The organism is Micromonospora sp. NPDC051196, from assembly GCF_040682415.1.
GTDB lineage: Bacteria > Actinomycetota > Actinomycetes > Mycobacteriales > Micromonosporaceae > Micromonospora.
Genome location: NZ_JBFBAY010000003.1, coordinates 113954 through 229296, shown reverse-complemented (window position 1 = coordinate 229296; position 115343 = coordinate 113954). Strand labels below are relative to the sequence as shown.

The 115343-nt window shown below is 70.9% G+C and carries 93 protein-coding genes, 2 pseudogenes and 1 riboswitch (2 of these 96 running past the window's edge); of the genes and pseudogenes, 56 read left to right on the top strand and 39 right to left on the bottom strand.

Features of this window, described 5'->3' with window-relative positions:
- Both AB0M35_RS09315 and AB0M35_RS09310 read left to right on the top strand, forming a co-directional pair.
- Positions 1-317: the 3' end of an ATP-binding cassette domain-containing protein gene (locus tag AB0M35_RS09315; RefSeq protein ID WP_363743442.1), read on the top strand. The gene continues 1363 nt to the left of window position 1, outside the view; only the last 317 of its 1680 coding nucleotides appear in the window; its start codon lies off the left edge, out of view; its stop codon occupies positions 315-317.
- 71 nt (positions 318-388) lie between these two features.
- Positions 389-1342: an aldo/keto reductase gene (locus AB0M35_RS09310; protein WP_363743821.1), complete on the top strand. Its 954-nt coding sequence runs from the start codon at positions 389-391 to the stop codon at positions 1340-1342.
- A gap of 159 nt (positions 1343-1501) precedes the next feature.
- Here AB0M35_RS09310 and AB0M35_RS09305 read toward each other — a convergent pair whose 3' ends face one another.
- Both AB0M35_RS09305 and AB0M35_RS09300 read right to left on the bottom strand, forming a co-directional pair.
- Positions 1502-7348 (bottom strand): ThuA domain-containing protein, encoded by a 5847-nt coding sequence (locus tag AB0M35_RS09305; RefSeq protein ID WP_363743439.1) that lies wholly within the window; start codon positions 7346-7348, stop codon positions 1502-1504.
- A gap of 285 nt (positions 7349-7633) precedes the next feature.
- Positions 7634-12310: a ThuA domain-containing protein gene (locus AB0M35_RS09300; RefSeq protein ID WP_363743436.1), complete on the bottom strand. Its 4677-nt coding sequence runs from the start codon at positions 12308-12310 to the stop codon at positions 7634-7636.
- A 330-nt stretch (positions 12311-12640) separates the two neighbouring features.
- A riboswitch (TPP riboswitch) is annotated at positions 12641-12750 on the top strand.
- Between AB0M35_RS09300 and thiE the strand changes: the two genes are divergently transcribed.
- From thiE to thiC, 7 genes are all read left to right on the top strand, one after another.
- On the top strand, positions 12745-13371 hold the full coding sequence (gene thiE, locus AB0M35_RS09295) for a thiamine phosphate synthase (RefSeq protein WP_363743434.1): 627 nt from the start codon (positions 12745-12747) through the stop codon (positions 13369-13371). (Overlaps the previous riboswitch by 6 nt.)
- A 56-nt stretch (positions 13372-13427) precedes the next feature.
- A complete protein-coding gene (thiO, locus tag AB0M35_RS09290) occupies positions 13428-14513 on the top strand; it encodes a glycine oxidase ThiO (RefSeq protein WP_363743432.1) in 1086 nt (361 codons plus the stop codon).
- Positions 14504-14704 carry a sulfur carrier protein ThiS gene (thiS, locus tag AB0M35_RS09285; protein WP_363743429.1) on the top strand — a complete coding sequence of 67 codons (201 nt, stop codon included), beginning with the start codon at positions 14504-14506 and terminating at the stop codon, positions 14702-14704. Before thiO ends, thiS begins: the two co-directional genes overlap by 10 nt.
- A 5-nt stretch (positions 14705-14709) precedes the next feature.
- Positions 14710-15489 (top strand): thiazole synthase, encoded by a 780-nt coding sequence (locus tag AB0M35_RS09280; protein ID WP_363743819.1) that lies wholly within the window; start codon positions 14710-14712, stop codon positions 15487-15489.
- A 74-nt stretch (positions 15490-15563) separates the two neighbouring features.
- Entirely contained in the window at positions 15564-16235 is a 672-nt protein-coding gene (locus AB0M35_RS09275) for a thiamine phosphate synthase (RefSeq protein WP_363743427.1), read from the top strand.
- The gene (gene thiD, locus AB0M35_RS09270) at positions 16232-17020 is read left to right on the top strand and encodes a bifunctional hydroxymethylpyrimidine kinase/phosphomethylpyrimidine kinase (protein ID WP_363743424.1); all 789 of its coding nucleotides are present in this window, start codon (positions 16232-16234) and stop codon (positions 17018-17020) included. Before AB0M35_RS09275 ends, thiD begins: the two co-directional genes overlap by 4 nt.
- A gap of 14 nt (positions 17021-17034) precedes the next feature.
- Entirely contained in the window at positions 17035-18627 is a 1593-nt protein-coding gene (gene thiC, locus AB0M35_RS09265) for a phosphomethylpyrimidine synthase ThiC (protein WP_363743421.1), read from the top strand.
- Positions 18628-18699: 72 nt separating this feature from the next.
- Here the strand turns inward: thiC and AB0M35_RS09260 are convergent, their stop codons facing one another.
- From AB0M35_RS09260 to AB0M35_RS09245, 4 genes are all read right to left on the bottom strand, one after another.
- Positions 18700-21315, bottom strand: coding sequence for a hypothetical protein (locus AB0M35_RS09260; protein ID WP_363743418.1), 2616 nt, complete (start codon positions 21313-21315; stop codon positions 18700-18702).
- Between the two features lie 77 nt (positions 21316-21392).
- Positions 21393-21722 (bottom strand): cupin, encoded by a 330-nt coding sequence (locus AB0M35_RS09255; RefSeq protein WP_363743415.1) that lies wholly within the window; start codon positions 21720-21722, stop codon positions 21393-21395.
- Positions 21719-22669 carry an LLM class F420-dependent oxidoreductase gene (locus AB0M35_RS09250; RefSeq protein WP_363743412.1) on the bottom strand — a complete coding sequence of 317 codons (951 nt, stop codon included), beginning with the start codon at positions 22667-22669 and terminating at the stop codon, positions 21719-21721. Before AB0M35_RS09250 ends, AB0M35_RS09255 begins: the two co-directional genes overlap by 4 nt.
- A gap of 2 nt (positions 22670-22671) precedes the next feature.
- Positions 22672-23457, bottom strand: a complete 786-nt coding sequence (locus AB0M35_RS09245) for an ABC transporter ATP-binding protein (RefSeq protein WP_363743409.1) — start codon at positions 23455-23457, stop codon at positions 22672-22674.
- Positions 23458-23724: 267 nt separating this feature from the next.
- On the opposite strand from AB0M35_RS09245, the gene AB0M35_RS09240 reads away from it, so the two are divergent.
- Complete coding sequence (locus AB0M35_RS09240; RefSeq protein ID WP_363743406.1) at positions 23725-24756, top strand: ABC transporter substrate-binding protein; 1032 nt, start codon at positions 23725-23727, stop codon at positions 24754-24756.
- Between the two features lie 91 nt (positions 24757-24847).
- Positions 24848-25705, top strand: a complete 858-nt coding sequence (locus tag AB0M35_RS09235) for an ABC transporter permease (RefSeq protein ID WP_363743403.1) — start codon at positions 24848-24850, stop codon at positions 25703-25705.
- 228 nt (positions 25706-25933) lie between these two features.
- Here the strand turns inward: AB0M35_RS09235 and AB0M35_RS09230 are convergent, their stop codons facing one another.
- Positions 25934-27115 (bottom strand): ABC transporter substrate-binding protein, encoded by a 1182-nt coding sequence (locus tag AB0M35_RS09230; RefSeq protein ID WP_363743401.1) that lies wholly within the window; start codon positions 27113-27115, stop codon positions 25934-25936.
- A 447-nt stretch (positions 27116-27562) separates the two neighbouring features.
- On the opposite strand from AB0M35_RS09230, the gene AB0M35_RS09225 reads away from it, so the two are divergent.
- From AB0M35_RS09225 to AB0M35_RS09210, 4 genes are read left to right on the top strand one after another with little or no spacing between them, the layout of a single operon-like run.
- Positions 27563-30643, top strand: a complete 3081-nt coding sequence (locus AB0M35_RS09225; RefSeq protein WP_363743399.1) for a nitrate- and nitrite sensing domain-containing protein — start codon at positions 27563-27565, stop codon at positions 30641-30643.
- A complete protein-coding gene (locus AB0M35_RS09220) occupies positions 30640-31047 on the top strand; it encodes a roadblock/LC7 domain-containing protein (protein WP_067313320.1) in 408 nt (135 codons plus the stop codon). Before AB0M35_RS09225 ends, AB0M35_RS09220 begins: the two co-directional genes overlap by 4 nt.
- A gap of 42 nt (positions 31048-31089) precedes the next feature.
- Positions 31090-31452, top strand: a complete 363-nt coding sequence (locus AB0M35_RS09215) for a DUF742 domain-containing protein (protein WP_363743397.1) — start codon at positions 31090-31092, stop codon at positions 31450-31452.
- The gene (locus AB0M35_RS09210) at positions 31433-32056 is read left to right on the top strand and encodes an ATP/GTP-binding protein (RefSeq protein WP_013735905.1); all 624 of its coding nucleotides are present in this window, start codon (positions 31433-31435) and stop codon (positions 32054-32056) included. Before AB0M35_RS09215 ends, AB0M35_RS09210 begins: the two co-directional genes overlap by 20 nt.
- Before the next feature lie 122 nt (positions 32057-32178).
- Here the strand turns inward: AB0M35_RS09210 and AB0M35_RS09205 are convergent, their stop codons facing one another.
- The 5 genes from AB0M35_RS09205 to AB0M35_RS09185 are packed head-to-tail and all read right to left on the bottom strand — an operon-like array spanning position 32179 to position 39804.
- On the bottom strand, positions 32179-33267 hold the full coding sequence (locus tag AB0M35_RS09205) for a uroporphyrinogen-III synthase (protein ID WP_363743395.1): 1089 nt from the start codon (positions 33265-33267) through the stop codon (positions 32179-32181).
- A complete protein-coding gene (nirD, locus tag AB0M35_RS09200) occupies positions 33268-33615 on the bottom strand; it encodes a nitrite reductase small subunit NirD (protein WP_363743394.1) in 348 nt (115 codons plus the stop codon). It abuts the gene before it with no gap.
- Positions 33612-36134, bottom strand: coding sequence for a nitrite reductase large subunit NirB (gene nirB, locus AB0M35_RS09195; protein WP_363743392.1), 2523 nt, complete (start codon positions 36132-36134; stop codon positions 33612-33614). The genes nirD and nirB overlap by 4 nt, the downstream gene beginning before the upstream one ends.
- Positions 36131-37570 carry an FAD-dependent oxidoreductase gene (locus AB0M35_RS09190; RefSeq protein WP_363743817.1) on the bottom strand — a complete coding sequence of 480 codons (1440 nt, stop codon included), beginning with the start codon at positions 37568-37570 and terminating at the stop codon, positions 36131-36133. The genes nirB and AB0M35_RS09190 overlap by 4 nt, the downstream gene beginning before the upstream one ends.
- A 35-nt stretch (positions 37571-37605) precedes the next feature.
- Positions 37606-39804: a molybdopterin oxidoreductase family protein gene (locus AB0M35_RS09185; protein ID WP_363743390.1), complete on the bottom strand. Its 2199-nt coding sequence runs from the start codon at positions 39802-39804 to the stop codon at positions 37606-37608.
- 158 nt (positions 39805-39962) lie between these two features.
- Here AB0M35_RS09185 and AB0M35_RS09180 point away from each other — a divergent pair, with 158 nt between their 5' ends.
- The 7 genes from AB0M35_RS09180 to glmM all read left to right on the top strand — a co-directional run bounded on the left by AB0M35_RS09180 (position 39963) and on the right by glmM (position 45387).
- Positions 39963-40730 (top strand): class I SAM-dependent methyltransferase, encoded by a 768-nt coding sequence (locus tag AB0M35_RS09180; protein ID WP_363743388.1) that lies wholly within the window; start codon positions 39963-39965, stop codon positions 40728-40730.
- Between the two features lie 10 nt (positions 40731-40740).
- Positions 40741-40998: a hypothetical protein gene (locus AB0M35_RS09175; protein ID WP_363743386.1), complete on the top strand. Its 258-nt coding sequence runs from the start codon at positions 40741-40743 to the stop codon at positions 40996-40998.
- On the top strand, positions 40976-41281 hold the full coding sequence (locus AB0M35_RS09170; RefSeq protein ID WP_363743384.1) for a type II toxin-antitoxin system PemK/MazF family toxin: 306 nt from the start codon (positions 40976-40978) through the stop codon (positions 41279-41281). The genes AB0M35_RS09175 and AB0M35_RS09170 overlap by 23 nt, the downstream gene beginning before the upstream one ends.
- Positions 41282-41388: 107 nt before the next feature.
- Positions 41389-42756, top strand: a complete 1368-nt coding sequence (locus AB0M35_RS09165) for a nitrate/nitrite transporter (RefSeq protein ID WP_363743382.1) — start codon at positions 41389-41391, stop codon at positions 42754-42756.
- 208 nt (positions 42757-42964) lie between these two features.
- Positions 42965-43408: a 50S ribosomal protein L13 gene (rplM, locus tag AB0M35_RS09160; protein WP_013735896.1), complete on the top strand. Its 444-nt coding sequence runs from the start codon at positions 42965-42967 to the stop codon at positions 43406-43408.
- Positions 43409-43428: 20 nt separating this feature from the next.
- A complete protein-coding gene (gene rpsI, locus AB0M35_RS09155) occupies positions 43429-43893 on the top strand; it encodes a 30S ribosomal protein S9 (RefSeq protein ID WP_030501567.1) in 465 nt (154 codons plus the stop codon).
- Between the two features lie 138 nt (positions 43894-44031).
- Positions 44032-45387, top strand: a complete 1356-nt coding sequence (gene glmM / locus AB0M35_RS09150) for a phosphoglucosamine mutase (protein WP_363743380.1) — start codon at positions 44032-44034, stop codon at positions 45385-45387.
- Positions 45388-45414: 27 nt separating this feature from the next.
- On the opposite strand, the gene AB0M35_RS09145 is transcribed toward glmM, so the two are convergent.
- Positions 45415-46608 (bottom strand): pyridoxal phosphate-dependent aminotransferase, encoded by a 1194-nt coding sequence (locus AB0M35_RS09145; protein ID WP_363743378.1) that lies wholly within the window; start codon positions 46606-46608, stop codon positions 45415-45417.
- A 156-nt stretch (positions 46609-46764) separates the two neighbouring features.
- Here AB0M35_RS09145 and glmS point away from each other — a divergent pair, with 156 nt between their 5' ends.
- Positions 46765-48678, top strand: a complete 1914-nt coding sequence (glmS, locus tag AB0M35_RS09140; protein WP_363743376.1) for a glutamine--fructose-6-phosphate transaminase (isomerizing) — start codon at positions 46765-46767, stop codon at positions 48676-48678.
- A 63-nt stretch (positions 48679-48741) separates the two neighbouring features.
- On the opposite strand, the gene AB0M35_RS09135 is transcribed toward glmS, so the two are convergent.
- Positions 48742-50349, bottom strand: a complete 1608-nt coding sequence (locus AB0M35_RS09135) for an alpha/beta hydrolase (protein WP_363743375.1) — start codon at positions 50347-50349, stop codon at positions 48742-48744.
- On the bottom strand, positions 50346-50711 hold the full coding sequence (locus tag AB0M35_RS09130) for a hypothetical protein (protein WP_363743373.1): 366 nt from the start codon (positions 50709-50711) through the stop codon (positions 50346-50348). Before AB0M35_RS09130 ends, AB0M35_RS09135 begins: the two co-directional genes overlap by 4 nt.
- 172 nt (positions 50712-50883) lie before the next feature.
- Here AB0M35_RS09130 and AB0M35_RS09125 point away from each other — a divergent pair, with 172 nt between their 5' ends.
- The 6 genes from AB0M35_RS09125 to AB0M35_RS09100 all read left to right on the top strand — a co-directional run bounded on the left by AB0M35_RS09125 (position 50884) and on the right by AB0M35_RS09100 (position 56454).
- Complete coding sequence (locus AB0M35_RS09125) at positions 50884-52353, top strand: NAD(P)H-hydrate dehydratase (RefSeq protein WP_363743371.1); 1470 nt, start codon at positions 50884-50886, stop codon at positions 52351-52353.
- A gap of 95 nt (positions 52354-52448) precedes the next feature.
- Entirely contained in the window at positions 52449-53567 is a 1119-nt protein-coding gene (alr, locus tag AB0M35_RS09120) for an alanine racemase (RefSeq protein WP_363743369.1), read from the top strand.
- A complete protein-coding gene (locus AB0M35_RS09115) occupies positions 53564-54670 on the top strand; it encodes an alpha/beta hydrolase (protein WP_363743367.1) in 1107 nt (368 codons plus the stop codon). The genes alr and AB0M35_RS09115 overlap by 4 nt, the downstream gene beginning before the upstream one ends.
- Positions 54667-55146 (top strand): tRNA (adenosine(37)-N6)-threonylcarbamoyltransferase complex ATPase subunit type 1 TsaE, encoded by a 480-nt coding sequence (tsaE, locus tag AB0M35_RS09110; protein WP_363743365.1) that lies wholly within the window; start codon positions 54667-54669, stop codon positions 55144-55146. Before AB0M35_RS09115 ends, tsaE begins: the two co-directional genes overlap by 4 nt.
- Positions 55147-55241: 95 nt before the next feature.
- Positions 55242-55943, top strand: a complete 702-nt coding sequence (gene ung / locus AB0M35_RS09105) for a uracil-DNA glycosylase (RefSeq protein WP_363743362.1) — start codon at positions 55242-55244, stop codon at positions 55941-55943.
- Positions 55944-56103: 160 nt separating this feature from the next.
- Positions 56104-56454 (top strand): hypothetical protein, encoded by a 351-nt coding sequence (locus AB0M35_RS09100; protein ID WP_363743360.1) that lies wholly within the window; start codon positions 56104-56106, stop codon positions 56452-56454.
- An 81-nt stretch (positions 56455-56535) separates the two neighbouring features.
- Here the strand turns inward: AB0M35_RS09100 and AB0M35_RS09095 are convergent, their stop codons facing one another.
- From AB0M35_RS09095 to AB0M35_RS09085, 3 genes are all read right to left on the bottom strand, one after another.
- Positions 56536-59793, bottom strand: coding sequence for a S8 family serine peptidase (locus AB0M35_RS09095; protein WP_363743358.1), 3258 nt, complete (start codon positions 59791-59793; stop codon positions 56536-56538).
- 106 nt (positions 59794-59899) lie between these two features.
- Positions 59900-61057, bottom strand: coding sequence for a hypothetical protein (locus AB0M35_RS09090; RefSeq protein WP_363743356.1), 1158 nt, complete (start codon positions 61055-61057; stop codon positions 59900-59902).
- Positions 61044-61592, bottom strand: a complete 549-nt coding sequence (locus tag AB0M35_RS09085) for a SigE family RNA polymerase sigma factor (protein WP_363743816.1) — start codon at positions 61590-61592, stop codon at positions 61044-61046. The genes AB0M35_RS09090 and AB0M35_RS09085 overlap by 14 nt, the downstream gene beginning before the upstream one ends.
- A 159-nt stretch (positions 61593-61751) precedes the next feature.
- Here AB0M35_RS09085 and tsaB point away from each other — a divergent pair, with 159 nt between their 5' ends.
- Genes tsaB through AB0M35_RS09065 form a run of 4 tightly spaced genes read left to right on the top strand, consistent with a single transcriptional unit; the run spans position 61752 to position 64201 of the window.
- Positions 61752-62429 (top strand): tRNA (adenosine(37)-N6)-threonylcarbamoyltransferase complex dimerization subunit type 1 TsaB, encoded by a 678-nt coding sequence (tsaB, locus tag AB0M35_RS09080; protein ID WP_363743354.1) that lies wholly within the window; start codon positions 61752-61754, stop codon positions 62427-62429.
- Positions 62426-62878 (top strand): ribosomal protein S18-alanine N-acetyltransferase, encoded by a 453-nt coding sequence (rimI, locus tag AB0M35_RS09075; protein WP_363743352.1) that lies wholly within the window; start codon positions 62426-62428, stop codon positions 62876-62878. Before tsaB ends, rimI begins: the two co-directional genes overlap by 4 nt.
- A gap of 7 nt (positions 62879-62885) precedes the next feature.
- Positions 62886-63932: a tRNA (adenosine(37)-N6)-threonylcarbamoyltransferase complex transferase subunit TsaD gene (tsaD, locus tag AB0M35_RS09070; protein ID WP_363743350.1), complete on the top strand. Its 1047-nt coding sequence runs from the start codon at positions 62886-62888 to the stop codon at positions 63930-63932.
- 14 nt (positions 63933-63946) lie between these two features.
- Positions 63947-64201 carry a hypothetical protein gene (locus AB0M35_RS09065; protein WP_363743348.1) on the top strand — a complete coding sequence of 85 codons (255 nt, stop codon included), beginning with the start codon at positions 63947-63949 and terminating at the stop codon, positions 64199-64201.
- Between the two features lie 28 nt (positions 64202-64229).
- Here the strand turns inward: AB0M35_RS09065 and AB0M35_RS09060 are convergent, their stop codons facing one another.
- From AB0M35_RS09060 to AB0M35_RS09015, 10 genes are all read right to left on the bottom strand, one after another.
- Positions 64230-65885 carry a copper resistance protein CopC gene (locus AB0M35_RS09060; protein ID WP_363743346.1) on the bottom strand — a complete coding sequence of 552 codons (1656 nt, stop codon included), beginning with the start codon at positions 65883-65885 and terminating at the stop codon, positions 64230-64232.
- Between the two features lie 9 nt (positions 65886-65894).
- A complete protein-coding gene (locus tag AB0M35_RS09055) occupies positions 65895-66632 on the bottom strand; it encodes a DUF4142 domain-containing protein (protein WP_363743344.1) in 738 nt (245 codons plus the stop codon).
- Positions 66633-66781: 149 nt separating this feature from the next.
- Complete coding sequence (locus AB0M35_RS09050; protein WP_363743342.1) at positions 66782-67963, bottom strand: ROK family transcriptional regulator; 1182 nt, start codon at positions 67961-67963, stop codon at positions 66782-66784.
- Between the two features lie 28 nt (positions 67964-67991).
- Positions 67992-69251, bottom strand: a complete 1260-nt coding sequence (locus AB0M35_RS09045; protein WP_203222343.1) for an ABC transporter permease — start codon at positions 69249-69251, stop codon at positions 67992-67994.
- On the bottom strand, positions 69248-70066 hold the full coding sequence (locus AB0M35_RS09040; RefSeq protein ID WP_363743340.1) for an ATP-binding cassette domain-containing protein: 819 nt from the start codon (positions 70064-70066) through the stop codon (positions 69248-69250). The genes AB0M35_RS09045 and AB0M35_RS09040 overlap by 4 nt, the downstream gene beginning before the upstream one ends.
- Before the next feature lie 101 nt (positions 70067-70167).
- Complete coding sequence (locus AB0M35_RS09035) at positions 70168-71265, bottom strand: substrate-binding domain-containing protein (protein WP_363743338.1); 1098 nt, start codon at positions 71263-71265, stop codon at positions 70168-70170.
- 296 nt (positions 71266-71561) lie between these two features.
- Positions 71562-72041 (bottom strand): Cys-tRNA(Pro) deacylase, encoded by a 480-nt coding sequence (ybaK, locus tag AB0M35_RS09030; protein ID WP_363743336.1) that lies wholly within the window; start codon positions 72039-72041, stop codon positions 71562-71564.
- Positions 72042-72119: 78 nt separating this feature from the next.
- Positions 72120-73364, bottom strand: a complete 1245-nt coding sequence (locus AB0M35_RS09025) for a methyltransferase domain-containing protein (RefSeq protein WP_363743334.1) — start codon at positions 73362-73364, stop codon at positions 72120-72122.
- A 191-nt stretch (positions 73365-73555) separates the two neighbouring features.
- Entirely contained in the window at positions 73556-73759 is a 204-nt protein-coding gene (locus AB0M35_RS09020; RefSeq protein ID WP_363743332.1) for a DUF397 domain-containing protein, read from the bottom strand.
- Positions 73750-74550: a helix-turn-helix transcriptional regulator gene (locus AB0M35_RS09015; RefSeq protein WP_363743330.1), complete on the bottom strand. Its 801-nt coding sequence runs from the start codon at positions 74548-74550 to the stop codon at positions 73750-73752. The genes AB0M35_RS09020 and AB0M35_RS09015 overlap by 10 nt, the downstream gene beginning before the upstream one ends.
- Before the next feature lie 357 nt (positions 74551-74907).
- Here AB0M35_RS09015 and groES point away from each other — a divergent pair, with 357 nt between their 5' ends.
- On the top strand, positions 74908-75222 hold the full coding sequence (groES, locus tag AB0M35_RS09010) for a co-chaperone GroES (RefSeq protein WP_193386273.1): 315 nt from the start codon (positions 74908-74910) through the stop codon (positions 75220-75222).
- A 70-nt stretch (positions 75223-75292) separates the two neighbouring features.
- The gene (gene groL, locus AB0M35_RS09005) at positions 75293-76936 is read left to right on the top strand and encodes a chaperonin GroEL (protein ID WP_363743328.1); all 1644 of its coding nucleotides are present in this window, start codon (positions 75293-75295) and stop codon (positions 76934-76936) included.
- 355 nt (positions 76937-77291) lie between these two features.
- On the opposite strand, the gene AB0M35_RS09000 is transcribed toward groL, so the two are convergent.
- Positions 77292-77675: a WhiB family transcriptional regulator gene (locus tag AB0M35_RS09000; protein WP_363743326.1), complete on the bottom strand. Its 384-nt coding sequence runs from the start codon at positions 77673-77675 to the stop codon at positions 77292-77294.
- A gap of 254 nt (positions 77676-77929) precedes the next feature.
- On the opposite strand from AB0M35_RS09000, the gene AB0M35_RS08995 reads away from it, so the two are divergent.
- Positions 77930-78730 (top strand): response regulator transcription factor, encoded by an 801-nt coding sequence (locus tag AB0M35_RS08995; RefSeq protein ID WP_363743324.1) that lies wholly within the window; start codon positions 77930-77932, stop codon positions 78728-78730.
- Positions 78731-78854: 124 nt separating this feature from the next.
- On the opposite strand, the gene AB0M35_RS08990 is transcribed toward AB0M35_RS08995, so the two are convergent.
- Positions 78855-79265, bottom strand: coding sequence for a DUF5319 domain-containing protein (locus AB0M35_RS08990; protein WP_363743322.1), 411 nt, complete (start codon positions 79263-79265; stop codon positions 78855-78857).
- Positions 79266-79472: 207 nt separating this feature from the next.
- On the opposite strand from AB0M35_RS08990, the gene guaB reads away from it, so the two are divergent.
- The 3 genes from guaB to AB0M35_RS08975 all read left to right on the top strand — a co-directional run bounded on the left by guaB (position 79473) and on the right by AB0M35_RS08975 (position 83754).
- A complete protein-coding gene (gene guaB, locus AB0M35_RS08985) occupies positions 79473-81035 on the top strand; it encodes an IMP dehydrogenase (RefSeq protein ID WP_363743320.1) in 1563 nt (520 codons plus the stop codon).
- Positions 81036-81072: 37 nt separating this feature from the next.
- Positions 81073-82191: a GuaB3 family IMP dehydrogenase-related protein gene (locus AB0M35_RS08980; protein ID WP_363743318.1), complete on the top strand. Its 1119-nt coding sequence runs from the start codon at positions 81073-81075 to the stop codon at positions 82189-82191.
- Between the two features lie 189 nt (positions 82192-82380).
- Positions 82381-83754, top strand: coding sequence for a M1 family metallopeptidase (locus AB0M35_RS08975; RefSeq protein WP_363743814.1), 1374 nt, complete (start codon positions 82381-82383; stop codon positions 83752-83754).
- 8 nt (positions 83755-83762) lie between these two features.
- Here the strand turns inward: AB0M35_RS08975 and AB0M35_RS08970 are convergent, their stop codons facing one another.
- Both AB0M35_RS08970 and AB0M35_RS08965 read right to left on the bottom strand, forming a co-directional pair.
- Positions 83763-84914 (bottom strand): LCP family protein, encoded by a 1152-nt coding sequence (locus tag AB0M35_RS08970; RefSeq protein ID WP_363743316.1) that lies wholly within the window; start codon positions 84912-84914, stop codon positions 83763-83765.
- A 90-nt stretch (positions 84915-85004) separates the two neighbouring features.
- Positions 85005-86336: a hypothetical protein gene (locus tag AB0M35_RS08965; protein WP_363743315.1), complete on the bottom strand. Its 1332-nt coding sequence runs from the start codon at positions 86334-86336 to the stop codon at positions 85005-85007.
- A 191-nt stretch (positions 86337-86527) separates the two neighbouring features.
- On the opposite strand from AB0M35_RS08965, the gene AB0M35_RS08960 reads away from it, so the two are divergent.
- On the top strand, positions 86528-88204 hold the full coding sequence (locus tag AB0M35_RS08960) for a GMC family oxidoreductase (protein ID WP_363743313.1): 1677 nt from the start codon (positions 86528-86530) through the stop codon (positions 88202-88204).
- A 141-nt stretch (positions 88205-88345) separates the two neighbouring features.
- Positions 88346-89902 (top strand): glutamine-hydrolyzing GMP synthase, encoded by a 1557-nt coding sequence (guaA, locus tag AB0M35_RS08955; protein WP_363743311.1) that lies wholly within the window; start codon positions 88346-88348, stop codon positions 89900-89902.
- Between the two features lie 319 nt (positions 89903-90221).
- Here the strand turns inward: guaA and AB0M35_RS08950 are convergent.
- A pseudogene (locus tag AB0M35_RS08950) lies at positions 90222-90461 on the bottom strand (PspC domain-containing protein); the annotation flags it as partial.
- Positions 90462-90605: 144 nt separating this feature from the next.
- On the opposite strand from AB0M35_RS08950, the gene AB0M35_RS08945 reads away from it, so the two are divergent.
- The 3 genes from AB0M35_RS08945 to AB0M35_RS08935 all read left to right on the top strand — a co-directional run bounded on the left by AB0M35_RS08945 (position 90606) and on the right by AB0M35_RS08935 (position 93859).
- Positions 90606-91553 carry an NUDIX hydrolase gene (locus AB0M35_RS08945; RefSeq protein WP_363743309.1) on the top strand — a complete coding sequence of 316 codons (948 nt, stop codon included), beginning with the start codon at positions 90606-90608 and terminating at the stop codon, positions 91551-91553.
- Positions 91554-91661: 108 nt separating this feature from the next.
- A complete protein-coding gene (locus AB0M35_RS08940; protein WP_363743307.1) occupies positions 91662-92567 on the top strand; it encodes an NUDIX domain-containing protein in 906 nt (301 codons plus the stop codon).
- 359 nt (positions 92568-92926) lie between these two features.
- On the top strand, positions 92927-93859 hold the full coding sequence (locus AB0M35_RS08935; protein WP_363743813.1) for a CDP-alcohol phosphatidyltransferase family protein: 933 nt from the start codon (positions 92927-92929) through the stop codon (positions 93857-93859).
- 59 nt (positions 93860-93918) lie between these two features.
- On the opposite strand, the gene AB0M35_RS08930 is transcribed toward AB0M35_RS08935, so the two are convergent.
- The 3 genes and pseudogenes from AB0M35_RS08930 to AB0M35_RS08920 all read right to left on the bottom strand — a co-directional run bounded on the left by AB0M35_RS08930 (position 93919) and on the right by AB0M35_RS08920 (position 97347).
- Entirely contained in the window at positions 93919-95166 is a 1248-nt protein-coding gene (locus AB0M35_RS08930) for a phosphatidylserine decarboxylase (protein ID WP_363743305.1), read from the bottom strand.
- A 409-nt stretch (positions 95167-95575) separates the two neighbouring features.
- Positions 95576-95758, bottom strand: a pseudogene (locus tag AB0M35_RS08925) (hypothetical protein); the annotation flags it as partial.
- Positions 95755-97347, bottom strand: a complete 1593-nt coding sequence (locus tag AB0M35_RS08920; protein ID WP_363743302.1) for a PspC domain-containing protein — start codon at positions 97345-97347, stop codon at positions 95755-95757. The gene AB0M35_RS08920 and the pseudogene AB0M35_RS08925, both read right to left, overlap by 4 nt.
- A gap of 165 nt (positions 97348-97512) precedes the next feature.
- Between AB0M35_RS08920 and AB0M35_RS08915 the strand changes: the two genes are divergently transcribed.
- The 7 genes from AB0M35_RS08915 (at position 97513) to AB0M35_RS08885 (ending at position 105705) form a co-directional block, all read left to right on the top strand.
- Positions 97513-98778, top strand: a complete 1266-nt coding sequence (locus tag AB0M35_RS08915) for a PspC domain-containing protein (RefSeq protein WP_363743811.1) — start codon at positions 97513-97515, stop codon at positions 98776-98778.
- On the top strand, positions 98778-99464 hold the full coding sequence (locus AB0M35_RS08910; RefSeq protein ID WP_363743300.1) for a response regulator transcription factor: 687 nt from the start codon (positions 98778-98780) through the stop codon (positions 99462-99464). The genes AB0M35_RS08915 and AB0M35_RS08910 overlap by 1 nt, the downstream gene beginning before the upstream one ends.
- A 362-nt stretch (positions 99465-99826) precedes the next feature.
- On the top strand, positions 99827-101458 hold the full coding sequence (locus tag AB0M35_RS08905; protein WP_363743298.1) for an ABC transporter substrate-binding protein: 1632 nt from the start codon (positions 99827-99829) through the stop codon (positions 101456-101458).
- 100 nt (positions 101459-101558) lie between these two features.
- Positions 101559-102569, top strand: a complete 1011-nt coding sequence (locus AB0M35_RS08900; protein WP_363743296.1) for an ABC transporter permease — start codon at positions 101559-101561, stop codon at positions 102567-102569.
- Positions 102570-102719: 150 nt separating this feature from the next.
- Positions 102720-103661 carry an ABC transporter permease gene (locus tag AB0M35_RS08895; protein ID WP_363743294.1) on the top strand — a complete coding sequence of 314 codons (942 nt, stop codon included), beginning with the start codon at positions 102720-102722 and terminating at the stop codon, positions 103659-103661.
- A gap of 3 nt (positions 103662-103664) precedes the next feature.
- On the top strand, positions 103665-104702 hold the full coding sequence (locus tag AB0M35_RS08890) for an ABC transporter ATP-binding protein (protein ID WP_363743291.1): 1038 nt from the start codon (positions 103665-103667) through the stop codon (positions 104700-104702).
- A complete protein-coding gene (locus tag AB0M35_RS08885) occupies positions 104695-105705 on the top strand; it encodes a dipeptide ABC transporter ATP-binding protein (RefSeq protein ID WP_363743288.1) in 1011 nt (336 codons plus the stop codon). Before AB0M35_RS08890 ends, AB0M35_RS08885 begins: the two co-directional genes overlap by 8 nt.
- A gap of 152 nt (positions 105706-105857) precedes the next feature.
- Here the strand turns inward: AB0M35_RS08885 and AB0M35_RS08880 are convergent, their stop codons facing one another.
- Complete coding sequence (locus AB0M35_RS08880) at positions 105858-106211, bottom strand: chorismate mutase (protein WP_363743285.1); 354 nt, start codon at positions 106209-106211, stop codon at positions 105858-105860.
- Between the two features lie 330 nt (positions 106212-106541).
- Between AB0M35_RS08880 and pcrA the strand changes: the two genes are divergently transcribed.
- Entirely contained in the window at positions 106542-108932 is a 2391-nt protein-coding gene (gene pcrA / locus AB0M35_RS08875) for a DNA helicase PcrA (protein WP_363743282.1), read from the top strand.
- 220 nt (positions 108933-109152) lie between these two features.
- Complete coding sequence (locus AB0M35_RS08870; RefSeq protein WP_363743280.1) at positions 109153-110826, top strand: ATP-binding cassette domain-containing protein; 1674 nt, start codon at positions 109153-109155, stop codon at positions 110824-110826.
- 38 nt (positions 110827-110864) lie between these two features.
- Here AB0M35_RS08870 and AB0M35_RS08865 read toward each other — a convergent pair whose 3' ends face one another.
- Both AB0M35_RS08865 and AB0M35_RS08860 read right to left on the bottom strand, forming a co-directional pair.
- On the bottom strand, positions 110865-111686 hold the full coding sequence (locus tag AB0M35_RS08865; RefSeq protein WP_363743277.1) for a M23 family metallopeptidase: 822 nt from the start codon (positions 111684-111686) through the stop codon (positions 110865-110867).
- Positions 111687-111962: 276 nt separating this feature from the next.
- Positions 111963-112676, bottom strand: a complete 714-nt coding sequence (locus AB0M35_RS08860; protein ID WP_363743274.1) for a M23 family metallopeptidase — start codon at positions 112674-112676, stop codon at positions 111963-111965.
- A gap of 459 nt (positions 112677-113135) precedes the next feature.
- On the opposite strand from AB0M35_RS08860, the gene AB0M35_RS08855 reads away from it, so the two are divergent.
- The 3 genes from AB0M35_RS08855 to sucD form a co-directional block, all read left to right on the top strand.
- A complete protein-coding gene (locus AB0M35_RS08855) occupies positions 113136-113540 on the top strand; it encodes a cobalamin B12-binding domain-containing protein (protein ID WP_363743271.1) in 405 nt (134 codons plus the stop codon).
- 483 nt (positions 113541-114023) lie between these two features.
- On the top strand, positions 114024-115202 hold the full coding sequence (gene sucC / locus AB0M35_RS08850) for an ADP-forming succinate--CoA ligase subunit beta (RefSeq protein WP_363743268.1): 1179 nt from the start codon (positions 114024-114026) through the stop codon (positions 115200-115202).
- Positions 115203-115204: 2 nt separating this feature from the next.
- Positions 115205-115343: the beginning of a succinate--CoA ligase subunit alpha gene (sucD, locus tag AB0M35_RS08845; RefSeq protein WP_363743265.1), read on the top strand. Its footprint extends 749 nt past the window's final position; only the first 139 of its 888 coding nucleotides appear in the window; the start codon lies at positions 115205-115207; its stop codon lies beyond the right edge, outside the window.

Genomic DNA, 115343 nt, shown 5'->3' with positions numbered 1-115343 from the left:
TGGCGGCGCTCAGCCGGTACGAGCTGGCCGGTCAGGGCGACCAGCGCTTCGGCACCCTCTCCGGTGGACAGCAGGCGCGCTTCCTGGTGCTGCTGCTGGAACTGTCTGGGGCGACCCTGCTGCTGCTCGACGAGCCGACGGACAACCTCGACCTGGCCTCGGCCGAGGCGCTGGAAGCCGGGCTGGCCGCCTTCGCCGGCACGGTGGTCGCGGTGACCCACGATCGCTGGTTCACCCGGACCTTCGACCGCTTCCTGCTGTTCCGTGGCGACGGCGAGGTGGTGGAGACCGACGAGCCGGTGTGGGACGTGGCCTGACCAGCGGTGGCCTTGGGTCACTGACCGCCCCGCCGTCCCCGGTGCGGCATATGGTTGATCTCGTGACTGAGATGACCTATCGCCGGCTGGGCGACTCCGGGCTCGTGGTGTCCGTTGTGGGCATCGGCTGCAACAACTTCGGCCGCAAACTCGACCTCGACGACACCCACGCGGTGGTCGAGGCGGCCCTCGACGTCGGGATCAACTTCTTCGACACCGCCGACATCTACGGTGAGCCGCACGGCGCGTCGGAGGCACAACTCGGTGCGGCCCTCAAGGGACGCCGGGACGACGTGGTGCTGGCGACCAAGTTCGGCATGTCGATGAGCGGCGCCAACGGGCGGGACTTCGGCGTACGCGGCTCGCGGCGGTACGTGATCCGGGCGGTGGAGGCATCGCTGCGCCGACTGGACACCGACTACATCGACCTGTACCAGTTCCACGAGCCCGATCCGGGCACCCCGATCGACGAGACGCTGGCCGCCCTGGACGACCTGGTCCGCGCCGGCAAGGTGCGCTACCTGGGCAACTCCAACTTCGCTGGCTGGCAGATCGCCGACGCCGACTGGACGGCCAAGACCCGCGGGTTCAGCCGGTTCGTCAGCGCACAGAACCATTACAGCCTGCTCAACCGGGACGTGGAGATCGAGGTGCTGCCCGCCTGCGAACGCTTCGGGCTCGGCATGCTGCCGTTCTTCCCGCTGGCGAACGGGCTGCTCACCGGCAAGTACAAGCGTGGCGAGGCGCCGCCGGCCGGTAGCCGGCTGGCAGGTGGCGGCCGGTACGCCCAACGGCTCGCCGCCGCCGACTGGGACACCATCGAGGCCATTGAGGCGTACGCCGCCGAGCGTGGCGTACCCATGTTGCACGTGGCCATCGGCGGGCTGGCCGCCCAACCGTCGGTGACCTCGGTCATTGCCGGGGCGACCACGCCCGAGCAGGTACGCGCCAATGCGGCGGCCGGATCGTGGCAGCCCACCGATGCCGATCTCAAGGCGCTGCGCGAGGTACTCGACCGCCGGTAGTCGGACTCGGTCCGGGTCGTCCGGCGTCGACGGCCCGGTAGCCGGAGCGACCCGGCACGCGCGCTGCGTGCCGGGCCGCTTCGGGCTGATGTTGCCTACGGTCGGCCGTGACGCCGAGAGCGGGGCCCCGCCCGGTCGATGCCGGACGGGACCCCTGGATCACAGGCGACGGCCGGGTGCGAGCCGGGTGGGGTCACCACCGAGGCGTCCAGCGCCCTTGACGGACTTGCCGTCGTTGGCCTTGACGCCTGCCGTGCTGGCCGTGCCGCCGAGCCGGACGATCATCGCGTCGGCGTCCCGGATCAGCACCTCCCGGATCTCGGCCTCGGCGATGAGCTTGGCGTCACGGGCCAGGTCACGGAACTTGACCAGCTCCTTGATCGCCTTCTCGTCGTTGCCCTTCGCCTCCTCCTTGCGGACCTTCTCGAGCTGCTTGGACAACTGATCGTGCGCCTTGTTCGACAGGCGTCCCGTCGCCTTGAACCGGTCCAGCAGGAATTGCATGTCCCGGAACGAGGTGGTGACGAAGAACCGGACCGATGCGGTGGTGGCGTTGCCCGCCTTGTCGGTCGCGGTCACGGTCAGCTCGTGCAGGCCCAACGGCAGCTCGTACATCGCCTGCAACGTGCCGCTGGCGTACGGCCGGCCGTTGAGCGTGCCGACCACGGTGGCGATGCCGGAGGTCGGGTCGACCGCCTGCCAGGACACACGTACGTCCTGGCTGTCACCGTAGAGCTGGCCGTCGGCGATGCCGGAGACCAGCAGGGTCGGCTTGGTGCCGTCGATGCGTACCACCGCGGACTTCAACGTCTCGGCGTTGCCGACCTTGTCGGTGGCCCGGTACAGCAGCTCGTGGGTGCCGTCACCGCTGATCTCCACCGGCTCGGTGTACGGCGTCCAGGCACCGCCGTCGAGCGACCACTCCAGCAGCTGCACCCCGGAACCTGCGTCGGTCGAGGTGAGCACCACCGGGATGGTGCCGTTGTGCCAGCCCTCGTCGTTCGCCGGGGCGAACGACGCGGTGCTGACCGGCGCGGTGGTGTCGATCCGGACGGTGACCGTCTTCGTCTCCTCCACGTTGCCGGCCTCGTCGACGGAGCGGAACCGCAGCTCGTGCTCGCCGTCCCCGGTCACCTGCACCGGGTCGGTGTAGATGGTCCAGGTGCTGCCGTCGCCGAGCTGGTACTCGGTGCGGGCCACCCCGCTGCCGCCGTCGGAATCGGTGGCGGACAGCGTGACGGTCACCGGACCGGTGTGCCAGCCCTCGACCGGCGTACCGGACACCTCGGCGGTGGTCACCGGAGCCACGGTGTCGCTCGGCACCTCCTCCGCGGAGAACCGGAAGTAGTCGAACGACGCCACCTTCGAGGCGGTCTGGTTGCCGCTGAGGGTGAACACGCCCACCTTCGGGGTCGCCCCCACGGCCGCGTTGACCAGTTCGGTCAACGCCGTCCAGGTGGTGCCGTCCGCCGAGTACGACGCGGTGAAGGTGTCACCGGCGCGGGACACCCGCAGGTACCACTCGGACGAGGTCAGGTTCTCCGCACCCGGCTGCGGGTTCTGGATCACCCCGTCGATCTCGCTGCGGAACTCGATCCGCCGCGTCACCGGCTGACCGGCCTGGTTGTCCACCACGAAGTCGAACTTGAGGTAGTTGTCGTCGTCGCCGTACACGATCAGACCCGCCTGCTGGTACTGCTCGTCCAGCAGACTGCCGTCGATCTTGGTCTCCATCGTCCAGTCGCCGGTCGGGGCGTTCTGCAGGATGAAGTTCGTCGGATCGGTGTTGTTGGTGCCGTAGATGTCACCGTTGGGCACGTCGACGTACAGCTTCCCGCCGCTGACCCGGTAGGCGCTCGGGTCCTCCCGCAGGATCGCGTTCCACCGGCACTTGTCCAGCGAGATGCCGTCGAACTCGTCGGACGGGTCGACCGGCCCGGCCGGGGAGTCCGGCGTCACCTGGAACCAGTCGAACAGGGCATCCACCACGGGAGCGTCCGTGCCGCCGTTGAGGGCGAACAGGCCGATCCGCGGGTTCTCGATGCCGGCCAGCGCGGCGGACCGCCCGACCGGGCTGAAGGTCTGCCCATCGGCCGACATCTCCGCGGTCAGGTTGGTGCCGTCGCTGCTGATCCGCAGGTAGACGGTGTCACCCTCCGGTGCGGCGACGTTGTCGGCACTGTCGTTGCGCGGCGTGCCGGCAGTCTCCCGGAGGAACTCCACCCGCCGGCTGCCGTTGTAGAGCAGGTCGACCTTGGCGTAGTTGTCGTCGTCGCCGTAGACGATCAGACCGGCCTGCTGGTAGGTGGCCGTCACCGGGACAGTGACCTTCGTGGTCGCCTGCCAGGCACCCGACGGTGCCGGCTGGAGCACCAGGTTGGTGGCGTCGTTGCGGTCGCCGTAGAGGTCACCGACCCCGGTGGGCAGGCGCAGCGCGCCGTCGGAGACGGACAGGAGTTGGTTTTCCCGGACCACGCTGGTCCACCGGTCACGGTTGAGCGTGTCGCCGGTGAAGTCGTCCGAACGCGCCCCGAGGCAGGAGGTGTTCGGCGACTCGATCCGGACCGGCACGGTGGCGTACGACCGGGCACCCCGGCTGTCGGTCACCGTCAGGGTGGCGGTGAAGTTGCCGGGCGCGGCGTAGGTGTGCTCGGCGTTGAGCGTGTCGGCCGTACCACCGTCACCGAAGTCCCACTCGTACGTCAGCGGGGTGTCGCCCTCGGGGTCGGTGGCCGTACCGCTGAACGCGACGGTGAGCGGCGCGGTGCCGGTGGTCGGCGTGGCGGTGGCGGTGACGACCGGCGGCGCGTTGTCGGTGACGCCCTTGCCGAGGAAGTCGATCCAGTTGACGTTGAACAGGCTCGCCGTGCCGCCGGCCGGGTCGCGGGCGACGAAGAACAGCGTGCCGTTCGAGTCGGCGTCGGCGGGAACCTCAGCCGTGACGTCGGTGTACGCCTGCCAGTCCCCGGTGCCCGGTACGACGACCGAGGTGACCAGCGGACCGTCGGCGGCGCCGGCACGGACCTCAAGCCGACCGCCCGAGTTGGCCGAGGCCACCCGGAACCGGATCGACTCGATGCCGGTCAGGCTCGCCGGCTCGACCGACCACCAGTCGCCGTCCTCGATCCAACCGATGTTGTCACCACCGCCCGCGGTGTCCCCGGTGGCCTCCTGGCCCACTCCCGGGTCGCCGCCGCCGGTGCTGTCGGCCAGCCGGCCGGTGTTGGCGTAGTACTCGGCCTGCTTGCGCTTGGGCTGGAGGATCTGCAGGGCCCGGCCGGTGAGCGGGCTGGCGCCACCGGAGCCGCCCTTGTCGGTGTAGGTCGCCTCCAGCACGGTGAACACGTTCGCCTCGGCGCCGTGCCCGGCGGCGAGCTGGGTCTGCACCACACCCTCGCAGCCGGTGTGCTGCTCCAGCGGGTGGGCGTGCTCGTCGTGACCGAGCAGCACCTGGAGTTCCACGTCGGCGCAGTCGATCTCGCCGTCCTCCGGGTCGGTCACCTTGATGGTGTACTTGACCTGGTCACCCCAGTCGAAGAAGCCGCCGTCCGGCGGGAACTCGATGGTGACCGTCGGTACGGTGTTGCCGACCGTGACCGGCACGTTCGCCACCGCCGTACGCCCCTTGGGGTTCGTCACGGTGAGCTGGGCGTTGTAGTTGCCCGCCGAGGCGTACGTGTGGGTGGGGTTGGCCTCGTCGGAGCTGTTGCCGTCACCGAACGTCCAGGCGTAGGTCAGCGCGCCACCGTCCGGGTCACGCGATCCGGCGCTGGAGAAGCTGACGGTCAGCGGTGCCGGCCCGGAGGTCGGGTCGGCGCTGGCCATGGCGATCGGGGCCCGGTCACCGGCGATGTAGTCGATCCGGTAGACCCCGGAGTTGTCGTTGTTGCCGCCGAAGCCGCTGCCCCACTCGATCATGTACAGCGCGCCGTCGGGGCCGAACTCGAAGTCCATCGGCCGGATGAAGCTCATCCCGTCCAGCAGGCGGTTGATGTCCACCAGGGACTTGCCGTCCGAGGTGACCTGCATGGTGTACATCCGCGACTGGTTCCACTCACCGAGCAGCGCCTTGCCGTCGAAGTACGCCGGCCACTTGCGGTCGGAGTTGAGGTCGGCGTCGTACCGGTAGACCGGACCGCCCATCGGCGCGCCGCCGCCACCGATCTCCGGGAACAGCGGGTTGGCGGCGTAGCCGTAGTCGACGGTGGCCGAGATGGCCGGCGGCAGGTTGGTCAGGCCGGTGTTGTTGGGCGAGTCGTTGACCAGGTTCGCGCAGTCGAACTTGGCACCGCTCGGCCCGGACGGGAACTGGTAGTCGTTGTACGCCTTGTTCGCGCCGTGGCAGTACGGCCAGCCGAAGTTGCCGGGCCGGTCGACGATGTTCCACTCGACCAGGCCCTCCGGGCCCCGGTTCGGGTTGGCGGAGTTCGCGTCCGGTCCGTAGTCGGCCACGTAGAGCACGTTCGTGGCGAGGTCGATACCGATCCGGAACGGGTTACGGAAGCCCATCGCGTAGATCTCGGGACGGGTCTTCTCGGTGCCCGGCGGGAAGAGGTTGCCCTCCGGGACGGTGTACGTCCCGTCGTCCTCCGGGTGGATCCGGATCACCTTGCCGCGCAGGTCGTTGGTGTTGCCGGAGGTACGCTGCGCGTCGTAGTCGGCGCGGCCGGGCCGCTCGTCGATCGGGGTGTACGCGTCGGAGGAGAACGGGTTGGTGTTGTCGCCGGTGGCCAGGTACAGGTTGCCGTCCGAGTCGAAGACCATCGTCCCGCCCGCGTGGCAGCAGGTGTTGCGCTGCGTGTCGACCCGCAGCACCTGCTTCTCGCTGGCTGGGTCGATCGAGTCGCCGGTGACCGTGAACCGGGACAGCAGGTTACGCGCGACACCGTCGTTCGGGGCGTAGTAGAGATACACCCAGTTGTTGGTGGCGAAGTTCGGGTCGAGCCGGATGCCGATCAGGCCGTCCTCGTTGCCGGTGAAGACGTCGAGGTCGATGGCGGTCACGGTGTTACCGGTGTCCGGCTTGATGATCTGGACCCGGCCGTCGCGCTCGATGTAGAAGACCCGTCCGTCTCCGGCGATGTCCAGCTCCATCGGGTTGCTGGTGTTGCTGTCCAGCGTCACCTTCTCGAAGCTCGACGTCAGCGAGGCGCGGCAGTCGGCGCCGCTGACCCCAGCCGCGGTCCGGATGCCACCCAGCAGATGCTGGAGGAACTCCGGCTCGGCGAACGACTCGCGGGTGTGTCCGCCGCCGGTGTACCAGGTCCGACCGCCGTCGTAGTCCCGGCACCAGGCGATCGGGTGATCGTGACCCATTGCGCCCGTGCCGGGGGAGTAGCTGCGCTCGTCGAGGGTGGCCAGCACGTGCACCTTGCCGCGCGGGTTGGTGCGGTAGTTGTACCACTCGTCGTACCGGGACCAGCGCTCCGGCAGATGGGCGGTGGACTCGTGAGCCGGGTCCTCCACCTTGACGGTGGCCGTCTGGTTGGCCGGGTGGTTGGCGAAGTACGCCCCCACCAACTCGCCGTACCAGGGCCAGCTGTACTCGGTGTCGGAGGCGGCGTGGATGCCGGCGTAGCCACCGCCGGCCTGGATGTAGCGCTCGAAGGCCTCCTGCTGCTCGGCGTTGAGCACGTCACCGGTGGTGGAGAGCCAGATCACCGCCCGGTAGCGGGCCAGGTTCGCATCGGTGAAGGCGGCGCCGTCCTCGGTGGTGTCGACGGTGAAACCGTTGGTGGCACCGAGCTGCTGGATCGCGGTGATGCCGGTCGGGATCGAGTCGTGCCGGAAGCCGGCCGTCTTGGAGAAGACCAGGACCGAGAAGTCGTCGGCTGCGGCCTGCGGTGCTGCGGCCGGCGCGGTCTGCTTGACGGGTGAGCTCTGCGCGACGGCCTTGGTGCTCGGTGCGGCCTGTGCGGCAGGAACGCCGACGAGGCCGGTCGCGGCGAGGCCGAGGGTGAGAAGTGTGGCGGTGATGGGTACGCGGGCACGGGGTGGTCGGGACACTCCGGTCTCCTCTGTCCTTACTGGACGGGGTCGCGGGGGCCGGTTCGCCGAAGACCGTCCCAGGTGGAGCCGGACCGGACACCTCGCCGTGGTGCCCGTTCCAGCATTATGTCGATTCGCTGAACAAATTAGCCCCACTGAAACGGTTTATGGCAACACTTCGATGGATAACGTTTCGGTAACTGCGCGTGACATTCCTACCCAGCTCGTCCTAAACGCTGCATCTCCAACACGGGTGCCGGCCCGCACCTCCGCATGGAGGTACGGGCCGGCTGTAGCTGTCGGCTACCCGGGCGTGAGCCGGAAGTAGTCGAACGCCGCCGTCTTCGAGGCGGTCTGGTTGGCGCCGAGGGTGAACAGGCCCACCTTCGGAGTCGTACCGACCGCGGTGCTCGTCAACGAGCCCAGGCTCGTCCAACTCGTGCCGTCGGCCGAGTACGCGGCGGTGAAGGTGCTACCGCTGCGCGCCAGCCGCAGGTGCCAGATCCCCTGCGTCAGGCCGGTCGCCTGCGGTTGGGTGCTCTGCACCACCCCGCCGACCTCGCTGCGGAACTCGATCCGCCGCGAAACCGCCTGACCTGCCGTGTTGTCCGTGACGTAGTCGAACTTCAGGTAGTTGTCGTCGTCGGCGTACACCAGCAGACCGGCCTGCTGGTACTGCTCGTTGAACAGGCTGCCGTCGACCCGGGTCTGGATCGTCCAGTTCCCGGCCGGGCTGTTCTGCAGGATGAAGTTGGTCGGCCCGGTGTTGCCGGTGCCGTAGATGTCACCGTTCGGCACGTCGATGCGCAGCGCGCCGTCGGTGACCCGGTACCGGGTCGCGTCCTCCCGCACGATGGCGTTCCACCGGCACTTCTCCAGGCTGCTGCCGGTGAACTCGTCCGAGGGTGCGGTGCTCGTGCCGGTGGTGGCCTCCGGGGTGATCCGGAACCAGTCGAACTCGGCGTTCACCACCGGCGCGGTGGTGCCGCCGTTGAGGGCGAACAGCCCGATCCGCGGGTTGGTGATCCCGGCCAGGGCGGCGGACCGGCCGACCGGGGTGAAGGTCTGCCCGTCGGTCGAGTAGGCCGCGGTCAGGTTCGTCCCGTCGCTGGTCAGTCGCAGATGGATGGTGTCACCGGTGGGAGCGGCCGTGGAGTCCGCGCTTTCGTTGCGCGGCGTCCCGGAGGTTTCCCGGATGAACTCCACCTTGCGGTTGCCGCCGTAGACCAGGTCCAGCTTGGCGTAGTTGTCGTCGTTGCCGTAGAGGAGCAGGCCGGCCTGCTGGTAGTCGGCCCGGGCCGCGACGGTGACCCGGGTGGTCGCCTGCCAGGCCCCGCTGGGCGCGGGCTGGAGCACCAGGTTGGTCGCGTCGTTGCGGGTGCCGTACAGGTCACCCGCCGCGGTGGGCAGGCGTAGCGCACCCCCGGAGACCGAGAGCGACTGGTTGTCCCGCACCACGCCGCTCCACCGCTGACGATCCAGCGAGGTGCCGGTGAACTCGTCGGACCGTTGTGGCCCCTGCTCCACCTGGCAGGGATCGTTGCCCCCGGTCCCGTCGACCCGGATCGGCACCGTGGCCTGCGCCCGTGCGCCCCGGCTGTCGGTGACCGTCAGGGTGGCGGTGTAGTTGCCCGGCGTGGTGTACGTGTGGGTGGCGTTGAGCGCGGTCGCCGTCCCACCGTCGCCGAAGTCCCAGGCGTACGTCAGCGGGGTGTCCCCGTCCGGGTCGGTCGCCGTACCGGTGAAGGTCACGGCCAGTGGTGCGGTCCCGCTGGTCGGGGTGCCCGTGGCGGTGACCGTCGGTGGGGCGTTGCCGCTCACCCCGGGGCCGACGAAGTTCATCCAGTTGACGTTGAACAGGGTTCCGGTGCCGCGGTTGGGGTCCCGGGCGACGAAGTGCAGCCCGCCCTCCGAGGAGGCGCCGTTGGGAATCTGCGCGGTGACGTCGGCGTACGTCTGCCACCCCCCGGTGCCGGCCACGGTGGCGGTGGTGATCAGTGGCCCGTCCGCGGCGCCGGCGCGTACCTCGATCCGGCCGCCGGAGGTGGCCGAGGCGACCCGGAACTGGATCGACGTGACGCCGGTCAGGCTGGCCGGGCTGACCGACCACCAGTCGCCGTCCTCGATCCAGCCGATGTTCTGCCCGCCGCCGGCGGTGTCACCGGTGGTCTCCTTCTCGACCCCGGCGGTGCCGCCGCCGGTGGCACCCGCCACCCGGCCGGTGGCCGAGAAGTACTCGGCCTCCTTGCGCTTGGGCTGGAGGATCTTCAGTGCCCGGCCGGTCTGCGGCTCGGCCCCGTCGGATCCGCCCTTGTCGGTGTAGGTCGCCTCCAGCACGGTGAAGACGTTGGCGTCCGCTCCGTGGCCGTCGGCGAGTTGGGTCTGCACCGTGCCGGTGCAGCCGGTGTGCCGCTCCAGCGGGTGGGCGTGCTCGTCGTGACCGAGCAGAACCTGGAGTTCGACGTCGTCGCAGTCGATCGTGCCGTCCTCCGGGTCGGTGACGCTGATGGTGTAGGCGACCTGGTCACCCCAGGCGAAGAAACCGCCGTCCGGCGGGAACTCGATGGTGACGGTCGGTGCCGTGTTGCCGACGGTGATCGGCACGTTCGCCACCGCGGTCCGCCCCGCCTGGTTGGTGACCCGAAGCTGCGCGGTGTAGCTGCCGGACCGGGTGTACGTGTGGGTCGGGTTGGCCTGGGTGGAGGTGCCACCGTCACCGAACGTCCAGGCGTAGGTCAGCGTCCCGCCGTCCGGGTCACGGGAACCGGCGCTGGAGAAGCTCACCGCCAGCGGTGGCGCTCCCGAGGTCGGGTTCGCCGAGGCGACCGCGATCGGGGCGCGGGCACCGGCGGTGTAGTCGATCCGGTAGACCCCGGAGTTGTCGTTGTTGCCGCCGAAGCCGCTGCCCCACTCGATCAGGTACAACGCGCCGTCGGGGCCGAACTCCATGTCCATCGGCCGGACGAAGGTCATCTGGTCGAGGATCCGGTTGATGTCGACGAGCGTCTTGCCGTCCTTGCTGACCTGCATGGTGTACATCCGCGACTGGTTCCACTCGCCGAAGATCGACTTGCCGTCGAAGTACGCCGGCCACTGGCGGCGGGACGAGATGGTCGGGTCGAACCGGTAGACGGGGCCGGCCATGGGCGCTCCGCCGCCGCCGATCTCCGGGAAGCGGCTGTTGCCGCCGTAGCCGTAGTCGACCGTGGCCGGGATGGCCGCCGGCAGGTTGGTCAGGCCGGTGTTGTTGGGGGAGTTGTTCACCAGCGCGGAGCAGTTGAACTTCGCCCCGCTCGGGCCGGACGGGAACTGGTAGTCGTTGTAGGCCTGGTTGTTGCCGTGGCAGTACGGCCAGCCGAAGTTGCCGGGCCGGTCGACGATGTTCCACTCCACCAGGCCCTCCGGGCCCCGGTTCGCGTTGGTGGTGGTGGCGTCCGGGCCGTAGTCGGCGACGTAGAGCACGTTGGTCACCGGGTCGATGCCGATCCGGAACGGGTTGCGCAGACCCATCGCGTAGATCTCCGGCCTGGTCCGCGCGGTGCCCGGGGCGAAGAGGTTCCCGCTCGGGATGGTGTACGTCCCGTCGGCCTGCGGCCGGATCCGGAGCACCTTGCCACGCAGGTCGTTGGTGTTGCCGGCGGTGCGCTGCGCGTCGTAGTCCGCCCGCCCGGAACGCTCGTCCAGCGGGCTGTAGCCACTGGATTCGAAGGGGTTGGTGTTGTCCCCGGTGGCCAGGTAGAGGTTGCCGGCCGAGTCGAAGGTCATCGTCCCGCCCATGTGGCAGCAGGTGTTGCGCTGCGTGGGCACCTCCAGGACGACCCGTTCGCTCGACGGGCTGATCGTGTCACCGGTGACGGTGAACCGGGACAGGTAGTTGCGGGAGCCGCCCGCGCTCGGGGCGTAGTAGAGCCAGACCCATCCGTTGCTGGCGAAGTTGGGGTCGAGTCGAATGCCGAGCAGGCCGTCCTCGTTGCCGGCGAAGACGCTCAGCCGCAGTGCGGTGACGGTCTGGCCGGTGTCCGGCTTGATGATCTGGACGCGGCCGTCGCGCTCGATGTAGAAGACCCGCCCGTCTTCGGCGATGTCCAACTCCATCGGGTTGCTGGTGTTGCTGTCCAGCGTCACCTTTTCGAAGCTGGCGGCCCGGCCCGCACCGCAGTCGGAGTGCACCACCCCGGCCGCGGTCTGGATGCCACCGAGCAGGTGTTGCAGGAAGGCCGCGTCGGAGAAGGACTCCTGGGTGTGCCCACCGCCGGTGTACCAGGACCGGCCACCGTCGTAGCTCTGGCACCAGGCGATCGGGTGGTCCTGCCCCATCGCCCCGCTACCGGGGCTGTAGCTGCGCTCGTCGAGCGACGCCAGCACCTGTACCTGGCGGGAGCGGGGGTTGGTGCGGAAGTTGTACCACTCGTCGTAACGGGACCACCGTTCCGGCAGGTGCCGGGTCGACTCGTGCGAGTAGTCCTCGACCTTCACGGTCGCCGTCTGGTTCGCCGGGTGGCTGTTGAAGTAGGCGCCGACCAGTTGGCCGTACCAGGCCCAGTCGTACTCGGTGTCGGAGGCGGCGTGCACCCCGACGTATCCGCCACCGGCGCGGATGTAGCGCTCGAAGGCCGACTGCTGAGTGGCGTTGAGCACGTCACCGGTGGTCGACAACCAGATGACCGCCTTGAACCGGGCCAGGTTGGCGTCGGTGAAGGCACCGCCGTCCTCTGTGGTGACGACGGTGAAGTTGTTCGCGGTGCCGAGTTGTTGGATCGCCCGGATGCCGGCCGGGATCGAGTCGTGGCGGAACCCGGCGGTCTTGGAGAACACCAGGACGGAGTACGGGTCGGCGGCGGCAGCAGCGGTACGGCCCGCGGCCTGGGCGGCTGCGGGGCCGGTGATCGGAGCCGGCGCACCGGCCAGCACGAGTACGAGGGCGAGTAGCGCCACGGTCAGTGGGCCGAGCGTTGCTCGTCGACGGCGGGTTCGGGGCACGAAAGTCTCCTCTTTCCGTGTGGGACGGGTCGGAGCGGGCGGCGGTGGCTACTCCGGTTCGGTCCGAGCGCTCGTACCTGACGGTGAGGGTCTGGCTGCCGAGGAACTGAGCCGATCACTCAATTTGTGTTCGTCGATCGGTGTCGGGCAAGACTCATTGAAGTAACGGATTGGTAACGAGGGCTTATGGAATTGGCATGAGTCGCTGCATATCGGGCTGTTTTTCGGTCGCAGAATCTCAGCGAGTCGGATTGACGCGGCTGCCGCCGGCCCGGCTCGTGGGGCAGGACGGGGGTTGGCGGAGCAGACGAAACCACGTACGGTGACACCCAACGAACCCACGGGAGCCCGGTGTACCGGGCTGAGAGGGGGGCTGCGAGCCCCCGACCGTCGAACCTGATCCGGGTAATGCCGGCGCAGGGAGGAGTGTTGCCGTGCCGTCCCTGGGACGACTGCATCTGGTCACCGACACCCGACCCGGACGGGATCCGCTCGCCGTGCTCGCGGCCGTCCTGCCGGTGGCGTACCCCGAGCTGGTCGTCCAGGTCCGGGTCGAGGACGACGCGACCGACCGCGAGGCGTACGAGCTGACCCGGCGGGTGATGGCTCTCTGCCGGCCGTACGGCGTCACCTGCCTGGTCAACGACCGGTTGCATGTGGCGCTGGCGACGGGTGCGGCCGGCGGGCACGTCGGCGCCGACGACCTGCCGGTGGCGGCGGCGCGGCAGGTGCTCGGCCGGACGGCGGTACTGGGCGCCACCGCGCGCGAACCGGTGTCGGCCGCCGAAGCTGTCGCTGCCGGAGCGAGCTATCTGGGCGTGGGCCCCTGCCACGCCACCACCACGAAGGACGGGCTGCCGCCGGCGATCGGCGTGGCGGGCGTCCAGGCGGTGGTCGAAGCGGTCACCGTGCCGGTGATCGCCATCGGGGGAGTGACGGCGGAGGACGTGCCTGGGTTGCGGTCCGCCGGCGTGTACGGGGTGGCGGTGGTCGGCGCGCTCTCCGGAGCCGCCGACCCCGCCCACGCCGCAGCCGAGCTGATCGGGGCGCTGACGTGTTAAGGGGGGGCCCTTCCTATACCGGAGGCGTTAACAAGGGGCCCTTCCTTGCACCGCAGGTGACGGTGGTGGGGGCGGGACCGATCGGGTTGGCGATCGCTTGGCGGTGCGCGGCTCGCGGGCTGCCCGTCGTGGTGCACGACCCGGCCCCGGGTTCGGGTGCCTCGCACGTCGCCGCCGGGATGCTGGCGCCGGTGGCCGAGGCGTACTTCGGCGAACACGAGCTGACCGGGCTGCTCACCGAGTCCGCTCGGCGCTGGCCGACCTTCGCCGCCGAGCTGACCGAGGCCAGCGGCCTCGACATCGGGTACCGGACCGAGGGCACGCTCATGGTCGGGCTCACCGCCGACGATCTGGCCGAGGCGCGGCGGCTGTGGGCGTACCAGCAGGGGTTGGGGCTGCCGGTCACGCCGCTGCGCCCCTCCCAGCTGCGCGAGTGTGAACCGGCGCTGGCCCCGCGGGTCCGCGGCGGCGCGCTCGCCGCCACCGACCACCAGGTAGACCCGCGTCGGCTGGTGCCGGCCCTTCGGCTCGCCGCCGAGCGGGCCGGCGCGGTGCTGGTCGCCGAACCGGTCGGGCAGGTGTCCGAGCTGACCGGCGGGGTGACCGTGGTCGCCGCCGGTTGCGGTGCCGCCGCCCTGACCGGGCTGCCGGTCCGCCCGGTGAAGGGCCAGGTGCTGCGGCTGCGCACCCCCGATGGCGGTCCGCCGGGCTTCCGGCACGTCATCCGGGGGTACGCCGACGGCGAGCACGTCTACCTGGTGCCGCGCGAGTGCGGTGAGGTGGTGGTCGGTGCCACCGTCGAGGAACGCTCCGATGTGGCGGTATCCGCCGGTGCGGTGCTGCGGCTGCTGCGTGCCGCCGTCGACCTGATGCCCGAGCTGGCCGAGTACGACCTGGTGGAGACGGTCGCCGGACTGCGCCCGGGTACGCCGGACAACGCGCCGATCCTCGGGCCGCTGCCCGGCCGACCGGACGTGCTGGCGGCCACCGGTCACCACCGGCACGGGATCGTACTCACCCCGGTCACCGCGGATCTGATCACCGGCCTGATCACCGGGGAGGGGGCGGACGACCCGCTGCTCACCCCGTTCCGGGCCGACCGGTTCGCTCCGGACATCGAGGAGGACGACAGGTGGAGTTGACGGTGAACGGTGTCGGGCGGGACGTGCCGGACGGTGCCACGGTCGCCGAACTGGTCCGGCAGGTCACGCCGCAGCAGCGTGGTGTGGCGGTGGCGGTGAACGGCGAGGTGGTGCCGCGTACCGGCTGGCCGGCGACGGTGCTGCGCGGTGGCGACCGGGTCGAGGTGCTCAGCGCCGCGCAGGGCGGGTGAACATGATGGACTCCGACGGCTTCGAGATCGGCGGTACCCGGTTCGGGTCGCGGCTGATCCTCGGTACCGGTGGCGCGGCGAACCTGCACGTGCTCGAACAGGCGATCCGGGCGTCCGGCACCGAGATGGTCACCCTGGCCCTGCGTCGGGTGGACACCGTGCCCGGCGGCTCGGGCGGCCTGCTGGACCTGCTCGATCGGTGCGGGGTCCGGCTGCTGCCGAACACGGCCGGCTGCTACACGGCCGGGGAGGCGGTCAAGGTGGCGCACCTGGCCCGCGACGCGTTCGACACCGACTGGGTCAAGTTGGAGGTGATCGGCGACGAGCGGACGCTGCTGCCCGACGGGGTGGAACTGCTGCGTGCCGCCGAGGAACTCGTCGCCGACGGCTTCACCGTGCTGCCGTACACCTCGGATGATCCGATCCTGGCCCGCCGGCTCGCGGATGTTGGCTGCGCGGCGGTGATGCCGGCGGGATCACCGATCGGGTCGGGGCTCGGGGTGTCCAACCCGCACCACATCCGGCTGATCCGGCAGAGCGTCGAGGTGCCGGTCATCCTGGACGCCGGGATCGGTACCGCTTCCGACGCGGCACTGGCCATGGAGTTGGGCTGCGACGCGGTGTTGCTGGCCAGCGCGGTGACCCGGGCTGCGGACCCGGTGGCGATGGCCGCCGCCATGCGCCACGCGGTGACCGCCGGCCGCCTCGCGGCCTCCGCCGGTCGCATCGCCCGCCGTTTCCACGCCCTGGCCTCCACCCCCGACGAAGGCCGCCCGGAGCTATGACCCGCCAAACAGTCGATCTTGGGACGGAAGTGCCCCTCCAGGGGCCGTCACGCACCAAGATTCCCGGCGGGGTCGTGCTGTTGACCGATCGGCGGGCGGCGCGGGGCGATCTGGCCGGCGTGGTGGCGGGGGCGGTGGCCGGGGGAGTGCGGTGGGTGGTGCTGCGCGAGAAGGACCTGCTGCGCGAGGAACGTCGGGCGCTCGCCGACGAGTTGCGGCCGATCCTGGCCGAAGCCGGCGGCAACCTGATCGTCGCTGGTCCCGACCCGCTGCTCGCCGTACCGGCTGCGGGCCGACCGCTGCTGGCCCTCCACCTGTCGGCCGCCGACCCGTACCCGCCGCCGGAGGTCGACCTGGTCGGCCGATCGTGCCACGACGAGGGGGAACTGAGCCGACTGACCACAGAGGACTACGTCACGCTCTCCCCGGTCTTTCCCACCAGATCCAAGCCCGGCTACGGCCCACCCCTGCGACCCGTGGGACTGGCCAGGCTGATCCGGCTGAGCCCGCTACCGGCACTGGCACTCGGCGGCATCGAAACCCCGGCCCAGGTCCGTGCCTGCGTGCAGGCAGGCGCTGTCGGTGTCGCCGTCCTCGGCGCCGTCATGCGTTCCCCCGACCCGGAACAGATCGCCACCACCCTGACCACCGCCTTCCACGAGGCGGTCAGCCAGAAGCCGCGAAGCCGGCATCTCCCGGCCGGGATGACGCCGCCCTCAACCGCAACGACCGAGGAAGACACATGACCCCCACGACCGTGCTCACCGTGGCCGGTTCGGACTCCGGCGGCGGCGCCGGCATCCAGGCCGACCTGAAGGTCTTCGCCGCGCTCGGTGCCTACGGCACGAGCGTGCTCACCGCGGTGACCGCGCAGAACACCCGAGGCGTGGACGCCGTCCTGCCGCTGCCCCCGCAGACCGTCACCGAGCAACTCGACAGTGTGCTGTCCGACTTCGCGGTGCGGGCGGTCAAGACCGGGATGCTCGGTACGCCGGCGGTGGCCGCCGCGATCGCCGACGCGGCGGCCGCCGGGCGACTGCCGCAGCTCGTCGTCGATCCGGTGCTGGTCGCCACCAGCGGGCACCGGCTCGGTGTGGTCGCGGCGGTGGAGCGGCTGCTGCCGTACGCCCGGGTGGCGACCCCGAACAGCGCGGAGGCCGCGGCGCTCACCGGCGCTGCGGTGACGGATCTGGCGGAGATGACGACAGCCGCCCGGGCCCTGGTGTCCGGCGGGCCGGAGTGGGTGATCGTGACCGGTGGTGACGTGGACACCGGAGGCGAGGCGGTGGACGTGCTGCACGGCCCGGACGGCACGACGGTGCTGCGTGCTCCCCGGGTGCCGACCCGACACAGCCACGGGACCGGGTGCTCGTTCTCGGCGGCCACCGCGGTGCGGTTGGCGATGGGCGATTCGGTGCCGGTGGCGGTTGCCGTGGCCAAGGAGTACGTGACCCGCGCGCTGACCGGCGCGCGGAACTGGGAGTTGGGCGCGGGACGTGGTCCGTTGGACCACTTCGGCTGGTCCGCCTGAGCTGGGAGGCTGTCATGCAGGTACGACGCAAGGTGTACGTCGAGGGATCGCGGCCGGAGATCCGGGTGCCGTTCGCAGAGGTGGAGCTGACCGGCGACAACGCGCCCGTGCGGCTGTACGACACCTCCGGTCCGGGCTCCGATCCGCAGGTCGGGCTACCCGCGCTGCGCGGGCCGTGGATCGCCGAGCGGGGTGACGTGGCCCCGGTACGCGGACCCGGCACGCCGTTGGCGGGAGCGGACGGAAAGCGGCCGACGCAGCTCGCGTACGCGCGGGCCGGGATCGTCACCCCCGAGATGGAGTTCGTGGCGATCCGGGAGGGCATGTCGCCGGAGTTCGTCCGGGACGAGATCGCGGCCGGGCGGGCGGTATTGCCGCTCAACGTCAATCACCCGGAGTGCGAGCCGGCCATCATCGGCAAGGCGTTCCTGGTCAAGGTCAACGCCAACATCGGCACCTCGGCGGTGAGTTCGTCGGTGGCCGAGGAGGTGGAGAAGCTGACCTGGGCGACCCGATGGGGCGCGGACACGGTGATGGACCTGTCCACCGGCAAACGGATCCACGAGACCCGCGAGGCGATCGTGCGTAACTCGCCGGTGCCGATCGGCACGGTGCCGATCTACCAGGCGTTGGAGAAGGTCGGTGGTGATCCGGTCAAGCTGAGCTGGGAGGTCTTCCGGGAGACCGTGATCGAGCAGGCCGAGCAGGGCGTGGACTACATGACGGTGCATGCCGGGGTGCTGCTGCCGTACGTGCCGCTGGCGGTGGACCGGGTCACCGGCATCGTGTCGCGTGGTGGGTCGATCATGGCGGCCTGGTGTCTGGCGCACCACGAGGAGAACTTCCTCTACACCAACTTCCGGGAACTGTGCGAGATCCTGGCCCGCTACGACGTGACCTTCTCGCTCGGCGACGGGCTGCGGCCGGGGTCGATCGCGGACGCCAACGACGAGGCACAGTTCGCCGAGCTGCGCACGCTGGGCGAGCTGACCAAGGTCGCCTGGGAGTACGACGTGCAGGTCATGATCGAGGGCCCGGGTCACGTGCCGATGCACAAGATCAAGGAGAACGTGGACCTGCAACAGGAGTGGTGCCACGAGGCGCCCTTCTACACGCTCGGCCCGCTGACCACCGACATCGCGCCCGCGTACGACCACATCACCTCGGCCATCGGTGCCGCCATGATCGGTATGTTCGGCACCGCGATGCTCTGCTACGTCACCCCGAAGGAGCACCTGGGGCTGCCGGATCGGGACGACGTGAAGGCGGGCGTGATCGCGTACAAGATCGCGGCGCACGCGGCGGACCTGGCCAAGGGGCATCCCGGCGCGCAGGCCTGGGACGACGCGCTCTCCAAGGCGCGGTTCGAGTTCCGGTGGGAAGACCAGTTCAACCTCTCGCTCGACCCGGAGACCGCGCGGTCGTACCACGACGCCACGCTGCCCGCCGAACCGGCGAAGACAGCGCACTTCTGCTCGATGTGCGGGCCGAAGTTCTGCTCCATGAAGATCACCCAGGACCTCAAGGAGTACGCCGCCCGTGGCATGAAGGACAAGTCCGACGAGTTCGTGGCCGCTGGCGGGCGCGTCTACCTGCCGATGGCCTGACCGGGCGAGGATCGGACGGGCGGGCTCGGGACCGGAACTGCGGGGCCGGTCGGGTGCCCGCCCACCTGGGCGTCAGTCCCGGTGATGCCGGCCGGTCGAGCGCAGCGAACGACGGGCCCCCTTCGGTGCGGGATCGTCGTCGGCCACGGGTCGGCCGAGCCCGGTCACCCAGTCCACGTACTCCTCGTCCTGAGCCGGCAGCGGCTCCTCACCGTCGACGGCGTTGTCCGGGCGTGACTTGCCGCGTCGGAACAGGCCGCGTAGGCCCTTGTCGCGTTCGCCGCCCGGCTGGACGTCCTCGGGGGCGACGGCGGGCGGCTTGGTGAAGGCGGCGGACAGGTCACGGGCGGTGGCCGCCGGGTCGGTGGAGACGGTCGGGGGGGCAGCGAAGGCGGCCGAAACCTCCCGCGCGGTGCTCACCGGATCCCGCTCGGCGGGCGATGCTGGTTCCCGCTCGGCCGACGATGCTGGTTCCCGCACGGCGGGCGACGTCGGGTCCGGTCCGGAGCGCGAGGTCGATTCGGTTCCACCAGGGCTGGTCGGCGTCGTCGGGGTGCCGGTCGGGTCGGCGGCGGCCGGACCCTCACCGGCGCGCGGCGACCCGGCGGTGCCGGAGGTAGCCGTCGTCTTGTCGGCGGCTGGCTGCGCATGGGCCTGGCGGGCGGGCACGAAGGCGTTCCAGGGCGCTGTCGAGTTCAGTTCGGGCAGCGTCAGGCGGTGCCGGGGGCGGGGTGCCGGATCGGGTCGCACGGTGGCGGTACTCCCGCCGGCTCCGTCAACCGGTTGCCAGGCCGAGTCAGCGTCGCCACCGGGGTCGGGCGACTGCGGCGAGCTGACGTTGTCGGCGCCCGAGGCGGAGTGAGCGGTGGCGTCAGCGGGCGCGAGGGCTTCGCCCTGCGTGGTGGTCTCAGCGTGCACGATGATTTCGCCGTGGGCAGGGGCTTCGCCCTGCTCGGTGGTTTCAGCGTGCGAGATGGCTTCGCTGGGCGCGGGGGTTTCGACGTGCCCGGCGGTTTCTACGTGCGGCGTGCTTCCGGTGTGCGGGGTGCTTTGGGTGTGCGGGGTGGTTTCTGCGCGCGGGGCCGGGCTGGCGTCAGGCATGGCGAAGCTGGGGTCATGCGCGGCCGAGCTGGTGTCGTGCGGGGCCAGCGCGGCGGGTTGCTTCTGCTCGGGCTGTTGCTCCGGGCTCGCGGCCGTCGCGCTGGTCCGAGGCTTGCGCGTCCGTCGGGGCGCCGGCGCCTTGCCCCCCGGAGCCGGATCCGGAGCCGGATCCGGAGCTGAGGCCGGGGCCGGGGCCGGAGCTGAGGCCGGGGCTGAGGCTGGAGCCGGAGCTGAGGCTGGAATCAGCGGTGGCCCGGCGGCCCGCCCGGCCGACGGGATGTCGCTGCCATCGCCCACCGGCGCCGGGTCGACCGCCGGCTCGAAGCCGTCTGTCGCCGCAGGGCCGTCCACTGATGCGGGGCCGTCCACCCGCGAAGGTCCGACGGTCGCCGCAGGGCTGTCCGCTGGCGGCGGGCCTTCGGTCAGCGAAGGTCCGACTGTCGGCGCGAGGTCCTGCACCGCAGGGTCGTCCGCCGGTACGGGGCTGTCCACCCCCGTGGGTACAGCCGCTGGTGTGCGACCGGCGGCCGGCGCCGGGGCGGGGTTTCGGTCGTGCGCCGCGGGCGTGGGGAGCAGGCCCGTCTGCTGATCCGGCCATTGCCAGTGCGGTGGCGAGTCGGCCGGCACGGGGTGCTGCCCGGCCGGGCGGCTCGACGAGGTGGGCAGGGCCGGTGTCGCGGGCAGCGGCTGGAGGATCGCGGTCGGTTCGATGGCCTGGGTGTCGGGCTCGGGGCGACCGGTCAGCGGCCAGGGCAGCAGAGCGGCAGCGGCCGAGCCGAGCGCGCCGACGGCGATCGCGATCAGGGCTCCGTAGTACGGGGCGATCTGGTAGCGGTCGGCCGAATCGCCGGGCCCGGCGGCCAGGTAGGCGAAGGCCACCAGCACCGGCCCGGCCACCCCACTTGGCCCGCTGGTCAGCGGTGGGTGACCGCGCCACCGCGCGACGGCTGCGCTGGCCAGGCCGGCCAGCAGGGCAATGATCGGCAGGACCAGCAGGGCCAACTGCTGCGCCGTGCCGGCGGTGAGCCATGCCGGTTCCAGTACGCCGAGGCGGACCGGGGTCAGCGGCCCGCCGGCGCCCAGCGACGGTACGACCGACAGCAGCGCGAGCAGCCACATCGCCCCGGCGACGGCGGCCATGTTCCAGGCGAACGGCGGTCGGACCAGTACGGCCAGCGCGGCACCGGCGCCGACGATCGCACCGAGGACGGCGCAGATGGCCACGGCCCAGACCGGATCGACGGAGATGAGCTCGGCGTTGCGGGCCGGTTGCATGCACAACGGCGCCACGACCGTGGCGCCCAGCGCAGCGCTGCCGGCGACCGCCAGTTGCCGGCCGGTGCCGGTGAGCTGGCGGTCGTGCCGGGCCATCCGCTCGGTGAGCACGGCACCGACCACGGCGGCGTTCGCGGCGAACCAGCCGACCCAGACGAGCTGGGCGGGCCACTGGTTGACGGTGGCGCCGTTGAAGGCGCCGGTGAGCCGGACGATGCCGAAGCCGAAGGCGAGGCCAAGCTGACCGGCCCCGGCCAGCAGGCTGACGCCGAACGCCGTGAGCAGTAGGCGGCTCAAGGTCCGATTGGCCATGTCCGGCACGTTACGGTCCGTTGCCACCGATCGCCACCGGCGCGCCGTGAACGCCGTCCGACCTGCTTGCGGTAGGTCTACTTGAGTTCGACCAGCCGGGCCAGGTATGTCGTGTCGCCGACATTGGTCAGCATGTGCACCGCGCCGGGGTCGCGGTAGACCACCCCGCCGGTCGGCTCGTCCGCGTCGATCCGGACGCCGTCGACGGTCTGGATCACGTTCTTCGCGCCCTGGACGGCCACCACCAGGTAGGGGTGGTCGTGGCGGTGCAGCGGCTGCTGCTCGCCCGGCTCAAGCCGGATGTGCCAGACCCGAACCCGGTCGTTCTCCAGGACGATCTCCTGGCCCACCGGGCCGAGAACGAGATCCTGGTCGGTTGCCGGGGAAACGGGGGAGTTGCCGGTCATCGGGTCGCCTCCAGTCGGGGGAGCACCTCGCTGGCGATGAGCTCCAGGTGGTCGAGATCGGTGAGGTCGATCAGGCGCAGGTGTACCCGCTCGGTGCCGATCGCCGCGAACTCGCCGATCCGGTCGACCAGCTGTTGCGGCGAGCCGACCACCGAATCTTCAGGGGGTAGGGCGCTCTTGACGTACAGGGGTGCGGCCCGTCGCTGGGCCTGCGCGTCGGTACGCCCGACGGCCACCACGATGCCGGCCGAGAACACCAGCGGCCCGCGTCCGCTGTCGGCCCGACCGACCCCGTCACACGCCTGCCGTGCCCGCTCGTACGCCTCGCCGGTCTGCTCAATGTTGGTGAACGGGACGTTGAACTCGTCGGCGTACCGGGCGGCCAGCTCGGGAGTGCGCTTCGGGCCACGCCCGCCGACGATGATCGGTGGCCCGGGCGTCTGCACCGGCTTGGGCAGTGCGGGGGCATCGGTCAGCCGGTAGTGGTCTCCGGTGTAGCTGAAGGTTTCGCCCGACGGGGTGGCCCACAGCCCACTGATCACTTCCAGCTGCTCGGCCAGCCGGTCGAAGCGTTCCCGGGTGTCGGGGAACGGAATGCCGTACGAGATGTGCTCGCGGGCGTACCAGCCGGCGCCGATGCCCAGCTCGATCCGGCCGCCGCTCATCTGGTCCACCTGGGCCACCATCACGGCCAGTGGTCCGGGCAGCCGGAAGGTGGCCGAGGTGACCAGCGTGCCGAGCCGGATCCGGCTGGTCTCCCGGGCGAGTGCGGCCAGCGTCAACCAGGCGTCGGTCGGGCCGGGCAGCGCCGGCTCGTCACCCATCGCCTGGTAGTGGTCGGCGCGGAAGAAGCCCTCGAACCCACCCTCCTCGGCGAGCCGGGCGAAGCGGATCTGGTCGTCGTAGCTGGCGCCCCGGTGCGGCTCGGTGAAGACGGTGACCCGCATCCTCATCGTCCTTCGGGGCCGGCGGCCACCGGCTGGTCGCGTTCCATCAGCAGCTCGTGCAGGTCGGCGCTGACCTGGGCGACCTCCGCCAGGTGGGCGTTGCGGCCGAGCGTGCGCGGGCGGGGGATGGTCACCTCGACGATCTTGCGGACCCGGCCTGGACGTGGGCTGAGCACGACCACCCGGTCGGCGAGCAGGACGGCCTCGTCGATGGAGTGGGTGACGAAGACGATGGTCGCCCGGCTGCTCATGTGCACCCGCTGGAGTTCCCCGGACAGTTCTTCCCGGGTGAGCGCGTCGAGGGCGGAGAAGGGCTCGTCCATCAGCATCACCCGGGGGTTGCCGATCAACGATCGGCACAGCGACACCCGCTGCTGCATGCCACCGGAGAGCTCGTGCGGCAGGCGCTTCTCGAATCCGGCCAGGCCGGCGACGTCGAGCAGTTGGCGGGCCCGGTCCCGGTGGTCGGCACGCTTCCAGCCGAAGATCTCCACCGGCAGCAGGACGTTGTCCAGTACGGTCCGCCACGGCAGCAGGGCCGGGCGCTGGAACAGCATGGCGATGTCCTGGCGCGGCCCGGTGATCGGCGTACCGCCCACAGTGATCTCACCGGAGCTGACCGGGATCAAACCGGCGATCAGTCGCAGCAAAGTGGACTTGCCGCACCCGGAACGGCCGAGGACGGCGACGAACTCGCCCTCGCCCACGTCGAGGTTGATGCCGCGCAGCGCTTCGACCCGGCCGGTGCGGCCGTCGAAGGTGCGGGACACCTCGGACAGACGGATCATCTCCGGGGGCCTCCGCTGAGTTGTTGATCAGGTAATCCGCCAAAGGCTAACCGGCCTCGTCCCGAAAAGCACCGTCCGGGGTGGACATGACTTTGTTTCCGTTCCGCAACCCGATACGCCTGGCGGCACAAAGGTGGACCTCTCGTACGCTGTGCCCGCGCAGAATCCCCTCGATGCGCGGTGTCGGCTCCCTTCCGGCTGCCGGCGCCGCCCGACACACTCCCTCCCGGCGGCCGACGCCCCGGTTGGAAAGGACAAGGTGCTTTGATGAGAAGGCTGACCCGTACGGTCGCCGCGGCCACCATGGCCACCGCGCTCGCCCTCGTCGCCGCGTGCAGCAGCGGCTCGGACGACACCGACAACACCAACGGCGGCGGAGGCGCGGCTCTGGAACAGGTGACCTACCTCACCTCGTTCGGCAACTTCGGGCGCGACTCCTACGCCTGGGTGGCGAAGGAGAAGGGCTACTTCAAGGAGGCCGGCTTCGAGGTAGACATCAAGCCCGGCCAGGGCACCAACGCCGTGATCCAGACGATCGTCGGTGGCCAGGCACAGTTCGGCCCGATCGACCTGACCGGTGGCCTGCTCCAGCTCGGCAACGGCGACGCCAAGGACTTCGTCGCGGTGGCGGCGATCCAGCAGCGCACCATGGCCGCCATCGCCACCGTCGAGGGCACGGGGATCAACACCCCCAAGGACCTGGAGGGCAAGAAGCTCGCCGACACCCCGGGCTCCGTCGTGCGTAACCTCTTCCCGACGTACGCGCGGATGGCCGGCGTCGACTACGAGAAGGTGACCTGGGTCAACGGTGAGGCGCAGACCCTGATGGCCACCCTCGGCTCCGGCGCGGTGGACGGCATCGGCCAGTTCGTCGTCGGTCAGCCGACCATCGAGGCGGTGACCAAGAAGAAGGCGGTCCTGCTGCCGTACAGCAACGTGATGCAGGACCTCTACGGCAACGTGCTGATCACCTCCAAGCAGTACGCCAGTGAGAAGCCGGAGTCGGTCAAGCGGTTCTCCGCAGCGCTGCTCAAGGGCCTGGAGCACGCCCTGGCGAACCCCCAGGAGGCGGCCGACATCCTGGCCAAGAACGCCGAGGCGGTGAACCCGGTTGCGGCCGCCGCCGAGCTTCAGCTGATGGCGGGGTACGTCCGCTCCAGCAACTCGGGTACCGCTCTGGGCACGCTGGACAGTGGCCGGGTCGCCAAGAGCATCGCGATCCTGCGCGGCGCGGGTGCACTGAAGTCCGACCTGACCCCCGAGCAGGTCATCGACTTCAACCTCGCTCCCAAGGGCTGAGGCCGACCACCTCGATGGCGGGTACGCCGCACCCGGCAACCGGTGCGGCGTACCCGCCTCGGCACCGAACCACAAAACGTAGGAGGAACCAATGACCGACGTCCGCCCTCGCCAGACGGCGGGGAGCGTGCCCGAGCCGCTCCATGCCGTACCGCGCGGCCGACGAGTGCGTGGCGGCGGCCTGCGACTCGCCACCGTCGCGGCGTTGCTGCCGGCCGTTGGTCTGCTGATCGCGTTCGGTCTCTGGTGGCTGGTCGCCCGGCTGGAGCTGATCCATCCGGCCGCCCTACCGCCGCCGGGCAGCGTCCTGTCGGCGTTCGCCGAGCGGTCGGACCGGCTGCTGGAGCACACCGTCCTCACCACCCGCGAGATCCTGTTCGGCTTCGCGCTCTCCGCTGCGGCGGGAGTGCTGATCGGCCTGGCGTTGGCCGCCTCGCGGATGGTCGAGCGGATGTTCACCCCGCTGCTGGTGGCCGTCAACGCGGTGCCGAAGATCACATTGGGCCCGCTGTTGGTGGTGGCGCTCGGTTGGGGTCAGAAGCCGATCCTGACCATGGTCTTCCTGCTCTGCTTCTTCCCGATCGTGCTGTCCACCGCGACCGGCCTGACCACCACGCCGGCCGACCTGGCCGAGCTGGTCCGGTCCTACAACGCCTCCCGCTGGCAGTCGTTCCGCAAGATCCGCTTCCCGGCCGCTTTGCCGCAGATCTTCGTCGGGCTCAAGGTGGCCATGCCGCTGGCCGCGATCGGCGCGGTGATCGGCGAGTTCCAGGCCGGCGAAGGCGGCCTGGGTTACGTGATCCAGCAGTACGCCGGCGTCGGCGACACCGCCACGGCGTGGGCCGCGATCATCCTGATCGCCCTGGTCAGCATCCTGCTCTACGCCGCGTTGGTGCTCGTCGAGCGGTTCAGCCTCCCCTGGCTACGCGAAACCACCTCCAGCCGCTGACCCCCACCCCCGAGCGGACCGGCAACAGCCCAGCCAGGCACCAGGAACCAGGCACCCCCCCAACGGAACGCAACCAAGGACAGAGACCCCCACCCAGGCTGACCGCGTCCGTCACCCCCGGACGAACGCAGGTGTGGCCCCAGCACAACCGGCGCAGGGATCAAGCCTGACCGCCCGGAGCCGGTTGTGCTGGGGCCACACCCCATCAAGACCACAAAAGGCGGACCCTCAGCTGGCCAACCGCCAGCGGCCGTTCCGGGCGACCAGGGTGGTCAACGCCTGCGGCATCAGCCCGGAGTGGTTGTCCGGCGTCATCCGGATCGGCCCGGACAGCCCGTCCAGTTGCGAGGTTTCCAGCACGTCGCGCAGGCTGTCCCGGTCGACCTTGCCGATCGGACCACCGGCGCGCAGTTCGGCGTCGACGATGAGTTGGACGGCGTCCGCCGCGAACGACGACGAACCGTGGTATCCGCCGAAGCGGGCGGTGTAGTCCTGGAACCACTGGCGACGTGCGGCCTTCGCGGGGGTGGTGGCGATCACGTCGTCGATCACCATCGTCTGGGTGAAGACCAGCGTCGCCCGCTCTGCGGCCCGGGCCGACGCACCCAGGAAGAGATCACCCGCAGCGGAGGCGTCGAAGTACAGCGGGCCGGTGAAACCGGCCTGCTTGACCGCGCCGGCGGCGAGCATCGCCTGCTCCGGTGGGGTCCAGACGACCAGCGCCTCGGGCTCGGCCGCGGCGAGCGTTCCGGCCTGCCGGTCCACTTCGGTGTCGGTGGTGCGGACCGACGCCTCGGCCAGCAGTTGGATGCCGGCCTTGCGGAACTCGCTCCGAAGGGCGTCGGCGCCTTCCCGGCCGTAGGTGTCGTCGCTACGCAACAGCCCCACAGAGGTGATTTTCCGGCGACTGAGTTCGACGGTGAGGGCGCCGGCATTATCGGTGGCATTCGGTGCCAGCTTGAACACGTAGCGTCGATCTGCGACCGGATTGGCCACCGCGCCGGCCGGAGCCAGCGCGACGGTGGGGATCTGGTTCTCATTGATGGTGCGTACCGCGCCGACCGCACATTCGTTGCAGCCGCCCATGATGATGGCGCTGACTCGCGAATCGTTGCCAAAGTCGACGATGTTGCGTAGCGACTCGCTGGCGTCGGATCGGTTGTCCTTCAACAACAGTTCGATAGTCCGGCCGTTGAGGGCGCCGGAGTCATTCAACTGTTCGACTTTCAACTCCAGTGCCTGCCGGTACGCCTTGCCGATGCTGGCGGCCGCCCCGGACAGTTCCAGGTCGGCGGCGATGACGATCGGCGAGGTGTCCTGCTCCTGCCCGCCGAACTGGCAGCCGGTGAGGGTGGTGGCCAGCAGGGCTGATGCGGCCGCCAGAGCGGTCGCGGAGCGGAAGGGGGTCAACTCTGTCCTCCTGATGCGGCGCGGGCGGGGCCCGGTCACCGGCGGCACTGCCGTCCACAGTGGATATTCTGGGCGGGTCTGCCGTACCGTGTGCGCGAAGCCTGCAAAACCTTGCCAATGCCGGGCGCCGCGGTCAAGCGGAGTCACCGGGAGCGTTTCGGGACACCAATCCCACATGTTGGGGTAACGGGATGTTTTCGTATGCTCACGCTGGCGACATGAATGACCACTCTGGAGCTACATGCCCTGATCAAGGGCACTGTGGAAATGTAGGTATTAGTTGACCGGACCACAGGATGCGTGCCCGCCAACGGTTTTCTGCCTCACTGCGGCTTCCCAAACCCGATCCCGTCTGATGAAATCGCGGCCGTGCCGCGCGTGGCGCCGGCCGTCGCTCCATGAACGGATCGACGGGTCAGGCGCGGAGAAAACGACGGAGGCGATGTCGTGAGCACCGGACCGACGACCCTGCCCGCCAGCGGCGACGCCGAGCAGAACGGACGGCGCAGGCTGCCCAGGCTGCGCGACGCCCGGATCCGGTCCAAGCTGGCGCTGATCCTGGTCGTTCCGGTGGCTGCGGTCATCGCGTTGGCCACGGTTCGTCTGATCTCGGTCGGTGAAGGCGCCTACGACGCGTCCCAGGCCCGATCACTCACCGTGCTCTCGACCAAGATCTCCGCCCTGACGAACGACCTGCACGCCGAGCGGATGGCAGCTGCCGCCTACCTCGCCTCGACGCAGCAGCAGGTCGACGCGTACAACCTGCGGGTCCGTCGTACCCAGGAGCGGGTCGACGCGTACCGGGCCGAGCGGGCCCGCATCGGCGAGGTCCCGGCTGCGGTCCGGGACCGGCTGGCGACCATCGACCGGCACCTGGACGCGCTCGACGGCACCCGGCAGGAAGTGCTCGACCGCCAGCAGATGCAGGTCGCCGAGGCCGCGTTGCGCTACGGCGTCGTCCTGGCCGACCTGGTCGCCTACGGCGACGGGCTGGCCCAGCTGCCCGGCGAGGAAAGCCTCGCGGACAGCCGGCGGGCAGTGGCCGCGTTCGCCCGCGCCAAGGCGGCCGTCGCCGAGGAAGAGTCCATCGCCTTCACCGCACTGATCACCGGCCGGCTCGACAACGAGCAGTTCTCCGCGTTCGTGGCCACCCTGACCGGGCAGCAGGAGGCGCTGCTGGCCTTCTCGTTGGCCGCTGACCCGGTACAGCGCGCGCTGGTCGACAGCACGGTCTCCGGTGACGCCGTGGTGCTGGCCGACCGGATCGCCACCGACATCAGCCGCTCGGTGGGGCAGCGTTCGCCGGTTACCGCCCAGGACGCCACCGCCGCGATCGGCGCGGTCAACGAGCTGATGCGGTGGGCCGAGATCGAGCTTCAGGATCGTCTCCTCGCCCAGGCCGAGCAGGCTCGTTCGGACGTCATCCGGCAGGCCGTCGTCGAGACGACGCTGGTGCTGCTCACCCTGGTCATCGCGGTGACGCTGGCCGTGGTGCTGGCCCGCTCGCTCAACCACTCGCTGCGCCGCCTCCGCGAGGGCGCGCTCTCGGTGGCCCTCCACGACCTTCCCGAGGCGGTGCGCCGGCTCCAGGGGATGGGCAACGTCAGCGACGGCAGTGTCGACGAGATCGTCCGCGAGGTACGGGACCCGATCCAGCTCAACAACCGTGACGAGGTGGGCCAGGTCGCCTCGGCGTTCAACGTCGTGCACCGGGAAGCGGTCCGGGTCGCCGCCGAGCAGGCGGCGCTGCGTAGCAGCGTCTCGGCGATGTTCCTCAACCTGGCTCGCCGCAGCCAGACGCTGGTCGACCGGATGATCGGCGAACTCGACGCGATCGAGCGTGGCGAGGAGGACCCGAAGCGCCTCGCCCAGCTCTTCGAGCTTGACCACCTCGCCACCCGGATGCGCCGCAACGACGAGAACCTGCTGGTGCTGGCCGGGGCCGACTCGGCCGTACCACGCCGCGACGACGCGTTGCTCGTCGACGTGCTGCGAGCCGCGCAGTCCGAGGTGGAGCTCTACAACCGCATCGAGTTCGGCACCGTCGACACCGACGTGTCGGTGGCCGCCCACGCGGTCAACGACGTGGTACGGCTGGTGGCCGAACTGCTCGACAACGCCACCCGCTTCTCGCCACCGAACACCACCGTCGTCGCCGACGGTCGACGGATCCGTGACTACGTCCTCATCCAGATCGAGGACCGTGGTCTCGGCCTGACCGACGAGCAGCTGGAATCGCTCAACCGGCGGCTGGCCGCTCCCTCCGCCGTGGACGTCTCGGCGTTCCGGCTGATGGGTCTGGCCGTGGTCAGCCGGCTCGCGTCCCGCTACGGCATCCGGGTCGAGCTGCGCCGCAACGTCGAGGGTGGCACGGTCGCGCAGGTCACGCTGCCTGCCGCCACGGTGATCCTACCGAGCCTTCGGGGGCGCGAGCAGGCGATCACCCGCCCGCGTCAGCCGCTCGCGGTCGAACAGGCTCCGCCCGGTGCCGGTGACCCGCTCGCCGGAGCGGGGCGCAGCACCACCGCGACTCTGAGCGACCGGTGGCGTACCAGCCCGTCGACCGCCGCACCCTGGCCGGCCGCCGAACCGGCGCCGGAGAAGGCTCCACCGGCCTACGCCGGCGGGTTCAGTGCCGGCACGCCCACCGTCGCCCAGCCGACCATCGACCCGCTGACGTACCGGACGGCGAACACCCCCGCCGACCCGCACCCGGCCGCACCCGTACTGCCGGTGGGCCCGGTCGCCGGTGCTGCGGTCAGCACAGCGAACGGCTTCGCACCGGCGACCCCGAACGGGTTCGCGCCGACGGCGGGCCAGGGGCCGGGTACCGGCTACGACAACTCGATGTTCGGTGGGCTGGGCGCCAGCCTGGCCGCCACCGCCCCGGTCGCGAGCGCACCGATCACCGCACCACCCGAGCCGCAGGCCGAGGCGCCGATCTTCCGCGAGATGGAGGCGGTCTGGTTCCGGTCGCACGGCAACGACGTGACGGCCATCTTCAGCCGGCCACAGTTCGACGAGCCACCCGCGCCGGCAGCCGCCGCCCCATCGGTGCCGACCGTCGAGCCGACCAAGGGACGTAGTCCGCTGCCCACCCGTACGCCGGGCGCGGCTGCTGGCGGCGCATCCTTGCCGCCGCCGTCGTACCCTGCCTCGTCCACCGGGTCGACCGGGACGCTGCCCGCCGCGCCTCCGCCCGCCGCGCCATCGCCGGCGGAACCGGCACCGGCCGCCGCGTCCGCCGACGACGACGCCTGGCGGACCGCCGCCGACGAGGGCTGGTCGCGCGCCAGCCAGGCCGCCGAGCCCACCCCTGCCGGTACGACCCGGTCCGGGCTGCCGAAGCGGGTGCCGCAGGCGCAACTCGTACCGGGCGGGATCGAAACCCGCAGCGGACGGGAGCACAGTCGGCGTACCCCGGACGAAGTACGCGGTCTGCTGTCGGCCTACCACCGCGGCGTCCAGCGCGGCCGAACGGCCGGCGCGAGTCAGAACAGCACCTCGACCAAGGAGACGAGCCGATGAACAGGCCCGCGGCCATGCAGGACATGGGTTGGCTACTCACCAACTTCGCCGACAGCGTGGCGGGTATCGCCCACGTGGTGGCGGTGTCCGCAGACGGCCTGCTGCTCGCCTCCTCCCGCGACCTGCCGACGGACCGGGCGGACCAGCTCGCCGCCATCACCTCCGGTGTGGTCAGCCTGACCGAGGGAGCCGCGCGGATGTTCAGCGCCGGCGGTGTGTTGCAGACGGTCATCGAGATGGACAGCGGCTACCTGTTCCTGATGTCCATCAGCGACGGCTCGTCGATGGCGGTGCTCGCGGCGCGTAGCTGCGACGTCGGCCAGGTGGGCTACGAGATGGCGTTGCTGGTCGAACGGGTCGGTGCGGCGCTGGTGCCGTTGCCCCGGGACGCGGTGCGGTCATAGCGCGTACGGTGCGACGGCGGACGGGAGAGGAGGTGATCGCGGATGGATCCGCGACGTGACCCACGGGGTGCGTTGGTGCGGCCGTACGCGGTCACCCGGGGCCGCACCGAACCGCTCCGGGACATCGCCCTGGAAGCGGTGCTGGTCGCCAGCCCCACCCAGATCGCCGAGTCGCGGTTTGCCGGGCACGACAAGCATCGCATCGCCATGGTCTGCGAGGGCCGCCCCGAGTCGTTGGCGGAGATCGCCGCGTACACCCGGCTACCGCTGGGTGTCGCCCGGGTGCTGGTCGCCGACATGGTGACCGAAGGCCTGTTGACGCTACAGACGGCCGCTCCCGCCACAGGTTACGAGGAGCGGATGGAAATGCTGGGAAGGGTGCTGAGTGGACTTCGCGAGCTATGACCCCGCCGGGGCCCGCCAGAGCCGGGGAATCATCTCCGCGAAGATCGTCGTCGCGGGTGGCTTCGGTGTCGGCAAGACCACGTTGGTCGGCGCGATCTCGGAGATCACACCGCTGACCACCGAGGCGGTGATGACCGCGGCGGGCGTCGGGATCGACGACTCGTCCAAGGTGCCGGGCAAGGAGACCACCACGGTCGCCATGGACTTCGGCCGGATCACCATGGCGCAGGATCTGATCCTGTACCTCTTCGGCACACCTGGGCAGACCCGGTTCTGGTTCATGTGGGACGAGATCATTCGTGGTGCGGTGGGCGCGGCGGTCCTGGTGGACACCCGCCGGATCACCGACGCGTTCGCGCCGCTGGACTACTTCGAGAACCGCAGGCTGCCGTACGTGGTCGCACTGAACCGGTTCGACGGCGCGCCGCAATACGAGCTGGACGAGGTACGCGAGGCGTTGGCCATCTCGCCGGACGTGCCGCTGGTGATGACCGACGCCCGGCGGCGCGAGTCGGTCAAGCAGGTGATGGTGACCGTCGTCGAGCACGCCATGGCCCGGCTTCAGGCCGAGCACGACCGCGGTTTCCCGACTCCGGTCGGCTGACCTGCGACGGGCACTCGTCCCGCGGCCCGGCTACCGCCGGTGTGGCGGGACGGGTGCCCGTCGCCTGTCAAGCGGGGGCCCCTGTACTACCGCAGGCGTTAACCAGGGGCCCTTCCTTCACGTCAGTCGACGCGGAGGCGGTAGCCGCGCTTGACGACGGTCTGCACCACCCGGGGAGCCTTCAGACCGGCCCGCAACCGGGCCACCGCCATCTCCACGGCGTGCTCGTCCGCGCCGCGTGGCAGCGTACGCAGCAGGGCGGTACGCGACAGCACCCGACCCGGTGCCTGAGCCAGTGCCCGCAGCACCGCCATCGGTGCCGGAGCCAACGGGCGCAGTTCGCCGTCCACCACGGCGGCGTGCCCGCGCAGCGTGAGCAAGTGCCCGGCGACCTTGATGGTGACCGTACGCCGGGGCAGTTCGTCGACGATGGTGCGTACCAGCGCGCCCAGCCGGGCCCGGCTCGGCGCGCTCACCGGCACGCCCCGGCGGACCAACGGCTCGGCGGTCACCGGGCCGACGCAGCTGGCCAGCACGTCGCCACGCAACGCCGCCAGTACCGCCTCCGTCCGGTCACCGGCGGCGCGTAGCAGCGCTTCCGCCGCCGGTGCCGAGGTGAAGGTGACCGCGTCCACCAGCCGACCGGCCACCAGGTCGACCAGCCGGTGCAGGGGGGCCGGGTCGGTCGGTGGCGCCCAGCGGTAGACCGGGATCTCGATGACGGTGGCGCCGGCCTCCTCCAGGGCCCGGGTGCACTCGGGTTGCCGTTCGCCGTGCAACTGCATGGCGATCACCTGCCCGGCCACGCCCCGCCGACGCAGGTGCTCGACGACCTCGTCACAGCTCTCCGACTCGGGGGACCACTGGTCGTACAGGCCGGCGGCGCGGATCGCGCCTCGTGCCTTCGGGCCTCGGGCCACCACGTACGCGTCGTTGAGCACCGAGCGCAGCGGCTCGGCGACCCCCCATCCCTCGGCGGCTTCGAGCCACCCGCGCATGCCGATCCCAGTGTTGGCCATCAGCACGTCCGGTGGCCGGTCCAGACAGGCCCGGGTGGCCTCGCGCAGCGCGGTGTCGTCCGCGAGCGGCACGATCCGCAGCGCGGGGGCGAGCACCACCCGCGCGCCACGCCGCTGGAGCAGCGCGGCGAGTTCGTCCCGCCGCCGGTCGGCGGTCACCCCGATGGTGAAGCCGGCCAGTTCCTCGCGCATTCACCCCTCCTGTCTCAGCCGCACCTCGACCATGCCGTCCCGGCAACGGATCTCGTGCCGGGCCACGCAGACCCCAGGCAGGTCGAGACAGTCCCCCGTACGCAGGTCGTACACCTGCTTGTGCAGCGGTGAGGCGACCGTCGGCACGCCGTGTCGGCTGCCGACGATGCCCCGGGACAGCACGTACGCGCCGGTGACCGGGTCCCGGTTCTCGATCGCGTACAACCCGTCAGTGGTCCGGAACAGCGCGACCTGGACGCCGTCGACCAGGGCGGCGACACCCCGGTCCAGGTCCAGCCGGCGCAACGGGCAGACGGTGTGCCAGCGCACGGTCGTCACGGTGGTCATCGCCGCACCTCCGGCAGCCCGAGCGTGACCGGTTGACGGTGCTCGGGTGACGGGGGTCGACCACCGACGGGTACGGGTTGTCCGCGTTCGGTGACGAAGGTGATCGACGGGTCGGGTACGTCCGGCGCGTTGACGAAGGAGGTGAACCGGCGTAGTCGGTCCGGGTCGTCGAGCACGTCACGCCACTCGTCGGAGTAGGACGCGACGTGCCGGGCCATCGCGGCGTCCAGTTCCGCGCAGAGGCCCAGCGAGTCGTCCACGATCACCGACCGCAGATGGTCGAGGCCGCCGTCCATGGCCTCGATCCATGCGGCGGTGCGTTGCAGCCGGTCGGCGGTGCGGACATAGAACATCAGGAACCGGTCGATCATGGTGACCAGTTCGGCGGTGCTCAGATCGGTGGCGAACAGGTCGGCGTGCCGGGGTCGGAAGCCCCCGTTGCCGCCGAGGTAGAGGTTCCAGCCGGTCTCGGTGGCGATGATGCCGAAGTCCTTGCTGCGGGCCTCGGCGCACTCCCGGGCACAGCCGGAGACCGCTGACTTGATCTTGTGTGGTGCGCGTAGACCCCGGTAGCGCAGCTCCAACGTGACGGCCAGCCCGACCGAGTCCTGCACCCCGTACCGGCACCAGGTGGAGCCCACACAGGACTTCACCGTACGCAGCGCCTTGCCGTACGCGTGACCGGACTCGAATCCGGCGTCGACGAGCCGGCGCCAGATCTGCGGCAGCTGGTCGACCCGCGCCCCGAACAGGTCGATGCGCTGCCCGCCGGTGATCTTCGTGTAGAGCTGGAAGTCCCGGGCCACCTCGCCGATGACGATCAGCTTCTCCGGGGTGATCTCCCCGCCGGGGATCCGGGGCACCACCGAGTAGCTGCCGTCGCGTTGCAGGTTCGCCAGGAAGTGGTCGTTGGTGTCCTGCAACGAGGCCTGCTCGCCGTCGAGGATGTGCCCGCTGCCCAGCGAGGCGAGGATCGAGGCGACGACCGGCTTGCAGATGTCGCAGCCCCGTCCCCGGCCGTGCTCGGCGATCAACCCGGAGAACGTCCGGAGGCCGCGTACCCGGACGATGTCGAACAGCTCCTGCCGGCTGACGTCGAAGTGTTCGCACAGCGCCCGGGACTGGGTGACACCGGCCGCGTCGAGCAACTGCTTGAGCATCGGTACGCAGGACCCGCAACTGGTACCGGCCCGGGTGCACGCCTTCAGGGCCGCCACGTCGGCACAGCCGCCCGCGATGGCCGTGTCGATGTCCGCGCGGGTGACCGCGTTGCAGGAGCAGACCTGCGCGGACGCCGGCAGGGCCCCGACGGTCGCGGCGCCGGCGCCGGCCGGGGCGAGCAACGCCAGCGGGGCGGCCGGCAGCGGCCCGCCCACACTCGCCCGCAGGGTCGGGTAGGCACTGGCGTCGCCCACCAGCACCCCGCCGAGCAGCGTCGTCGCGTCGTCGGAGAGGACCAGCTTGGCGTAGACGCGGGTGGCCGGATCGGTGTACGTCACGTCCAGGCAGCCGGGGGTGGTGCCGTGCGCGTCACCGAACGAGGCCACGTCGACGCCGAGCAGCTTGAGTTTGGTGGCGGTGTCCGCGCCGGTGAAGGTGGCCGCCCCGCCGACCAGCCGGTCGGCCACCACCTCGGCCATCGCGTAGCCGGGCGCCACCAGGCCGTAGCAGGTCCCCTCGACGGCCGCGCACTCGCCGACCGCGTAGATCCGCTCGTCGGAGGTCCGGCAGGTGTCGTCCACGAGCACCCCACCGCGCGGGCCGACATCGAGCCCGGCGCGGCGCGCCAACTCGTCGCGGGGGCGGATGCCGGCGGCCACCACCACCAGGTCGGCGTCGAGCAGCGTGCCGTCGGCCAGTTCCAGGGTGGCGACCGTACCGTCCGGGCCGGGGCGCAGCGCGGTGGTGGCGACCCCGAGGTGACAGGCCACCCCCAGCTCCTCGACGTAACGGCGGAGCAGCGCACCTCCGGCGGTGTCGACCTGGGCCGGCATCAGCCGGGGCGCGAACTCCACCACGCTGGTGGACAGGCCGAGCAGGCGCAACGCGTTCGCCGCCTCCAGGCCGAGCAGACCGCCCCCGATCACCGCGCCGGTCCGCCGGCCTCGGGCGTGCTCACGGATCGCCGACAGGTCGTCCAATGTCCGGTAGACGAACACCCCGGGCAGGCCGGCGCCGTCCACCGGCGGCACGAACGCGGACGAGCCGGTGGCGAACACCAGCACGTCGTACGGGTACTCGCCGCTGGCCGTGGTCACCACCCGGCGGGCCCGGTCCACGTCGGTGGCCGCCTCGCCGAGGCGCAACTGCACCCCGTCGTACGAGGTGTGCAGGTTCAACTCGTCGGCCGAGGCGCCGTCGAAGTACGCCGAGAGCCGCACCCGGTCGTACGCCGGCCGGGTCTCCTCGGCGAGGACCGTGACCCGCCAACGGCCCTGCGGGTCCCGCGCACGCAGCGCGTCCACGAACCGCTGCCCGACCATGCCGTTGCCGATCACGACCACGTTGCCGTCGGTCATCGTCCCACCTCCACCGGATCCGCTCTGGACAACCAGTCGACGATGCCGGCGACCGCGTCCCGGCACCCGCCGCAGCCGGTACCGGCCCTGGTCCCGGCGACGACCTCGTCGAACGTGCGCGCGCCACCCCGCCAGCAGTTCACCAGCGCGCCCTTGCTGACCGTGTTGCACTGACACACCGTGGCCGCGTCGGGCATCAACGCGGGCGAGGCGGCGGGGGCCGCGACGGCACCGCCCACGGCCCGGCCGAGCAGCAGCGCCCGTCGGTCGGCGGGCACCGGGTGACCCCGGTCGAACAGCTGGATCACCGTGCCCACGGAGGGGTTGTCGCCGAGCAGGATCGCCCCGGCCAGCCGCTCGTCGTGGATGCGCAGCCGGGCGTACGTGCCCCGGGCCGGATCGGCGAAGGTCAACTCCTCACCCGGACCGCCGGTCGGGTCACCCATCGCGGCGAGGTCGATGCCGGCCGCCTTGAGCCGGGTCACCACCGGCCGGGGTCGGTACCGGGCCTGCGGATCCTGCCCGGTCAGCAGTTGGGCCACCACCCGGGCCTGTGCCCAGGCCGGGGCCACCAGCCCGGTCGGGGCCGAGCCGTGCTGCGCGCAGTCGCCGATCGCGGAGATCCGGGGATCGCTGGTGCGCAGCCGGTCGTCGACCAGCACACCCCGCTGCACCGCCAGGCCGGCCGCCTCGGCCAGCGCCGTGTCGGGCCGTACCCCGCAGGCGAGCACCAACAGGTCCGCGTCGAGCGCGCGGCCGTCGGCCAACGTCAGGCGTACCCCGGTCGCGTCGGCCGTCACGCCGGTCGGCATGACGGCCAGGTGGGTGGTCACGCCGAGCCCGGCGAGGGTGCCGGCGAGCATCTCGCCGGCCACGGCGTCGAGCTGACGCTCCATCAGGTACGGCACCCGGTGCACCACCGCGACGTCCAGCCCCCGGGCGGCGAGCCCTCGGGCGGCCTCCAGGCCCAGCAACCCGCCGCCGAGCACCAGGGCGCGGCGGGCGCCGTTTGCCAGGGCGAGGATGCGCCGGCAGTCGGCCAGGGTACGGAACGCGACCACCCGGTCCGGCAGCCGCGCCGGATCGAGGCCGGGCAGCGCCGGCACCACCGCCCGTGCGCCGGTGGCGAGCACCAGATGGTCGTAGCGGATCCGGTCGCCGTCGTCGGTGCCTACCTCTTGGGCGGCGCGGTCGATCGCCCGCACCGCGACTCCGGTACGCAGGTCGACGCCGCGCCCGGTGGTCTCCGTCAGCTCCACGTCCGGCTCACCGATCTTGCCGGCGAGCAGCGTGGACAGCATGATCCGGTTGTACGCCGGGTGCGGCTCCGCCCCGACCACGGTGACCTTGAGATCCTGACCCCGGGCGTGCAACTCGGCGGCCAGGCGAGCCCCGGCCATCCCGTTGCCGATCACCACCACCCGCTCGCCGTTCATCGCGTCGGGCCGGCGGTCCGCTCGCTGGCGCTCGCTCACGACGCCACCCGCTCCACCCGGACCGCGCAGATCTTGAATTCGGGCATGCCGGAGACCGGGTCGACGGCGTCGTTGGTGACTGAGTTCGCCCGGGCGGCCCCGCCCCAGTGGAACGGTGCGAAGACGGTGTCCGGCCGGATCGCCGGGCTGAGCCGGGCGGGTGCCCGGAACTCGCCCCGCCGGGAGAGCACCCGGACCGGTTCTCCGTCGGTCACCCCGAGCCGGTCGGCGAGGTCGGGATGCAACTCCACGAAGGCGTCGGGGGCGGCCTGGCGCAGCGCGGCCACCCGACGGGTCTGGGTGCCGGACTGGTACTGGGCGAGCACCCGGCCGGTGGTGAAGTACAACGGATACTGCGCGCAGACCTCCTCGGCCGCCGGGCGGTGCTCCACGGGATGGAACCGGGCCCGCCCGTCGGGGGTGGCGAAACCGTCGGCGAACAGGCGCGGGGAATCCGGCCCGTCCTCGCGCGGGCAGGGCCAGAACACCCCGTCGGCGGCGTCGATCCGTTCCCAGCTGATCCCGGCGTAGTCGGCGAGCCCACCGGCCGAGGCCCGGCGCAACTCGGCGAACACCGTACGTGGGTCGGCGGCTCGCGCCTCGCGTTCGCGGTCGGCGGCTGATCCGGCTTCGCTGTCGGCTGTTAACAGGGGGCCCTTCCTATGCACGAGGCGATAAGAAGGTGCCCTTCCTTTCATCCGGGTGGCGAGGTCGGTGAGGATGGCCAGGTCGGTGCGGACGCCGGTCGGGGGCGGGCGCAGGGCGCGTCGGCGCAGCACCCGTCCCTCCAGGTTGGTCATGGTGCCGTCCTCCTCGGCCCACTGGGCGGTGGGCAGCACCACGTCGGCCAGTGCCGCCGTTTCGGAGAGCAGGAAGTCGGCGACGACGAGCAGATCCAGGTCGCGCAGCCGGTTCTCGATCCGGGTCGCGCGAGGTGCGGAGACCACCGGGTTGGAGCCGAAGACCAGCAGCGCGCGCGGGCCGTCCACAGTGCCCAGTGAGTCCAGCAACTGGTACGCGGGCACGCCCGGACCGGGCAGTTCGTCGGCGGGTACGCCCCACACCTGCGCGACGTGGGAGCGGGCCGCCGGGTCGTCGATCCTGCGGTATCCGGGAAGCTGGTCGGCCTTCTGTCCGTGTTCGCGGCCACCCTGCCCGTTGCCCTGCCCGGTCAGGCAGCCGTACCCGGATCCGGGGCGACCGGGCAGGCCGAGCGCCAGGGCGAGGTTGACGAAGCCGGTGACCGTGTCGACGCCCTTGGCGTGCTGCTCGGCGCCCCGCGCAGTGAGGATGATTGCCCGCTCGGCGGTACCGAGGGCGTGGACCGTCGCCTCCAGATCCGCCACCGGCACGCCGGAGAGCGCCTCGGCCCGAGCCGGCCACCAGCCCGCCACGGTGCGCCGGACGTCGGCGAAGCCGGTGGTACGGGTGGCGACGTAGTCGCTGTCGACGTAGCCCTCGGTCAGGGCGATGTGCAGCAGGGCGTTCGCCACCGCCAGGTCGGTGCCGGGCAGGGGTTGCAGGTGCAGGTCGGCCTGCCGGGCGGTGGCGGTGGCCCGTGGGTCGACCACGATCAGTTTGCCGCCGCGCTGCCGCAACTCGGTCAGCCAACGCACCAGCGGCGGCATGGTCTCCGCCGGGTTCGCGCCGACCAGCAGCAGGGTGTCCGCCTGCCCGAGGTCGGACAGCGGGAACGGCAGTCCCCGGTCGACGCCGAAGGCGCGCATCCCGGCGGCGGCCGCCGACGACATGCAGAACCGTCCGTTGTAGTCGATGTGCCGGGTACGCAGCGTCACCCGGGCGAACCTGCCCAGCGCGTACGCCTTCTCGTTGGTGAGCCCGCCGCCACCGAAGACGGCGACCGCGTCGCGGCCGTGTCGCCACTGCACCTCGCCGATGCCGGTGGTGACGCGTTCCAGCGCGGCGTCCCAGCTGGCCGGGCGGAGTTTGCCGCTGGCCGGGTCGCGCAGCAGTGGAGTGGTCAGCCGCTCCGGGTGGGTCAGCAGCTCGGCCGAGGTCCAGCCCTTCTGGCACAGGCCACCGCGGTTGGTGGGGAACTGCCGGGGGAGTACGGACACCCGGCCGTCCTCCTCGCGCAGCGTCATCGCACACTGGAGGGCGCAGTACGGGCAGTGCGTCGCCACCTCTCGGGGCGTACGCCCCGATGGTGTCGCCGACCGTGCACCGTCTGTCATGTCGGCAAAGCGTGCCGTTGTGCAGTTTCCGGCCCGCGTCCCGTTTGTTTCGGTCCTGTCAAGTGCCGCTCACACCGCACGACGGCGGCGCGTCGGATCGCCTGGCTTAGAATGTGGAACAGTATTCCCGCATTTTGGGAAGCATGGAGGGAGCCGACATGGATGTGGCCCGGGCGTTCGACGCGGTGGCCGGCAGTTACGACGAGGCCCGGCGCCGGCTGGTGCCCTGCTTCGACGAGTTCTACGGCACTGCGGTCGAGGTGGCCGAGCCGGCGCTGCGGGCCGCCCTCGCCGCCGGGCGTACGCCCCAGGTGCTGGACCTCGGCGCCGGCACCGGGCTGCTGTCCTCGCTGATCGCCGCAGCCGTGCCGGAATCCCGGGTGACCCTGCTCGACGCCGCGCCGAAGATGCTGGCCGTGGCGGCCGAGCACCTTACCGCGCGGGCTGTGGCGCACCGGGTGATCGTGGCCGATCTGGTCGACCCGCTCCCCTCGGGCCGGTACGACGCCGTGGTCAGCGCAGTGGCCATCCACCATCTCGACGATGCCGCCAAGCGGGACCTCTACCGGCGGGTGGCCGAGACGCTCACACCCGGTGGCGTCTTCGTCAACGCCGAACAGGTCGCCGGGCCGACCGCCGAGTTGGATCGGCGCTACCACCAGGTCTGGCTGTCCCAGATCGCCGCACGCGGCTCCGACGCCGACGAGATCGCCGCCGCCGAGCAGCGGATGGCGTACGACCGCCCCGCGCCGGTGGACGAGCAGTGTCGATGGCTGATCGAGGCCGGCCTGGTGGACGTGGACTGCTTCTTCAAGTCCTGGCGCTTCGCCGTCTTCGGCGGTCACGCCCCGGATCTGCCCGATGCGAGGGCTGAGCATCGAGGGCGTGAGGGCGGATCGGATGACTGGTGGTCATACCAGCGGTAGTCTGTCCGGCATGACAGCCAAGGTGACTCTGTCGTTCTCTGACGAGACGATCGCGGACGCCCGACGGTTCGCCAAGCGGGAGGGCCTCTCGCTCTCGGCCTGGATGGACCAGGCCGCGCGGGAGAAGGCGTTGCGTGAGGTCTTCGCGGCCCACGCCGCCGCGGTGAGCCGGGCCGGGCTGGATCTGGAGTCCTCCGCGCTGGCCGACGCGCAGGAGGTGGGCATGGTCGACGACCTGCTCTTCGGTGGTCGCCCGCGTGCTGCGTAGGGGCGAAGTCTGGCGGATCGAGGGGGCCCGCGAGCGGCTCGGGCTGGTGATCAGCTCCGATGTCTACAACTCCACGGCGGTGCCTATCGTGATCGTCGCCGAGGTGGTCGAGGCGGCGCTGCTGCGTGACTCACCGCTGGCGGTGCCGATGGGCGGCTGGGTGGTGATGCCCGACCGGATCTCCTCGCCGATGAAGAAGTGGTTCACCGAGTGCGTCGACGTGGCCGACGCCGAGACCATGCGTCACGTCGACCGGGCGCTGCGCATCCTCCAGCAACTCTGACCCGGCGCTTCCCTCACCGCGACCGGCAGCCCGTGGTGCGCTTCCCGTTGCCGCGCCGACCCGAAGGACGAACGCCACGGTAACGGTCGATTTCTAGCTTCGGCGCCATGACCACCACGAGCACGCAACCCGAGGTCGTCCAGGCGGAGATCCTGGACCGCCGTCCCGGCCGCTGGATCGGGCACTGGGCACCGGAAGATCAGAACTTCTGGCGTACGACCGGCAGCCGGATCGCTCGGCGCAACCTCATCTGGTCGATCTTCGCCGAACACGTCGGTTTCTCGGTGTGGCTGTTGTGGAGCATCGTCGTCGTCCGGCTCGGTGACGCCGGTTGGCAACTGACCACCAGTCAGGCGCTCTGGCTGGCCGCCGTGCCCAGCGGGGTCGGCGCGCTGCTGCGGTTGCCGTACACCTTCGCCGTGCCGGTGTTCGGCGGCCGGAACTGGACGATCGTCTCCGCGCTGCTGCTGGTCGTGCCCTGCGCGGGCCTGGCCTGGGCGGTCGAGCGCCCGGAGATCGGCTTTCCGGTCCTGTTGCTGATCGCCGCCACCGCCGGGTTCGGCGGCGGCAACTTCGCCTCCAGCATGGCGAACATCTCCTTCTTCTACCCGGAGCGGGAGAAGGGCTGGGCGCTGGGCCTGAACGCGGCCGGCGGCAACATCGGCGTGGCGGTGGTGCAGTTCCTGGTGCCGCAGATGATCGTGCTCGGCGGTGGGCTCGCGCTGGCCCGGGCCGGTCTGATGTACATCCCGCTCGCCGTGATCGCCGCAGTCTGCGCGTACCTGTTCATGGACAACCTGGTGGAGGCCAAGGCCGACGTGGGGCCGGTCTGGTCGTCGCTGCGACACCGGGACACCTGGATCATGTCCTTGCTTTACATCGGCACCTTCGGCTCGTTCATCGGTTACTCGGCGGCCTTCCCGACCCTGCTCACGTCGGTGTTCGGCCGGCCGGACGTCGCGCTGTCCTGGGCGTTCCTCGGCGCGGCGGTGGGCTCGTTCTGCCGTCCGTTCGGCGGTCGGCTCTCCGACGTGGTGGGCGGTGCCCGAGTGACGGTGGCCAGCTTCGTGCTGATGGCTGTCGGCGCCCTGGCCGCGCTCTGGTCGGTCGAGCAGCGCAGGCTGGGCGTGTTCTTCGTGGCCTTCCTGTTGCTCTTCGTGGCGACCGGGGTCGGCAACGGCTCGACCTACCGGATGATCAGTCGGATCTTCCAGGTCAAGGGGGAGGACCTGGGTGGTTCACCGGAGGTGATGCTCGCGATGCGTCGACAGGCCGCCGGTGCGTTGGGCCTCATCTCGGCGGTCGGCGCCTTCGGCGGTTTTCTGGTGCCGATCTGTTACGCCTGGGCCCGGTCGACCTACGGTGGGATCCAGCCGGCGCTGCGTTTCTACGTGGGCTTCTTCCTGGTGCTGCTCGTGGTCACCTGGGCCGCGTACCTGCGTCCGGGGGCCCGGATGGCGCGGGCAGGGGTGTGATCGTGGTCATGTCCGCGCCGGTCGGCGTGCCTGCCGGACCCCGTTTTGACCGGCCGGGCGGGCTGCGGGTATCGTTGCCTGCTGTTGTACGACATCTGTGGGCGTGCCGCCTGAGGTACGCTTGGTCGTTCGTGCGCGCTGGTCCGGCTGGGAAGTCCTGGTCACCTCGGCGCGCGACCCCAGACCGACGACGAGACAAGGTAGACCTGTGCGTACGTACAGCCCGAAGCCGGGTGAGATCGAGCGTCAGTGGCACGTCATCGACGCCTCTGATGTCGTGCTGGGCCGCCTGGCCACCCACGCCGCCACGCTGCTGCGGGGCAAGCACAAGCCGACTTTCGCGCCGCACGTCGACACGGGCGACTTCGTCGTCGTCGTGAACGCGGGCAAGGTTGCGCTGACCGGCAACAAGCGCCAGCAGAAGATCGCTTACCGGCACTCCGGTTACCCGGGTGGCCTCAAGCAGGTCGGCTACGAGGAGCTGCTGTCCAAGCGCCCCGAGCGGGCCATCGAGCTGGCTGTGAAGGGGATGCTCCCGCACAACAAGCTCGGCCGTCAGCTGATCAAGAAGCTGAAGGTCTACGCCGGTGCAGAGCACCCGCACGGCGCGCAGCAGCCGGTGCCGTTCGAGATCAAGCAGATCGCGCAGTGAGCGCGGGCGAAGGAAGCAGCATGACCGACATCACCGCCACCGAGGTTGCCCCTGAGGCCACCGAGGCGCCGGCGCCCGTCGCCCGCGCGCCTCGTGGTGACCGCCCGATCCAGACCGTGGGTCGGCGCAAGGAGGCCATCGTCCGGGTCCGGATCGTGCCGGGTTCCGGCAAGATCACCTGCAACGGCCGGGACCTGGAGGCCTACTTCCCGAGCAAGGTGCACCAGCAGCTGATCAAGGATCCGCTGGTCACCGCCGAGAAGGCCGAGGCCTTCGACGTCATCGCCAACCTGCGTGGCGGCGGCACCACCGGCCAGGCCGGTGCGCTGCGGCTGGCCATCGCCCGGGCGCTGATCGTGAGCGAGCCGGACGACCGCCCGGCCCTGAAGAAGGCCGGCTTCCTGACCCGGGACGCCCGGGTCAAGGAAAGCAAGAAGTACGGCCTCAAGAAGGCCCGCAAGGCTCCTCAGTACTCGAAGCGCTGATCTTCAGCCGCACCTTGTACTTCTGACGGACGGCCGGTCCGCCTTCCCCTCGACGACGGGAGGCGGACCGGCCGTTTCCGTCTCTTCTCCACAGGGCATTTTCTCCCACAACGGCAGTTTCATCGGAGGTTGGCGGGTATGGGCCGGTTGTTCGGCACGGACGGCGTACGCGGGCGGGCGAACGCTGATCTCACCCCGGAGTTGGCGCTTTCGGTGGCGGTTGCGGCTGCCCACACCCTTGCCGAGTCGGACCGCAGCCATGCTCCGCTGGCCGTGGTCGGACGGGACACCCGGGCCAGCGGCGAGATGCTGGAGGCAGCCGTGGTGGCCGGGCTGACCAGCGCCGGCGCCACGGTCATCCGGGTCGGTGTGCTGCCCACCCCCGCCGTTGCGTTCCTCACCGCGGAGGCCAAGGCGGACCTCGGGGTGATGCTGTCGGCTTCACACAACCCGATGCCCGACAACGGGATCAAGCTCTTCGCGGCCGGTGGGCACAAGCTGCCCGACGAGATCGAGATGCGGATCGAGGCGGCCATCGAGGCCAACGGCACCACCGCCTGGCAGCGCCCGGTCGGCGCGGGAGTGGGTCGGGTGCACGACCTGCTCGACGGTGCCGACCACTATGTGCAACACCTCGTCGAGACGCTGCCGCATCGGCTGGACGGCATCAAGGTCGTCGTCGACTGCGCCAACGGCGCTGCCGCCGAGGTGGCGCCGGTGGCGTACCGGGAGGCCGGCGCCGAGGTGGTCGCGATCTACGCCGAGCCGGACGGCCTGAACATCAACGACGAGTGCGGGTCGAACCACATCGCGGCCCTGCGGCAGGCCGTGGTCGAGCACGGTGCGCACCTGGGCATCGCGCACGACGGCGACGCCGACCGGTGCGTCGCGGTGACCGCCGACGGTGACGAGGTCGACGGCGACCAGGTGATGGCGATTCTGGCTCTGGCCATGCGGGAGGCCGGCACGCTGACCGGGGACACGCTGGTCGCCACCGTGATGAGCAACCTCGGCCTGCGCCTGGCCATGTCCGCCGAAGGCATCCGACTGATCGAGACCAAGGTCGGCGACCGGTACGTGCTGGAGGAGTTGCGCGCCTCCGGGCTGGCCCTCGGCGGTGAGCAGAGCGGACACATCGTGATGCCCGCGTACGCCACCACCGGCGACGGGGTGCTGACCGGGCTGCACCTGATGGCCCGGATGGCGGCCACCGGTCGTACCCTGGCCGATCTCGCGGCGGTGGTGACCAAGCTGCCGCAGGTGCTGATCAACGTGCCGGTCGGTGACCGTACGGTGGGCGCTGCCGCTCCGGCGGTCCGCGCCGAGGTCGAGCGGGCCGAGGCCGAGCTGGGCGAGACCGGCCGGGTGCTGCTGCGCCCGTCGGGCACCGAGCCGCTGGTGCGGGTGATGGTTGAGGCGGCCACCGAGGCGGTCGCCCAGGAAGTCGCCGAACGCATCGCCGCCCAGGTCCGCACCGCCAGCCCTGCGGTGTAAGGAAGGGCCGGCGGCGGTGCCGGTGGGTCAGCGGTCCCAGGTCGTACCGCCGAGGCGGGACACCGCCTCGGCGAGCAGCTCTGGGCGTTTGCAGAAGGCGAAGCGGACCAGCCGGCGTCCGGCCTCGGGGTCGTCGTAGAAGACCTGGGTGGGTACGGCCACCACGCCGCAGCGCTCGGGCAGGGACCGGCAGAAATCGACGCCGTCGGAGCCGCCGAGGGCAGTGATGTCGGCGGTGACGAAGTACGTCCCCTCGGGCGTGAGCACGTCGAAGCCGGCCTCGGTGAGCCCGCCGATCAGTTGGTCCCGGCGGGCCTGCATGTCGGCGCGGAACTCGGTGAAGTAGGCGTCGGGCAGCCCGAGTGCGACCGCCACCGCCGGTTGCAGAGGCGCGGCGTTGACGAAGGTGAGGAACTGCTTTACCCGCAGCACCGCGGAGACCAGCGCAGCCGGCCCGCTCGCCCAGCCCACCTTCCATCCGGTACAGGAGAAGGTCTTGCCGGCCGAGGAGATGCGCAGGGTGCGCTCGCGCATGCCGGGCAGGCTCGCCAACGGGACGTGCCCGCTCGTCGCGTCGGTGAAGACCAGGTGCTCGTACACCTCGTCGGTGATCGCGTACGTGCCGTGCTCCTGGCAGAGTTCGGCGATCAGGGTCAGCTCGGTCGGGGTGAACACCTTGCCGGTCGGGTTGTGCGGTGAGTTCAGCAGCACCAGCCGGGTACGCGGGCCGAACGCGGCACGCAACGCGGACGGGTCGAACGCGTACCGCCCGTCGGGGCCGGGACGCAGGGTGACCGGTCGGCGTACCGCGCCGGCCAGGGCGATCGAGGCCGCGTACGAGTCGTAGTACGGCTCGAAGCAGACCACCTCGTCACCGGGCTCGCAGAGGGCGAGGATCGCGGCGGCCACCGCCTCGGTGGCACCTGCGGTGATGACAACCTCGCCGTCCGGGTCGTACTCCAGGCCCCAGAAGCGGCGCTGGTGCGCCGCCACCGCCGCGCGCAGCTCGGGGATGCCGGGGCCCGGCGGGTACTGGTTGCGGCCGGAGCCCAGCGCCTCGGCCGCGGCGGCGAGCATCTCGGGCGGGCCGTCGGTGTCCGGGAAGCCCTGCCCGAGGTTCACCGCACCGGTACGGACGGCGAGCGCGGACATCTCGGCGAAGATCGTCGTCCCGAACGGGCGCATCCGGCTCACCAGCGGGTCGACATCGGTGCTCGTCACGCCCGTCAGGGTACGGGTGTGCACCATCGTGGCGCGCGGCCCCGCCTGCGTACTTTGTGAGGCCGATCACCGATACCGCCCAAACGCTCAAGTGTAGTGATTGTTTACCCGGCTTTCGCGCAGACAAGTTGAGCGAAACTAGTTAGGCTGTCATCCATGTGTGGAATCGTGGGTTACGCCGGTGCCCGACCGGCGCTCGGCATCGTGCTCGACGGCCTGCGGCGGCTGGAATACCGCGGCTACGACTCGGCCGGCGTCGCCGTCGCCTGCGACGGGGAACTGCTGACCGAGAAAAAGGCCGGCAAGCTGGCCAACCTGGAGAAGGTGCTCTCCGAGCGCGCCGCCGAGGACCCGGACGGTTGCGGAGCCAGCCCGCTCGGCATCGGCGACGGCACCACCGGCATCGGCCACACCCGCTGGGCCACCCACGGCGGCCCCACCGACCGCAACGCCCACCCGCACCTGTCACCGGACGAGCGGGTCGCGGTGATCCACAACGGCATCATCGAGAACTTCGCCAAGCTCCGCGCCGAACTGGAGGACGACGGCGTCACCTTCGTCAGCGACACCGACACCGAGTGCGCGGCGCATCTGCTCGCCAGGGCGCTCGGCGAGCTGCGCGCGGCCGGCCAGCCGGACGGGCCGCACCTGCTCGCTGCCGCCATGCAGGTGGTCTGCCAGCGGTTGGAGGGCGCCTTCACCCTGCTCGCCGTGGACGCCGCGGTACCCGGTGCGGTGGTCGGCGCCCGCCGCAACTCGCCGCTGGTGGTCGGCCGGGGCGACGGCGAGAACTACCTGGCCAGCGACGTCGCCGCGTTCATCGAGCACACCCGTGAGGCGGTCGAGCTGGGCCAGGACCAGATCGTCCTGATCACCGCCGACACCATCGAGATCACCGACTTCGCCGGTCAACCCGCCAGCGGCAAGGACTTCCACATCGACTGGGACTCCTCGTCAGCTGAGAAGGGCGGCTACGACTGGTTCATGCTCAAGGAGATCGAGGAGCAGCCGCAGGCGGTGGCCGACACGCTGCTCGGCCGGCTCACCGAGAGCGGCGAGATCATGCTCGACGAGGTCCGGCTCAGCGACCAGGACCTGCGCGACGTCGACAAGATCTTCATCGTGGCCTGCGGCACCGCGTACCACTCCGGGCTGGTGGCCAAGTACGCCATCGAGCACTGGACCCGGATCCCCTGCGAGGTGGAACTGGCCAGCGAGTTCCGCTACCGCGACCCGGTGCTCGACCGGTCCACCCTGATCGTGGTGATCTCGCAGTCCGGCGAGACGATGGACACCCTGATGGCGCTGCGGCACGCCAAGGACCAGAAGGCCCGGGTGCTGGCCATCTGCAACACCAACGGCTCCACCATCCCGCGCGAGTCCGACGCGGTGCTCTACACCCACGGCGGGCCGGAGATCGCCGTCGCCTCCACCAAGGCGTTCCTCACCCAGCTGGTCGCCTGCTACCTGATCGGCCTGCACCTGGCCCAGGTGCGCGGCATCAAGTTCGCCGACGAGGTGGCGGCCGTGGTCGAGCAACTGCACCAGGTGCCGGACAAGCTGCGCGAACTGCTCGGGCGCATCGAGCCGGTGCGTGAGTTGGCCCGCGAGCTGGCCGACGAGCCGACGGTGCTGTTCATCGGCCGGCACGTCGGCTACCCGGTGGCGCTGGAGGGTGCGCTCAAGCTCAAGGAGTTGGCGTACATGCACGCCGAGGGCTTCGCCGCGGGCGAGCTGAAGCACGGGCCGATCGCCCTGATCGACCAGGGCACCCCGGTGATCTGCGTGGTGCCCTCGCCGGTGGGTCGCGGTCTGCTGCACGACAAGGTCGTCTCCAACATCCAGGAGGTACGCGCCCGGGGCGCCCGGACGATCGTGATCGCCGAGGAGGGCGACGAGTCGGTGGTGCGTTACGCCGACCACCTGATCCTCGTGCCGCGTACCCCGACGCTGCTCGCGCCGCTGCTGACGACCGTGCCGTTGCAGATCTTCGCCGCCGAGATCGCCGCTGCCCGTGGGCACGACGTGGACCAGCCGCGCAACCTCGCGAAGTCTGTCACCGTCGAGTAGTCGTCGCGCCGGGCGGTCACCGCTGACCGCCCGGCGCGCTCACCGGGATGCCGTTTCCGCTGGTCACTGCCCGAGGACGATCCGGGCCATGCCGTCCAGCGCCGGATTGTCGGGATGCCAGTAGCCGCTGTGGCCGTACCGGCCGCTGGGGAAGCTCCGGCCGCCGAAGGACGGATCGGCCGGGTCCCGCCCGAACCAGCGCTCGTCGTCGTCGCCGGTCAGCATCCCGGCGATCGTGGCGACGGGGGAGAGACTGAGCACCGCCTGCCGGGCCAGCTCACCGGGCGGGCGGGTCAACCGGATCACGTCGTCCGGCGCGGTGCTGGCCCACACCTGCCCGGCCGGTACGCCCAGCTCGGCGGCGTGCCCCACGCCGACCCCGGGCGAGCCGACGAAGACCAGCGCGTCGGCGGCGAGCCCGTGATCCCGGGCGGCACCGCCGACCACCAGCGACCCGTAGCTGTGCCCGAGCACGGTCTGCCGGGCAGGTGGCCCGTCGTGGGTGGCCCGCAGCCCCTCCTGGAACCGGTGCAGCGCCTCACCGGCCGCGTGGGCCTGACGGTCCCAGGCCGCCTCGTGCAGGAAATCCGGGGCGTCGTAGTCCAGCCAGAGCACCGCCGAGGTCTCCTGCCCCGGTGCCAGGTCGGCGCAGCGGGACAGCACGCGAGCGGCGCGACCCAGATCGTCGGTGGCGTCGTGGAGCCCGGCGGTCGTGCCCGGCACGTGGGTCAGGATGCCGGCGGCCCGATCCGGGTTGCCCAGGGCCACCACCGTCCGCCCCTCACCGCCGACCTCCAGCCCGAGCAGGTACGCACGCGGCGGCTCCGGCGACGCCAGCCGAGACGTGAGCGCGTCCAGCCCGGCCAACGCGGCGTCGACGGTCCGTAGCCCGGCCAACTCGGCGGGCCCGCGTGGCAACCGGCCCAGCAACTGCCCCCAGCGTTCCAGCAGCGCCGCCCGCCGTACCGCCAGCAGCAGCCGGTTCGCCTGGTCGCGGGCGGCGGCCGGAACCCCGTCCAGCCGACCGATCAGCTCCGGCTCGTGTCCGACCAGCCAGCGCTGCTGCGCTGGGCTGAGCCCGGCCCACCAGAGGTTGACCAGTGCGGGATCGGTGTTCGGCGCGGGCCGCCCCGGCGGTGGTCGGGTCGCCCAACCCGACTCGGCGCCGGCGGTCAGTCGGTCGAGACGGGTGGCGGCCTCGCGATCCGCCGCCGTGGCCAGGTCGAGGGCGTCCCGGATGGCCGTCGCCACCGGAACCACCGTCTGCACGGCCCGGTGGGCCGGCACCCGACCCGGATCGGGGCTGGTCCGACCCCAACGGTCGATCAGCACCCCGACGGTGGCGGCCAGGGCCACCGCAGCCGCCAACCGAGCCCGGGCCGCCGCCAGCCGGGCGCCGAACTCGGCCAGCACCTGGTCGATCTCGATCGCGACCGGGGCGAGTGTGCGCAGCTCGGCTCGCAGGTCGGACAACTGCTCTACGGCTGCGGTCGCGGCAAGCCCCGACCACTGTGCGCGCAACGCCGCCGAGTCGTCCGCGAGCTCGGTGGCTCGTCGCTGCGCCAGGCCGACCAGCCCCGCCCAGGCCGTCCCGGTGGCCTGCCAAAGCGCCGGGTCGACCGTCGAGAGCTGGGCGTAGCCGACCTGGCCCGCCGTCCGGGGCCCGGTCACCGGGGCAGGGTGGACAGCCGGGTCGCCGCCCGAGCGTCCACCGACTCGTACGCGCGGGCGGCGGCGCGTACCGCGTCACCGGTCTGGGTGACGCGGGCGCCGAGCCGGGCGGACCAGGACTGCACGGCCGCCTCCAGGGTGCCCAGCGCGGCCCCGGTCGACCAGCCGGGGGCCGGTGCCGCCAACCCCGGTGCCTCGGCCAGCACGCCGGCCAACCGGTGGCCGTGATCACCCAGCGACCGCCCTACCTGGTGCAGCCGCTCCGGCTGCACAGTCAACTCCTGCGGGTGCAGCAATCCCGGCTGCACAGTCAACTCCTGCTGTTCCAGCAATCCCCGCCCAGTGAACCCCTGCTCCCGCATCGCCCCTCCCGTATCCAGCGACCGCCAACCCGCAGGACGCTAGGCGGCTGTGGGGGAGGCGGGCGTGCCCTGTGGACAACCGCTGCGGGGCGTACCGCTGCGTTGTCCACAGGCGTTGCCCGGTCGGTAGCGGAGGACTATCTTGCGACCCGCGCGCCGGTAGGGTGGCCGTGTGAGACCGGTCTGGCGAGTGGCGGACGTGCGGGCGGCCGAGGCGGCGTTGATGGCCGAACTTCCACCGGGGACGCTGATGCAGCGCGCCGCCGCCGGGCTGGCTCGACGCTGCGCGTTGCTGCTCGCCGAGCGGGGCGGAGTGTACGCCGCACCGGTGTTGCTGCTCGTCGGCTCCGGCGACAACGGCGGTGACACGTTGTACGCCGGCGCCCGCCTGGCCCGGCGCGGTGCGGCGGTGTCGGCGTTGCTGCTGACCCCGGACCGCGCGCACGCCGAAGGGCTGGCCGCGCTGCGGGTCGCCGGTGGACGGATCGTGCAGCGCCCACCGGCCGTGGTCGACCTCGTGTTGGACGGCATCGTCGGCATCGGCGGGCACGGCGGGCTGCGGGAGACCGCCGAGCAGTTGGCGGCGAGTCTGCTGCGGCACCGTGGGCGCGACGGTGCCCGGGCGACGGTGGTGGCGGTGGACGTGCCCAGCGGGGTGGTGGTGGACACGGGAGACGTGCCGTTGACCGCCTCGGGTCGACCCAACGCGGTGCGCGCCGACGTCACGGTGGCCTTCGGCGCGCTGAAGCCGGCCCTGGCGGTCGGTCCCGCCGCCGCGCTGGCGGGGCAGGTGGAACTGGTCGACATCGGGCTCGCCCCGTGGCTGCGCGGCACCCCGGCGTTGCGGGTGGTGGAGTGGTCGGACGTGGCCGAGTGGTGGCCCCGGCTCGGCGCCGCCTCGGAGAAGTACACCCGGGGCGTGGTCGGAGCGGCCACCGGTTCGGCGACGTACCCGGGTGCCGCCACGCTCTCCGTCGGCGGCGCGTTGGCCGGGCCGACCGGCCTGGTCCGCTACGCCGGTGGGGCTCGGGACGAGGTGGTACGCCAGCACCCCTCGGTCATCGCGACCGGCCGGGTGGCCGACGCCGGCCGGGTGCAGGCCTGGGTGTGCGGGTCGGGGCTGGGCACCGACGAGCGGGCGGCGACCGAACTTCGTACCGTGCTGGCCGCGCCGGTGCCGGCGGTGCTGGACGCGGACGCGCTGACCCTGCTGGTCGACGGCTCCCTCGCCGACCAGTTGCGTCGGCGCGACGCCCCGATCGTGGTCACGCCGCACGACCGGGAGTTCACCCGGCTCTGCGGTGAGGAGCCGGGCGGCGACCGGGTGGCCGCCACGCTGCGGCTGGCCGCCTGGATGAACGCCGTGGTGCTGCTCAAGGGCGACCGTACGGTGATCGGCACGCCGGACGGCCGGGCGTACGTCAACCCGACCGGCACCCCCGCGCTGGCCACCGGCGGGACCGGGGACGTGCTGGCCGGGCTGCTCGGCTCGCTGCTCGCGGCCGGTCTGCCGGCGGAACGGGCCGCTGCTGCGGCGGCGTACGTGCACGGCCTGGCCGGTCGGGAGGCGGCCCGGTCCGGCCCGGTCACCGCGCCCGACGTGGTCGCCGCGCTGCGACCCGTGCTCGCCCGGCTGCCCTGACCAGCCCTCGCCCGCGCACACCGAGGGTGGCCCTGACCCGGGTGGACCTGGCCGGGGTGCCCCGCCGTGATCAGCGCGGAAAGTAGGGTGGGGGCATGTGGCAGGCCGAGGTACGCGTGGATCTTGACGCGATCCGGGAGAACGTGAGTCGGCTGCGCGCCGGTACCAGCGCCGAGTTGATGGCGGTGGTGAAGGCCGACGGCTACGGCCACGGCATGGTCCCGGCCGCCCGCGCGGCGGTCGACGCCGGGGCGACCTGGCTTGGTGTCTGCACCCTGGACGAGGCGCTGGCCCTACGTGCGGCCGGCATCGACGTCCCGGTGCTGGCCTGGCTGCTCGCACCTGGGCTGCCGTTGGACAGCGGCGTCAGAGCCGACGTGGACCTGGGCGTGGCGAGTCTGCCGCAGCTCGACGAGACGGTGCAGGCGAGTCGCCGCGCCGATCGTCCGGCCCGGATCCACTTGAAGATCGACACCGGGTTGTCCCGGGGCGGGGCGACGATCGCCGACTGGCCGGCCCTGCTCGACGCCGCCGCCAAGGCGCAGGCGGACGGTCTGGTCGAGGTGGTCGGCGTGTGGAGCCACTTCGTCTACGCCGACCTGCCCGGTCACCCGACCACGGACCGGCAGTTGGCCGTCTTCCACGAGGGCCTGGCCATGGTCGAGCGCGCGGGGCTGCGCCCGCGCTACCGGCACCTGGCCAACTCGGCGGCCACGCTGACCCGGCCCGACACCCATTTCGACCTGGTCCGCCCGGGGCTGGCCGTCTACGGTCTCTCCCCGGTGGCCGGCGAGACCCACGGGTTGCGTCCGGCGATGACCGCCCGCGCCCGGGTGATGTTGACCAAGCGGGTCCCGGTCGGCTCCGGTGTCTCCTACGGCCACACCTACACCACCGGGCAGGACGCGAATCTGGCGGTGGTGCCCCTCGGCTACGCCGACGGGGTGCCCCGACACGCCTCGAATGTCGGCCCGGTGCAGCTCGGCGGGCGTCGGCGGACCATCTCCGGCCGGGTCTGCATGGATCAGTTCGTGCTCGACTGCGGCGACGACCCGGTGGCCGCCGGTGACGTGGTCACGCTGTTCGGCAGCGGCGCCGACGGCGAACCCACCGCCGACGACTGGGCCGAGGCGGTCGGCACGATCAACTACGAGATCGTCACCCGCTTCGGCAGCACCCGCGTCCCCCGCGTTTACGACGGCGCTGGTTCATGAGCAACCGTCCTCTCATCCCGCGGCCGCGGACTGCGGCGGGGCGGGCCGCCGGTCTGGTGGGTGCGGCGCTCGGCGTGGCCGCTGCGGTGACCGCCGCCGGGGTCGCCACCGAACGGGCCCTGGTCCGTCGATTGAAGGCCGACCCCACCGATCCGTACGCCGGTGAGGTCTTCGGCCAGCAGCGGTACGACGAGGCGTATCGGCTGGAGATGCCGGACGGCACCGACATCCACGTCGAGGTGGTCGAGCCGACCCGCCCGGTCGAGGGCAACCCGACCGTGGTGCTGGTGCACGGTTTCTGCCTGGACATGGGCACCTTCCATTTCCAGCGCAAGGTGCTGGCCGAGCGGGGTGAGCACCGGATCGTCGCCTACGACCAGCCCGGCCACGGCCGTTCGGGTCGGTTGGAGAGCGGTGAGTACGACCTGGACGCGCTCGGCCACACGCTGCGTCGGGTGATCGACGAGGTGGCGCCGGAGGGGCCGCTGGTGCTGGTCGGCCACTCGATGGGTGGCATGACCATCATGGCGCTCGCCGAGCTGTATCCGGAGATGTTCGGCGACCGGGTGGTGGGCACCGTGCTGATGGCCACCTCGGGCGGGTTGCTGGCGGAGACGAAGCTGGTCGCGCCGGCCCTGCTCGGCCGGGTGGGCAGCCCGGTGCTCTACATGGCCGGCAACGTCACCCGGTACGGCGGTGCGGTGATCGACCGGGCCCGCAGGTCGACCACCAACGTGGCCTGGCTGCTCACCCGCAGGTACGGCTTCGGCACCCACAAGCCGAGCCCGGCGCTGGTGTCGTACGTGGAGCAGATGAACTCGCTTACCTCGGCGGACACGGTGACCCGCTACCTGCGTACGATCGCGACCCACTCGCGGTTTCCGGCGCTGGTGGCGCTGGCGGGTACGCCGGTGTTGGTGATCGTCGGGGACAAGGACATGATCACACCCGTGACTCATTCGGAGGAGATCGTCCGGCGGCTGCCGCACGCCGAGTTCGTCAAGATCCACGACAGTGGGCACGTGGTGATGCTGGAGCACGCCGCCGAGGTGAACGAGGCACTGATGGCGTTTCTCGGCACCTGCGGGCGAGGCTCGGCGTGACCCGGTTCGTCTTGCCGACGGCCGCCGACACCCACGCCTTCGGTCGGCGGCTGGCCGAGTTGCTGCGCGCGGGTGACCTGGTGCTGCTCACCGGCCCGTTGGGCGCCGGCAAGACCGCGCTGACCCAGGGGATCGGGGCCGGCCTCGGGGTGCTCGGCGACATCACCTCGCCGACGTTCGTGATCGCCCGGGTGCACCGGCCCGATCCCGTCGCCGGGCGGGGTGTGGCGTTGGTGCACGCCGACGCGTACCGGCTGGGCGACGCGACCGATCCTCGGGCGGAGATCGACGATCTGGACCTGGACGCCTCGGTCGACGAGTCGGTGACCGTGGTCGAGTGGGGCGAGGGGCTGGTCGAGCAGTTGACCGACGCGCACCTGTGGGTCCGGCTCGACCGGCGGGACGACGACACCCGCATCGCCGAACTGAAGCCGGTCGGCGGCGACTGGGTGCAGCGCCTGACGGCCCTGGGCTGACCGCGGGCCGCGCCACTCGACGGCACCGACCGGCGGCACCGTCGTACCCTGCGCCTACAGTGCCGGGGACCGACCTCGCTGCGGAAAGGCCGCTGATGCCCGACGACGTTGCCACCCTGGATCTGCCGGCACTGCTACCAAACGAGTGGCGCGATGTGCTCGCCCCGCACCTCGACCCGGCCCGCACGGCCGCGCTGGGCGAGTTCGTCGCCCGGGAGTACGCCACCGGCACGGTCTTCCCGCCGGTGGAGGACCTGTTCTCGGCCTATCGGCGCTGCGCGCCGTCGGACTGTCGGGTGCTGATTCTCGGGCAGGATCCCTACCACCGGGCGGGCCAGGCGCACGGGCTCAGCTTCAGCGTGCGCGAGGGGGTGTCCGTCCCGCCCTCGTTGCGCAACGTCTTCAAGGAGTTGAGGGAGGACCTGGGCGTGCCCAAGCCGCCCAGCGGCAACCTGGACGGCTGGGCGGCACAGGGCGTGCTGCTGCTCAACTCGGTGCTGACGGTGCGGCAGGGCGCTCCCGGTTCACACGCCAACCGGGGTTGGGAGGAGTTCACCGACGCGACCATCCGGGCGCTCGACGCCTTGGATTCGCGGGTGGTCTTCCTGCTCTGGGGTGGCTACGCGCGCAAGAAGGCGGCGCTGGTCAGCAACCCGCAGCACGTGGTGCTGGAGGCGGGGCATCCCAGCCCGATGAACCCGCGTGGCTTTCTCGGCAGCCGGCCGTTCAGCGCGACCAACAAGGCACTCGCCGACGCGGGCCTGCCCACCATCGACTGGGAGCGTACGGCCGGCTGAACGGGCAGACCGGCGGCACGTCCGATCCCATGAGGGCCGTCATTTGGTTGACGCGTTGACATTCCTCGCTCGAATAGCCAACTATGCAAATAGTTGATGAGAGTCGATACATGCGCCTCTTGTGCCGACTGCTCGACACCTGCACCTGGAGGAGGACTGAATGCGCCCATCGAAGTCAGCCCGGACCGCCCTGCTCGCAACCATCAGCGCCGCGACGATCGCGGTGACCGGCGCACCGGCGGTTGCGGCTGAATCCAGCAGCTGCACCTACGTCGATGGCACCGTCTGCCTCCACGAGTCCAAGTGGTTCAACGGCGCCACCGTCGAGTATCCGGCCCCGTCGGGCACCGAGTGCGTCAATTCCTCGCTCGGCTTTCTGGGCTGGCTGAACCTCACCGACCTGTCCCTTCGGGTGTATTCGGGCGCCGACTGCACCGGCATCAGCTACTTCGTTCCGGCCGGCGATCTGCACAACGTGCAGTCGCCGCTACGCAGTTTCAAGGCCGTCTGACCTCGGCAACCCGGCGAGCTCGGCCCGCCCGGCAGAGGGCCCCTCCACCTGCGGAAAGCGCGAGGTGAAGGGGCCCTTTGCTCAGCTGATCCGGTACGCGCGTACGACCGTCTCGGTGAGGGTCGCGGTGGGCCCGGTGGCGCGGACCTGCACGGACACGTACCCGGGGGTGGCCGGATGCGCGACGGTGGCGCGGAAGGTGCCCGCGCCGGTGCGGGTGACCGTGGCCGGCTGCCAGGTGGTGCCGTCGTCATGGGAGACCCGCACGGTGACCGAAGTGGCGTCGGTGCTGATCGGGATGGTGAAGGACCGGCCGGCGGGCGCGGTGCCGGTGGAGTCCAGGGCCGGAGCCATCCGGATCGCCGTCAGGCGCGCGGCGGCCCGTGGCTGGGTGAACGTCCAGTCGGCCGTGACGCGGGTGGACAAGCCGAACGAGGCCGCGCGGGTGGATTCGACGTTGAGTCGGTAGCTGCCCGGCACCGGCGCGACGGTGAACCGGGCGCGGCCGGGCAGGTCGGAGGTGGCCACCACGGCACCGTCCCGGTAGAGGGTGGTCGTGCCGGAAGAGTCGGCCTGGTCGTCGACGTAGCCGGGGTGTCCGGCGCTGTCGCAGTACGGGGCGATCCGCACGGTGAGCCGGTCGCCGGTCCATCCGCCGCCGGCGGCCGGGCAGGGTGCGACGATCGCGGCGTTCCAGGTGGAGGTGTAGGTCCTCCCGGCCCGGTAGGTGATGGGTGAGCCGGTCGTGGTGACGGTGTAGTAGTCGTCGCTGTCGTCCGAGTACTGGTACACCTGCGAGGTCCAGCTGATGCCGCCATCGGTGTTGAAGTAGCGGGTCGCCGCCAGCGGGGCGGAGGTGTAGGCCGGAGTCAGCGGATAGCCCGGCACCGTCGGTGCCGACTGCATGAGGGTCGTGCCGGACGGGGCCTGACCGCGGGCGGAGGTCCGCTCCACGGCGAGTTGGCCGGCGGTGACCGACCTGGTGAAGCCGGTGGGCAGGGTTCCGGGCCGGTGCCAGGCGAGTTGGTACGCGAACGCGCTGGGATCCGACCCGTCGCCGAACGCCGTCTGGATCAGCGAGACGAAGTTGGCCGGGTCGCCGGTCCCGCCGATCTGGGCGGTGCGCATCTGTATCGATGCGTTGCTGGATCCGCCGACGGTCACCCACCTGTTGCCGCCGCTGCGGATGCCCACCTGGACGGCGCTGTCCGAGCGGACGGCACCGGCCGCCGGCACGCTCACCTGAACCGGCCGCCCGGCCCGCTCGTCGAGCGTGAGCTCGGCGTCCGCGCGCACGTTGAGGTTCGGGTGGGCCACATAGGTCAGGTGCGGGAAGTCCGAGAACATCTGCGACACGATCGCGTATCGCCCCTCCGGGACGCGGAGAGTGATCTCGCTGCCGTAGTTCTCGTTGTAGTGGTACAGGGAGTCGTACGTGTACGGGGTGTCCAGGCCCACCACCGTGGTGTAGTAGTCGATCGTCGGTTGACCGTCGGCGGCGAGGTGACGCAGCGTCAGGGTGTGGGTGGCGGCCTCCCGGATCAACCCGACCGGCGTGGTCACCCGCTTGCCGTCGGCGGTGGTGGCGGTCAGCCGCCCGGAGTACGGCCCGGCCGGTGCCGTCGTCGAGGCGGCGGCCGTGACGGTTGCCTGAGCGCTCCCGCCGGCCGGCACGGTCAGCGTGGCCGGGCTCACCCGGAACAGCCCGGAGGTGGCCCTCATGTTCGGCCCGTCCACGGTCAGCCCCAGGCGCAGCGTCTGCGTCGTGGTGCCGGGGTTGCGGTAGGTCACCGTTTTGCTGATCGGAACGTCGTCGGTGTGCGGATAGGTGTGCATGCCGAGGCTCAGGCTGGGCGGGTCGGCGAGCACCGGGCCGGTGAGCGCCGCCGCCACGTCGACGCGGCCGGCGCCCTGGGCGAACACGCCGACGCCCGGGGCCGGCCGGGCCGTACCCATCAGCACGGCCTTGAGCATCTTCCCGGTCCAGTCCGGGTGCTTCTGCTTGAGTAGGACCGCGCTGCCGGCCACGTGTGGCGCCGCGAAGGAGGTGCCCCACACTCCGTGGGCGTAGTGGCCGGTGCCGCGCGAGTCGGCGCTGCGGGCGGCGGTGATGTCGACGCCGGGCGCGGTGAGGTCGGGCTTGACGGCGTTGTCGCCGAGACGTGGGCCGCGGCTGGAGAAGTCGGCCAACCGGTCGTCGTGGTCGACCGCGCCCACGGTCAGCGCCGCGTCGGCCGTGGCGGGCGCCCCCACGTCGTAGTCCTGTCCGGCGTTCGGGTTGTTGCCGTTGGCGCCGTCGTTGCCCGACGCGACCACGAACAGCGTCCCGTGCTGCTCGCTGAGGCCGTTCAGCGCCAACTCCATGGGACCGTCGCCAGGGGTGGCGGGAAAGCCGAGGCTGATGTTGACGACCGCTGCGCGCTTCGGGCCGGACACCCACTCCATGGCCGCGATCACCGCTGACTCGGTCGTGTCGTAGTCGCCGGTCTTGGCGGAGACGATCGTGGCGTCCGGCGCCACCCCTCGATAGCGGCCGTCCGACGCGGCCCCGCTGCCGGCGGCGACGGAGATGACGGCCGTGCCGTGTCCGTCGATGTCGTGCACATCGATGTCGGTGGGCACGCCGCCCTCGGAGACCGGTGTGAAGTCGACCTGATCGGTCACCCGACCGGCCAGGTCGGGGTGGGTGACATCGACGCCGCTGTCGATCAGCGCGATGGTGACACCCGCGCCGGTCAGACCGGCCTGCCAGGCGGCCGGTGCGCCGATCTGCTGGACCCCCTCCCCACCGGTGAAGTGGCCGACCGCGTCCAGCCAGACCTTGCCCTTGGTGCCCTTGCGGGTCAGCGTCGACCAGAGCCGGTCGAGGCCGCGCTTGCGGGTGTGCAGCGCGGTGGCCTTGAAGCTGGTCATCCGGTGCACGATCGTGCCGTCGACGCCACTGTCGGTGGAGGCGATGATCGGCAGGTCGGTCCGCCGGTCGTCGTCGTATCCGCCGGCGAGCAGCCCGGTCACGTCGAACAGCCGCGGGTCGAGTCGTTCCGACCGCAACAGCGGCAGCGCGTCGGCCGGGATCACCCGTACCCGGCCGGTGACCGTGCTGGTCAGCATGGGAATCTCCGCCCGGCCGGGGCCGGGGACGACGCTGACGCCGCCGTCGGAGGTCAGGGTGACCCGGTCTCCGGTGATGAGCGTCGTGGTCCGGCCGTCGCCACCGACGGCGGTCGTGGCCGAGCCGACCGACGTGACCTTCCCGGCCGAGTGAGCTGGTGCCGCTGGGGCGAGACCGGCCGTGAGCAGCAGGGCCACGGCGGCCGGTAGGAACCTTCTGGGGCGCATGGAGCTCCTTGTCCTCTACTATGGACGGTTGGTGCCGGGCGTGAACAGCCGACGGCGCCGTGCTCCTCGCGGTGACACGGCGCCGTCAGTGATCGACAAGACTGGGTTACCGGGCTGCGAGCGCTTCGGATGCCGGAAGCCAGGCGCTCTTGTCGTGCACGTCGAGCACCTCGATCGACTCCGCGATCCTGGTCATCTCCGCGGCAGAGAGCTGCCCGGTGCTCAACACCTGTACGACCACCGCACCGTCCGCGCTCCACACGTTGCAGAACGGTGTCTGCGCATGCGGGTAGCACCGCGTCTCACCGGCCTGGGCTGCCTGGTTGGACGTGGCGCTGGGCCCGACGTAGATGGTGAAGCTCGACGGGACGGGAAGGCCCTCGTCATCGCCGTACGGCCGGACCAGCCCGGTGGTCGCCGGGGCCGGGTTGGCGTAGGTTGCGCCGCCGTAGTTGCCGTCCTCGGCAGCGGCGATGCCGTTCAGGCCGGGATAGGTGCCCGAGCCGATCTCCACCGGGGTGTAGCCGGAGGGCAGGTAGCCCACCTGGAAGGGCAGTCTGGCCGGCACCACCGGGCTGGGTGCAAGGGCGGTGACCAGCACCGACATATCCTGAATGGAGGGGTCGGCGCTGTAGGCGAAGGCGGTGAGGACGGCCCACGCGTCGTCGGCGTACTCCCAGGCCAGCTGCCGGTTCGGCGGGTTGGTCGCGGACGTCGAGATCGCCTGGCGCCCGGCCACCGTCAGCGGCGTGCCGCCGGTGAGCCCGGCCGGGTTGAACGCACCCGGTCGGTAGAGCGTCAGGTACGCGTGGTGCGCGCCGGTGGTGTTCCGCGTCACGCCGTCGGGGAGTTTCTCGAAGAGTTCCTTCTGCTCCTGCGAGGTGGGCTGCAACTCCGTGGTGATCCTGTCGGTCTGGTACACCGGCGCGATCTGGTAGGCGGTGGACGCCACGATCGGATCCGCCACCCGGAACTTGCCGGCGTCGAACGCGGTGAACGTGAAGGTGAAGGGTGGTGCCTCCGGCCATGTGGCATTCGCATTCTGGCCAGCCGCGCTGGACCGGCCCGACGTGGTCGAGGTGATCGACGTCAGGGCGAACGAGCCGGCCATCGCGACCACGACCAGTCCGGCCGCGCCGGCCGAGGCGAAGCCGGCCCGGCGGCGACGCTCGGCCCTGCGACCGGCGGAGATGATCTCGTCGACGCTGTGTGTCAGTGGCGGCCCGTCTTCGGTAACCGCGTCCACAACCTCACGCAATTGCATTTCTCCACTCCTCTGTTTCGTCCCCGTTGAAGTTGATCTGTTCTGCCGCGAGCAGCTCACGGAGCTTGGCGAGCCCACGCGAGGTCTGGCTTTTCGCGGTTCCGACGTTGCAGCCCAGGACCTGGGCCGTGTCCTCCAGGCTCAGCCCCAGGTAGTGCCGAAGCACCACGGCGGCGCGCTGGCGGGTGGGTACGGCGTCCAGCGCCGCCCGGATCCGCAACCGCTCGTCGGTGACGCCGTTCGGGTCGCTCAGGTTGTCGATCGGGACGTCCGGGATGGCGTGACCGATCGACCGTTCCCGCCCTCGGCGCCAGGGCCTGCGGGTCTCGTCGACGGCAGCCCGGTACACCATGGTCTTGGCGTACAGGTCCGGCCGATCCAGCTTGCGCCATCGCGGGTAGAGCTTGATCAACGAGTTGGCCACGGCATCCTCCGCCGCGTGCCAGTCCCCGCAGGTGACGTAGGCCAACTTGCGCAGCGACGCCATCTGGGACGTCACGAACTCCCGGAACGCTTGCTCGTCTGCGGCCTTCAACTCGGCTTGCCTCCTTAGACGGAGGTGGAACGGCACCAGCGAGTCCAGGAGTTGCACGCCATAGAAAAGTAATTGCCCGGCTGCCGAAAGTAGTCGAGCGGTGGGGGTGCCGGGCGGGGCCGTCAGCGGGTGGCGACGATGCGGCTAGGCTGGTTCATTGTGCTCGTACTGGTGGTGGACAGCTCGACCCCGGCGGTGACGGCGGCGCTCGTCGAGGTCACCGCGAGTGGCGTCACGACCCGCGCACACCGGTGCACGGTCGACGCGCGGGCGCACGGCGAACTGCTCGCGCCGCAGGTGGACGCGGTGCTTGCCGACATCGGTGCCCGCCCAGCCGACCTGGGCGCGATCGTCGCCGGGCTCGGCCCCGGCCCGTTCACCGGGCTGCGGGTGGGGCTGGTCACCGCCGCCACCATGGGCCAGGTGCTCGACATCCCGGCGTACGGTGTCTGCTCGCTGGACGCCATCGGTCACCCGGCGGCGGCCGGCGAGCCGGTGTTGGCGGCGAGCGACGCGCGCCGCCGGGAGATCTACTGGGCGATCTACGACGGTGCCGGCCAGCGTCTGGTCGGGCCGGAGGTCTCCGCGCCGGCGGTGGCCGCGCAACGGGCCCGCGACCTGGCCGTCACCGCCGCTGTCGGCGACGGTGCGCACCGCTACGCCGACACCCTGGGGCTGCCCCTGCGGGCCGAGCCGCGATACCCGGACGCCAACGCGCTCGCCGCCCTGGCCGCCGAGCGGATCCGGGCCGGTGCGCCCGGCGACCCGTTGACGCCGCTCTACCTGCGCAGGCCGGACGCGGTGGCGGCGACCGCGCGTAAGCCGGTCCTGCCGTGAGCGAGGTACGACTCGACCGGTTCCGCTGGTGGCACATCGACGAGGTGCTCTCCATCGAGGCGGACCTCTTCGGTGCCGAACAGTGGTCCGCGGCGATGTTCTGGAACGAACTGGCCAACGGGCACCACTACCGCATCGCCACCGACGACGACGGTGCGGTGCTCGGTTACGCCGGGCTCGCCGTCGCGCCCCCCGACGAGGCGTGGGTGCAGAACATCGCGGTACGCCGGGACGCGCAGCGGCGGGGGATCGGCCGGCTTCTGCTGGAGGAACTGCTCGCCGAGGCCGCGCGGCGCGGCCTACGGTCGGTGCTGCTGGAGGTCGCGGCGGACAACGCACCGGCCCAGCGGCTCTATGCCACGTACGGGTTCGAACCGATCGGCGTACGCCGTGGCTACTACCAACCGAGCAACACCGACGCGCTGGTGATGCAGCGCATCGAGGACTGAGACTTCCATGGTTGACGAACCACTGATCCTCGGCATCGAGACCTCGTGCGACGAGACCGGCGTCGGCATCGTACGCGGGCACACCCTGCTCGCCGACGCGCTCGCCTCCAGCGTGGACCAGCACGCCCGGTTCGGTGGGGTGGTGCCCGAGGTGGCCAGCCGGGCGCACCTGGAGGCCATCGTGCCGACCATGCAGCGGGCGCTGACCGAGGCGGGGGTCACTCTCGCCGACATCGACGCGATCGCGGTCACCGCCGGTCCGGGCCTGGCCGGTGCACTGCTGGTCGGCGTGGCCGCCGCGAAGGGCTACGCGGTCGCCGCCGAGAAGCCGGTGTACGGGGTCAACCACCTGGCCGCGCACGTGGCCGTGGACACCCTGGAACACGGTCCGCTGCCCGAACCGGCGGTCGCGTTGCTGGTCTCCGGCGGGCACTCCTCGCTGCTGATGGTCGACGACCTGGCCCGGGGCGTGACCCCGCTCGGTGCCACCATCGACGACGCGGCCGGTGAGGCGTTCGACAAGATCGCCCGACTGCTCGGGCTGCCGTTCCCCGGTGGCCCGTACATCGACCGGGAGGCCCGCACGGGTGACCCGGCGGCCATCGCGTTCCCGCGCGGGCTGACCGCCGCCAAGGATCTCGCCAACCATCGCTACGACTTCTCCTTCTCCGGGCTGAAGACCGCGGTGGCCCGCTGGGTGGAGGCCCGGCAGCGGGCCGGCGAGCCGGTTCCGGTGGCCGACGTCGCCGCGTCCTTCCAGGAGGCGGTCTGTGACGTGCTGGTCGGCAAGGCCCTGGACGCCTGCCGCAGCAACGGCATCGAGACCCTGGTGATCGGCGGGGGAGTGGCGGCCAACTCGCGGCTGCGCGCGATGGCCGAGCAGCGCGCGGCCCGCCACGGCATCCGGGTACGGGTGCCCCGGCCAGGACTGTGCACCGACAACGGCGCGATGGTGGCGGCGCTCGGCTCACACCTGGTCGCTGCCGGTGTCGCGCCGAGCCGGCTGGATCTGCCGGCGGATTCGGCCATGCCGCTGACCACGGTCAGCGTCTGAGGGAGGACGTCGACGTGATCGTACGGATGTGGGAGGCGCGGGCCGAGTCGTACGCGCTCGCCGAGCTGATCACCTGGGTCTGCGACACGGCCCTACCCGAGTTCGAGCACGATCCGCTGCACGTGTCCAGCGAGGTCTTCTCCTCCACCGATCACCGGGTGGTGGTGATCTCCAAGTGGCGTAGCAACCCTCGACCGCTGCCCGAGCCACCGGTGATGCTGCTCGCCCGGCCCCCGCACTCCTGGGACTTCACCCAGGTGGACCGCTGAGCGGCCGCGCCACCACCGGCCGCACCGTTCAGCGGATGGTCACCGTGGTGGTGGCGGTGGACCGGTCGATCTCGCTGGTCCGGGCGGCGATGCGCAGCGTCCACTCACCGGCCACCGGAAAGTGGATCTCGGCACTGCCGTGGTGTGGTTCCAGGGCGAAGACCTCGACGGTGATCGGCTCGATGCCGGCCTCCGGCAGGGCGGCGGTGACCGTCCACTCGGCGACCGGCAACGCCTGCGCCTGCGGCGTGTAGACGTAGGCGTGCAGGCTGTTCGTGGTCCCGGCGGCGGCCGGGTAGATGTCGAACTGGAGTGTGAACAGGTCAGTGGTCAGCGACTGCGCGACACCCTCGCGGGTGATCCCGTCGGCTGCCGGGCCCGCCGTACGGCCCGGTGGGGTCTGCACGAGCAGCGCGGTCAGCGCCAGGATCACCGCGGTCACCGCCAGTTCGACACCGGCTGCCCGAGCAACCCGCCCGGGTTGACCGGCGGCGGCCCGTCGTCGGATGAGTCTCCGCTGCCCGGCGGCCACCGCCAGCACCACCGCCAGCAGCGCGGCCTTGGCGCCGAGCAGGCGTCCGTACGTGCTGTCCAGCAGCGCCGACGGTCGGCCGAGTTCGATGGCAGCCTGGACGAGCCCGGCGGTCACGAACCAGGCCACGGCCAACGTGGCCCACCGCGACCAGGCCGGCAGGACCCGGGCGAGGACCCGCTCGTGGGTGCCCCGCAGCAGGAAGACGGTCAGGGTGAGCAGACCGCCCAACCACACGGTGATTCCGGCGATGTGCACGGTGGTCAGCACGATGCTCACCGGTGGCACGGGTGCGGCGACCGGATGCCCGGCGAGCGGCCAGGTGACCAGTCCGGCCACCCCCACCACCGCGAGCGCACCGGTCCGCCCTCGTCCTGCGGTGCCCCCGGTGACCGCCGGCAGGAGCGCGGCGGCGAGGCAGACCAACGCCAGGCGTACGGCCAGCACCGACCCGATGTCGCTGTCCGCGACCGCGCGCAGGTCGGCCCCGGACAGTTGCCCGACCGGTGCGCCGACCACCTGCGCCGCCTGCCCGATCCAGGTGCCCACCGTGGCGGCGGCGACCAGACCGAGCCCGACCAACGCCATGATCGTCGCCGGTCGCCGGGGCCGCCGACGCGGCCACATCGTCGCCGCGAGCAGCGGCGGGCCGACGGCCGCCAGCAGGCCCAGGTAGCCGACGTACTTGGCCACCGGCACCAGGACCCCGGCCGGCGACTCGGCTCCGGCGTCGGCCGGCAGCGGTGGAGTCGCCGAGGGCGCCCCGGCGGCGAAGGTGAAGCTGCCGGAGATCGGGTGGCTGTCCGCCGAGACGACCCGGTAGCTGACCAGGTAGGTGCCGAGCGGCCGGTCTGCCGCCCGCAGGGCGATCCGGATGGTGCGGTCGCGGACCTCCGGGTCACCGACGTTGATCCGCTTGCCGTCGGGGGCGAGCACTTGCACCCGCCCGGGTACGACGGCGACCGGCTCGCTGAAGGTCACCAGCACCTCGCGCGGGGCGTAGCCGAGCACCTCGTCACGTTGCGGTGCGGTGGCGACCACCACGGCGTGCGCCGCCGCTGGGCCGGCCGGTCCCAGCGCAACGCCCAGGGCGGCGCAGAGGGTGGCCAGGGCCAGCCCGAGCAGGACCCCGGCCCGGGTACGGGTGGGCATCAGGCTGGACTAGTTGCGGCGCAGCAGGCGGTAGCTGAGGAAGCCGCCGGTGCCGATGGCGCCGAGGAAGATCACCCAGATCAGGGTGTTGCTGATGCCGATCTGCGGGCCGGTGTTGGCCGACGCGGCGGCGATCAGCCCGTCGTTGCCCGGTGCGGGCAGGGCGGCGGGCGGCAGTTCGGCGTACCGGACCAGGCCGGTGCTCTCCAACATCAGCATGTGGTCGCCGACGAACTTGTTGGTGGCGTTGGCCAGGTCTCGGATGACCTCGTTACGGGTACTGGCCCGGACCGCGCCGACCACCGGGAAGATCTTGCCGTGGGCGACCCGGAGGCGGGTGACGAAGATCTGGTCGAAGCGGGCGCCGGTGGCGTCCTTCATCTCGGTCAGCCACTGCTGCTGTTCGGCGGTCGGCTGGTTCGGGATGGTGGCGCCGAGCTTGTTGGCGGCCTCCACGGTGAGCCGGTCCAGCTCCTCGTGCTGGCGGGCGATCTCCGCGCCGATCTCCCGGACCACCCGCGACTGGCCCTTCTCGGCGGCCATCTGCCCGGCCGGCATCTCCCAGAGCCCCGCCAGTCGCACGCCGTCGAGCAGGGCCTGATCGGCGGCGGCGAGTTGCTGACCGGCGGGCGCGGCCAAGGCCGCCCCGGGCAGCACGACGAGGGCCGCGGCGATCGTGGTGAGCAGCACCGCCAACCGAGGGGACCGATTGCCCTGCCGGCGACGAGCGGAATCCAGCGATGCCATGTCTGCGGTGCCTCCTCGGTCGAGAACCGATCATCTGCCCGACGGGCGTCCGCACGCCGTTGGCCGCCCGTCCGCACACTGGTACGGATCGACCGGCCGATCAGTTCATCGCTCGCGAATCCACCTCATGGCGGTGCTTCCAGAGCAGCTCAGCCGACGTCGAGTGGGTCGGCGAGCAGCCGGTCGAAGGCCAGTTCGGCGGCGCCGATCAGCGGGGCGTCCGCGCCGAGCATGGGGGTGCGCAGGCGTACGTGCTCCAGGCAGGCGGGCAGCCCGTTGGAGTTGAGTCGGCTGCGTACCTGCGCGGCGGCGGCCAGGTACAGGTCACGCATCGTGCCACCGAAGATGACCATCTCCGGGTTGAAGATGTTGACCAGGTTGGCCACGCCGAAGCCCAGCCAGTCGCCGGCCTGGCGTACCGCCGTCTGGGCCCGGGCGTCGCCCCGGTCGGCGGCGTCGAAGACCGCCAGCAGCGCGTCGCGGCCCCGGGCGTCGGAGCGCCCGGCGGCGCGCAGCAGGCCGTGCTCGCCGATCTCGGTCTCCCAGCAGCCCCGGTTGCCGCACTCGCAGCGGGCCCCGTCGCGGGACACCACCATGTGACCGACCTCGCCGCTGTAGCCACCGTGCCCGGTCAGCCGCCGGCCCCCGGCGATGATCCCGGCTCCGACACCCACGTCCCCGTAGAGGTAGATGACGTTGTCGCAGCCGGCCGCCGTGCCCCGCGCGTGCTCGGCGAAGGCTGCCACCTCGGCCACGTTCCCGACGGTGACCGGTACGTCGACGCCGAGTTCGTTGCTGACCGCCGCCCCGATCGGCTCGTCCACCCAGCCGGTGGCAGGCCCGAGCCGGACCAGGCCGTCGTCGCGGCGCACCATGCCGCAGACCGCGATGCCGGCGCCGACGCAGACGGCATCCTTCGGCAGCGCCTGCCGCATCTCCTTGACCGCCCCGGCCAGCAGCGGCGCGGCCTCCGCGGCGGAAAGACCGCGCGGCCGGTCCAGCTCCCGACGGTCGAGCACCGCGCCGCCGAGACCGACCCGCGCGGCCCGCAGCCGATCCACCTCGATGCTGTACGCGTACGCGAAGATCCGTTCCGACTCGGGCCGGACGACCAGCGAAGGTCGTCCGGCCCGGCCGGTTTCCTTCGGCGCCCCCTCGGTCACCAGGCCAGCCGCGGCGAGGTCGGCGGTGAGCGCGCCGATGGTGCTCCGGTTCAACCCGAGCGCGTTGGTCAACTCGGCGCGGGTCGTCGCCCCGTGCAGGTGCACGTAACGCAGCAGCGCGCCGAGATTCTGCCGGCGGATCTCGTCCTGGCTGGGTCCTACGCGCATCGGGTGGTTACTACTTTCGGTGGTGCGTTCAGCGGTTTCCGGTGGCCGAAGCTCGTCGTCGGGACAGCGCGTCGACACTGGCCGCGAGCAACAGCACGACGCCGGTGACCACGTACTTGACGCCGGAGCTGTAGCCCATCAGACCCATCCCATTGTCGATCACGGCCACGACGGCGCCACCGAGAACCGCGTCCAAGATGCGCCCTTTGCCACCAAATAGGCTTGTGCCGCCGATCACCGCCGCGCCCACGGCGTAGAGCAGCACGTTGCTGCCGCCGGTGTTCGGGTCGACGGAGTTGGCCCGGCTGGCCGCCACGATCCCCCCGACCGCGGCCATCGTCGAGCAGATCATGAAGGCCGAGATGCGGATGCGGTCGACGTTGATGCCGGCCCGGCGGGCGGCCTCCCGGTTACCGCCGACCGCGTAGATGTGCCGGCCGTAGCTGGTGCGCTGGAGCACGAAGGTCAGGACCACCAGCAGTACGGCGACGATCGGCACCACGATCGGCACACCCTTGAGCGAGGTGATCAGCGTGTTGAGGCTGCGCTCCAGGTTGAGCACATAGACGGCGAGGCCTAGGACGAGCGCCAGGGCGGCGATGCGACCCAGCACCACCGCGAACGGATCGTTGATCAGGTTTCGCGCGGCACGGCTGCGGTAGCGGAGCAGTTGCACCACGGCGAATCCCGCGACCGCGATCGCGGCGAGCGTCCAGCCGAGCGCGACCGGCATGTTGCGGTTGACGATCGCCACCACCACCGGCTCGCGGACCGAGATGTTGCGGCCCTCCTTCATCAGCAGCAGCACCACGCCCTGGAAGGCGAGGAAGCCGGCGAGGGTGACCACGAACGAGGGGATGCCCACCTTGGCGACCAGGAAGCCGAGCGTGGTGCCGATGACCATGCCGGTGAGCAGGGCGGCGAGCACCGCGACGTACCAGGGGTAGCCCAGGACGGTGACCAGGTTGGCCAGCACCGCCGCGCAGACGCCGCTGGCGAAACCGGCCGACAGGTCGATCTCGCCGAGCAGCAGGACGAAGACCAGACCCATCGCGATCAGGGTCACCGCCGCGCCCTGGGTGAACAGGTTGGCGAAGTTGCCGGCGGTGAGGAACGACGGCCGCATGATCGAGAAGATGGTGCAGAGGACGAGCAGACCGGCGACGGCGGGCAGGGCACCGATGTCTCCGCCGCGTACCCGCTGCCAGTAGTCGCGGACGTGGCTGCCGACGGTGGGTGCCGGTGCGACGGCGGCGGGGCCCTCCTTCGTGACGGCGGTGATGCTCATGAGACGCCTCCTGCGGTGCTGTCGGCCGGCGCCGCGCCGTTGCCGTTGACGCCCGGGTCGGCGGCGAGTCCGAGCTCGCCGGAGCGGCCGGCGGTGATCAGCTCGACCACCTGGGCGTGGGTGATCTCTGTCGTCTTCACCTGGGCGACCATCTGGCCGAGGTAGAGCGCGGCGATGCGGTCGGAGACGGCGAAGACGTCGTTCATGTTGTGCGAGATGAGGACGACGGCCAGGCCGTTGTCGGCCAACCGTCGAACGAGTTCGAGGACCTGGGCGGTCTGCGCGACGCCGAGCGCGGCGGTCGGCTCGTCCAGGATCACCAGCTTGCTGTTCCAGAGCACCGCCTTGGCGATCGCCACAGTCTGGCGCTGCCCACCGGAGAGGCTGGAGACGTGCTGGCGCAGGGACTTGACGGTGCGTACGGAGAGCCCGGCCAGGGTCTCCGCGGCCATCTGTTCCATCGTCGGCTCGTCCAGGACGAGGCCGTTGCGCTTCTCCCGCCCGAGGAACATGTTCTGCACGATGTCGAGGTTGTCGCAGAGCGCGAGATCCTGGTAGACGACCTCGATGCCGAGCGATGCGGCGTCGCGCGGACTGTTGATGGTCACCGGTCGGCCGTCGAAGACGAACTCGCCGGCGTCAACGGGGTAGATGCCGCTGATGCACTTGACCAGGGTCGACTTGCCGGCGCCGTTGTCACCGACGAGGGCGGTGACCTCGCCCGGGTAGGCGGCGAAGGCGACGTCGCGCAGCACCTGGACGGGACCGAAACTCTTGTCGATCCCGCGTAGCTCCAGCAGTGGGTTCGCGGACACGGGGTTCTCCTTATTCCACGGAGGGAGATCGGGGCCCGTCCAGCGACGCCGCCCGGTACGGGGTTGCCGTACCGGGCGGCGTCACTTCGGCGGGGGACAGGTCAGCTGATGCCCGCGTCAGTGCAGAGCTTGGCGTAGTCGCTGGTGCAGATCTGTTCCTTGGTCACGTAGCCGTCGGCGATGACGTCCTTGACGTTCTCCTTGTAGATCGCCGCGGGGGTGAGCAGGACGGCGGGCACGTCGCGGTTGCCCTCCGGGTCCCGGACCGTCTGGCCGGTCTCCTTGCGCTCGCCCTTGGCCAGCGCGATGGCCAGCTCGGCGGCGGCGTCCGCCTCCTTCTTGACCGCCTTGTAGACGGTCATGCACTGGTCACCGGCGAGGATGTTCTGCAGTGCCTGCGGGTCGGCGTCCTGCCCGGTCACCGGCACCTTGCCGTTGAGGTTGTTCTTCTTCAGCACCGAGATGGCGGCGTTGCCGAGGCCGTCGTTCGCGGAGAGTACGCCGTCGATCTTGCCGCCGGTCTTGGTGAGCTGCTGCTCGAAGATGGTCGCGGCCTGGGTGTTGTCCCAGTCCGGCACGGAGTCGTCGGCGGCCTTGGTGTACTCGCCGGAGTCGAACTTCGGCTTGAGGACCGAGTCGTAGCCTTCCTTGAACAGGGTGGCGTTGTTGTCGGTCGGCGAGCCGTTGAGGTACGCGATCGCCGGCTTTTCCGCCTTCGCGTCGGTGAGGCACTTGACCAGGCCCTCGCCCTGGAGCTTGCCGACGGCCACGTTGTCGAAGCTGACGTAGTACTCCGCCGAGCCGCCGAGGGTCAGGCGGTCGTAGTCGATGGTGGCGACACCCTGCGACTTGGCCTTGTCCAGGACGGCCTTACCGGTGCCGGAGTCCAGGTTGACGATCATCAGCACGGTGACCCCGTTGGTGATCATCTGGTCGGCGATGGTCTGGAAGGCGTTCTTGTCGCCCTGCGCGTTCTGGATGTCCGACTGGACACCGGCCGCGTCGAACGCCTCCTTGAGGAACCTGCGGTCCGCGCTCTCCCAGCGGACCGAGGAGCTGCTGTCCGGCAGGATCACGCCGATCTTCGGAGTCTTGCCGGAGCCGCCGCCGGCCTGGTCGCCGGAATCGTCGCCGCAGGCCGTCAGGCTGCCGAGGGCGAGCACGCCCACAGCGCCGATGGCGAGGAAGCCCTTGCGCATGTGCAGGGTCCTTTCGAGAGTGGGAAGGTGTCGGTGTGTCGATGGTGTTCTTTTGTTGTGCCCGGCAACGTATTCCCCGCCCGCGCGTCGGCACAAGGGTGCGGCGGAGGCGAGTTTGTTGTCGGCAGTAACAATTCGGCAACGCCCATGACTCGTCTGCCGGCGGTGTCCTGCATGATCGACACCGTTTCGGTGGAGTGGGGGTAACCCACCGACAGGGATACCGCCGTTGCGGCGTAACGGTGACGAGGCCAGCCCGGCGTGGTCAGCCGGCGGCGAGCCGGCCAGCGGCGTGGTCAGTCTGCGGCGAGGGGAGCGGTGTGGGCGTCGGTGAGGGCGACCAGGTCGGCCGGGGCCAGCTCGACCTGAAGGCCGCGCCGGCCTGCCGAGACGTACACCGTGTTGTGCTCCAGGGCCGAGGCGTCGAGCACCGTCGGTAGCCGCTTTCGTTGCCCCAGCGGGCTGATTCCGCCGCGTACGTACCCGGTCGCGCGTTCGGCCGCGCCGCGTTCGGCGAGTGTGGCCCGCTTGCCACCGACCGCCGCGGCCAGCGCCTTGAGGTCCAGCTCGCCGGTCACCGGCACGATCGCCACGGTGAGAGTGCCGTCCACCTCGGTCACCAGGGTCTTGAAGACCTGCCCTGGTGGTATGCCGAGCGTGGCGGCGACCAAGGCACCGTAGTTCGGCGACTCCGCGGGAACGTCGTAGGCGTGGGTGCGATGGGTGATGCCGCGCTTGGCCAGCAACACCGTCGCCGGCGTACCCCGTCCCGTCATGTGCGCCAACCTAGTCCCGACCCGTTGTCCCGGCCAGCGGCTTTCCGGGCCTTCGGCGGTGCACCCGCACCGTCGGGTTCAGTGGACCGGTTGACAGACCAGCACCGTCGGGGCGGCGGCCACCCGGGTCAGCACCAGGCTCGCCGGCTGGTCACCGGCCAGGCGCAGGTCGTGCCGGAGTCGTTCGGGTTCCAGCGCGGAGCCACGCTTGAGGATCTCCACCCGGCCGACTCGGCGCTCCCGCAGTAGCGCACGCAGGCGCTTGAGCGAGAACGGCAGCACGTCGGTCACCTCCAGGCAGCGGGCGTACGGCGTCGGCGTCGGCGTGTCGGCGTAGAGATAGGCGATGCTCGGATCGGCCAGCGAGGCGTCCAGGTCGGCGGCGAGTTCGGCGATCAGGTGGGCGCGTACCACCGCCGGATCCGGGTCGTACACGAAGCGGCGTACCGGCCCGACCGGCGCCTCGTTCCGGCCCGATCCGACGAGTTGGTGCACGCTCGTGCCGTCGACGAAGTGATAAGAAGGGGCCCCTTCACTACCTGAGGCGTTAACAGGGGGCCCTTCCTTCAACACAGTTGCGCGACGGGGGGTTTCGGTGAGGGGGCCGCACCAGAGCGCGGCCTCGACCAGGTCGCCGCCGACGCTGACCCACTCGGCCTCGGCGCCGACCGGGATGAGGGCGTGGTCGAGACCCGGCGCCACCTTCACCACCGTGTGGGATACCCGTTCGGCGAGCCCGGTGACGAAGTCCCAGGGCGGTGAGTACGAGTTCGGGTCGAAGATCCGGCGTCCGGTCCCGGCCCGGCGGCGGGCCGGATCGCAGAAGACCGCCTCGACCCGGGTCACGTCGAACGCCGTCGCGTCGCCGCACTCGACGGTGAAAAGCTCGGCCAGCCCGGCGGCCTGCGCGTTCGCCTCGGCCAGCGCGGCGGTGAGCGGGTCGGCCTCCACGCCGTACACCCGGATGCCGGCCTGGGCGGCGGCGAGCGCGTCGGCCCCCAACCCGCAACCCAGGTCGGCCAGGCTACTCACCCCGGCCTCGCGCAGCCGGTGCGCGCGGCGTCGCGCGACCACCCCCCGGGTGGCCTGTTCCAGGCCCGGCCGGGTGAAGAACATGCCGCTCGCCGCCGGCCCGAACTTGCCCGCCGCCCGGCGGCGCAGCTCCGCCTGGGTCAGCGCCGCCGCCGCCAACCCGGCCGGCACCCCCGCTGAGCGGATCGCCGCCGCCGCGGCCAGCGGATCACCGCCGGCCAACCGGGCCGCCGCCGCCAGCGCGGCCGACCCCTCGGCGGTACGCAACTCCGCCAGCTGCTCCAGATCCACCCGCCCATTGTCCCGGCCCACCCCGGCCCACCGACCGCCCCCACCCGCCCAGCCCGCCCCCACCCGCCCAGCCCGGCCCAGCCCGGCCCAGCACGGCCCTGCCCTGCTCGGCTAGCTTGATCATCACGGTCGCGCCGGAATGGCGGTATCCGGGCGAGTGGGTTACCCCTACTTCGGCGTAACGGTGTCGATCACACTCCCGACACCCGGGACCGGTGGTGGGAGGTGATGAAGGCGCGCCAACTGGCCGGGCTGAAGGCCAGCACCGGGCCGGTCGGGTCCTTGCTGTCGCGTACGGCGACCAGGTCGGGCAGGTTGTCGGCGACCTCGACGCAGGCACCGCCGTTGCTGTTGCTGCGGGAGGATTTGCGCCAGGTGGCACGGGTCAGGTCCATGACTTCGCCACTCCCTCGATCAGGCGGGCGGACTGCCGGTGCGGCAGCGCCTCACCGGCCACAGTCTCCCAACCCCGTCCCAGGGCGGCAAGGTCGTTCGGGCTGTCCACGGTGTGCCCCCGGCGTTGGTTGTCCAGGTGGGCCACCTCGGTGCCGTCGGCGAGCCGGGCCAGCACGAAGGGGCCGTTCAATCCGATGTACCACGGGGTCTCGGCCGGAATGACCCGTACCTGTATGTGTGGCCGGGCGCAGGCGGCCAGCAGGTGCTCCAGTTGCTCGTGCATGGTCGCCCGGTCGCCGACCTGCCGGCGCAGCGCCTGCTCGTCCAGGATCGCGATGAGCTGCGGCGGCTCGTCGCGAGCGAGCACCTCCTGCCGAGCCATCCGGGCCAGCAGTCGCTTCTCGACCTGCTCGTCGGTCAGCAGCGCATCGGCGCGGAGTATCGCTCGCGCGTACGTCTCGGTCTGGAGCAGACCCGGCACCACGGCCGGGTCGTACCAGCGCAGCGAGACGGCCTCCCGCTCGATCTCACCCCACGGCCGGAACCAGTCCGGCTCGGCATGCAGGCGGATCAGCTCCAGCATTCCGACGAAGAGGCCACCGGTCTCCAGCACCTTGTCGAATCGGGCCAGGTAGTCCGCGCTGAGCTGGTTCTGCCCCGTCTCGATCGCGCTGATCGACGACGGAGCGTAGTTGATCATTTTGCTCAGGTCTTCCTGGCTGAGCCCGCGCGTCTTGCGGGCCCGGCGCAACTGGTCCCGGAGAAACCCCAGAGTTGGTACGTCGGCCATGCCGTCTCCCTCCGTGATGTGGTCGTGCCGCAACGTAGGGAATCGGATGGCCGGGCGGAAGACAGGACCGGCATGTTGCGGTAATCCCTGGCGCAGGAGTGGGGAAGAGGTGGCGTGGGTGTCGGAAAGGTGGCGACACGAGCGTGTGGCGTTGGCACTCTCCTTGACGGAGTGCTAGCCGAGGAATAACCTGCGATTAGCACTCTCACCCTGAGGGTGCCAACGCTCGGGCCTGCGTCCGGGTGTTGAACGCCAGGCGGACCGGCACCCGCGACGACGGCCCCGCCCGGTGGCATGTGGCAGATTGACGCCGATCGGCACGCCGACCGGCAACGAAACCAAGTACCCCAGGAGGGTATGCCCGTGACTACCGCGACCAAGGTTGCGATCAAGCCGCTCGAGGACCGGATCCTGGTCCAGGCGAACGAGGCTGAGACCACCACGGCGTCGGGCATCGTGATCCCCGACACCGCCAAGGAGAAGCCGCAGGAGGGCACCGTCCTCGCTGTCGGCCCTGGCCGTTTCGACGACGACGGCGACCGGATCCCGATGGACGTCAAGGTCGGCGACACCGTCCTCTACTCGAAGTACGGCGGCACCGAGGTCAAGTACGCCGGCGAGGAGTACCTGGTGCTCTCCGCCCGCGACGTCCTCGCGATCATCGAGAAGTAAGCAACCGATCAGTGTCGTTGCCCCGGTCCGGCTCGCCGGGCCGGGGCAACGTCGCTTCGAAGGGACATACATGGCGAAGATCCTGAGCTTCTCGGACGACGCCCGGCACCAGCTGGAGCACGGTGTCAACGCGCTCGCGAACGTGGTAAAGGTCACCCTCGGGCCGCGCGGGCGCAACGTCGTCCTGGACAAGAAATTCGGTGCGCCGACGATCACCAACGATGGTGTGACCATCGCCAAGGAGATCGAGCTCACCAACCCGTACGAGAACCTCGGTGCGCAGCTGGTCAAGGAGGTGGCGACCAAGACCAACGACGTCGCCGGCGACGGGACCACCACCGCGACCGTGCTGGCACAGGCGATGGTCCGCGAGGGCCTGCGCAACGTGACGGCGGGCGCCAACCCCGCCGGCCTCAAGCGGGGCATCGACGCCGCTGCGGCCAAGGTCTCCGAGGCGCTGCTCGGCAAGGCCGTCGAGGTCTCCGACAAGAAGTCCGTCGCGCACGTGGCGACGATCTCGGCGCAGGACTCCACCATCGGTGAGCTGATCGCCGAGGCGATGGAGCGGGTCGGTCGCGACGGTGTGATCACCGTCGAGGAGGGCTCGGCGCTGCAGACCGAACTGGACGTCACCGAGGGCCTCCAGTTCGACAAGGGCTTCATCTCGCCGAACTTCGTCACCGACGTGGAGGCGCAGGAGTCGGTCCTGGAGGACGCGTACATCCTGATCACCACGCAGAAGATCTCGGCGATCGAGGAGCTGCTGCCGCTGCTGGAGAAGGTCCTCCAGAACAACAAGCCGCTGCTGATCGTCGCCGAGGACGTCGAGGGTCAGGCGTTGTCCACCCTGGTGGTCAACTCCATCCGCAAGACCCTCAAGGTCTGCGCGGTCAAGGCGCCCGGCTTCGGTGACCGCCGCAAGGCGATGCTCCAGGACATGGCGATCCTCACCGGTGCCGAGCTGGTCGCACCCGAGCTGGGCTACAAGCTCGACCAGGTCGGCCTGGAGGTGCTCGGCAGCGCCCGGCGCATCGTGGTCGACAAGGAGAACACCACCATCGTCGACGGCGGTGGCCAGGCCAGCGAGGTCGCCGACCGGGTCGCCCAGATCCGCAAGGAGATCGAGGCTTCGGACTCCGACTGGGACCGGGAGAAGCTGGCCGAGCGGTTGGCCAAGCTCTCCGGCGGCATCGCCGTGGTCAAGGTTGGGGCGGCCACCGAGGTCGAGATGAAGGAGCGCAAGCACCGCATCGAGGACGCCATCGCCGCGACCAAGGCTGCGGTCGAGGAGGGTACGGTGCCCGGCGGTGGCGCCGCCCTGGCCCAGATCCTGTCGGTGCTCGACGACGACCTCGGCTTCACCGGCGACGAGAAGGTCGGCGTGTCGATCGTGCGCAAGGCGCTGGTCGAGCCGCTGCGCTGGATCGCGCAGAACGCCGGGCACGACGGCTACGTCGTGGTGCAGAAGGTCACCGAGGGCAAGTGGGGCCACGGCCTCGACGCCGCCATCGGCGACTACGTGGACCTGACCGCGTCCGGCATCATCGATCCGGTGAAGGTGACCCGCAACGCGGTCACCAACGCCGCGTCCATCGCCGGCCTGCTGCTCACCACCGAGAGCCTCGTGGTGGAGAAGCCCGCGGAGCCGGAGCCGGCCGCGGGTGGTCACGGCCACGGTCACGGTCACAGCCACCAGCACGGCCCGGGCTTCTGAGCCGTCCGAGACACGGTACGGCGGGTGCGCCGCTCCCCCGGAGCACCCGCCGGCCGCGTGGCAGCTTTCCGGTGCCTGCGCGCGTACCCAGTCCACCAGCGCGGCCAACTCCGCGCAGGACGCGGGCCGCTGCCGTTCCGGCTCCGCGCGCATCGCGGATCGCACCAACTCCTCGTGACCGTCCTCGCTGAGGGCCCGGACCCGGCGGAACGGGACGGTGATATCCGGCCATGGTGCTGGGCAGCACACTGCCGCGCCCCGACCGGGGCGCGGCAGCGCTGGTTTCTGGGTGCGTCCGGCGACGCAGGGATGGCTTCTGGTGCCTCCGGCGACGCAGCGTTGGCTACTGGTTGCGTCAGGCGACGTTGCGTTGGGTGGGGACGGTCGACCGGTGGCTGCTGCCCAGCCGGGCCTCCAGCCGGGCGATGTCGACGCGGGTCTGTCGGCGGTCGGCGAGATCCTCCCAGCCGACCGCGAGCAGCCGCAGCCGCTCGGACTCGCTGAAGCCGCCCCACACCCCGTACGGCTCCCGAACGGCCAGGGCGTGCGCGGCGCACTCGGCCCGTACCGGGCAGGCGCGGCAGACGGCCTTCGCGCCTGATTCGCGGCGCAGCCGCGACGAGCCCCGCTCGCCGTCCGGGTGGAAGAACTGGGCACTGTCCCGGCCGCGGCAGGCGCCCAGCCGTTGCCAGTCCCAGAGGTCGACGATGGGTCCGGGCAGTCTACGTACGTTCGACATCAGCACCCCTCCTCTCGCGCGGCACCGCGAGATGCTTGTGGCCGGCTGTCCGGGCGGCGGGCCGCGCAGGGCACCGTTCCCGGCCTTGAGCCCCTCGGTACCCGGACCGGTCTCGGCTCACACGTCCTTTGATCCAAAAGCTCCGGCGTGCTGGGGCAAATGCCCTATCTGTCGGAAAAGTTGGGAGGATTGCCCGGAACCTCCTCCCGAGGATGCCCGGTCATGGTCTGCTCGTCTGCGGAGAGGAGATCGTTGTGCGTACCGTTCTTGTGTGCGTTCGGACCCCGCTCGCTGCACAGCATTTGACTTCTGCAGCGGCGCGGTTGGGCTTGTCCGGTGCGGTTCGGACGGCCGTCTCCGATCCCGAGGTGATGCTGCGCTTGGCCGAGCGTCCCGCCGACGTGGTGCTCGCCGACACTGCGCTCACCCGCCCGGACAGCGCCGGCTTCGTACGGCGGGTGCTGGCTCGTGCGCCGCAGGCCGCCGTGCTGCTGCTCGGCATGGAGGAGTCCGAAGCGGCGGCGGCGACCATCCACGCCGGCGCGCGTGGGCTGATCCAGGGCGTCGACCATGACCTGACCAGCGCGGTCGCCAAGGCGTTGCTGTTGCTGGCCGCGCCCGGCCGGGCCAACCGGCACCGGATCGCGGATCCGGCCCGGGACACCGCGGCGGTGGGCAGTCCGACCCGGCCGGCGCCCAACGGCCGGCCCGCCGGCGAGAGTTCACCGACCTGGTCGGCGGTGGACGCGGCGGGTGGCCCGGCGATGGTGCCGGTGCAGCGCGGCGAGGACCCAGCCGAGCCGGACGCCGAGGCCGAGTCCGGCGACACCGCCCCGCCGGCCCGTGCCGACCGGTCCACGGTCGGGCTCACCGAACGCGAGTTGCAGGTCCTGCTCGGCATGGCCGAGGGCAAGAGCAACGCCGAGATCGGCCGCGAGTTGTTCGTCTCCGAGGACACCGTGAAGACCCATGCCCGTCGGCTGTTCCGCAAGCTGGGGGCCCGGGACCGGGCCCACGCGGTGGCCGCCGGCTTCCGTGCCGGCCTGGTCGCCTGACCGTCGACCCGTCCGCTTGACCGCCGACCGTCCACCGCCGCGCGTGCCGCGAGCGCGCTCCAGACGCGCGCTCTGGCCGCCGTGGGCGCCCTCCGGTCGCCGTACGTACGTGGAGCGGGGCGGGTCAGTCCCGGGAGGCGGCCTCGTCCTCGGTGCCCTCGCTCAGGGTGTCGTGCACGCCGTCGGCGTAACCGCGCGCGTAGTCCCAGGTGACGTAGTGGTCCGGGTCCGGATCGAAGGCCGGCTCGTGCACCCGGGGACGCCCGGAGCTGAGCAGGTGCCGCAGGTTGCCTCGGAGCAGATCCCAGTCGAAGTAGTGTGGCTCCCGGCAGTCCTCGCACTCGATGACGAGCCCGCGTACCCCGATCGGCGCCAGCAACGCCTGGTAGATCTCCAGGTCGGCGAGATCCTCCAGCACGTCCTGGCGTTCGACGTCGGTCAGTGGGTCGAGCGAGGCGTCGGGGTCGGGGTCGTCCAGGCCGGCTGCCGGATCGGCCGGGTCACCGGTGAACGGGTCGATGGGCTCGTCTTGCACCCCCTCACCGTAGACCTAAGCACCCGCCGATGCCCGTCCCCCGTCGAGCAAGCCAGGCTCGGCCGTCACCTCGCCGCGTGGACCGGCGCACGCGGGTGTCACCGGAGCCACTAGGTACGATGGGGCTGACTCATCCTTGCCCGGCCTTCGCCGGTGCCTCTGACACACCCTCACTGAAGCCCGTTCGAGCAGCTCAGGAGAGCAATCGTGGAGAATTCGCCCCACACCGACCGTTCCGCCGGCACCGATGCTGGCGAGCTGGGCGGCCACCTGCCCGAGCTGCCCGCGGGCTCGGCCCGGGTGGTGCCGCTGGGGCTGACCTTCGACGACGTGCTGCTCCAACCGGGTGAGTCGGACGTCGTCCCCAGTCGGGTGAACACCGTCACCCGACTGACCCGCAACGTCACCCTCTCCATTCCGCTGCTGTCCAGCGCGATGGACACGGTGACCGAGGCGCGGATGGCGATCGCGATGGCCCGCCAGGGCGGCATCGGTGTGCTGCACCGCAACCTCTCCGTGGAGGACCAGGCGCTCCAGGTCGACCTGGTGAAGCGCTCCGAGTCCGGCATGATCACCAACCCGGTGACCGCCAGCCCGGACGACACCCTGCGCGAGGTCGACCAGCTCTGTGGGCGCTACCGGATCTCCGGCGTGCCGGTGGTGGACGCCGAGGGGCAGCTGGTCGGCATCGTCACCAACCGGGACATGCGGTTCGTCTCCGACCCGGCCACGCCGGTGCGCGACATCATGACCCGGGCGCCGTTGATCACCGCGTCGGTCGGGGTCAGCAAGGACGATGCGCTGGGCCTGCTGCGCCAGCACAAGGTCGAGAAGCTGCCGATCGTCGACGGCTCCGGCAAGCTGCGCGGGCTGATCACCGTCAAGGACTTCACCAAGAGCGAGCAGTACCCGAACGCCACCAAGGACGACGCCGGCCGGCTGCGGGTGGCCGCGGCGATCGGGGTCGGCGAGGACGCCTACAAGCGGGCCCGGGCGCTGGTCGACGCGGGCGTCGACGTGCTCATCGTGGACACCGCGCACGGGCACCAGCGGGCCGTGCTGGAGATGGTCAGCCGGCTCAAGAAGGATGTCGCGATCGACATCGTCGGCGGCAACGTGGCCACCTACGCCGGGGCGAAGGCGCTGGTCGACGCCGGCGCCGACGGGGTGAAGGTGGGCGTCGGCCCGGGTGCCATCTGCACCACCCGGATCGTGGCCGGTGTCGGTGTGCCGCAGATCACCGCGATCATGGAGGCCGCCCGGGCGGCCCGACCGGCCGGTGTGCCGGTGATCGGTGACGGTGGCATCCAGTACTCCGGCGACATCGCCAAGGCGCTGGTCGCCGGGGCCGACACGGTGATGCTCGGCAGCCTGCTGGCCGGCTGCGAGGAGAGCCCCGGCGAGCTGATCTTCGTCAACGGCAAGCAGTTCAAGGCGTACCGGGGCATGGGTTCGCTCGGCGCGATGCAGTCGCGTGGGCAGGCGAAGTCGTACTCCAAGGACCGCTACTTCCAGCAGGACGTGACCAGCGACGAGAAGCTGGTCCCGGAGGGTGTCGAGGGTCAGGTGCCCTACCGGGGGCCGCTGTCGCGGATGGCCCACCAGTTGGTCGGTGGGCTGCGGCTGGCGATGGGGTACGCGGGCGCGGAGAGCATCAGCGAGCTGCACCAGCGTGGCCAGCTGATCCGCATCACTGCGGCCGGGCTCAAGGAGAGCCACCCGCACGACATCCAGATGACCGTCGAGGCACCCAACTACCACACCCGCTGACCCCTCCCTCACCCCCGAACACACCTGGAGTGCCCCAATGCGTGACGTGGTCGAGATCGGGCTGGGCAAGACCGCGCAGCGCGGCTACCACCTGGACGACATCGCCATCGTGCCGAGTCGCCGGACCCGGGACGTGGACGACGTCTCCACCGGCTGGCAGTTGGACGCGTACCAGTTCGGCATCCCCTGCGTGGGGCACCCCTCCGACGCGACGATGAGCCCGGCCTCGGCGGTGCGCCTGGGCCAGCTCGGCGGCCTCGGCGTGCTCAACGTCGAAGGGCTGTGGACTCGTTACGAGAACCCGACCAAGGTGCTGGAGGAGTTGGGCGACCTGGGCGAGGGCGCCCGCGCCACCAAGCGGCTCCAGGAGGTGTACGCCGAGCCGATCCGGCCGGATCTGATCACCGAGCGGGTCCGTGAGCTGCGTGAGGGCGGCGGCACGGTGGCGGTGCGGGTCTCCCCGCAGCACACCCTGGCGCTGGCCCCGGTGATCCTCGACGCGGGCGTGGACATCCTGGTCATCCAGGGCACCATCGTCTCGGCCGAGCACGTCTCGACCACCGACGAGCCGCTCAACCTCAAGGAGTTCATCGCCGATCTCGACCTGCCGGTCATCGTCGGTGGCTGTACCGACTACAAGACCGCGCTGCACCTGATGCGCACCGGCGCGGCTGGCGTGATCATCGGCATCGGCGGCGACGAGTGGTCCACCACCGAGTCGGTGCTCGGCATCCGGGTGCCGATGGCCTCGGCGATCGCCGACGCCGCTGCGGCCCGGCGGGACTACCTGGACGAGACCGGCGGCCGGTACGTGCACCTGATCGCCGACGGTGACATCCGCACCTCCGGTGACATCGCCAAGGCGCTCGGCTGCGGCGCGGACGCGGTGATGCTCGGCGAGCCGCTGTCGCTCTGCGAGGAGGCGCCGGCCGGCGGCGCCTGGTGGCACTCCGCCGCCAGCCACCCCTCACTGCCCCGGGGTGCCTTCGAGACCGCCGGTGAGCCGCTCGGCTCCATGGAACGCCTCCTGTTCGGCCCCGCCGACGAGCCCGACGGCCAACTCAACCTCTTCGGCGGCCTCCGCCGCGCCATGGCCAAGTGCGGCTACCGCGACCTCAAAGAATTCCAAAAGGTAGGCCTAGTCCTCGACCGCTGACCCCCGCCCCGCCCGCCCCCGCCCCGCGCGCCCCCGCCCCCGCCCTCGCTGCGTCGATCATGCACTTGTGGTCGCCGATTCATGCTGGTTCCGGGTGTTTCGCTCCGACCACAACTGCATGATCGGCGGAGCGGGCGGCGGTAGGCTCGGCGGGTGGGCAGGGTGGTGGGGCGGCAGCATGTGAGGGCGGTGGCGGTTGCGGTGGTGGCTGCGGTCGCTCTGGTCAGCTGCACCGGAAAGAGTGCCGACGGGTTCCGGGCTGGCAGTGTGGACCTTGCCGATCCGTACGTGCCGGGCAGTGGCAACGGCGGCTACGACGTCGACCATTACCGGCTGGCGGTGCGTTACGACCCGGCTGACGACCGGCTCACCGGGCGGGCCGAGGTCACCGCGACCGCCACGCAGAACCTCTCCCGGTTCAACCTCGACCTGAGCGGTCTCACGGTCGACTCGGTCACCGTGGACGGCGCCGCCGCCGAGCACCGGCAGGCCGACGGTGAATTGGTCGTCACCCCTAGCCGGAGGCTGGAGAATCTCAGCCGGTTCACCGTCGAGGTGAGCTACGCCGGGGTGCCCGAGGCGGTCACCGACGGCGTGCTGGGCAGCGGTGGCTTCCAGCACACCGACGACGGGGCGATCGCCCTGGGCCAGCCGTACTCGGCGGCGACCTGGTTCCCGGTCAACGACCACCCCTCCGACAAGGCGACCTACGACATCGAGGTGACCGTTCCCGAGGGGCTCGCCGCGTTGAGCAACGGCGTGCCGGGGCAGCGGACCACGGCCGACGGGTGGACGACCTGGCGCTGGGCCGAGCGGTCACCGATGGCGAGTTACCTGAGCACGCTGGTGATCGGCGACTACCGGGTGGACGTCACCACCCACAGCGGCAAGCCGATGGTCACCGCCGTACCCGCCGACATGCCGGCCACCGGACCGCAGGCGCGGTCACTGTCACGCACCGGCGAGATCGCCGACTACCTGGCCGGTCTCTTCGGACCGTACCCGTTCGAGGCGTACGGCGGGGTGGCGGTGGCCGACCCGAGGATCGGGTACGCGCTGGAGACGCAGTCCCGACCGGTCTACGGGCCGGGGTTCTTCCGCTCCGGCGAGCCGAACTACGGCGTGGTCGTCCACGAGGTGGCCCACCAGTGGTTCGGCAACAGCGTGGCGCTGGCCCGGTGGAGCGACATCTGGCTCAACGAGGGCTTCGCCAGCTATGCCGAGTGGCTCTGGGAGGAACACGACGGCGGGCGCAGCGCCCAGCGCGCCTTCGAGCAGCAGTACGCCGTGACGGACTGGTCCCGGCGCACCCTGGATCCTGGCCCCGGCGCGATGTTCAGCACCGCCGTCTACAAGCGCGGAGCGCTGGTCGTGCACGCGTTGCGGCGTACCGTCGGTGACGACGCCTTCTTCCGGATCCTGCACACCTGGACCACCGAGCGGCGGGACGGCACCGCGACCACAGCGGACTTCGTCGCCCTGGCCGAGCGGATCTCCGGGCGTCAACTGGGCTCGTTCTTCGACGCCTGGTTGACCGGCACCACCGCACCGGCCCTGCCCTGACCCGCCGCTCAGCGGGGCACCACCAGTTTCGGATGCTCGGCGAGGAACTCGTCGACCCTGCCGGCCCGCAACTCGGTGAGGAACCGACGACCGGTCTGGGTCAGTTCCTCGCCCCGGTAGGCGTTGCCCCGACCGACCGCCGCGCCGGGCAGGGTGACGAGCGTCAGCGCGTCGGGGGACAGCCCGCCGAGGGCGTACGCGAACTCCACGATCCGGCGCCCGCCGACGTAGAGCAGCATGTCGCCGAGGGCCGCCACCACCTGCTCGACCCGCTCCGGTTGGCGGGCCAGGTCCGTGTCGAGGATCTTGCCGACCAACGCACGGATCAGCTGCTGCTGGTGGCGTTGCCGGGTGTAGTCGCCACCGGGTAGGTAGCGCTGTCGGGCGTAGTCCAGCGCCTGCCAGCCGTTGAGGTGGGTCTCGCCGGGTTCGTAGACCATCTGCGGTCCGACGTACCCGCCGACGCCCGGACCGGGCGAGCGGTGCTTGCCGTCCGGCTGGCGGTGCCGCGAGACCACCCGTTGGTCGACGTTGATGTCGACGCCGCCGAGGCTGTCCACCAACTCGTCGAACCCGCCGAAGGTGAGCACCGCACCGGCGTCGATGCGCAGCCCGGTGTAGTCGCTGACCACCTGGCTCAGCAGGTCGTACCCCTGGGCCGGGTCCGGTTGCTTCGGCCGGTCCGGTACCCGGCTGCCGTAGCTCATCGCGTTGGTGAGCTTGGTCCGCCCGCCCCGGTAGCCGGCGGGCTCGAACGCCGGAATCTCCACCACCAGGTCGCGGGGGAGCGAGAAGAGGTACGCCCGGGACAGTCCCGCTGGTACGTGCAGGATCAGCACCGCGTCGGCGTGCGGCTCCCAGCCCGGCACGCTGACCCGGGTGTCGATGCCGACAAGCAGCAGGTTGAGCGGGCCGGTGATGTCGGCACCCGGCGGCGGGCTCGGGCTGGGGCTGATGCTTGGCGACGTGCTCGGGCTGCCGCTGGTGGCGGCCGGTGTCGTGTGCCTGTCGTCGGAGCCCCGCGTCGTCACCGCACCGATCACCGTGATCACCACGATGGTGACCAGACCGGCCAGCACCAGCGTCAACCGCCTCCGGTTGCCGCCCCATACCCGCCACGAGCGGGTCGAGCCACCGAAAGGTCCACTGCGAAGATTCAAGGCCGGGAACCTTTCTTGGTGGTGCTGGAGCCGGAACAGGGTGATCCGGAGGAGGTAGGGGCCCCCGGCGAATCCCGGGGGCCCGGACGGTCACTGCACGAAGATCTTCTTGCTGACCGCGGCCTGGAAGTCGGTCCGGTCACCCGGATACCGCGCTCGCCACCAGCCGGAACGACTCTCGGTCAGCCGGCCCTCGAACTCGTAGCCCATGCCGTCCCAGTACGACTGGTCGTCGTCGCCGACGGCGACCCAATCACCAGTGCCGGTCTCGGAGAACTGGAACTCGACCGGAATGGTCACCGGCGTCATGGATCCCGGGAACTGGACGTGCCCGTGCAGGTGCACCCTACCGTCAGCCTCGCGCGAGGCGGTGAAGTCCGATATCGACGACGGCTGGAGCACGGCGACGGCCACGTCCCGCTGGCTGTAGGCCACGTACGGGTCCCGGTAACCGTCCGGCCGGTCCGGCGCGGAGTAGGCGGCGCGCAGCGTCGTGCTCACATACGGCGTAGCGGTGAGCGTGTAGGTGCCGTCCGCGGCGACCGGCAGGCCGTCGAGGTAGGTGCAGTAGTCCCGGGCATCGCAGGAGAGCAGGTTGACCCGACCGGTGGAGACCGGCACCCAGCCGTCCGGGGTATTCCACGTGGCAGTTCCGGAGACGGTGACCGACTCGCCGGCCTTCACCCTCTTGGCCGAGACCGTGGCGGTCACCCTGGTCGCACGCGGTTTGATCGTGATGGCCGGTGTGTCATAGGACGACGACAGGTGGTGAGGCTGGGCCGGGTCGTACGGGTAGTTGATGAAGATCCTGCGGTCGCTGTCGACGATCGGCACCACGGCGGTGAACTTGCCGTCTGCGCCGGTGGTCGCCTCCTGCCAGTCGCTGCTCAGCAGGGAAATGGACGCGCCGGCCACCCGCCGGATTTCCATCGAGCCGGGTTGGCGGCCCTTGAGTACGCCCGTCACGGTGACCGACCGCCTCTCGTAGGTCGCCGTGGCCGGTTTGACCGTGACCGAGTCGATGTACGTCACGACCACGTAAGCCAGGCTCCCGGCGTTCGTCACCCGGGTGGTGACGCCGTTGGTGTCGGTCACCTCGACGTCGACCGGGTAGTAGCCCAGCTGGGGCAGGATGAACGGCTCCTGCGTGGCCCAGACCTGGTTCTCATCCTCGGGCTCACCGCGGTAGCGCCAGAACGAGTCGGTGGAGGCGATGATCTCGCCGGTGCTGCTCTTGACGTCGGCGTGGACCCTGGACACTCCGTCGGTTGACCGGATGCCGACGAGCAGGACGCCGGTGTTTCCCTCGAATTCGCTGATCGCGTACTGAATCTGCGGGCCGGACGCGGCCTGCGCCGCCGCCGGGACCGCGAAGACCGTAAGCGCCATCAGCGCGGCCATGACGAGCCGAGCCGTTCTCATGTTGGCCTCCCCGTTTGAATGTCGCTCACATCGAGCGATCGCATTGTATGGACCGGCTACGACATACACGTCCAACGCCGTGGTGCGGCCCCGGGGTTGTCTCCCGGCCCGACGAGGCCGACGCGCGTTTGCGCTGCAGGATCTCCTGATCAACCCTGGCGCGAGGCCTACCCGCGAGTAATGATTCCTGCATGCGGTACGACGTGGTCGTCATCGGGTCGGGCTTCGGCGGTAGCGTGGCTGCGCTGCGGCTGGCCGAGAAGGGCTACTCGGTCGGCGTACTGGAGGCGGGTCGGCGGTTCGCCGACGACGAGTTCCCGAAGACCTCGTGGCGGCTGCGACGGTTTCTCTGGGCCCCGAAGCTGGGCTGCTTCGGCCTGCAACGGCTCACCCTGCTGCGGGCGGCCGACCGGCGGGCCGGCGGCGGGGTGCTGGTGCTGTCCGGTTCGGGGGTCGGTGGCGGCTCGCTGGTTTACGCCAACACCCTGTACGAACCCCTGGACGCCTTCTACGCCGACCCGCACTGGCGGGACATCACCGACTGGCGAACCGAACTCGCCCCGCACTACGCGCAGGCGAAGCGGATGCTCGGGGTGACCACGTACCCGGTCATGACCGCTGCGGACCGGGCGATGCGGCGGGTGGCCGACCGCATGGGGGTGGGGCACACCTTCCACGCCACCCCGGTCGGGGTGTACATCGGGCGGCCGGGTGAGCGGGTGGTCGACCCGTACTTCGGCGGTGCCGGGCCGGAGCGTACCGGCTGCACCAACTGCGGCGGCTGCATGACCGGTTGCCGGGTCGGCGCGAAGAACACCCTGGTCAAGAACTACCTGTGGCTGGCCGAACGGCTCGGCGCCCAGGTGCACCCGCTGACCACGGTGACCGCCGTGCGGCCGTCCGGCGACGGGTATGCCGTGCACACCGAACGCACCGGCGCCTGGCTGCGCAAGCGCCCGCAGGTGATCCACGCCGATCAGGTGATCTTCGCCGCCGGGGCGTTGGGCACCCAACGACTGCTGCACGAGATGCGGGATCGTGGCGCCCTGCCCAACCTCTCGCCGACGCTGGGTGAGCTGACCCGGACCAACTCCGAGGCTATCCTCGGTGCCTCGGTGCCGCGTCGGCGGGCCCGGGCCGCAGGAGTCGACTTCACCGAGGGGGTGGCGATCACCAGTTCGTTCCACCCCGACCCGCAGACCCACATCGAGCCGGTCCGTTACGGCCGTGGCTCGAACGCGATGGGCCTGCTCCAGTCGATGCTGGTCGACGGCGGGCCGCGCCGGGTGCGTCGCTGGCTCGGCCAGATCGTCCGGCACCCCCGCCAGGCCGCCCGGATGCTGTCGGTGCGCGGTTGGTCGGAGCGTACGGTGATCGCCCTGGTGATGCAGTCGGCGGACAACTCGCTGACCACCCGGCTGCGGCGCGGGCCGCTGGGCCGCCGACTGGTCGCCGCCCCCGGTCACGGCACCCCCAGCCCGACCTGGATCCCCGCCGGCAACCGGGCGGCCCGACTGCTCGCCGAGGAGATCGACGGTACGCCGGGCGGCGCGCTGACCGAGCCGTTCGACATCCCGATGACCGCCCACATCCTCGGCGGTGCGGTGATCGGCGCCACCCCGGACGACGGCGTCATCGACCCGTACCACCGGGTCTACGGCCACCCCGGCCTGCACATCGTCGACGGCGCCGCCATCTCGGCCAATCTGGGCGTCAACCCCTCCCTCACCATCACCGCCCAAGCCGAACGCGCCCTATCCCTCTGGCCCAACAAGAACACCCCCGACCCCCGCCCACCCCTAGGCACCCCGTACCACCCCCTCCCACCCATCCCCCCCATCCCTCCCTCCCACCCCGCCACCCCCTAGCCCGTCGATCTTGCACTTGCTGTCGGGACATAAGGGGTATAGGGCACGTACGCGCGACCAGAAGTGCAAGATCGGCGAAGGGTGGGAGTGGGTGCGGGGTGCGGTGGGGAAGGGGGGTGACGGTGAGTAGGCTTGCTGCACATGAGCCTGCCGCGTCCTGTCCTGGTGGTCGACTTCGGTGCCCAGTACGCCCAGCTGATCGCGCGCCGGGTGCGTGAGGCCAAGGTCTACTCCGAGATCGTTCCGCACTCCATGCCCGTGGCCGAGATGCTGGCCAAGAACCCGGCCGCGATCATCCTGTCCGGCGGTCCGGCCAGCGTCTACGCGTCCGACGCACCGCAGGTCGACGACGGGCTGTTCAGCACGGGGGTGCCGGTCTTCGGCATCTGCTACGGCTTCCAGGCGATGGCTCGGGCCCTCGGCGGCACGGTGGCGCGCACCGGCAACCGGGAGTACGGCGGCACCCCGCTGCGTCCGCGTCTGCTCGACCCCGGCGTGCTGCTTCGGGACCTGCCGGCCGACCTGCCGGTCTGGATGAGTCACGGCGACTGTGTCACCGAGGCGCCGGAGGGCTTCACGGTGACCGCCGAGTCCGCCGGTGCGCCGGTCGCCGCCTTCGAGGATCTGGCCGGCCGCCGGGCCGGCGTGCAGTTCCACCCCGAGGTGGGGCACACCGCGCACGGGCAGGAGATGCTGACCCGCTTCCTGTACGAGATCGCCGGGATCGAGCCCACCTGGACGCCCGAGAACATCATCGACGAGCAGGTGGCCCGGATCCGCGCACAGGTGGGCGACAAGGAGGTCATCTGTGGCCTCAGCGGCGGGGTGGATTCCGCGGTCGCCGCCGCGCTGGTGCACAAGGCCGTCGGCGACCAGCTCACCTGCGTCTTCGTCGACCACGGTCTGCTGCGTGCGGGTGAGGCCGAGCAGGTGGAGAAGGACTACGTCGCCGCCACCGGCATCAAGCTGAAGGTGGTCGACGCGGCTGACCGGTTCCTCGGTGCGCTGGCCGGAGTGACCGACCCGGAGCAGAAGCGGAAGATCATCGGCCGGGAGTTCATCCGGGTCTTCGAGGCTGCAGCCCGGGAGATCGCCTTGCACGGGGACGTGGAGTTCCTGGTGCAGGGCACCCTCTACCCGGACGTGGTCGAGTCCGGCGGCGGCACCGGCACCGCCAACATCAAGAGCCACCACAACGTCGGCGGGCTGCCCGAAGACCTCAAGTTCGCCCTGGTCGAGCCGCTGCGCACGCTGTTCAAGGACGAGGTCCGTACCCTCGGCCTCCAACTCGGCCTGCCCGAGGCGATGGTCTGGCGGCACCCGTTCCCCGGCCCCGGCCTGGCCATCCGGATCATCGGCGCCGTCGACCAGGAGCGCCTGGACGTGCTGCGCCGGGCCGACTTCATCGCCCGGCAGGAGTTGAGCGCCGCCGGCCTGGACCGGGACGTGTGGCAGTTCCCGGTGGTGCTGCTGGCCGACGTACGCAGCGTCGGCGTCCAGGGTGACGGGCGCAGCTACGGCCACCCCGTGGTGCTGCGCCCGGTCTCCAGCGAGGACGCGATGACCGCCGACTGGTCCCGGCTGCCCTACGACGTGATCGCCCGGATCTCCACCCGGATCACCAACGAGGTCGCCGAGGTGAACCGGGTGGTCCTGGACGTCACCAGCAAGCCGCCGGGCACCATCGAGTGGGAGTGACGCCGACTCACGCCGGGGGCTGAGGTGCCGTCCGCGGCTCCGGCTCCGGTGTGACCGTCGCCAGCCGTACGGTCGGCTCGGCCGTCGTGTCGGGGGCCGGGTTGGACTGCGGCGCCGGTGCCGGCGTGGTCGGCTGAGGGCTGGCTTGCGGTGCCGGGCTGGGCTGCGGCGCGGGTGGCACGGAACCGTACTGCGGTGCCGGTGCGCCGGGCGCGGGGAAGGGCCACGCCGGATGCGGGGTGGGGCCGGTCGGGTGCGCAGTGGGGCCCGCCGGCCAGGCAGGCTGCGGCGGGCCGCCGGCCGGGCCCTGTGGCGCGGCGCCCGTCGGGTGCGGCCAGGCCGGCGCGCTGGCCGGCTCCTCGGGCATCAGGAACCACATGATCGGGTACGCCAGTGCGGCGATCCCGCCGGTGAGCAGGGTGCCGACCGCGAACGCGACGCGGATCAGGGTCGGGTCGACGGCGAGGTAGCGGCCGAGGCCGCTGGCCACCCCGGCGATCATCCGATCGGTGGTCGGGCGGCGCAGTTGCTTGTACGGGGCCTGCGGTGTGGAAGTCATGCCTCCACGGTCCACGTCCCGAAACGCATCGACCTCGGTGACCGCCCGGATCCATACCCTGACTTGCGCCTAGGGGGCGAGTGATCAGTCAGGAATCCGACTCTTTTCCGCGCCGTTAACGGGTCGCGGGGAGAATTTGGCTCCGTGACCACCATGCTGGAGCCGCTTCGCAGGATCGCGGCATACGCAGTCTGTACTGATTCGGTAGACCGAGTGTTGCTGGTTCGCGCATCGGAGCGCTCCGGCACACCCGGTACGTGGTCCCTGCCCGGTGGGGCGGTCGACCACGGCGAGGATCCTCAGCACACCGTCGTCCGTGAGACCGCCGCCGAGACCGGGCTGTCGGTCTCCGTCGCCAGCCTCCAGGACGTACTGGCCGACATGCGGGCGCTCCCCGAGCGCGGCATCACCATCCACACCGACCGGCTGGTCTACCAGGTCTCGGTCCGGGGCGGCTCGCTGACCGACCGGGTCGACCGGCCGACCGACCTGGCCCGCTGGTTCACCCGCGACGAGGCCCGGCAGTTGCCCCTGCGCGCGTTCACCGCGCGGGCCCTCGGGCTGCCCGCCTCCTCGGCGGACATCGTGCCCGACGAGCCGCCGGAGTTCCCCTCCTTCTACGCGGTACCCGGCCCGGACGGCCTGCACCGGGCCCAGCGCTTCGCCGCGTACGCCGTGGTCACCGATCCGGATGGTCGGGTGCTGCTGACCCGGGTCTCGGACGGCTACCCGGGTGCGGGGTGCTGGCACCTGCCGGGCGGTGGCACCGACTACGGAGAGCAGCCAGGTGCCGCGCTGATCCGGGAACTGGTCGAGGAGACTGGGCAGACCGGGCGCCTGATCGGGCTGCTCGGCGTCGCCAGCCACCGGGACGCGGCCTCCCTGGGCCCGGAGGGCTACCCGATCGACTGGCACGGCGTACGCGCCTTCTACCGGGTGGTGGTCGACAAGCCGGCTCCGCCCACGGTCGCCGACGTCGGCGGCTCCACCTGTGAGGCCCGCTGGTTCGCCCGCGAGGAACTCGGCGCCCTGCCCACCGATCGCCTCACCGAAGTGACCGCCGAAGCCGTCCAGGCCGCCCGGCTCACCTGAGGCGCCAGCCGGCCCGTTCGTCCCCGTCGAGCATGAAGTCGGCGGCCTCCCGATCTCCGGCAGGCCGCCGGCTTCATGATCAGTCACGGCGAGGCCTAGGGTCGAGGCGTGGAACAGGTACGGCGGGTGGGGGCGTACGGCGTGCTGCGCGACGCCGACGGGCGGATCCTGCTCGTTCGAGGGTCTGAGCGGGCCGACTTTCCCCGAGTGTGGTCGCTGCCCGGCGGTGGCCTGGAGCATGCCGAGCATCCGGCACAGGCGGTGCTCCGCGAGGTTGCCGAGGAGACCGGGCTGGCCGTCGAGGTGACCGGGCTGCGGGCGGTGGTCGCGGATGTGGTGCCGTACCCCGACCTGGGGGTGGCCCTGCACACGGATCGGGTGCTGTTCGACGTGACGGCCGTGGGTGGCACGCTGCATGACGAGCGGGGCGGCACCACCGATCTGGCGCGCTGGCTGGCGCCGGACGAGGCAGCCGGGTTGCCGCTGCTGCCGTTCACCGCCGAGGCACTGGGCCTGCCGGTCGTACCGCTGCCGTCCGGGGCGCTGCGCCGACGGGAGCCCTTCGCCCCACCGGACGCTGCCCGGCGGCAGCGCTTCGGGGCGTACGGGTTGGTCACCGATCCGGCCGGGCGGGTGTTGCTGGCGTTGATCGCGGACGGCTACCCGGGTGCCGGGCGGTGGCATCTGCCGGGTGGCGGTACGGACCATGGTGAGCAGCCGGTCACCGCGCTGCTACGGGAACTGGTCGAGGAGTCCGGCCAACTGGGTCGGGTGACCGAACTCATCGGGGTGGATAATTTCCACAATCCCGCCGCGCTCGGTCCGGAGGGTTACCCCATCGACTGGCATGGCATCCGTGTCGTCTACCGGGTGCTGGTCGACCTGCCGACCGAGCCGGCGGTGACCGAGCTGGCCGGTGGCTCGACCGCCGAGGCGGCCTGGTTCGCCCCAGCCGAGCTGCGCGAACTTCCGTTGACGGAGATCGCCGCCGGGGCTCTCGCGGCGGCCGGGTGACGCGTGCTGCCGGCGATGGCCCGACGGCCCCGGATGCTGATCTCCGGTACAGTCGAAGGTAGGGCTGAGGGGGGAGAACGGGCGATGATGCCCTAGATGGGAACAACCGCGTGATTCGCGTGGTTAGGGGAGATATAAGTACCGCCGGCAGCTATCGCCAATCCCCACCCCCCTATGCGATGGTGTACTCCGCAAAATGGGCTGCCGGGCCAGAACGGTCCGGCATGAGACAGCCGGACACCCGCCCCGCACGGGCGGCCAGCTGATCCGGTGATGGAGGAAGCGTGCCGAGAGCCCCATGGCGCCGGCGTCGTACGACTGACAGCCCGCGTCCCGCAGGGCGAAGCTGGACGGGCCCGCTGCGCCGCAGCGGCACCCTTGCCCGTCAGGTCCTGCTGGTCCGCGTCGGCCGCCGAGATGGCGAGCTGCGCGGCGTGACCGACGCCCTGCCCGAGCCCCGGTATTCGGACCGTCCCCGCCGTCGCTACGGCCTTCAGCGGTTCCACCGGACCCGGATCGAGGCGATCGCCCCGATCAGTCCAGCGGTCGGGCCGGCCACACTGGTCGAGGCCCCGGCGGCCGACGGGCCGGCGGCAACCGTTGTTCCGTTGCTGCCCGGTGAACGGACAATGGCTCGCCGGATGAAGTTCGCACTGGTCAACGCCTGCACACTGGCCAGCCTGGTGCTCGGCATCAACGCGATCTTCGTCGCCATGCAGGGCGACGTACGACTCGCCGCCTTCCTCCTCATCGCCTGCGTCGCCTTCGACGGCCTGGACGGCGCGCTGGCCCGTAAGCTCGGCGTGTCCAGCCCATTCGGCGCCCAGATGGACTCGCTGGCCGACATGTGCTCCTTCGGCCTCGCCGCGCCCGTGGTGGTCTACGCCTCGCTCGCCGGTGAGGTTCCGACAGCCGCCGCCGCAGTGGCCGCCGCGCTCGTCGCGGCCTGCGCCGCGATCCGGCTCGCCCGGTTCAACGTCTCACCCCAGGACGGCCGCTTCTTCTGCGGCGTACCGACCACGATGGCGGCGGCTGTGCTCGCCCTGATGGTGGTCATCGGCCTGCCGGTGCCCGGCGCGGTACAGATCGCCGGGGTGGCGCTGCTCGCCTTCACCATGGTCAGCAGCTTCCCGTACGCCAAGCTCGCCCGGCTGGTCAAGCTGCCGCCGTGGGTCTGGCTCGCTCCGGTGATCGGCGCGCTGATCGACGTCCGGCTCACCTTCGGCGTGATCGTGGTCGGCTACCTGATCAGCGGGCCGGTGCTCTGGCTGCACCAGCGTCGCACCATCTGATTCACGTACGAGAGAAAGGGCGCTGCGGTCGACCGCAGCGCCCTTTCTCTCGGTTTCGATCAGCGCCAGCGGGCGATGACGGTCGACCCACCGACGACCTTGTCGCCGGGCCCGACCAGCGGGTCTGCAGCCTCCGCGGGCAGGTAGACGTCGGTGCGCGAGCCGAATCGGATCAGCCCGAACCGCTCGCCCCGCGCCAGCAGCGTGCCGACCGGTGCCCGCTGCACGATCCGCCGGGCGATCAGGCCGGTCCGCTGCGCCACCACCACCGTGCCGTGCGTGGTGTCCAGCACCGTGTACGCGGCCACGTTGTGCTCGGCGTCCGGCTTCATCGCGTTGACGAAGCCGCCGTCGGCGACGAAGTAGTCCACCACCTTGCCGGCCACCGGCGAACGGTTGACGTGCACGTCGAGCACCGACAGGAAGACCGCGATCCGCAGGAACTCGCCGTCACCGAAGCGTTCGTCGTGCAGCCGCTGCACCGACAGGACCTTGCCGTCGGCAGCCGCCACCACCGCCGACGGATCCTCCGGCACATCCCGCTCGGGGTCCCGGAAGAAGGCGGCCACCGGTGCGGCGGCCAGCGCGGGTACCAGCCACAGCTTGGACTTCGGCCGGGCCAACCGGGTCAGCGCGGCCAGTCCGAGGGCGATGCCGGCGGCGGCCACTCCGTTGGAGTCGATGTGCATGCCCCGGGTCAGCGAGACGCTCGACGGGCGGTAGGCGGGAGCGAGGCGCTCCGCCGCCGCCGCGTCCGTCGGGGTGAAGCGGAGCCGGTACACGCGTACCGGCTCGGAGTTGCGCAGCACCAGGTCGGCTCCGACGCCGTGCAACGCACCCTGACGCTCCAACTCGGCGGCGGCACCGGCGGTCCGGCCGACGGCGGTGGCCACGCTGAGCACCGCGCCGTCGGCCAGGTACTTGGTCAGGGTCTCGATGGTGCCGCGCGCCTCGTCGGCGGTGCCGGTCAGCGCCTCGCCGGCCACGACCACCGCGGCCGGTTCGGCTTCGGCGAGGCTGTCCACCACGCGGACCCGATCGGCGACCCAGCCGCCCTGGGCGGTGACGTGCTCACGCAGTGCCGTTGGGCTGGCCGACTCGGCCGGCACCACGGTGAGGGTGTCGCCAGGCAGCAGCGCTTCGATGGCCGCGGCCAGCACGGCGGACTCCGGTGCCGCGCCGACCAGCAGAGCGGCCTTGGGGTCGTTGATCCGGGCGAGCTCGGCGACGAGGGTGCGGGCGGCACGCTCGCCGAGGCGGACCGGGCCGGACCGGCCGGCGGCACGCACGCCGGGGAACTGGGTCATGTCGAACGGGCTCCTGACGGGATAGAGACGACTGACGCGAGATCACCGCCCGGCGGCGAGGTCGGCCCGGCCGCGAGCGGCCCGCGCGAACCGGTGACCCGCGCAGGTTGCCCCGCGGCGTGGGCCGGCCGGCGAAGGCGGGAGCACACCGGCCAGCATAGGCGGCTCACCGGCGCCGCCGCATGGTCAGGCAGCGACCCTCGCCGCTGCGGCCTGGTCAGGCGACCGGTCCCCGCCGCTGCGGTGGTGGGTCGCCGTCGGTCAGGTCGAGCGTACGGTCATCGCCGGTGGGCCGCTCCGGGCCGAGCGTCGCCGTGCGCTCCGGCGTGCCCGGCACTCCGTACTCGGCGATGCCGGCTGCGTCTGCACCTCCGGCGCCCGACCGGGGTTGCTCCGGCTCGCCGGTCTGTCGGCTGGAGCGCAGCGCACCGAGGAGACCGAGGAGACCGATCAGGATCAGCCCGCCGGCCAGGAACCAGCCGACCGGCGGCAGTACGAGGCCGAGCACCTGAGCGAGCAGCCACCACGCGGCGAGCGCGAGGAAGATCAGCCCGAAGGCGAACGACACCAGGTCGGTGCGGTGGGCCCTCACCGGGTCACCTCCATGTGTCCGGCGTTGACGTGCAGGTTCAGGCGTAGCTTTCCGCCGCCCGGTCCGTCCGAGCCGTGGTCGACGATCTCCTTGGGCTGGTTGTCCATACCCCAGGCGTGCCGTTCACCGAAGATTTTCGCGTCACCGGCGGTGGCCTGGGTAACGGTGGTCACGTCCACGTTCGGTGGCAACACCACGGTGGCCTCACCGAAGCTGATGACGACGGTGATCTCGGTGTCCTTCTGGTCGAAGTCGATCGCCCGCAGGTCGAGCACCGCGTCGGCGAAGTTCTGCTCGTACCGGATGGCCAGGTCGCGGTGGTTGGTCGGGGCCCAGGTGACCACGCCGTCGACGCCACGGACCCGGTCGTACGACTCGGCGACGGTGGCCACCCCCAGCGCGGCAGCGGTTACCAGGCCGAGCGCGATCAGCCAGCGAGCCCGGCCGAACCAGGTGCCCACGAGCAGGCCGAGACCGATCACGGTCAGCGCTGCCGCGAAGTAGGCCGAGGCACCGATCCCGAAAATGTTCAGCAGGTCGAGCACGACCACCAGACCCAGCGCGACGAAGATCAGCGAGAACGTCACCGAGCCGAGGGCGGATCGTTCGCGAGGTTTCTTCGGCGGTTTGGGCTTCGGCGGTGGCGGTGGCGGTGGCGGTGGCGTGGTCCGCCCCGCGTACGGGCCGTGCGGAGCGAACGGGGGACGGTACGTCGGCGGCAGCGGCACGGTCGCCGGCCGGCCCAGTGGTGCGCTCTGCGTGCTCGTCGTCGGCCAGGACGGCGCGAGGGACGGGTGCGGTTCGTCCGGCTGCCCGGGTGCCGGCGTACCAGGCGGTGGGACCGGCCCGGTCGCCGGTGCGTACGGCTGGAATGCGGTCGTGGTCTGGACGCTGCCGGAACCGGCGTACGGCGTTTGGTACGCGGTCTGGGCGGGATAGCTGACCGGTGGGGCCGGGGCGGGTGGTGGACTCGGCGGTGCCGACTCGGGCTGCGTCTGATGTTGCTGACGGTTGAGCAGCAACGCCCCGCCGACCAGGATGGCCGCGCCGAGCAGCACCGCGCGGAACGCGTCGGTGACGATGTAGCCGAACGCCACCGCGACCAGGATGCTGAGCACGATCACGGTGACCGGGGACATGCTGGATCGGCCTCGACCCAGCATCGATTCGACCGGGGAGGCGGTGTCGCCCTCGCCCGGGATGATCAACCAGGCGGTGACGTAGACCAGGACGCCGATGCCACCGAAGAAGCCGAGCACCGCGAGCAGCACCCGCCAGAGCACCGGATCGGTGTTGGTGGCCCGGCCGATCGCGGCGCAGACGCCTGCCAGGTACCGGCCGTCGCGGGGGCGGACGAGCCCGTACCGCGAGGTGAAGCCGGCCCCGCCGTAGGGCCCGCCCGCGCCGCCACCGGGTGGCGGTGGCGTACCGGTCGAGCCGTCGGCGGGTGGTGGGAAGGTGGCACCCGGGGCGTTCCCTGTCGCGCCCGGCGCTGTGGACGCGGCCGGCGCGTCGCTCGACGGGGTCGGCGGTGTCGCCTGCGCGTCCGTCGGCTTCGGTCGGTACGGCTGCGCAGCGTCGTCGGTCATGTATCGATCCTGCGGTGCCCGGTGCCCGAGCGACCTCAGGAAGCGACCCTGACCCCACCCTGAGATCCGGCGCCGCGCAATCTCCGGGGCGTCCCCGTGGTCGGCCGACGGCCGTGCGTGTGACGATCAACCTGGGCCGGAACCGATCCGCATCCGGCGTAGGTCCTGCCCAGGGAGCCCGTGATCAGTACCGTGAGCCAGCCACCCCGCCTCTACCGCGCCCCGGAGAACCGGATGGCCGCCGGGGTGGCCGCCGGCATCGCAGAGCACCTCGGTGTCCCGGTGGTCCGGGTCCGGGTCGCTTTCATGGTGCTGCTCGGGCTGAGCGGTCTCGGTCTGCTGCTCTACGCGGCCTTCTGGGCCGTCGTTCCGCTGCGCCCCGGCGACACGGCGGCACCACCCCGCCGAGACGTCGCCCAACTGCTGCCGTTCGTGGCGATCGGGCTCGGCGTACTGCTGATCCAGATGCTGGTCTTCGACTCGGTGGGTGCGGCCGGTACGGCGGGCTGGCTGGTCGCGATCATCGCGGTCGGTGCCGGGGTGATCTGGCACCAGTCCGGGCCGGAGCGGCGGCGCCAGCTGGGTGAGTCGATGCCGGTGCCGTGGCTCAGCGCGGTGGTGGAGGAGAGCGATCGCCGGGCGTTCGTGCTCCGTTTCGTCGGTGGTGGGGTGCTGGTCGCGGTCGGCATCATCGGGGTCGCCGCGGTGTACTCCCCGGCGCAGAACCTGGACGCCGTGGTCAACGGGGTCATCTTCGCGCTGGTCGGGTTGGCCGGGGTCGGAGTGGTGGCCGCGCCGGTGCTCTGGCGGACCTGGAACCAGCTTCGGTCGGAGCGGGAGGGACGGATCCGCGAGCAGGAGCGGGCCGAGCTGGCGGCCATGGTGCACGACCAGGTGCTGCACACCCTCGCCTTGATCCAGCGCAACGCCAGTGACGTCAAGATGGTGCAGCGGCTCGCCCGAGGCCAGGAGCGCTCGTTGCGCAACTGGCTCTACAAGCCCACCGCGTCGCCGACGGAACGCTTCGCCGCCGCGCTCGAACAGGCGGCGGCCGAGGTCGAGGACACCTTCGCGATCACGGTCGAGGCGGTGGTGGTCGGCGACCGGGAGACCGACGAGCGGGTGGGCGCGCTGGTCGCCGCCGCCCGCGAGGCGCTGGTGAATGCCGCTCGGCACGCCGGGGTGCAGACCGTCTCGCTCTACGCCGAGGTCGAACCCGAGCAGGTCAGTGTCTTCGTTCGAGACCGGGGTGCCGGCTTCGACCCGGATACCGTGGAGGATCACCGGCACGGGGTCCGAGGCTCGGTCATCGGGCGGATGAAGCGGCACGGCGGCCGGGCGGAGATCCGCTCCCGGCCGGGGGAGGGGACCGAGGTCCGGTTGATCTTGCCGATCGCCCGGGACTCGGCCACTGCGGAGAGGGGCAGATGATGGCTGAGCAGTCGACGCGACCGGGCGAGCCGGCCGACGCCGGACCTGAGCGGCTGCGGGTGTTTCTGGTCGACGACCACGCCATGTTCCGCGCGGGCGTACGCGCTGAGCTGGGGGCGCACGTCGAGGTGGTCGGCGAGGCGAGCACGGTGGCCGAGGCGGTCAGCCGGATCGCCGCCACCGGACCCGACGTCGTCCTGCTCGACGTGCACATGCCCGACGGCGGCGGCCGGGCGGTGCTGGAGGCGATGCGGCGCAGCCACCCGCAGGTGCGTTTCCTGGCGCTCAGCGTCTCCGACGCCGCGGAGGACGTGATCGGACTGATCCGCGCCGGTGCCCGAGGTTACGTCACCAAGACCATCTCGCCGGACGAGTTGGCCGCGGCGATCCGCCGGGTGGCCGACGGGGACGCGGTGTTCAGTCCACGGCTGGCGGGCTTCGTGCTGGACGCCTTCGCCGCCCGCCCGGACGCCCCGGTCGCGGATCCCGAGCTGGACCAGCTGACCAACCGCGAACGCGAGGTGCTGCGCCTGCTGGCCCGTGGGTACGCGTACAAGGAGATCGCCCGGGAGCTCTACATCTCGATCAAGACCGTGGAGACGCACGTCTCGAACGTGTTGCGCAAGCTCCAGATGTCCAACCGGTACGAGCTGTCACGGTGGGCGGCGGACCGGCGACTCGTCTAGCCGATCGTCCGGGTCGGCGGATCGATCACCCGGACGATCGGCATGGCTTCCTGTCTGGATTCCCCATCGTCCTTTTGGATAAGATGCGGCAACGAGTGGCCGGACTCACGTTCTGATTTCTCGCCATCACAGAGATCATTAACGCCCCTCTGCCAATCCACCGTTCGGGCGCGAAAAACCGTTGACGGGCAGGTCATACCATGCATCTGGGGTGACGCGAATTCGCCTCCAGGTGGATGTCGGCACCGTCCCGGGCGGGTATCGGGTTGATAACACGCCTTCCGGCTTGGGCGCATTGAGTGTCACAGTGGCAGGCACCTCACAACCCCCTCGTGAGCCGAGCGCCCTGAGGAGGCACTCCCATGCGCGGGAAATTCCTGAAGGTGGCGGTCGCGGCGACCGCCACCGCCATGTTGGCCACCGCCTGCGGCGGTGGTAGCGACAACGACGACACCGCCACCCAGTCCGGCGGTACGCTGCGCGTCTACAACGCGGAGCCGGCGTTCCTGACGCCCTCCGGTGGTGACGACGAGCCGTCGCTGTACGTGATCCGCCAGCTGTTCCGCGGTCTGGTCAAGTACAACGCCCAGACTTCCGCGGTCGAGATGGACCTGGCCGAGTCGGTCGAGTCGGACGACCAGAAGCTCTGGACCATCAAGATCAAGAGCGGCTACACCTTCGACAACGGTGAGCCGGTCAACTCCGACGCCTTCATCCGTTCCTGGAACTTCGCGGCCTACTCGCCGAACGCCCAGAACAACGGTTACTTCATGAAGCGCATCGCCGGTGTCAAGGACCTCCAGTCCGAGGACCCGGACGGCGACGGCCCGCAGAAGGCCCCGGAGCCGAAGGCGAAGGAGCTCGCCGGCCTGAAGAAGGTCGACGACCTGACCTTCACCGTCGAGCTTGACGCGCCGTTCTCCGGCTTCCCGACCACGATCGGCTACCCGGGCTTCTTCCCGATGGCCCAGGCGTGCGTCGACGACATCGCCAAGTGCAACGAGACCCCGATCGGCAACGGCCCGTACAAGATCGACGGTAGCTGGCAGCACAACGTCGCCATCAACCTGGCCCGCAGCGACAGCTGGAAGGGCGAGCCGGGCAAGCCGGACCGCATCGAGTACCGCATCTTCGCCGACGTCGACGCTGGCTACGCCGCCTTCCAGGCCGGTGAGCTGGACGTGATGTACACCGTGCCGCCGGCCCGCTACAAGGAGGCCAAGCAGCAGTACGGTGACCGGATGTTCGAGCTGGCCGGTGACAGCTTCACCTACGTCGGCTTCCCGCTGTACAACGAGAACTTCCAGGACAAGCGGGTCCGTCAGGCGTTCTCGCTGGCGATCGACCGGCAGTCCATCATCGACGCCGTGTTCGACGGCCGCTTCGCCCCGGCGACCGGTTACGTCGCGCCGAGCTTCGAGGGTGCGCGGGAGAACATCTGCACCTACTGCAGCAAGGACGTCGAGAAGGCCAAGCAGCTGCTCGCCGAGGCCGGCGGCTGGAAGGGCGGCAAGCTGATCCTGTGGGCCAACGCCGGTGCGGGTCACGACCAGTGGCTGCAGGCCGTTGGTGACCAGATCAAGTCCGCGCTGGGCATCGACTACGAGCTGAAGGTCAACCTCCAGTTCGCCGAGTACCTCGAGACCGCGGACCAGAAGAAGTTCACCGGTCCGTACCGTCTCGGCTGGGGCCCGGACTACCCGTTCCTGGAGACCTTCCTCTACCCGCTGTACGGCTCGGAGGCTGGCAGCAACAACTCCGGCTACAAGAACCCGGCCTTCGACGCCCTGCTGAAGGAGGGTGACTCGGCCGAGTCGATGCAGGCCGCCATCCCGTCCTACCAGAAGGCGGAGGACCTGTTGGTCGAGGACCTGCCGGTCATCCCGATGTGGTGGCGTAAGGAAGCGGCGATCTACAGCGAGAACGTGGACAAGTTCGTCTGGAACGCCGTCGCGGACGCCGACTACGGTGCGACCTCTCTGAAGCAGAACTGAGCTTCAGGCTCCTGACCCAGCCGTAACACGACGTGGCGGCAACGGTCACCTCACCAGGGTGATCGTTGCCGCCACGTCAGCGCCGAGAGGAGACCCCGAGATGGGGCGCTACGTCATTCGACGGTTGCTCCAGTTCATTCCCACCGTGCTGGGCACCATGTTCCTGCTCCACTACATGACCGCGCTGGCGATCCAGTTCAGCGGGAACCCGGTCCGGGCCCTCTTCGGTGACCGGACCCCACCGCCCGCGCTGTTGCAGGCGATCACTGAGCGGCTCGGCTACGGTGACCCGTGCCTCGACCAGAAGGGCAACCCCTGTTTCGGGCTCTTCCTGGACCGGCTGCAGAACATCTTTTTCCACTTGGACTTCGGCATCAACCTGCGTCAACGTGAGGTGACGGACCTGGTGGCCGACGCCATCCCGTTCACCCTCAAGCTGTTGGTGATCGCGATCCTCTTCGAGGCGGTCGTGGGTATCGCCGCAGGTGTGCTGGCCGGTCTGCGCGGTGGCAGCTTCATCGACTACCTGGTGAAGATCAGCACGGTCTTCGTCATCTCGGTGCCGATCTTCGTGCTCGGTGTGGTGGTGCGGGAGTTCGTCGGGGTCAAGTTCGGCAATGTCCTGCGGGGCCAGGACTGGATTCCCGATGTGATCTCCGTCGGTGTGTTCACTCCCGGCTTCAAGCCCGACTATCCGTTCGCCAGCCTGATCATTCCCGGCATGGTGCTCGGTGCGGTCTCGTTGGCGACCACGGCCCGGCTCACCCGGACCAGCATCATGGAGAACATCCGAGCCGACTACGTGCGGACCGCCAAGGCCAAGGGCCTGGCGAACAAGCGGGTCATCGGCGTACACACGCTGCGTAACTCGCTGATCCCCGTGATCACCTTCCTCGGTGTCGACATCGGTGCCGCGATGGCGGGTGCGGTGGTCACCGAAACAATCTTCAACGTCCCCGGCATCGGTCGACTGGTGACGTTCTCCGCCCGTACCGGCGAATCGTCCGTCGTGGTCGGCGTGGTGACCATGCTGGTGCTGGTCGTCCTGATTGCCAACCTGCTGGTCGACCTGTTGTACGCCGTGCTCGACCCGAGGATCCGCTATGAGTGACCGAACCGTGGTGACGATGCGGACCGCAGGGGCATCCGACCGCCTCCGGTGGCCGGCTGGAGCGAAACGAGGTGTGGACATGAGTGAGCGAATCATCGGGCTCAGTGTGACGGTGTCTCGTGGCGGCGCGGAGCGGAACGGAGTGCCGGCATGAGCGACCTGACGAGTGCGGGTGCGGCCGTCGGAGGCGCGCCGGTAGGCGGTGACGGACCGACGACGGAGGCTCCGGGCAGCGGCGGCAAGGAGCGCAGCGCCAGCCTGTGGGCGGATGCCCGGCGGCAGTTGGTCCGCGACCCGGTCTTCATGATCGCCTCCCTCTACATCCTCGTGGTCGGCTCGATGGCCATCTTCCCGAAGCTCTGGACCAGCCAGGATCCGCGAAACTGCAGCACTGAGCGGTCCCGCCTGTCGCCGAGCTGGGAGCACCCGTTCGGGACCGACATCCTGGGCTGCGACTACTACTCGCACGCGATCTACGGCGCGTGGCCGTCGATGGTGATCGCGGTGATGGCAACCTCCGCCATCGTGATCGTCGGTGGTGTGCTCGGCCTGCTCGCCGGCTACTACGGCGGTTGGGTCGACGCGATCATCTCCCGGGTGATGGACATCTTCTTCTCGCTGCCGTTCCTGCTCGGCGCGATCGTGTTCCTGACCGTGATCAAGCGGCAGAACATCTGGACCATCACGATGGTGCTGTTCCTGCTGGCCTGGCCGACCATCGCCCGGATCATCCGGGGCAGCGTGATCTCGTCGAAGGACCTGGACTACGTGCACGCGGCGAAGGCGGTCGGTGCCCGCAACTCACGGCTGATGTTCCGGCACATCCTGCCCAACGCGATCGCGCCGATGATGGTGTACGCGACCATCGTGCTCGGCTCGTTCGTCGCCGCGGAGGCCACGCTGACCTTCCTCGGTGTCGGGCTCCAGCCGCCGGCTCAGTCGTGGGGCATCATGATCTCGGTCCACCAGGTCTACTTCCTGGAGGATCCGTGGCTGCTGCTCTTCCCCTGCGGCCTGCTGGTGGGCACGGTGCTGTCCTTCATCCTCATGGGTGACGCCCTGCGTGACGCCCTCGACCCGAAGTTCCGGTGAGGCATGAGCACTGATGTGAACGTCAAGTTGGACGCGCTGCCGGGCCTGGACCCGAACGCGCTGCCACTGGAGGTCAAGAACCTGCAGGTGGAGTTCCGGACCCGCAACGGCATCGCCCGCGCGGTCAACGGGGTGAGCTTCGACGTGCGGGCCGGCGAGACCCGGGCGATCCTCGGCGAGTCGGGCTGCGGCAAGAGCGTGACCGCTCAGGCGATCATGGGCATCCTGGACACCCCGCCCGGGTTCGTCACCGGTGGGGAGATCCTCTACCGCGGTGTCGACCTGCTGAAGCTCCCCGAAGCCCAGCGCCGCAAGGTCCGCGCCAACCGGATCGCGATGATCTTCCAGGACGCGCTCTCCGCGCTGAACCCGGTCTTCACCGTCGGGTTCCAGCTCGCCGAACTGTTCCGCAAGCACCGGGGCATGTCCCGTCAGGACGCCAAGGCTCGCTCCGTCGAGCTGCTCGACCTGGTCAAGATCCCGGCAGCGAAGCAGCGGGTGAACGACTACCCGCACCAGTTCTCCGGCGGTATGCGGCAGCGTGTGATGATCGCGATGGCGCTGGCGCTCGACCCCGAGGTGCTGATCGCCGACGAGCCGACCACCGCGTTGGACGTGACCGTGCAGGCCCAGATCATGGCCCTGCTGGCCGAGCTCCAGCGGGAGCGGAACATGGCCCTGGTGCTGATCACGCACGACATGGGCGTGGTCGCCGACGTGGCGGACCGGATCTCGGTCATGTACGCCGGCCGGGTCATCGAGGAAGCCGGCGTCAACGACATCTACGCCAGCCCGGCCCACCCGTACACCAAGGGTCTGTTGGAGTCGATCCCGCGACTGGACCTCAAGGGGCAGGAACTCAGCGCCATCAAGGGGCTGCCCCCGGCGCTGACGAACATCCCGCCGGGCTGCGCCTTCAACCCCCGTTGCCGGTACGCACAGGACGTCTGCCGCCAGGACCCGGCGCCGCCGCTGTATCAGGTGACGCCGAGTCGTACGTCGGCCTGCCACTTCTGGAAGGAGGTCAAGGGCGATGAGTGACTTCGTGCTGGAGACCCGCGACCTGGTGAAGCACTTCCCGCTCACCCAGGGGATCGTCTTCAAGAAGCAGATCGGCGCGGTCCGCGCGGTCGACGGCGTCAACCTGCAACTGCGCCGTGGTGAAACCCTCGGCGTCGTCGGCGAGTCCGGCTGTGGCAAGTCGACCCTGGCCCGGCTGCTGGTCGGGTTGGAGACGCCCACCTCCGGCGACCTGTTCGTACAGGGCCGGAACATGTCCAAGGTCGGTGCTGAGGAGCGGCGGCGGGGCCGGCGCAACATCCAGCTGGTGATGCAGGACCCGTACACCTCGCTGAACCCCCGGATGACCGTCGGCGACATCATCGGCGAGCCGTTCGAGGTGCACCCGGACGTGGTGCCGAAGGGGCAGCGTCGGGGCAAGGTGCAGGAACTGCTGGAGCTGGTCGGGCTCAACCCCGACCACATCAACCGGTACCCGCACCAGTTCTCCGGTGGCCAGCGGCAGCGCATCGGCATCGCCCGGGCGCTGGCGCTCAACCCGGAGATCATTCTCTGCGACGAGCCGGTGTCGGCGCTCGACGTCTCCATCCAGGCGCAGGTGATCAACCTGTTGGAGAAGCTCCAGAACGAGCTGGGTCTGTCGTACATCTTCATCGCCCACGACCTGTCGGTGGTCCGGCACATCGCCGACCGGGTCGCGGTCATGTACCTCGGCAAGATCATCGAGAACGGTACCGAGGACGAGATCTACGAGAGCCCGACCCACCCGTACACCCAGGCCCTGCTGTCGGCCGTGCCGGTGCCGGATCCGAAGCTGCGCGGCCAGCGGGACCAGATCGTGCTGACCGGCGACGTGCCCTCGCCGGCCAACCCGCCGTCGGGTTGCCGGTTCCGGACCCGCTGCTGGAAGGCTCAGGACGTCTGCGCCGAGCAGGAGCCGCTGCTGGAGATCCGGGACAAGTCCGGTCACCCGAGCGCCTGCCACTTCGCCGAGGTACGCGACGTGGTGCACGCGACGGAGTAGCCGCATAGACGCCGCCGCCCCGGCCATCCGTACGGGAACGGCGGTAAAGGTAAGTGCCTCCTCAGTGATCCGGGGCGTCGGCCGTCACCAGCGGCCGGCGTCCCGGATTCCTGTTCGGGGCGGCGGAGTGTCCGACAGGGCGCGGTGGCCGGTCAGAGCGGCCCACGGCCGGCGCGCAGGAGCAACAGCGCGAGCTGAGTGCCGTCGGCGCCGAGGGCGATGCGGAACCGCTCCAGGATCTCCTGCTCACGGGCGAGCACGAGCCGGGTTCCGCCGGAGGCCATCCGGGTCGCCCCCACCTCGCGGGACAGTGCGGCCCGTTCCTGCCACAGCTCGATGAGCGTCCGGTCGATCTCGTCGATCCGTACCCGGATCTCGGCGATCCGGGCGGCGGCCATCGGCTCCGCGGTGCCGGTGCCCGGCTCGGGCTCACCGGCCGCACCCGTGCTTTTGGCGGCGGTGTCGGAATCGGCCGGGACGCCACTCTGCTCCATCACGTCTGACATCTTCGGGTACCTCCCAGAGTCTGGTGCCCGCTGCCCGGATCCCGGGACGGAAAAAGCCCCGGGCTCCGTGAGCCCGGGGCTTTCGTAGGTCTGGTTGATCAGGCGCGACCTACGGCTGCCGGACTCCCGGTGCCGTAGTAAAAGTAGAAGCGCTGATCGGACATGTCGTCGAGTATGCCGCCCGCGCTGGGCGGTACGCAAGAAAACGACCGGCGCAAGCTGCGAGAACGCGGTTAACAGGGGCCCTTCCTATACACCAGACGTTGAGCGGGGGCCCTTCCTTCACCGCCGGGCGGGTGGTGTCCGGGGGCGGCATAGACTCGCTCTGCGATGCATCCTCTCTTCGACATCCCCGTCTCCCTGCCCGCGCCCGAGCAGCCGCCGCGCCGGGCCGCACCGGGCCGTCTCGACCCGCTGCAACTGGTGGCAGGTCTCAACGGTCCCCAGCGGGACGCGGTCACCCACGCCGGGTCGCCGCTGCTGATCGTCGCCGGCGCCGGTTCGGGCAAGACCCGGGTGCTGACCCACCGGATCGCCTACCTGCTCGCCGCGCGGGACGTGCATCCCGGCGAGATCATCGCGATCACCTTCACCAACAAGGCGGCCGGTGAGATGAAGGAGCGGGTGGCCGCCCTGGTCGGTCCGCGCGCCCGGCTGATGTGGGTTTCCACCTTCCACTCGGCCTGTGTCCGGATCCTGCGCGCCGAGCACGAGCACGCCGGCCTGAAGTCCACCTTCTCGATCTACGATGCCGACGACTCACGGCGCCTGATGCAGATGGTCGCCCGTGAACTGGACCTGGATCCGAAGCGCTACCCGGCACGCGGGCTGGCCGCCCAGGTCTCCAACCTGAAGAACGAACTGGTCGACCCGGAAGCCTTCGCCGCCCGCGCCTCAGGGCCCAACGAGCGGGCGCTGGCCGAGGCGTACACGCTCTATCAGCGGCGGCTGCGCGAGGCGCACGCGCTGGACTTCGATGACCTGATCATGACGACGGTGCATCTGCTCCAGTCGCACCCGCACGTCGCCGAGAGCTACCGGCGTCGGTTCCGGCACGTCCTGGTCGACGAGTACCAGGACACCAACCACGCGCAGTACGTCCTGATCAAGGAGTTGGTCTCCGGCACCGAGGGGCTCGAACCGGCGGAGCTGTGCGTGGTCGGTGACGCGGACCAGTCGATCTACGCCTTCCGGGGCGCGACGATCCGCAACATCCTGGAGTTCGAGCGCGACTTCGCCGACGCCCGCACGATCCTGTTGGAGCAGAACTACCGCTCCACGCAGACCATCCTGAACGCCGCGAACGCGGTGATCGACCGCAACACGTCCCGCAAACCGAAGCGGCTGTGGAGCGACGCCGGTACGGGCGAGCCGATCGTCGCCTACGTCGCCGACACCGAGCACGCCGAGGCGGACTGGGTGGCCCGGGAGATCGACCGGCTGGTCGACGCCGGCGAGACCCGACCGGGCGACGTGGCGGTCTTCTACCGCACCAACGCCCAGTCCCGGGTGTTCGAGGAGGTGTTCATCCGGGTCGGCCTGCCGTACAAGGTCGTCGGCGGGGTGCGCTTCTACGAGCGCAAGGAGGTCCGGGACGCGCTGGCCTACCTGCGCGCGGTGGTCAACGACGACGACACCGTCAGCCTCCGCCGCATCCTCAACACCCCCCGTCGGGGCATCGGCGACCGCGCGGAGGCCTGCGTGGAGGCGCTGTCCAGCCGGGACCGGATCTCGTTCGGTGCGGCGCTGCGTCGGGCCAAGGACGCGCCGGGCATCTCCAGCCGGGCGGCCAACGGCATCGCCGACTTCGTGGCGTTGCTCGACTCCGCTCGGGAGTTGGCCGTCGACGGCACCCCGGAGGAGGTGCTGGAGGCGGTGCTGACCCGCTCGGGCTACCTGACCGAGCTTGAGGAGAGCCTCGATCCGCAGGACGCCGGGCGGGTCGACAACCTCCAGGAGTTGGTCAGCGTCGCCCGCGAGTACACCGAACGGATCGAGGCGACCGGCGCGGAGGGGGAGCGGGCCACCGTGGCCGGCTTCCTGGAGCAGGTCGCGCTGGTCGCCGACGCCGACCAGGTGCCGGCCGACGATCCGGAACACCAGGGCGTGGTCACCCTGATGACCCTGCACACCGCCAAGGGCCTGGAGTTCCCGGTGGTCTTCCTGACCGGCCTGGAGGACGGCGTCTTCCCGCACCTGCGGTCGCTCGGCGACACCCGGGAGCTGGAGGAGGAACGCCGACTCGCCTACGTGGGCATCACCCGGGCTCGGCAGCGGCTCTACCTCTCCCGGGCGGTGACCCGGTCGGCCTGGGGGCAGCCGTCCTACAACCCGCCGTCCCGCTTCGTCGAGGAGTTGCCACCCGAACTGGTCCGCTGGGAACGGACCGAGGGGTCGTACACCTCGTGGGGTGGCGGTGGTGGCGGCGTGGGTGGCCGCTCGGAGCGCACACCCGGCGGGCGTGGCAACTTCACCGGGGGTACGCCCCGGGCCGTGCAGTTGGCGCGCAAGCTCGGCGTGGACGGCAGTCGCCTGGCCACCGCCAGCGAGCTGCCGCAGGGGCCGAAGGTCACCGCCGGGGACCGGGTGAACCACCAGCGGTACGGGTTGGGACGGGTGGTCACCGTGGAGGGGCACGGCCCCGGCGCTCGGGCGCAGATCGACTTCGGTGACCAGACGCTCTGGCTGGTGCTGCGACACGCCCCGATCGACAAGCTCTGAGTCCGCCACCGCCGGTCGACGCAGGGCGTCGGATCCGGCGCCGGCTGCGGTATCGTCGGCGCATGTACTCGTGCGCCGTCTCGATGAAGCCCTGGTTCCGCCGCTGACGGCGGCAGGGTTGACCGGCTTTCTCTGAGCAAGCTCTGTTCCGCCGTCCTGGTGTTCCCGCCGGGCGGCGTCCTCGTGCTGCCCGGCTCCATGACGAGCCGAAGAGCAGACAATGAACAATCTTGAGTTGAATCCCGCACAGTCCTGGGGTGGCCGGCTGCCGGCGGGGCACCGGGCGCACGTACGGGCGGACGGTGTTCGAGTGGTGCTGGGCGGGCGGGTGGTGCTGTCCGAGGTCAGCGTGACCGTCTCGGCCCGCTCCCGCCTGGCCGTCGTCGGCGAGAACGGCCGAGGCAAGACGACGTTGCTGCACGTACTGGCCGGGGTGACCGCACCCGATCAGGGCACGGTGGAACGGGCCGGCACGATCGGACTGGCCGGTCAGGCGCTTCAGGCGCGCCACGGCGAGACGGTCGGCACCCTCGTCGAGGCCGCGACGCGGGAGTCCCGCCGCGCCTTGCGGGCGCTCGACGACGCGGCGGCGGCGCTGGCCGAGAGCGTGGCGGGCGCGGACGATGCCTACGCCACCGCGCTCGACGCGGCCACCCGGCTCGACGCCTGGGACGCGGAGCGTCGCGTCGACGTGGCGCTGGCCGGGCTCGACGCCTGTACCGACCGGCAGCGCCCGTTGTCGACGCTGTCGGTGGGTCAGCGCTACCGGGTCCGCCTCGCCTGCCTGTTGGGGGCACGCTACGACCTGCTGATGCTGGACGAGCCGACGAACCATCTCGACGCCGACAGCCTGACGTTTCTCACCGGGCGGCTGCGCGAGCATCCTGGCGGGGTGGTGGTCGTGACGCACGACCGGGCCCTGCTGCGCGACGTGGCCGTGGAGTTCCTGGACCTCGACCCCAGCGAGGACGGGCGACCGCGCCTGTTCGCCGGAGGGTACGCCGGTTGGCAGGAGGGGCGGCGTCGGGAGCGCGAACGCTGGGAGCGGGAGTACGAGGCACAGCAGGTCGAGCATCAGCGGCTGGCCGACGCGGTGAGCGAGGCACAGCAACGGCTGAGCACCGGTTGGCGTCCGGAGAAGGGCCACGGCAAACACCAGCGCCAGTCCCGGGCCCCCGGTGTCGTCCAGGCGCTGCGGCGCCGACAGGAGGACCTTGCGGCCCATCGGCTCACCGTGCCGGCCCCGCCGCTGCGTCTGCGCTGGCCCGAACTCGGCACCCGCGTCGGGTCACCCATCCTGCGCTGTACCGCCGTCACGTTGACCGGGCGTCTGCGTCGACCTGTCACGCTCACCCTCGACGGCGGGGACCGGCTGCTGGTGACGGGCCCGAACGGGGTGGGTAAGTCGACGCTGCTCGCGGTGCTGGCGGGAGAGCTCGAACCGTCCACCGGCGAGGTCCGTCACCTGCCGCAGGCCCGGGTCGCGTTGCTCGGGCAGGAGGTGCCGGCCTGGCCGCCGAGCGCCCTCGCGCACGAGTTGTACGACCGGCACGTCGGCGAACTCCAGTCCGCCGGGCGGCTCGGCGACCGGGACCGGCTGCCGCTGACCGCGACCAACCTGCTCGACCGGGAGGCCCTGCGGACCCCGGTCGGGCGGATGTCCCAGGGGCAGCAACGCCGGTTGAACCTCGCGCTGCGACTCGCCGAACGGCCGGATCTGCTGATTCTCGACGAACCCACCAACCACCTGTCGGCACCGTTGGTTGACGAGCTGACCGCCGCCCTGCGGGAGACCGCAGCGGCCGTCGTCGTCGCCACTCATGACCGGCAGATGCTCGTCGACCTCGCGGCCTGGCCCGTCCTGTCGCTCATCAACCCGGCGGAGGTGCCCTGACCGTTCAACAGGCCCCGTCGGTCAGCAGGCTACGTCGGTCAGCAGGCCACGTCGATGCCGCGGGCCCGCAGGAAGGGCGCCGGGTCGATCTGATTCCACATCTGACCCTGGTGCACCTCGAAGTGCAGGTGCGGGCCGGTCGAGTCGCCGGTGGAGCCCTCCAGGCCGATGGTCTGCCCGGTGCTGACCTTGTCACCCACGCTCACCTTGGCGGTGCTCAGGTGGGCGTAGTGGGTGAGATAGCCGTTGCCGTGGTCGATGACGACGGAGATGCCGTAGCCGTCGCCGACGTCACCGGCCTTGGTGACGGTTCCGCCGAATGCTGCGCGGACCGGGGTTCCGGCGGGCAGGGCGAAGTCGATGCCGGCGTGCAGGGTGCCCCACCGGGGGCCGTAGCACGAGGTGATGGCGGCACCCGCCATCGGAATCACCCAGGTCGACTTCGGCGTCGCGCTCTTGGTCGGCTTCGGCGTGGCCTTGGCGGCCTCGGCGGCCTTGGTGGCCTTCGGGCTGGGTTTCGCCGTCGGGCTGGCGCTCGCGGTCGGGCTCGTCGACTGGCTCGGCGTCGGGCTGCCCGGCGCGCTGGGGGTGACCGATTCGCGGGCCGACCGGTCAGCTCGGGCCGCCGCCTCGGCTCGGGCGGCCTCGGCCTCGGCCTCGGCCTGGGCCTGGGCCTGCGCGTCGAGCGAGACCGGACTCGGCGTGGGTTGGCCGTCGCTGGTCGCCACGGCGACACCGCCGAGGCCGACCAGCGCGACCGCGCCGATGACCAGGCTGCGGTCGCGCCAGCCGACCTGACGCCGGTGGCGGGCCGGAGCATCGGGGATTTTCCGGTACGGGGTGGAGTTGTCGTCCTGCACGGGCGGACCTCACTGGATCGAAGTGGCGCGTGACCTCGAAATCCTGGTGTCGATCCGCCGAGTGACGGGTACCGGGGGTTGGCGGGCCGGTACGGCAGGGCCGTCCCGCTGTCCGGTTCTGTCCGGCGCCGTGACCGACTGACCGGACTGACTCACGCGGACGGGTGTGGCATTCGCCACAGTCGCCGGTGTGAGCTGGGATACTTTGCCGCCGTTACCCCAAAACGAAACCGCCCGGATCGAGCGATCCGGGCGGTCAACGGGCCTTACCGACAGTCAGGAGTCGGCTACCTCGCTGTAGATTGCCTCGACTTGTAGCTTGATGTCCACTCCGCGCTCCTGAAGCCACGGCACCGGGTCGAGGGGCGTGCCCTTGACATGGATCTCCAGGTGCAGGTGGGAGCCGTACGAGTGGCCGGTGTTGCCGACCAGTCCGAGTTGGTCGCCGGCCTTGACCTGCTGCCCCTCCCGGACGCTGAGTGCCGAGGAGTGGCCGTAGATCGCCTCGCTGCCGTCCGCGTGCTGGACGATCACGGCGTAGCCGTAGCCGCCGAACCAGCCCGCCTTGGTGACCTTGCCCTCGTGGATGGCGACGTACGGGGTGCCCTCGGGCGCGACCAGGTCGATGCCGGTGTGCAGCTTGCCCCAGCGCATGCCGTACGGCGAGTTGAAGTCGTAGCCCTGTAGGGGAAGCAGCCAGACGCCGGAGTCGGCGACGATCTCCGAGCTGCCTCGACCGTCGCGGGACGCGCGATCTGCGGCGTCGGCGCGGTCCGCCGCGCCCTGGCTGCTGATCGAAGCCTGCTTCAGTTCGTCCAGCACCGACGGGTTGACGCTCTTGGCGTCCGGCAGTGCTCCGGCGCCCAGTGCGACCACACCGGCACCGACGAAGGCGGTGGTGACTACCGCCGCGTAGCGGCTGCGTGGGGGGGTGGGTACGCGACGGCGGCCGCGATATCGATCGGGCTCAGACGACAGGCGCTGGCGCACGCATACCCTCCGTTGTCGGGGTTCCGATGCGGCCTGGCCCGCACCCGGATCGAGGTCCGAGTGTCGGCTGGTTCCGCGTCGTCACCCGTCCGTAGACCTGATGACAACCGTGGACACGGTAGCCAACCGTCAGGCGAGCCACAAGCCGGAGCGCCGAACTCGCTGCTCCATTCTGTCCCTTTCCGTCCGCGATTGTCAGGTCTTTGCGCCTCCACGGGGTGTCCGGGTAATCGTCCGTTCGTAGCGCATAGTGACCGATCAGCTGAGTCGTCCTCCTTGACTCGTCCGGCGCTGGTCGTGTCGGTGCGTCAAGTCGCAGTGTTCATGGAGTTCCGGCCGGCTCTCGCGGGCCGTCCACAGTTGCCGTGCGGTCTTCCTTGCCCCGGTTCCCCGGGCCCGGCCGCGCGGGTTACCGTTCGTTCAGGTGATTGCCGCAGAGCCGGTGAAAGGGATGCGCAGATGAGCTCTCGTGTTCGGGTCGTCGTCGCCAAGCCGGGTTTGGACGGCCACGACCGTGGCGCAAAGGTGGTGGCCCGCGCGCTGCGCGACGCCGGCATGGAGGTCATCTACACCGGCCTGCACCAGACCCCGGAACAGATCGTGGAGACCGCGATCCAGGAGGATGCGGACGCAGTCGGCCTGTCGGTGCTCTCCGGGGCGCACATGACGCTGTTCCGGCGGGTGCTCGAACTGCTCGACGAACGTGATGCCCGCGACATCGTGGTCTTCGGTGGCGGCATCATCCCGGACGCCGACCTGCCCGAGCTGGAGCAACTCGGCGTGGCCAAGATCTTCACGCCGGGTGCGACGACCCAGTCCATCGTGGAGTGGGTTCGGGAGAACGTCGCGCAGCCGGTGAGCTGAGTTTCCGGCGGACTGGCCGGCACCTTTGGCCGGGCGGGGCGCGGAGCGAAGACGGAGTGAGGGGCCGGACGCACCCCTCACACGTCCGGCCCCTCTATGCACGATGCCCCGCCGCCACCCCTCGACCGACAGGGCATCGGCCGCCTTCATGTCCTTGCGCCTTTCAGCGCTCCGACATCTGACTCAACGAGGCCCTTCCGGCTGGGTTACGCACCATTGCCGAGATCCCGCACCGACCTGGCAAGATCGCTCGATCGGGTGACCTGCCGCCCGTTCCGCCGGACAACCGTGACCCGGTGTCTGCGAGGGCTGTGGATTACCGCACACCGCGCACCCGCTCGGTTGCCGGCCGTGCCGCCATCGCTAGGCTGCGCCCAATGGCCTGTTTCAACTTCCACTGATGTCAGGCATCGCACTGTTTTCTTTCCATACGCTGGTGGCGGCGCGACGGTGCGCCGCGGAGACGGGACGGGACGCGCAATCGTGGACCTGTACGAATACCAGGGGCGGGACCTGTTCGAGCGGCACGGCTTGCCCGTGCTCGCCGGCGGCGTTGCCACGACCCCGGAGGAGGCCCGCGCGATCGCCGAACGCCTCGGCGGCCGGGTGGTCGTCAAGGCGCAGGTGAAGGTCGGCGGCCGAGGTAAGGCCGGCGGCGTCAAGCTGGCCGAGGGCGCGGAGGAGACGGTGGCCCGCGCCACCGACATCCTCGGCATGGACATCAAGGGTCACACGGTCCACAAGGTCATGATCACGGTGACCGCCGACGTGGCCGAGGAGTACTACTTCTCGTACCTGCTCGATCGGGCGAACCGTACCTTCCTCTGCATCGCCAGCGTGGCCGGCGGCATGGACATCGAGCAGGTTGCCGCCGACACCCCGGAGAAGGTCGTCAAGGCACCGATCGACGCGGTCAAGGGCGTCGACGAGGCCAAGGCCCGGGAGATCGTCGAGGCGGCCGGCTTCCCGGCCGAGGTCGCCGACCAGGTCGTCGAGACCGCGGTGGGCCTGTGGCAGGCGTTCGTCGCCGAGGACGCCACCCTGGTCGAGGTGAACCCGCTGGCCAAGACCAAGGACGGCAAGCTGCTGCTGCTGGACGCCAAGATCTCGCTCGACGAGAACGCCGGCTTCCGGCACCCGGACCACGAGGCCCTGGTCGACCAGGCCACCGTGGATCCGCTGGAGCAGGCCGCCAAGGAGAAGGACCTCAACTACGTCAAGCTCGACGGCGAGGTCGGCATCATCGGCAACGGCGCGGGTCTGGTCATGTCGACCCTCGACGTGGTCGCCTACGCGGGCGAGCGGCACGGCAACGTCAAGCCAGCCAACTTCCTCGACATCGGTGGCGGCGCGAGCGCCGCGGTGATGGCCAACGGTCTGGAGATCGTGCTCTCCGACCCGTCGGTGCGCAGCGTCTTCGTCAACGTCTTCGGCGGCATCACCGCCTGCGACGCGGTCGCCAACGGCATCGTCCAGGCGCTGGACCTGCTCAAGCAGCGCGGCGAGGAGGTCACCAAGCCGCTGGTCGTACGACTCGACGGCAACAACGCCGAGGCCGGTCGGGCGATCCTCGACGGCGCGAACAACCCGCTCATCGAGCGGGTCGACACCATGGACGGCGCGGCCGAGCGGGCCGCCGAGCTGGCGGCTGCGGGGGTCTGATCATGGCAATCTGGCTGACCAAGGACTCGAAGGTCATCGTCCAGGGGATGACCGGCTCCGAGGGTTCCAAGCACACCCGGCGGATGCTCGCCGCCGGCACCAACGTCGTCGGCGGCGTCAACCCGCGCAAGGCGGGCACCG

Bases quoted from the DNA above. Each gene is read 5' to 3' on its own strand.
- glmM (WP_363743380.1), top strand. From the start codon at position 44,032: ATGGGCCGGTTGTTCGGCACGGACGGCGTACGCGGGCGGGCGAACGCT.
- thiC (WP_363743421.1), top strand. From the start codon at position 17,035: ATGCAGGTACGACGCAAGGTGTACGTCGAGGGATCGCGGCCGGAGATC.
- AB0M35_RS09205 (WP_363743395.1), bottom strand. From the start codon at position 33,267: ATGCGCGAGGAACTGGCCGGCTTCACCATCGGGGTGACCGCCGACCGG.
- AB0M35_RS08905 (WP_363743298.1), top strand. From the start codon at position 99,827: ATGCGCGGGAAATTCCTGAAGGTGGCGGTCGCGGCGACCGCCACCGCC.
- AB0M35_RS09165 (WP_363743382.1), top strand. From the start codon at position 41,389: ATGACCACCACGAGCACGCAACCCGAGGTCGTCCAGGCGGAGATCCTG.
- guaA (WP_363743311.1), top strand. From the start codon at position 88,346: ATGAGCCTGCCGCGTCCTGTCCTGGTGGTCGACTTCGGTGCCCAGTAC.
- AB0M35_RS09280 (WP_363743819.1), top strand. From the start codon at position 14,710: ATGGACTCCGACGGCTTCGAGATCGGCGGTACCCGGTTCGGGTCGCGG.
- AB0M35_RS09255 (WP_363743415.1), bottom strand. From the start codon at position 21,722: ATGACCGGCAACTCCCCCGTTTCCCCGGCAACCGACCAGGATCTCGTT.
- AB0M35_RS09250 (WP_363743412.1), bottom strand. From the start codon at position 22,669: ATGCGGGTCACCGTCTTCACCGAGCCGCACCGGGGCGCCAGCTACGAC.
- AB0M35_RS09015 (WP_363743330.1), bottom strand. From the start codon at position 74,550: ATGGCCGACGTACCAACTCTGGGGTTTCTCCGGGACCAGTTGCGCCGG.
- AB0M35_RS08920 (WP_363743302.1), bottom strand. From the start codon at position 97,347: ATGACCGACGACGCTGCGCAGCCGTACCGACCGAAGCCGACGGACGCG.
- pcrA (WP_363743282.1), top strand. From the start codon at position 106,542: ATGCATCCTCTCTTCGACATCCCCGTCTCCCTGCCCGCGCCCGAGCAG.
- AB0M35_RS09020 (WP_363743332.1), bottom strand. From the start codon at position 73,759: ATGGACCTGACCCGTGCCACCTGGCGCAAATCCTCCCGCAGCAACAGC.
- AB0M35_RS09235 (WP_363743403.1), top strand. From the start codon at position 24,848: ATGACCGACGTCCGCCCTCGCCAGACGGCGGGGAGCGTGCCCGAGCCG.
- glmS (WP_363743376.1), top strand. From the start codon at position 46,765: ATGTGTGGAATCGTGGGTTACGCCGGTGCCCGACCGGCGCTCGGCATC.
- AB0M35_RS08930 (WP_363743305.1), bottom strand. From the start codon at position 95,166: ATGACCCAGTTCCCCGGCGTGCGTGCCGCCGGCCGGTCCGGCCCGGTC.
- groL (WP_363743328.1), top strand. From the start codon at position 75,293: ATGGCGAAGATCCTGAGCTTCTCGGACGACGCCCGGCACCAGCTGGAG.
- AB0M35_RS09060 (WP_363743346.1), bottom strand. From the start codon at position 65,885: ATGCCCACCCGTACCCGGGCCGGGGTCCTGCTCGGGCTGGCCCTGGCC.
- tsaD (WP_363743350.1), top strand. From the start codon at position 62,886: ATGGTTGACGAACCACTGATCCTCGGCATCGAGACCTCGTGCGACGAG.
- AB0M35_RS08910 (WP_363743300.1), top strand. From the start codon at position 98,778: ATGGCTGAGCAGTCGACGCGACCGGGCGAGCCGGCCGACGCCGGACCT.
- AB0M35_RS09180 (WP_363743388.1), top strand. From the start codon at position 39,963: ATGGATGTGGCCCGGGCGTTCGACGCGGTGGCCGGCAGTTACGACGAG.
- AB0M35_RS09045 (WP_203222343.1), bottom strand. From the start codon at position 69,251: ATGAGCATCACCGCCGTCACGAAGGAGGGCCCCGCCGCCGTCGCACCG.
- groES (WP_193386273.1), top strand. From the start codon at position 74,908: ATGCCCGTGACTACCGCGACCAAGGTTGCGATCAAGCCGCTCGAGGAC.
- ybaK (WP_363743336.1), bottom strand. From the start codon at position 72,041: ATGACGGGACGGGGTACGCCGGCGACGGTGTTGCTGGCCAAGCGCGGC.
- nirD (WP_363743394.1), bottom strand. From the start codon at position 33,615: ATGACCACCGTGACGACCGTGCGCTGGCACACCGTCTGCCCGTTGCGC.
- ung (WP_363743362.1), top strand. From the start codon at position 55,242: ATGCCCGACGACGTTGCCACCCTGGATCTGCCGGCACTGCTACCAAAC.
- rpsI (WP_030501567.1), top strand. From the start codon at position 43,429: ATGACCGACATCACCGCCACCGAGGTTGCCCCTGAGGCCACCGAGGCG.
- AB0M35_RS09260 (WP_363743418.1), bottom strand. From the start codon at position 21,315: ATGGCCAATCGGACCTTGAGCCGCCTACTGCTCACGGCGTTCGGCGTC.
- AB0M35_RS09100 (WP_363743360.1), top strand. From the start codon at position 56,104: ATGCGCCCATCGAAGTCAGCCCGGACCGCCCTGCTCGCAACCATCAGC.
- AB0M35_RS09220 (WP_067313320.1), top strand. From the start codon at position 30,640: ATGAACAGGCCCGCGGCCATGCAGGACATGGGTTGGCTACTCACCAAC.
- AB0M35_RS08870 (WP_363743280.1), top strand. From the start codon at position 109,153: ATGAACAATCTTGAGTTGAATCCCGCACAGTCCTGGGGTGGCCGGCTG.
- AB0M35_RS08960 (WP_363743313.1), top strand. From the start codon at position 86,528: ATGCGGTACGACGTGGTCGTCATCGGGTCGGGCTTCGGCGGTAGCGTG.
- AB0M35_RS09115 (WP_363743367.1), top strand. From the start codon at position 53,564: ATGAGCAACCGTCCTCTCATCCCGCGGCCGCGGACTGCGGCGGGGCGG.
- AB0M35_RS08855 (WP_363743271.1), top strand. From the start codon at position 113,136: ATGAGCTCTCGTGTTCGGGTCGTCGTCGCCAAGCCGGGTTTGGACGGC.
- AB0M35_RS09245 (WP_363743409.1), bottom strand. From the start codon at position 23,457: ATGATCCGTCTGTCCGAGGTGTCCCGCACCTTCGACGGCCGCACCGGC.
- alr (WP_363743369.1), top strand. From the start codon at position 52,449: ATGTGGCAGGCCGAGGTACGCGTGGATCTTGACGCGATCCGGGAGAAC.
- AB0M35_RS08980 (WP_363743318.1), top strand. From the start codon at position 81,073: ATGCGTGACGTGGTCGAGATCGGGCTGGGCAAGACCGCGCAGCGCGGC.
- AB0M35_RS08890 (WP_363743291.1), top strand. From the start codon at position 103,665: ATGAGCACTGATGTGAACGTCAAGTTGGACGCGCTGCCGGGCCTGGAC.
- AB0M35_RS09175 (WP_363743386.1), top strand. From the start codon at position 40,741: ATGACAGCCAAGGTGACTCTGTCGTTCTCTGACGAGACGATCGCGGAC.
- AB0M35_RS09035 (WP_363743338.1), bottom strand. From the start codon at position 71,265: ATGCGCAAGGGCTTCCTCGCCATCGGCGCTGTGGGCGTGCTCGCCCTC.
- AB0M35_RS09095 (WP_363743358.1), bottom strand. From the start codon at position 59,793: ATGCGCCCCAGAAGGTTCCTACCGGCCGCCGTGGCCCTGCTGCTCACG.
- AB0M35_RS08880 (WP_363743285.1), bottom strand. From the start codon at position 106,211: ATGTCAGACGTGATGGAGCAGAGTGGCGTCCCGGCCGATTCCGACACC.
- AB0M35_RS09215 (WP_363743397.1), top strand. From the start codon at position 31,090: ATGGATCCGCGACGTGACCCACGGGGTGCGTTGGTGCGGCCGTACGCG.
- AB0M35_RS09190 (WP_363743817.1), bottom strand. From the start codon at position 37,570: ATGAACGGCGAGCGGGTGGTGGTGATCGGCAACGGGATGGCCGGGGCT.
- AB0M35_RS09130 (WP_363743373.1), bottom strand. From the start codon at position 50,711: ATGCGGGAGCAGGGGTTCACTGGGCGGGGATTGCTGGAACAGCAGGAG.
- AB0M35_RS09055 (WP_363743344.1), bottom strand. From the start codon at position 66,632: ATGGCATCGCTGGATTCCGCTCGTCGCCGGCAGGGCAATCGGTCCCCT.
- AB0M35_RS08895 (WP_363743294.1), top strand. From the start codon at position 102,720: ATGAGCGACCTGACGAGTGCGGGTGCGGCCGTCGGAGGCGCGCCGGTA.
- AB0M35_RS08885 (WP_363743288.1), top strand. From the start codon at position 104,695: ATGAGTGACTTCGTGCTGGAGACCCGCGACCTGGTGAAGCACTTCCCG.
- nirB (WP_363743392.1), bottom strand. From the start codon at position 36,134: ATGACCGACGGCAACGTGGTCGTGATCGGCAACGGCATGGTCGGGCAG.
- AB0M35_RS09000 (WP_363743326.1), bottom strand. From the start codon at position 77,675: ATGTCGAACGTACGTAGACTGCCCGGACCCATCGTCGACCTCTGGGAC.
- thiD (WP_363743424.1), top strand. From the start codon at position 16,232: ATGACCCCCACGACCGTGCTCACCGTGGCCGGTTCGGACTCCGGCGGC.
- AB0M35_RS09240 (WP_363743406.1), top strand. From the start codon at position 23,725: ATGAGAAGGCTGACCCGTACGGTCGCCGCGGCCACCATGGCCACCGCG.
- AB0M35_RS09090 (WP_363743356.1), bottom strand. From the start codon at position 61,057: ATGCAATTGCGTGAGGTTGTGGACGCGGTTACCGAAGACGGGCCGCCA.
- AB0M35_RS08965 (WP_363743315.1), bottom strand. From the start codon at position 86,336: ATGAGAACGGCTCGGCTCGTCATGGCCGCGCTGATGGCGCTTACGGTC.
- AB0M35_RS09185 (WP_363743390.1), bottom strand. From the start codon at position 39,804: ATGACAGACGGTGCACGGTCGGCGACACCATCGGGGCGTACGCCCCGA.
- AB0M35_RS09310 (WP_363743821.1), top strand. From the start codon at position 389: ATGACCTATCGCCGGCTGGGCGACTCCGGGCTCGTGGTGTCCGTTGTG.
- AB0M35_RS09050 (WP_363743342.1), bottom strand. From the start codon at position 67,963: ATGCGCGTAGGACCCAGCCAGGACGAGATCCGCCGGCAGAATCTCGGC.
- AB0M35_RS08900 (WP_363743296.1), top strand. From the start codon at position 101,559: ATGGGGCGCTACGTCATTCGACGGTTGCTCCAGTTCATTCCCACCGTG.